110 protein-coding genes, 1 pseudogene and 3 riboswitches are annotated in these 115,343 nt (G+C 33.0%); of the genes and pseudogenes, 89 read left to right on the forward strand and 22 right to left on the reverse strand.

Features of this window, described 5'->3' with window-relative positions; translation table 11 throughout:
• Positions 1–852: 852 nt before the first annotated feature.
• From JOC75_RS03565 to JOC75_RS03635, 15 genes are all read left to right on the forward strand, one after another.
• Complete coding sequence (locus JOC75_RS03565; protein WP_204952727.1) at positions 853–990, forward strand: hypothetical protein; 138 nt, start codon at positions 853–855, stop codon at positions 988–990.
• Between the two features lie 122 nt (positions 991–1,112).
• The gene (locus tag JOC75_RS03570) at positions 1,113–2,060 is read left to right on the forward strand and encodes a processed acidic surface protein (RefSeq protein WP_204952728.1); all 948 of its coding nucleotides are present in this window, start codon (positions 1,113–1,115) and stop codon (positions 2,058–2,060) included.
• Complete coding sequence (locus tag JOC75_RS03575) at positions 2,060–2,680, forward strand: class D sortase (RefSeq protein ID WP_204952729.1); 621 nt, start codon at positions 2,060–2,062, stop codon at positions 2,678–2,680. The genes JOC75_RS03570 and JOC75_RS03575 overlap by 1 nt, the downstream gene beginning before the upstream one ends.
• A gap of 321 nt (positions 2,681–3,001) precedes the next feature.
• A complete protein-coding gene (locus JOC75_RS03580) occupies positions 3,002–3,385 on the forward strand; it encodes a DUF4230 domain-containing protein (RefSeq protein WP_204952730.1) in 384 nt (127 codons plus the stop codon).
• Positions 3,386–3,747: 362 nt separating this feature from the next.
• Positions 3,748–4,257, forward strand: a complete 510-nt coding sequence (locus tag JOC75_RS03585; RefSeq protein WP_204952731.1) for a YkvA family protein — start codon at positions 3,748–3,750, stop codon at positions 4,255–4,257.
• Between the two features lie 398 nt (positions 4,258–4,655).
• Positions 4,656–5,276 (forward strand): DUF3298 and DUF4163 domain-containing protein, encoded by a 621-nt coding sequence (locus tag JOC75_RS03590; protein ID WP_204952732.1) that lies wholly within the window; start codon positions 4,656–4,658, stop codon positions 5,274–5,276.
• A 470-nt stretch (positions 5,277–5,746) separates the two neighbouring features.
• Positions 5,747–6,436 (forward strand): response regulator transcription factor, encoded by a 690-nt coding sequence (locus JOC75_RS03595; RefSeq protein ID WP_204952733.1) that lies wholly within the window; start codon positions 5,747–5,749, stop codon positions 6,434–6,436.
• 1 nt (position 6,437) lies between these two features.
• On the forward strand, positions 6,438–7,442 hold the full coding sequence (locus tag JOC75_RS03600; RefSeq protein WP_204952734.1) for a sensor histidine kinase: 1,005 nt from the start codon (positions 6,438–6,440) through the stop codon (positions 7,440–7,442).
• 126 nt (positions 7,443–7,568) lie between these two features.
• Positions 7,569–8,252, forward strand: coding sequence for an ABC transporter ATP-binding protein (locus tag JOC75_RS03605; RefSeq protein ID WP_204952735.1), 684 nt, complete (start codon positions 7,569–7,571; stop codon positions 8,250–8,252).
• Positions 8,249–10,846, forward strand: a complete 2,598-nt coding sequence (locus JOC75_RS03610; protein WP_204952736.1) for an ABC transporter permease — start codon at positions 8,249–8,251, stop codon at positions 10,844–10,846. The genes JOC75_RS03605 and JOC75_RS03610 overlap by 4 nt, the downstream gene beginning before the upstream one ends.
• A 251-nt stretch (positions 10,847–11,097) precedes the next feature.
• Positions 11,098–12,111, forward strand: a complete 1,014-nt coding sequence (locus JOC75_RS03615) for a hypothetical protein (protein ID WP_204952737.1) — start codon at positions 11,098–11,100, stop codon at positions 12,109–12,111.
• Positions 12,101–12,259 (forward strand): hypothetical protein, encoded by a 159-nt coding sequence (locus JOC75_RS03620; RefSeq protein ID WP_204952738.1) that lies wholly within the window; start codon positions 12,101–12,103, stop codon positions 12,257–12,259. The genes JOC75_RS03615 and JOC75_RS03620 overlap by 11 nt, the downstream gene beginning before the upstream one ends.
• Positions 12,260–12,340: 81 nt before the next feature.
• Entirely contained in the window at positions 12,341–12,553 is a 213-nt protein-coding gene (locus JOC75_RS03625; protein ID WP_204952739.1) for a hypothetical protein, read from the forward strand.
• Positions 12,554–12,979: 426 nt separating this feature from the next.
• Entirely contained in the window at positions 12,980–13,993 is a 1,014-nt protein-coding gene (locus tag JOC75_RS03630; protein WP_204952740.1) for a macro domain-containing protein, read from the forward strand.
• 80 nt (positions 13,994–14,073) lie between these two features.
• Complete coding sequence (locus tag JOC75_RS03635) at positions 14,074–14,718, forward strand: vWA domain-containing protein (RefSeq protein WP_204952741.1); 645 nt, start codon at positions 14,074–14,076, stop codon at positions 14,716–14,718.
• A 99-nt stretch (positions 14,719–14,817) separates the two neighbouring features.
• Here the strand turns inward: JOC75_RS03635 and JOC75_RS03640 are convergent, their stop codons facing one another.
• Complete coding sequence (locus JOC75_RS03640; RefSeq protein WP_204952742.1) at positions 14,818–15,357, reverse strand: CBO0543 family protein; 540 nt, start codon at positions 15,355–15,357, stop codon at positions 14,818–14,820.
• Between the two features lie 279 nt (positions 15,358–15,636).
• Between JOC75_RS03640 and JOC75_RS03645 the strand changes: the two genes are divergently transcribed.
• The 4 genes from JOC75_RS03645 to JOC75_RS03660 all read left to right on the forward strand — a co-directional run bounded on the left by JOC75_RS03645 (position 15,637) and on the right by JOC75_RS03660 (position 17,624).
• The gene (locus JOC75_RS03645; protein ID WP_204952743.1) at positions 15,637–16,212 is read left to right on the forward strand and encodes a CBO0543 family protein; all 576 of its coding nucleotides are present in this window, start codon (positions 15,637–15,639) and stop codon (positions 16,210–16,212) included.
• A 377-nt stretch (positions 16,213–16,589) separates the two neighbouring features.
• On the forward strand, positions 16,590–16,910 hold the full coding sequence (locus JOC75_RS03650) for a helix-turn-helix transcriptional regulator (RefSeq protein ID WP_204952744.1): 321 nt from the start codon (positions 16,590–16,592) through the stop codon (positions 16,908–16,910).
• Positions 16,911–16,962: 52 nt separating this feature from the next.
• Positions 16,963–17,319, forward strand: coding sequence for a DUF1048 domain-containing protein (locus tag JOC75_RS03655; RefSeq protein WP_204952745.1), 357 nt, complete (start codon positions 16,963–16,965; stop codon positions 17,317–17,319).
• Entirely contained in the window at positions 17,316–17,624 is a 309-nt protein-coding gene (locus tag JOC75_RS03660; protein WP_204952746.1) for a DUF1048 domain-containing protein, read from the forward strand. The genes JOC75_RS03655 and JOC75_RS03660 overlap by 4 nt, the downstream gene beginning before the upstream one ends.
• Positions 17,625–17,820: 196 nt before the next feature.
• Here the strand turns inward: JOC75_RS03660 and JOC75_RS03665 are convergent, their stop codons facing one another.
• Positions 17,821–18,153: a hypothetical protein gene (locus JOC75_RS03665; RefSeq protein ID WP_204952747.1), complete on the reverse strand. Its 333-nt coding sequence runs from the start codon at positions 18,151–18,153 to the stop codon at positions 17,821–17,823.
• A 51-nt stretch (positions 18,154–18,204) separates the two neighbouring features.
• A riboswitch (cyclic di-GMP riboswitch) is annotated at positions 18,205–18,289 on the reverse strand.
• Positions 18,290–18,444: 155 nt separating this feature from the next.
• On the opposite strand from JOC75_RS03665, the gene JOC75_RS03670 reads away from it, so the two are divergent.
• Positions 18,445–19,425, forward strand: coding sequence for a DUF3231 family protein (locus tag JOC75_RS03670; protein ID WP_204952748.1), 981 nt, complete (start codon positions 18,445–18,447; stop codon positions 19,423–19,425).
• A 106-nt stretch (positions 19,426–19,531) separates the two neighbouring features.
• Here the strand turns inward: JOC75_RS03670 and JOC75_RS03675 are convergent, their stop codons facing one another.
• Positions 19,532–21,037 carry a methyl-accepting chemotaxis protein gene (locus JOC75_RS03675; RefSeq protein WP_204952749.1) on the reverse strand — a complete coding sequence of 502 codons (1,506 nt, stop codon included), beginning with the start codon at positions 21,035–21,037 and terminating at the stop codon, positions 19,532–19,534.
• A 403-nt stretch (positions 21,038–21,440) separates the two neighbouring features.
• Between JOC75_RS03675 and JOC75_RS03680 the strand changes: the two genes are divergently transcribed.
• The 3 genes from JOC75_RS03680 to JOC75_RS03690 are packed head-to-tail and all read left to right on the forward strand — an operon-like array spanning position 21,441 to position 24,527.
• Complete coding sequence (locus JOC75_RS03680) at positions 21,441–22,028, forward strand: hypothetical protein (RefSeq protein WP_204952750.1); 588 nt, start codon at positions 21,441–21,443, stop codon at positions 22,026–22,028.
• Positions 22,029–22,038: 10 nt separating this feature from the next.
• Positions 22,039–24,189, forward strand: coding sequence for a DUF6792 domain-containing protein (locus JOC75_RS03685; protein WP_204952751.1), 2,151 nt, complete (start codon positions 22,039–22,041; stop codon positions 24,187–24,189).
• 5 nt (positions 24,190–24,194) lie between these two features.
• The gene (locus JOC75_RS03690) at positions 24,195–24,527 is read left to right on the forward strand and encodes a hypothetical protein (protein ID WP_204952752.1); all 333 of its coding nucleotides are present in this window, start codon (positions 24,195–24,197) and stop codon (positions 24,525–24,527) included.
• Positions 24,528–24,658: 131 nt separating this feature from the next.
• On the opposite strand, the gene JOC75_RS03695 is transcribed toward JOC75_RS03690, so the two are convergent.
• Positions 24,659–24,856: a hypothetical protein gene (locus JOC75_RS03695; protein ID WP_204952753.1), complete on the reverse strand. Its 198-nt coding sequence runs from the start codon at positions 24,854–24,856 to the stop codon at positions 24,659–24,661.
• 196 nt (positions 24,857–25,052) lie between these two features.
• On the opposite strand from JOC75_RS03695, the gene JOC75_RS23830 reads away from it, so the two are divergent.
• The 5 genes from JOC75_RS23830 to JOC75_RS03710 all read left to right on the forward strand — a co-directional run bounded on the left by JOC75_RS23830 (position 25,053) and on the right by JOC75_RS03710 (position 29,646).
• Positions 25,053–25,163: a putative holin-like toxin gene (locus JOC75_RS23830; protein WP_275580264.1), complete on the forward strand. Its 111-nt coding sequence runs from the start codon at positions 25,053–25,055 to the stop codon at positions 25,161–25,163.
• A gap of 406 nt (positions 25,164–25,569) precedes the next feature.
• Positions 25,570–25,770, forward strand: coding sequence for a hypothetical protein (locus tag JOC75_RS03700; protein WP_204952754.1), 201 nt, complete (start codon positions 25,570–25,572; stop codon positions 25,768–25,770).
• A gap of 266 nt (positions 25,771–26,036) precedes the next feature.
• Positions 26,037–26,276 carry a hypothetical protein gene (locus JOC75_RS03705; protein WP_204952755.1) on the forward strand — a complete coding sequence of 80 codons (240 nt, stop codon included), beginning with the start codon at positions 26,037–26,039 and terminating at the stop codon, positions 26,274–26,276.
• Positions 26,277–26,424: 148 nt separating this feature from the next.
• Positions 26,425–26,508, forward strand: a complete 84-nt coding sequence (locus tag JOC75_RS24340) for a putative holin-like toxin (RefSeq protein WP_226669857.1) — start codon at positions 26,425–26,427, stop codon at positions 26,506–26,508.
• 327 nt (positions 26,509–26,835) lie between these two features.
• Positions 26,836–29,646 carry a DEAD/DEAH box helicase gene (locus JOC75_RS03710; RefSeq protein WP_204952756.1) on the forward strand — a complete coding sequence of 937 codons (2,811 nt, stop codon included), beginning with the start codon at positions 26,836–26,838 and terminating at the stop codon, positions 29,644–29,646.
• 41 nt (positions 29,647–29,687) lie between these two features.
• On the opposite strand, the gene JOC75_RS03715 is transcribed toward JOC75_RS03710, so the two are convergent.
• Positions 29,688–30,080 (reverse strand): (deoxy)nucleoside triphosphate pyrophosphohydrolase, encoded by a 393-nt coding sequence (locus JOC75_RS03715; protein ID WP_204952757.1) that lies wholly within the window; start codon positions 30,078–30,080, stop codon positions 29,688–29,690.
• 168 nt (positions 30,081–30,248) lie between these two features.
• Between JOC75_RS03715 and JOC75_RS03720 the strand changes: the two genes are divergently transcribed.
• The 19 genes from JOC75_RS03720 (at position 30,249) to JOC75_RS03800 (ending at position 44,976) form a co-directional block, all read left to right on the forward strand.
• Positions 30,249–30,572, forward strand: a complete 324-nt coding sequence (locus JOC75_RS03720) for a nucleoside triphosphate pyrophosphohydrolase (protein WP_204952758.1) — start codon at positions 30,249–30,251, stop codon at positions 30,570–30,572.
• A 69-nt stretch (positions 30,573–30,641) separates the two neighbouring features.
• Positions 30,642–30,845 (forward strand): hypothetical protein, encoded by a 204-nt coding sequence (locus tag JOC75_RS03725; protein WP_204952759.1) that lies wholly within the window; start codon positions 30,642–30,644, stop codon positions 30,843–30,845.
• Positions 30,846–30,912: 67 nt separating this feature from the next.
• On the forward strand, positions 30,913–31,908 hold the full coding sequence (locus tag JOC75_RS03730; protein WP_204952760.1) for an HNH endonuclease domain-containing protein: 996 nt from the start codon (positions 30,913–30,915) through the stop codon (positions 31,906–31,908).
• Positions 31,909–32,473: 565 nt separating this feature from the next.
• Positions 32,474–34,459 (forward strand): T7SS effector LXG polymorphic toxin, encoded by a 1,986-nt coding sequence (locus JOC75_RS03735; RefSeq protein WP_204952761.1) that lies wholly within the window; start codon positions 32,474–32,476, stop codon positions 34,457–34,459.
• Between the two features lie 11 nt (positions 34,460–34,470).
• A complete protein-coding gene (locus JOC75_RS03740; RefSeq protein WP_204952762.1) occupies positions 34,471–35,079 on the forward strand; it encodes a hypothetical protein in 609 nt (202 codons plus the stop codon).
• 84 nt (positions 35,080–35,163) lie between these two features.
• A complete protein-coding gene (locus tag JOC75_RS24170) occupies positions 35,164–35,298 on the forward strand; it encodes a hypothetical protein (RefSeq protein ID WP_275580242.1) in 135 nt (44 codons plus the stop codon).
• Between the two features lie 4 nt (positions 35,299–35,302).
• The gene (locus JOC75_RS03745) at positions 35,303–35,539 is read left to right on the forward strand and encodes a hypothetical protein (protein ID WP_204952763.1); all 237 of its coding nucleotides are present in this window, start codon (positions 35,303–35,305) and stop codon (positions 35,537–35,539) included.
• Positions 35,540–35,627: 88 nt separating this feature from the next.
• The gene (locus JOC75_RS03750; protein ID WP_239589262.1) at positions 35,628–36,353 is read left to right on the forward strand and encodes a nuclease-related domain-containing protein; all 726 of its coding nucleotides are present in this window, start codon (positions 35,628–35,630) and stop codon (positions 36,351–36,353) included.
• Between the two features lie 336 nt (positions 36,354–36,689).
• Positions 36,690–36,772, forward strand: a riboswitch (cyclic di-GMP riboswitch).
• An 85-nt stretch (positions 36,773–36,857) separates the two neighbouring features.
• On the forward strand, positions 36,858–37,607 hold the full coding sequence (locus JOC75_RS03755) for a DUF3892 domain-containing protein (RefSeq protein ID WP_204952764.1): 750 nt from the start codon (positions 36,858–36,860) through the stop codon (positions 37,605–37,607).
• A gap of 513 nt (positions 37,608–38,120) precedes the next feature.
• The gene (locus JOC75_RS03760) at positions 38,121–40,121 is read left to right on the forward strand and encodes a T7SS effector LXG polymorphic toxin (RefSeq protein ID WP_204952765.1); all 2,001 of its coding nucleotides are present in this window, start codon (positions 38,121–38,123) and stop codon (positions 40,119–40,121) included.
• A gap of 20 nt (positions 40,122–40,141) precedes the next feature.
• Positions 40,142–40,651, forward strand: a complete 510-nt coding sequence (locus tag JOC75_RS03765) for an ankyrin repeat domain-containing protein (protein WP_204952766.1) — start codon at positions 40,142–40,144, stop codon at positions 40,649–40,651.
• A gap of 167 nt (positions 40,652–40,818) precedes the next feature.
• Positions 40,819–40,989, forward strand: a complete 171-nt coding sequence (locus tag JOC75_RS03770; RefSeq protein WP_204952767.1) for a hypothetical protein — start codon at positions 40,819–40,821, stop codon at positions 40,987–40,989.
• A 6-nt stretch (positions 40,990–40,995) separates the two neighbouring features.
• Positions 40,996–41,364, forward strand: a complete 369-nt coding sequence (locus tag JOC75_RS23835; protein WP_239589263.1) for a hypothetical protein — start codon at positions 40,996–40,998, stop codon at positions 41,362–41,364.
• Positions 41,365–41,438: 74 nt separating this feature from the next.
• On the forward strand, positions 41,439–41,594 hold the full coding sequence (locus JOC75_RS23840) for a hypothetical protein (protein ID WP_239589264.1): 156 nt from the start codon (positions 41,439–41,441) through the stop codon (positions 41,592–41,594).
• Between the two features lie 21 nt (positions 41,595–41,615).
• A complete protein-coding gene (locus JOC75_RS03780) occupies positions 41,616–42,071 on the forward strand; it encodes a YrhA family protein (protein WP_204952768.1) in 456 nt (151 codons plus the stop codon).
• A gap of 384 nt (positions 42,072–42,455) precedes the next feature.
• Positions 42,456–42,848: a hypothetical protein gene (locus JOC75_RS03785; RefSeq protein WP_204952769.1), complete on the forward strand. Its 393-nt coding sequence runs from the start codon at positions 42,456–42,458 to the stop codon at positions 42,846–42,848.
• 21 nt (positions 42,849–42,869) lie between these two features.
• Entirely contained in the window at positions 42,870–43,199 is a 330-nt protein-coding gene (locus tag JOC75_RS03790; RefSeq protein WP_204952770.1) for a hypothetical protein, read from the forward strand.
• Between the two features lie 182 nt (positions 43,200–43,381).
• Positions 43,382–44,242, forward strand: a complete 861-nt coding sequence (locus JOC75_RS23845) for a hypothetical protein (RefSeq protein WP_239589265.1) — start codon at positions 43,382–43,384, stop codon at positions 44,240–44,242.
• Positions 44,243–44,283: 41 nt separating this feature from the next.
• The gene (locus JOC75_RS03800; RefSeq protein ID WP_204952771.1) at positions 44,284–44,976 is read left to right on the forward strand and encodes an SMI1/KNR4 family protein; all 693 of its coding nucleotides are present in this window, start codon (positions 44,284–44,286) and stop codon (positions 44,974–44,976) included.
• A gap of 386 nt (positions 44,977–45,362) precedes the next feature.
• Here the strand turns inward: JOC75_RS03800 and JOC75_RS03805 are convergent, their stop codons facing one another.
• Positions 45,363–45,509, reverse strand: a complete 147-nt coding sequence (locus JOC75_RS03805; protein WP_204952772.1) for a BH0509 family protein — start codon at positions 45,507–45,509, stop codon at positions 45,363–45,365.
• Positions 45,510–45,800: 291 nt separating this feature from the next.
• Between JOC75_RS03805 and JOC75_RS03810 the strand changes: the two genes are divergently transcribed.
• The 9 genes from JOC75_RS03810 to JOC75_RS03850 all read left to right on the forward strand — a co-directional run bounded on the left by JOC75_RS03810 (position 45,801) and on the right by JOC75_RS03850 (position 51,743).
• The gene (locus JOC75_RS03810; RefSeq protein ID WP_204952773.1) at positions 45,801–46,082 is read left to right on the forward strand and encodes a hypothetical protein; all 282 of its coding nucleotides are present in this window, start codon (positions 45,801–45,803) and stop codon (positions 46,080–46,082) included.
• 150 nt (positions 46,083–46,232) lie between these two features.
• A complete protein-coding gene (locus tag JOC75_RS03815; protein ID WP_204952774.1) occupies positions 46,233–46,709 on the forward strand; it encodes a hypothetical protein in 477 nt (158 codons plus the stop codon).
• Between the two features lie 86 nt (positions 46,710–46,795).
• On the forward strand, positions 46,796–47,560 hold the full coding sequence (locus tag JOC75_RS03820) for a MerR family transcriptional regulator (protein ID WP_204952775.1): 765 nt from the start codon (positions 46,796–46,798) through the stop codon (positions 47,558–47,560).
• Positions 47,561–47,695: 135 nt separating this feature from the next.
• Positions 47,696–48,157 carry a glycine zipper domain-containing protein gene (locus tag JOC75_RS23850; RefSeq protein ID WP_239589266.1) on the forward strand — a complete coding sequence of 154 codons (462 nt, stop codon included), beginning with the start codon at positions 47,696–47,698 and terminating at the stop codon, positions 48,155–48,157.
• A gap of 114 nt (positions 48,158–48,271) precedes the next feature.
• Positions 48,272–48,703 (forward strand): VOC family protein, encoded by a 432-nt coding sequence (locus JOC75_RS03830; protein WP_204952776.1) that lies wholly within the window; start codon positions 48,272–48,274, stop codon positions 48,701–48,703.
• 427 nt (positions 48,704–49,130) lie between these two features.
• Complete coding sequence (locus tag JOC75_RS03835) at positions 49,131–49,412, forward strand: autorepressor SdpR family transcription factor (protein ID WP_204952777.1); 282 nt, start codon at positions 49,131–49,133, stop codon at positions 49,410–49,412.
• Positions 49,396–50,034 carry an SdpI family protein gene (locus tag JOC75_RS03840; RefSeq protein WP_204952778.1) on the forward strand — a complete coding sequence of 213 codons (639 nt, stop codon included), beginning with the start codon at positions 49,396–49,398 and terminating at the stop codon, positions 50,032–50,034. Before JOC75_RS03835 ends, JOC75_RS03840 begins: the two co-directional genes overlap by 17 nt.
• A gap of 27 nt (positions 50,035–50,061) precedes the next feature.
• Positions 50,062–50,934, forward strand: a complete 873-nt coding sequence (locus JOC75_RS03845) for an ABC transporter ATP-binding protein (RefSeq protein WP_204952779.1) — start codon at positions 50,062–50,064, stop codon at positions 50,932–50,934.
• Between the two features lie 14 nt (positions 50,935–50,948).
• Positions 50,949–51,743: an ABC transporter permease subunit gene (locus JOC75_RS03850; protein WP_204952780.1), complete on the forward strand. Its 795-nt coding sequence runs from the start codon at positions 50,949–50,951 to the stop codon at positions 51,741–51,743.
• A 354-nt stretch (positions 51,744–52,097) separates the two neighbouring features.
• Here JOC75_RS03850 and gdhA read toward each other — a convergent pair whose 3' ends face one another.
• Positions 52,098–53,480, reverse strand: coding sequence for an NADP-specific glutamate dehydrogenase (gene gdhA, locus JOC75_RS03855; protein ID WP_204952781.1), 1,383 nt, complete (start codon positions 53,478–53,480; stop codon positions 52,098–52,100).
• Between the two features lie 143 nt (positions 53,481–53,623).
• Between gdhA and gltC the strand changes: the two genes are divergently transcribed.
• From gltC to JOC75_RS03875, 4 genes are all read left to right on the forward strand, one after another.
• On the forward strand, positions 53,624–54,529 hold the full coding sequence (gene gltC / locus JOC75_RS03860) for a glutamate biosynthesis transcriptional regulator GltC (protein WP_204952782.1): 906 nt from the start codon (positions 53,624–53,626) through the stop codon (positions 54,527–54,529).
• A 103-nt stretch (positions 54,530–54,632) separates the two neighbouring features.
• Positions 54,633–54,788 carry an RNase A-like domain-containing protein gene (locus JOC75_RS23855; protein ID WP_420828008.1) on the forward strand — a complete coding sequence of 52 codons (156 nt, stop codon included), beginning with the start codon at positions 54,633–54,635 and terminating at the stop codon, positions 54,786–54,788.
• A 175-nt stretch (positions 54,789–54,963) separates the two neighbouring features.
• Positions 54,964–55,263 carry a contact-dependent growth inhibition system immunity protein gene (locus JOC75_RS03870; RefSeq protein WP_204952783.1) on the forward strand — a complete coding sequence of 100 codons (300 nt, stop codon included), beginning with the start codon at positions 54,964–54,966 and terminating at the stop codon, positions 55,261–55,263.
• A gap of 861 nt (positions 55,264–56,124) precedes the next feature.
• Positions 56,125–56,430, forward strand: a complete 306-nt coding sequence (locus tag JOC75_RS03875; RefSeq protein WP_204952784.1) for a hypothetical protein — start codon at positions 56,125–56,127, stop codon at positions 56,428–56,430.
• Positions 56,431–56,757: 327 nt separating this feature from the next.
• On the opposite strand, the gene JOC75_RS03880 is transcribed toward JOC75_RS03875, so the two are convergent.
• Positions 56,758–57,588 carry an RNA polymerase sigma-70 factor gene (locus JOC75_RS03880; protein WP_338036545.1) on the reverse strand — a complete coding sequence of 277 codons (831 nt, stop codon included), beginning with the start codon at positions 57,586–57,588 and terminating at the stop codon, positions 56,758–56,760.
• The gene (locus JOC75_RS03885) at positions 57,578–58,873 is read right to left on the reverse strand and encodes a phytoene desaturase family protein (protein WP_204952785.1); all 1,296 of its coding nucleotides are present in this window, start codon (positions 58,871–58,873) and stop codon (positions 57,578–57,580) included. The genes JOC75_RS03880 and JOC75_RS03885 overlap by 11 nt, the downstream gene beginning before the upstream one ends.
• 397 nt (positions 58,874–59,270) lie before the next feature.
• Between JOC75_RS03885 and licT the strand changes: the two genes are divergently transcribed.
• The 6 genes from licT (at position 59,271) to JOC75_RS03915 (ending at position 70,723) form a co-directional block, all read left to right on the forward strand.
• Complete coding sequence (licT, locus tag JOC75_RS03890; RefSeq protein ID WP_204952786.1) at positions 59,271–60,098, forward strand: BglG family transcription antiterminator LicT; 828 nt, start codon at positions 59,271–59,273, stop codon at positions 60,096–60,098.
• Between the two features lie 323 nt (positions 60,099–60,421).
• On the forward strand, positions 60,422–62,263 hold the full coding sequence (locus JOC75_RS03895) for a beta-glucoside-specific PTS transporter subunit IIABC (protein WP_204952787.1): 1,842 nt from the start codon (positions 60,422–60,424) through the stop codon (positions 62,261–62,263).
• A gap of 54 nt (positions 62,264–62,317) precedes the next feature.
• On the forward strand, positions 62,318–63,760 hold the full coding sequence (locus JOC75_RS03900; protein ID WP_204952788.1) for a glycoside hydrolase family 1 protein: 1,443 nt from the start codon (positions 62,318–62,320) through the stop codon (positions 63,758–63,760).
• Between the two features lie 191 nt (positions 63,761–63,951).
• Positions 63,952–65,685, forward strand: a complete 1,734-nt coding sequence (locus JOC75_RS03905) for a methyl-accepting chemotaxis protein (protein WP_204952789.1) — start codon at positions 63,952–63,954, stop codon at positions 65,683–65,685.
• A gap of 394 nt (positions 65,686–66,079) precedes the next feature.
• Positions 66,080–69,835: an alpha-L-arabinofuranosidase C-terminal domain-containing protein gene (locus tag JOC75_RS03910; RefSeq protein ID WP_204952790.1), complete on the forward strand. Its 3,756-nt coding sequence runs from the start codon at positions 66,080–66,082 to the stop codon at positions 69,833–69,835.
• Positions 69,836–70,471: 636 nt separating this feature from the next.
• Positions 70,472–70,723: a hypothetical protein gene (locus JOC75_RS03915; RefSeq protein ID WP_204952791.1), complete on the forward strand. Its 252-nt coding sequence runs from the start codon at positions 70,472–70,474 to the stop codon at positions 70,721–70,723.
• A 252-nt stretch (positions 70,724–70,975) separates the two neighbouring features.
• Here the strand turns inward: JOC75_RS03915 and JOC75_RS03920 are convergent, their stop codons facing one another.
• Positions 70,976–71,155 carry a hypothetical protein gene (locus JOC75_RS03920; protein WP_204952792.1) on the reverse strand — a complete coding sequence of 60 codons (180 nt, stop codon included), beginning with the start codon at positions 71,153–71,155 and terminating at the stop codon, positions 70,976–70,978.
• 194 nt (positions 71,156–71,349) lie between these two features.
• Between JOC75_RS03920 and JOC75_RS03925 the strand changes: the two genes are divergently transcribed.
• Positions 71,350–76,620, forward strand: a complete 5,271-nt coding sequence (locus JOC75_RS03925; protein ID WP_204952793.1) for a LysM peptidoglycan-binding domain-containing protein — start codon at positions 71,350–71,352, stop codon at positions 76,618–76,620.
• A gap of 95 nt (positions 76,621–76,715) precedes the next feature.
• Here JOC75_RS03925 and JOC75_RS03930 read toward each other — a convergent pair whose 3' ends face one another.
• From JOC75_RS03930 to JOC75_RS03940, 3 genes are read right to left on the reverse strand one after another with little or no spacing between them, the layout of a single operon-like run.
• Positions 76,716–77,273 (reverse strand): SCO family protein, encoded by a 558-nt coding sequence (locus JOC75_RS03930; protein WP_204952794.1) that lies wholly within the window; start codon positions 77,271–77,273, stop codon positions 76,716–76,718.
• A gap of 21 nt (positions 77,274–77,294) precedes the next feature.
• Positions 77,295–78,695, reverse strand: a complete 1,401-nt coding sequence (locus tag JOC75_RS23865; protein WP_204952795.1) for an ATP-binding protein — start codon at positions 78,693–78,695, stop codon at positions 77,295–77,297.
• Positions 78,696–78,698: 3 nt separating this feature from the next.
• Positions 78,699–79,370, reverse strand: a complete 672-nt coding sequence (locus JOC75_RS03940; protein ID WP_204952796.1) for a response regulator transcription factor — start codon at positions 79,368–79,370, stop codon at positions 78,699–78,701.
• Positions 79,371–79,584: 214 nt separating this feature from the next.
• On the opposite strand from JOC75_RS03940, the gene JOC75_RS03945 reads away from it, so the two are divergent.
• The 6 genes from JOC75_RS03945 (at position 79,585) to JOC75_RS03970 (ending at position 84,635) form a co-directional block, all read left to right on the forward strand.
• Positions 79,585–80,943: a PepSY-associated TM helix domain-containing protein gene (locus tag JOC75_RS03945; protein WP_204952797.1), complete on the forward strand. Its 1,359-nt coding sequence runs from the start codon at positions 79,585–79,587 to the stop codon at positions 80,941–80,943.
• A gap of 17 nt (positions 80,944–80,960) precedes the next feature.
• The gene (locus JOC75_RS03950; RefSeq protein WP_204952798.1) at positions 80,961–81,428 is read left to right on the forward strand and encodes a FixH family protein; all 468 of its coding nucleotides are present in this window, start codon (positions 80,961–80,963) and stop codon (positions 81,426–81,428) included.
• A gap of 590 nt (positions 81,429–82,018) precedes the next feature.
• The gene (locus JOC75_RS03955; protein WP_420828009.1) at positions 82,019–82,186 is read left to right on the forward strand and encodes a YjcZ family sporulation protein; all 168 of its coding nucleotides are present in this window, start codon (positions 82,019–82,021) and stop codon (positions 82,184–82,186) included.
• 221 nt (positions 82,187–82,407) lie between these two features.
• Positions 82,408–82,941: a sigma-70 family RNA polymerase sigma factor gene (locus tag JOC75_RS03960; RefSeq protein WP_420827999.1), complete on the forward strand. Its 534-nt coding sequence runs from the start codon at positions 82,408–82,410 to the stop codon at positions 82,939–82,941.
• A gap of 6 nt (positions 82,942–82,947) precedes the next feature.
• Entirely contained in the window at positions 82,948–83,358 is a 411-nt protein-coding gene (locus tag JOC75_RS03965) for a PadR family transcriptional regulator (protein WP_204952799.1), read from the forward strand.
• A gap of 5 nt (positions 83,359–83,363) precedes the next feature.
• Complete coding sequence (locus JOC75_RS03970) at positions 83,364–84,635, forward strand: FtsW/RodA/SpoVE family cell cycle protein (protein WP_204952800.1); 1,272 nt, start codon at positions 83,364–83,366, stop codon at positions 84,633–84,635.
• A gap of 84 nt (positions 84,636–84,719) precedes the next feature.
• Here the strand turns inward: JOC75_RS03970 and JOC75_RS03975 are convergent, their stop codons facing one another.
• Both JOC75_RS03975 and JOC75_RS03980 read right to left on the reverse strand, forming a co-directional pair.
• Positions 84,720–86,363 (reverse strand): hypothetical protein, encoded by a 1,644-nt coding sequence (locus tag JOC75_RS03975; RefSeq protein WP_204952801.1) that lies wholly within the window; start codon positions 86,361–86,363, stop codon positions 84,720–84,722.
• Positions 86,364–86,365: 2 nt separating this feature from the next.
• Complete coding sequence (locus JOC75_RS03980; protein ID WP_204952802.1) at positions 86,366–87,145, reverse strand: ABC transporter ATP-binding protein; 780 nt, start codon at positions 87,143–87,145, stop codon at positions 86,366–86,368.
• 380 nt (positions 87,146–87,525) lie between these two features.
• On the opposite strand from JOC75_RS03980, the pseudogene JOC75_RS23870 reads away from it, so the two are divergent.
• Positions 87,526–87,747, forward strand: a pseudogene (locus JOC75_RS23870) (GNAT family N-acetyltransferase); the annotation flags it as partial.
• Positions 87,748–87,823: 76 nt separating this feature from the next.
• On the opposite strand, the gene JOC75_RS03985 reads toward JOC75_RS23870, so the two are convergent.
• Positions 87,824–88,030 (reverse strand): hypothetical protein, encoded by a 207-nt coding sequence (locus JOC75_RS03985; protein ID WP_204952803.1) that lies wholly within the window; start codon positions 88,028–88,030, stop codon positions 87,824–87,826.
• Positions 88,031–88,240: 210 nt separating this feature from the next.
• Between JOC75_RS03985 and JOC75_RS03990 the strand changes: the two genes are divergently transcribed.
• Entirely contained in the window at positions 88,241–89,557 is a 1,317-nt protein-coding gene (locus JOC75_RS03990; protein WP_204952804.1) for a D-serine ammonia-lyase, read from the forward strand.
• Positions 89,558–89,993: 436 nt separating this feature from the next.
• Here the strand turns inward: JOC75_RS03990 and JOC75_RS03995 are convergent, their stop codons facing one another.
• Complete coding sequence (locus tag JOC75_RS03995; protein ID WP_204952805.1) at positions 89,994–91,013, reverse strand: phosphotransferase; 1,020 nt, start codon at positions 91,011–91,013, stop codon at positions 89,994–89,996.
• Positions 91,014–91,238: 225 nt separating this feature from the next.
• Between JOC75_RS03995 and JOC75_RS04000 the strand changes: the two genes are divergently transcribed.
• The 4 genes from JOC75_RS04000 (at position 91,239) to JOC75_RS04010 (ending at position 94,421) form a co-directional block, all read left to right on the forward strand.
• Positions 91,239–91,436: a hypothetical protein gene (locus JOC75_RS04000; RefSeq protein ID WP_239589270.1), complete on the forward strand. Its 198-nt coding sequence runs from the start codon at positions 91,239–91,241 to the stop codon at positions 91,434–91,436.
• A gap of 458 nt (positions 91,437–91,894) precedes the next feature.
• Complete coding sequence (locus JOC75_RS24535; protein WP_476703445.1) at positions 91,895–92,275, forward strand: DUF7878 domain-containing protein; 381 nt, start codon at positions 91,895–91,897, stop codon at positions 92,273–92,275.
• A gap of 121 nt (positions 92,276–92,396) precedes the next feature.
• The gene (locus JOC75_RS04005; RefSeq protein ID WP_204952806.1) at positions 92,397–92,966 is read left to right on the forward strand and encodes a hypothetical protein; all 570 of its coding nucleotides are present in this window, start codon (positions 92,397–92,399) and stop codon (positions 92,964–92,966) included.
• A gap of 117 nt (positions 92,967–93,083) precedes the next feature.
• A riboswitch (SAM riboswitch) is annotated at positions 93,084–93,184 on the forward strand.
• Positions 93,185–93,308: 124 nt separating this feature from the next.
• A complete protein-coding gene (locus tag JOC75_RS04010; protein WP_204952807.1) occupies positions 93,309–94,421 on the forward strand; it encodes a 5-methyltetrahydropteroyltriglutamate--homocysteine S-methyltransferase in 1,113 nt (370 codons plus the stop codon).
• 70 nt (positions 94,422–94,491) lie between these two features.
• Here the strand turns inward: JOC75_RS04010 and JOC75_RS04015 are convergent, their stop codons facing one another.
• Complete coding sequence (locus JOC75_RS04015) at positions 94,492–94,638, reverse strand: hypothetical protein (RefSeq protein WP_204952808.1); 147 nt, start codon at positions 94,636–94,638, stop codon at positions 94,492–94,494.
• Between the two features lie 726 nt (positions 94,639–95,364).
• Between JOC75_RS04015 and JOC75_RS04020 the strand changes: the two genes are divergently transcribed.
• Positions 95,365–98,850, forward strand: a complete 3,486-nt coding sequence (locus JOC75_RS04020) for an alpha/beta hydrolase-fold protein (RefSeq protein ID WP_204952809.1) — start codon at positions 95,365–95,367, stop codon at positions 98,848–98,850.
• A 128-nt stretch (positions 98,851–98,978) separates the two neighbouring features.
• Here the strand turns inward: JOC75_RS04020 and JOC75_RS04025 are convergent, their stop codons facing one another.
• Positions 98,979–99,125 carry a hypothetical protein gene (locus JOC75_RS04025; protein WP_168714496.1) on the reverse strand — a complete coding sequence of 49 codons (147 nt, stop codon included), beginning with the start codon at positions 99,123–99,125 and terminating at the stop codon, positions 98,979–98,981.
• A 233-nt stretch (positions 99,126–99,358) separates the two neighbouring features.
• Complete coding sequence (locus tag JOC75_RS04030) at positions 99,359–99,922, reverse strand: TetR/AcrR family transcriptional regulator (RefSeq protein ID WP_204952810.1); 564 nt, start codon at positions 99,920–99,922, stop codon at positions 99,359–99,361.
• Between the two features lie 265 nt (positions 99,923–100,187).
• Between JOC75_RS04030 and JOC75_RS04035 the strand changes: the two genes are divergently transcribed.
• The 7 genes from JOC75_RS04035 to JOC75_RS04065 all read left to right on the forward strand — a co-directional run bounded on the left by JOC75_RS04035 (position 100,188) and on the right by JOC75_RS04065 (position 111,359).
• On the forward strand, positions 100,188–102,134 hold the full coding sequence (locus JOC75_RS04035; RefSeq protein ID WP_239589271.1) for an efflux RND transporter permease subunit: 1,947 nt from the start codon (positions 100,188–100,190) through the stop codon (positions 102,132–102,134).
• Positions 102,134–103,951, forward strand: a complete 1,818-nt coding sequence (locus JOC75_RS04040) for a YhgE/Pip domain-containing protein (protein WP_204952812.1) — start codon at positions 102,134–102,136, stop codon at positions 103,949–103,951. The genes JOC75_RS04035 and JOC75_RS04040 overlap by 1 nt, the downstream gene beginning before the upstream one ends.
• A gap of 633 nt (positions 103,952–104,584) precedes the next feature.
• Positions 104,585–106,519 (forward strand): fructose-1,6-bisphosphatase, encoded by a 1,935-nt coding sequence (gene fbp / locus JOC75_RS04045; RefSeq protein ID WP_204952813.1) that lies wholly within the window; start codon positions 104,585–104,587, stop codon positions 106,517–106,519.
• Between the two features lie 268 nt (positions 106,520–106,787).
• A complete protein-coding gene (locus tag JOC75_RS04050; RefSeq protein ID WP_204952814.1) occupies positions 106,788–108,473 on the forward strand; it encodes a hypothetical protein in 1,686 nt (561 codons plus the stop codon).
• Positions 108,474–108,821: 348 nt separating this feature from the next.
• Positions 108,822–109,628: a hydroxyethylthiazole kinase gene (gene thiM / locus JOC75_RS04055; protein WP_204952815.1), complete on the forward strand. Its 807-nt coding sequence runs from the start codon at positions 108,822–108,824 to the stop codon at positions 109,626–109,628.
• Between the two features lie 35 nt (positions 109,629–109,663).
• Positions 109,664–110,329, forward strand: a complete 666-nt coding sequence (gene thiE / locus JOC75_RS04060; RefSeq protein ID WP_204952816.1) for a thiamine phosphate synthase — start codon at positions 109,664–109,666, stop codon at positions 110,327–110,329.
• 124 nt (positions 110,330–110,453) lie between these two features.
• Positions 110,454–111,359 (forward strand): glycerophosphodiester phosphodiesterase, encoded by a 906-nt coding sequence (locus JOC75_RS04065; protein ID WP_204952817.1) that lies wholly within the window; start codon positions 110,454–110,456, stop codon positions 111,357–111,359.
• 209 nt (positions 111,360–111,568) lie between these two features.
• On the opposite strand, the gene JOC75_RS04070 is transcribed toward JOC75_RS04065, so the two are convergent.
• Positions 111,569–112,192 carry a cell wall hydrolase gene (locus tag JOC75_RS04070; RefSeq protein ID WP_204952818.1) on the reverse strand — a complete coding sequence of 208 codons (624 nt, stop codon included), beginning with the start codon at positions 112,190–112,192 and terminating at the stop codon, positions 111,569–111,571.
• Between the two features lie 524 nt (positions 112,193–112,716).
• Here JOC75_RS04070 and JOC75_RS04075 point away from each other — a divergent pair.
• Complete coding sequence (locus JOC75_RS04075) at positions 112,717–112,938, forward strand: YdbC family protein (protein WP_204952819.1); 222 nt, start codon at positions 112,717–112,719, stop codon at positions 112,936–112,938.
• A gap of 44 nt (positions 112,939–112,982) precedes the next feature.
• Here JOC75_RS04075 and JOC75_RS04080 read toward each other — a convergent pair whose 3' ends face one another.
• Complete coding sequence (locus JOC75_RS04080) at positions 112,983–113,780, reverse strand: coiled-coil domain-containing protein (protein ID WP_204952820.1); 798 nt, start codon at positions 113,778–113,780, stop codon at positions 112,983–112,985.
• A 352-nt stretch (positions 113,781–114,132) separates the two neighbouring features.
• On the opposite strand from JOC75_RS04080, the gene JOC75_RS04085 reads away from it, so the two are divergent.
• Positions 114,133–115,038, forward strand: a complete 906-nt coding sequence (locus tag JOC75_RS04085; protein ID WP_204952821.1) for a Gfo/Idh/MocA family protein — start codon at positions 114,133–114,135, stop codon at positions 115,036–115,038.
• Positions 115,039–115,343 lie beyond the last annotated feature (305 nt).

Here is a 115,343-nt window from a genome sequence, read left to right on the forward strand (position 1 = left end):
CAGGCTCTTAAAGTTCCTTATTCAGCTAACGAATGCTAGTGTTGAATAAACAAATTTCTGTAGTTTGAGTGATGAAATAATGTTACAAAGAATAATTTATTTTTATAATAATAGTAGAACAAAACATGATTGCTTCGGATAGATAAAGGCTGTGATGTTATTTTTTATGTAATTCACGAGGAAATGTGAAGGAATTCAGTTAAACTAGCGGTGTGCCTTATTTTAAGATGACTGTTAATACAAAAAAAGGATCAGATTAAAATCTGATCCTTTTTTTGTATTCCTGATTTACTAAAACCAGTGTTAATTAACATGTTAAATTAGGTTTTCTCCCCCTCAACCAAACGCCCTATTTGAAAATAAAGGGTTTTTTCAACCATAAATGGAGTATGGAGAACTGATTGCACCATCCAGAATCATACGCAAAGCTACCGGTGAATTTAGCACCGCTTGCAGTAGCGCTCATACATACGGAGGACAATTTAGAGTTCGTTTGCGCCAGAGTGGTTATGTAAAAGCCTAGTAGCAAAAGACAAAGCAACGGTAGATGGGTGGATTGAAAACTTTGGGCGAAGGGGAACCATCAATATGTAAATAGGGGGATTGGTTTCGGTGATCTTCCACTTAAAATCAATACACCTCCGGAAATTACAGTTTTTATATTGACAAAAGCCTAGAATAAAAGAATACGTTTATAGCATTTTGTGTCGGGTAATAGTTTTATATAGGCTAAAGCAATAGTTTTCAAGACTAATTACAAGGAGTGAAATCATCTATGAAAAACTATTAGCATTACCTTTAGAAGCTGAATTGATTTTGGGAGGTTGTGCAGAAGGGCACAAGAGGATACAGATGAACCTAATACTGAAGGATGAAGTGGTTGATGTAGAACAAAATAAATTAGAATCAGAATCTAATGAAACTGGAACGAATGAAGAAGAGGACCCAGATCTTGATGAAGAATCTTCTGAAAAAGTAAACGGAAAATAATCCTCTAGTAATTTTGTTTGTAAATAAACCAGTGCCTTTTGAATTAGAGGCGCTGTTATTTTTAAAAGTGAATAAATAACCTTTCATGATCTAATGAAAATAGAAATCAAAGGAGGCTAAACATGAAAAAAAAAGTAATACCATTTGCAGTTGTATCAACATTAGTTTTTGCCCCGCTATCTGCGGGTGCAGTGGAATATAAAGAGGTAAAAGAGCAATACCCGGCGGTGACGTCCTGGACAGAGGTGGACTGGAATAACTATCTAGAGGAAAATTACGGATCTCAGTTAAATGATTATGATAACATGGATGAACTGAAAGCAGACATCGGGGAACCAATAGATGTTAATCAGCTGGCTGACGGAAATCTTGATCAAAATATATTGGACATCATTGAAAGATACAATATGGATACAAATCAGCTGGTAGCTTTCTTAGAAGAATATGACAACAGGGATAATATACACTTTGTTGGCGATTTGGTGAAATCATTGGATGAGGGAGGAACCGTTAATGAAAATGATTCAACCAATAATAATGGAGATGTTGCTTCAGAAAACAATAACGAAGACAATACTTCCGATAACTCTAATGACAATGGACCAAACGAACCCGCTGAATCAGAAACACTTGACGAGGCACAGTTAGAGGAAACGTACTTAGTACCACTTGGGTGGACGGTTGATGAATTCAACCAGTATTTAGCTGATAATTATGAAACAGACTTGAATGATTACACTTTATTTGAAGACCTGGTAGCTCAGGTAGGTCCGCTAATTACCGACGAAAATGAACTTGAGTTAATAGAAGAATACGGCTTGACTCCTGAAGAGTACGAAGTATTATTGGCAGAGTACGGAGAACGTCCAGATGATTATTACTTCCTGAACGACTTGAGAGAATCGCTTGATTACTATAATAGTGATCAGCCGGAAGAAGCAGCAACTGAAAAGGGCGGTGAAATGCCAGATACAGCTACAAATTCCCTTGCCTATGTTTTTCTTGGAGTTGGATTATTCATGCTTGGAGGCATTACCTTGAGAGCGCGTAAACACTTTGGTGATCGGTAATGGATAAAGGGAAAAATAATGGTAAGCGGGAATGGATTATTCCCGCTATTGCCTTTTTCCTCATCATTTCTGGCGTATATTTGGCAGCCACCCACGCATATAGCTGGGCAAAAGGAGTCATGGCTGTCGAGAATGGTAATGACGGTGTTAGTATCAGGAACATGGAACAAGAAATGGATGAAAATGAAGGAAGCACGAATACCGATAAACCTGATGAAGGCGAAAAGATCGGGGAAATATCCATCCCAAAGCTCGACATGTCTGTTCCGATATATGAAGGTACAAATGAAGAAGAGCTTGGAAAAGGTGCTGGACATTATTCCAACAGTGTTATGCCTGGTGAAGACAATAACACGGTTATTTCAGGGCATCGGGACACTGTATTCAGAAACCTGAAAGAAGTCGGAGAAAATGATGTGATTAAGGTTGAAACTGCCAAAGGAATATACACCTACCGAATAGAAAAGGTCAGGATTGTCGACGCAGAGGATAAAACCGTCATTGTCCCAAAGCCTGAAGCTACTTTAACTTTAACGACCTGTTACCCATTTACGTACATTGGCGATGCACCAGAACGTTATGTTTTGGTTGGAAATTTGATAAACTCATCTGAAAAATAACATACTTTTAAGGGATCACATTGAAAAAGAACTTTCTAATCGCAATTCCGCTTGTACGATCCTTTGTCCTTGGATGGTGTTCTAAAAGAGCAGGAAAAATGAATGCATAAAGAAGAAACAGCATAAGTAATGAAGATGAAAAGTTTTTGTCCATTTTAAAATCCAATAGAGTTGGTTCCATCTTCTATGTATAGTTGGTTTTAGGTTTACATCACACTATATTTTATTGAGTAGGTCCTTGAGAGGATAAAAAGTAAATGAACTTGATCAAGACAACAAATACGAACAGTTGCCCTTATTAGACGGCAACTGTTTTTTATCATGTATTTTTTTTTTGGGCTGCAGCTATTAGTTTTATTAGTTGTACCTGCGACGGTTATTGCCGGTGTTGATTTGAAAGGGATTACTTCTAATGACATGGATATTAATGAAAAAACAAAAGAAATAGATTTTACTCTTCCTCATGCAGAGATTATCCAGGAACCATCAGTACAGATGGATAAAATAGAAGCCTTGGACAAAAATGGTTTTTTCCGTGCTGATCTTAAAATGGATGAGGGGTTTGAGTTGGCGGCTGAAGCTCAAGAGAAAATTCGTCAAGGAGCCATCTCTAGTGGTTTACTAGATACTGCAGAGAAAAATGCAGAAAAAGTGTTAAAGGAATTTTTTAAGAGTGATGGATATGCTGTAAAATGTCAAGTTTAACTAACAGGACAGCCTGCTTATATCATTTGGGACAGGCCGTTATTCGGAGAGCTATAGAGGTTTGTCAAATTCTACTTATTTTAGGAAACGACAATCATTAACCAAATATTTTTGGACTCTTTGCTATTAGAGTGGGTGTACTAGATTTCAACCAAAGAAAATACCCACCACTTCTTAGGTTTTTATATTGGTCACCAAGTTAAGAATGTGTTTATACTAGTTTAAAGGGCTAGACCTTCAACTCTAATCTATTAGCTGTCGCAAAGAAACCTATTTATTTAATATACTAGTGTCCAAAAAGATGGTAAATGGATAATAGGGTAAAATGTATATGTAATCTACTAATCATTGGAGTGATTTTCATGTTAAGGAATTTATTTAAGAAGAAAACAGAGCTTGACGAATTGTCTTCTTCTAATGAAGTCGAAAAAATAGAATTGGAAGAAGAACTAGTTGCTGATTTAAAAGAGGAAGCAGAAAAACTAAGTTCTGAAGATATAAACCAACACAAGGAGCATTTCTCAGAGGAAAAGTTTTGGAGGAAGGTTCAAAGATTTTCTAAAAGAGCTGGAACTTCTTTAGTCTATGCCGTTCTATTACTTTATTACACACTTCAAAAACCAGATGTACCATTAAAAGTTAAAGCAACCATTGTTGGGGCTTTAGGTTACTTTATTTTACCTCTAGATATTATACCCGACTTAGCAATTGGTGTAGGTTATGCTGATGACTTAAGTGTTGTATTATTTGCACTAGTTCAAATAGCTTTATATGTAGATGATGAAATTAAAATGCAAGCCAAAAATAAACTGAAAGATTTATTTAGAGAGTATGTAGATACAACCGAGATTGATATTAAACTAGGTAGATAATGATATGAAAGTCTGTTTCCAAGGTTATAGGAAACAGACTTAATTTTCGTGGATTTATAGTAAGAAGTTTAACGTTTGGGGCACCTCTTTTTGTGCAAAAACAACAAAATCGTTCCATTTGGTATTTTGAAGTAACCAAAACTCACACATATCCCAAAGGAAGGAGCGGTTTTCTTATCTTAAAGCACAAAGTTTACGAAAACAGCCTTAGAAAAAACATACTTAAAAAGACCATACTCATCTACCTCACAAAAAAAGGTGAAAAAAAGTATCAGTTTCAACTGGATTAAGATTAGTATCGACCGGGGGAGGTTAATTGTAAGGTATCACCCCTTTCTCAACGTACAACTTTAGGCATGTTATGCATACAATATGTAAAAAACAGAGGATGGATAACAATGCCTATTACGTTACCGGTTAGTATTAAATCATTAAAAATTACCAGCGGACCGAAACAAACAGTTTTTTATCCAAAAGTGATGCAGATGACAAATCAGCAAATGCAAAGGCTAATTAATACTGCAATTGTATATGAAACTCAAAAACTTATAAACGAGCAAGTAGGTAATATGCCAACAACAGTGAAGGAAATGCTAGGTTTCTATGAAATCAAAAATAATCAAAGGCAAGTATTGAGTTTAACATTTTCTAATTATACGTACCACGATCAAGCTGCTCATGGCATGACCTATTTAAGATCATTAACCTTTGATCTGAAAAAAGGGAAACAGTGCCAACTCCGTCACTTATTTAAACCTGAAGTGGATTATATGAAAAAGCTTTCAGAGATAATTAAGATGCAAATGAAACAACGAGATATCCCACTGCTTCACGAATTCAATACGATCAAACCTAATCAAGACTTTTATATTGCCGATAAGACTATTGTTATTTACTTTCAATTATACGAAATCACTCCATATGTTTTTGGTTTCCCAATGTTCCCTATTTCTGTCTATGACATACAGGAACTAATTGATGAAAATGGGCCCCTTAGTCGCATGGCTGTCAATGATTAACACACAGCGAAAATGATTATGCAGAATGTAGTTCAAGGTTTATGACAAAAACTCGACGAATTTAAGAAAATAAGTCTTATAAACTAAGTGATTGGGATAATCTTTGAAGGTTATTCCTTTTTTGGATTGAACATTTATCGTAATATGATTTTTGTATACAAAACAGAACTAATTCGGTGTAAAAAAGTAAATTTTTTACAATTTATGCAACCGTGAACAGAATAATCATTCATCTTTGGGCATTATTCATTCAACTTTGTGCATTAATCATTCAACTTTTGCACCTATTCATTCAACTTTTCGGAATAAACGATCAAACGACAATTTTCGCCAAATTACATAGTCAAAAAGATGAAATAAACATGTAGGTCTAATCAAAAATTATATGCACTTACTTCTATCTAAATGTGAAGATCTGGTACTATAATAAATAGAAGTATTGTAAAAAAAACAAGAATAAGGTGCTATAGATGAAAATATTACTTGTCGAGGATGATAAGACGATTGCAATGGGACTTGATTATTCATTAAAGCAGGAAGAGTATGAAACGGTTGTTTGCTACAATGTGGAAGAAGCAAAGAAGGTTATTAAGGAACAATTAAATGAGTTGGATTTGTGCTTGTTTGATTTGTCTTTACCAGATGGAAGTGGCTATGAGCTATGTGAGTTAGTGAAAAAAGTATCAGATAAGCCTGTTATCTTTTTAACTGCTTTGGATGATGAAGTAAATGTGGTGATGGGGCTTGATATGGGAGCGGATGATTATATTACGAAGCCTTTTCGTGTTCGTGAGCTACTTTCTAGAATCAAGTCCGTGCTACGCAGGTATCATAAGCAAGCAACAACTCAAGTGAAAAATATTATTGAAATCCAAAGCATTCGTATCAATACCCTAGAAGGCAAGGTTTATAAAAATGGGGAAGAAGTGCTACTTACTGCGTTGGAGTATCGACTTTTATTGATTTTTGCTAATCATGTTGGTCAAGTTCTTACAAGAACACAATTACTTGATCGAATCTGGGATGTTGCAGGTGATTTCGTGAATGATAATACATTAACAGTTTACATAAAAAGATTACGAGAAAAGCTAGAGGACGATCCTCAAAGTCCATCATTAATAAAAACGATGCGGGGCATGGGCTACAAGGTGGGTGATTAGGTTGTTTCGAAATAAAGAAATACAAGTTTTTCTACTGTGTTTACTAATCATCTCATTGTTAGTAGCACTAGCTTCTTTTTTCTTTATTTCCATAGAAGCAGGAGTTGTTGTTTTACTAACAGCAATTTTGCTAATTTGTAGTTTTCTTATTTTTACAAAATGGAGATACCGAGAAATCGAGGAGCTGTCGAGTTATTTACGTCGAATTTCAAGGGGTGATTATACCTTAGATGTTAGAGATAATTATGAAGGTGAGCTTAGTATTTTAAAAAGTGATATCTACAAGGTGACCTTAATGCTATCAGAGCATCACTCTTTATTACAAGAAGATAAGATAAAGCTAACGAATGCCATTTCAGATATCTCTCATCAACTGAAAACACCTTTAACTTCGATGATGGTGATGGCTGATCTTTTAGGTGATGTAAAGCTTGCTGAAGAAAAACGACAGGAATTCACGAACAATATTCGAGTACAGCTAGAACGAATTGAGTGGCTTGTCACTTCTTTATTAAAGCTCTCAAAAATTGACGCTGGAACGGTATTGTTTAAAAAGGAACCTATTTTGGTTTGCCAATTACTCGAGCGTGCGATTCAGCCTGTTTTAGTGCCTATGGATATTAAGCAGCAAACTCTTAAAATGAATGGTGATCAAGAAGTGTCATTTAGTGGTGATTTTAACTGGACAGCTGAAGCTATTATAAATATATTAAAAAACTGTGTAGAGCATACCAAAGAGGGTGGCACGGTATCTTTAACGTTTTCAGAAAATGCTTTATTTACAGAATTGATCGTTTCTGATAATGGCGGAGGAATAGCAAAGGAAGATCTACCTTATATATTTAAACGGTTTTACAAAGGGGAAAATGCAGGTGAAGATAGTGTCGGTATTGGACTTGCAATGGCTTATAGTATTATCAAAAGTCAGCAAGGTGATATAGAAGTTAAAAGCGTTCTTGGAGAAGGAACTGAGTTTATCATTAAGTTTTATAAACAAGTCATTTAGTAGGTCGATCCTCTGCTTCCATACTATCTATCTTAATGTGACTAAAATGTCACTTAGCTAGTCACTTTAATGTCATTTTAGGCAGATATACTAACAGTAGAATGAAAAACATGGAGGAATTTATCGATGAATATTTTACAAATTGAAAATCTGTCTAAAGTATATGGCAAAGGGGAAACAGCGGTAAAAGCACTTGATAATGTATCATTTTCAGTGAAAAAGGGAGAGTTTGTCGCGATTATTGGGCCATCAGGATCAGGAAAGTCTACTCTACTTCATCTACTTGGAGGTGTTGACCGACCAACTAGCGGAAAGGTATTAATTGATAATACAGATATTTACAAGCTGAATGAAACTCAGTTAGCTATTTTCAGAAGAAGACAAATCGGACTTATTTATCAGTTTTATAATTTGATTCCAATATTAACAGTGGAAGAGAATATTACCCTGCCAATGCTGCTTGATGAGCACAAGGTAGAGCCCGAACATTTGAAAAACATTATTAGAACCTTAGGTTTAGAAAAGCGGACAAATCATTTACCAAATCAGCTTTCAGGTGGTCAGCAGCAAAGGGTTTCAATAGGACGTGCTTTAATCAGTAATCCCGCCATTATGTTAGCAGATGAACCGACTGGAAATTTAGATAGTAAAAACAGTGATGAAATACTTGAACTTTTAAAAATGTTTAATAAAACGTATAACCAAACATTAATTGTGATTACTCATGATGAACGGATTGCACTGCAAGCTGATCGCGTTATTTCAATTGAAGATGGAAGGATTGCCAAGGATGAGGTGATTCGTTCATGAACATAATCAACAAATTAACAATACGTCATCTTAAGGAAAATAAACGGAGAACACTTGTAACCATTATTGGTGTGATCATTTCTGTTGCGATGATCACAGCCGTTGCCACTCTTGGTGTATCGTTTTTAAACTTAATGATTCGCGAAGATATCTCACAAAATGGTGAATGGCATGTTAATTATAAAAATGTGAATGCTGAGCAAATTGAAGCAATCGAACGTGATAAAGCAACCGAAAAGGTCATGCTAAGTAGAGACTTGGGTTATGCACACCTACCAAATTCTAAAAATCTAAATAAGCCCTATTTATTTGTAAAGGAATATGATCCAACAGCATTTGAACAGTTTCCCATTGAGTTATCAGAAGGACGTTTACCACAAGCTGAAAACGAAGTGATCATTTCTGAGGAAATTGAAAATAATGCAGGCGTTAAGTATAAAGTTGGTGATCAGCTTACACTTGATATAGGAAACCGTGTTGGTAACGGTGGAGAAGCAGGACTTGATCAAACGAATGGATTGATTAAGAATGAGGATGGGGTAGCGGAAGAACTCAAGATAACGTCAACAAAAACCCTTACGATCGTTGGTACAATAAAACGTCCACCATGGGAATATTCATGGGCACCTGGCTACACAATTATAAGCTATATTGATAAAAGCTTAGTAAGTAATGCTGAAAAAGCAAATGCAATTGTTGTATTAAAGAAGGTTAAGGGCTCAATCTTTGAATCTACAAAAGAATTTGCTGAAAAACAGAACATAGAATCAATTGGGTATAATACCGAATTACTTCGTTACTATGGAGTAACGAAAAACGATAATTTACGAGTGACATTATTCTCACTTTTAGGAATAATTATGGCTGTTATTATTGTTGGTTCTGTAGCGTTAATTTATAATGCATTTGCAATTAGTGTGTCAGAACGTTCTAGACATTTAGGGATGCTTGCGAGTGTTGGTGCTACTAAAAAACAAAAGAGAAATTCTGTCTTTTTTGAAGGTGTAGTTATTGGTGCTATAAGTATTCCTATTGGTTTGATTTCAGGGATTGGTGGTATAGCTGTTACATTCTCCTTTATTAACTCTTATTTATCGGGAGCACTAAATATAGATGAAAAATTACAGGTAATTGTCACACCTGGTTCGATACTTGTTGCATCTGTTGTTTCCGTTGTAACTATTTTTATCTCAACTTTTTATCCAGCAAAAAAAGCTTCAAAGGTGTCAGCAATTGATGCTCTTCGTCAAACACAGGATATAAAATTAACAGGTAAAGCAGTGAAAACGTCAAGATTTGTACGCAAATTATTCGGTATCGAAGCTGAAATAGGTCTTAAGAACTTAAAAAGAAACAAGCGAAGATATCAAGCAACCGTTTTTTCTTTGGTTATTAGCATTGTCCTTTTCTTAGCTGTATCATTTTTCACAGAAAATATTAAGAAATCACTAGATCTTTCTCAAGGTGATATTACCTCTGATATCCAAGTCTATGGCTATGGATCAGAAAATGGTTTAAAGGAGCTAGAACCACTAACAAAGGTTGATTATGTAACAGAATCGGTAATGGTTAATGAAGTACTTGTAAATGCAATGGTTGATTTAGATATCGCTTCAAACGAAATCCTTGAACTAGTGAAAGAGGATGATTCAGCTCTTATTGATGGGAAATATCCTTATTTCGCATCAATATATGGATTGGATAAAGACAGTTTTCGAGAATACGCAACTAGTATTGGTGCAGATAGTGAGAAATTAGAACAATCTAAACAAAACAGTGCAATTATTATTGAGGAGATAAAATACGAAGACGCTGAATCTGGTAAAGTTATTGAAACAAAAACAATTAATGCTGATATCGGTCAAAAGCTAGATTTATTTGCTATAAATTATGCAGACACAGAAGATCGAGAGTTTTTAAATAGTGTTGAGATTGCTGCGTTAACGAATCAAGCTCCAATCGGAATACAGAAAGCTAGTTTAGGTGGAATTACTATTATTGTCCCACAAGAAACATTGAACAAACTTGTTGGTTCAAATAAACAAACGCTTAGTGAAATGCAACCAATTTTGTTTATGAATTCCTCTGATCCGCTGGGAACTCAAAAAGTATTGGATGAAATGAATTTGTCTAATGTGGATATTTTTAATGTACATGAAAGAAGGCAAGAACAAGAACAAATGGTCCTTCTGTTGTCAGTCTTCACATACGGATTTATTACGTTGATTTCGTTAATTTCAATTGCGAATATCTTTAATACCATTTCTACAAGCATATCGCTACGTAAACGTGAGTTTGCTATGCTTCGTTCAGTAGGTATGACACCAAAAGGCTTTAACAAGATGATTAATTACGAAAGTATATTTTATGGAATAAAATCGTTAACCTATGGACTTCCAATTAGCGGTATTATCATGTATTTAATGTATTTAGGATTAAAACAAACCTTCGAATACGGCTTTGTTGTGCCATGGCTGAGTGTAGCTTTCTCAATTGTGATCATATTCATTATCGTTGGACTCGCAATGTTTTACTCTATTTCAAAAATCAAAAAAGACAATATTATTGATGGATTGAAGCAGGAGAGTATCTGATGAGAAAAAGTCAGGGTTTCTATTAGGAATATTGAAAAGGTACCTACCTCTGGATATTGAGGATAGGTCCTTTTTTTTGATTCATGTAGAATAAATAATATATGAATAATCTATTATAGAATGCTTGAGTCAATTTATTACTTGAAGATAACCTTTTAACTATGTTCATCATTTAGCGGAAATCAGAATGGGAATAATTGTTATCTAACAACTATTATATGCTAATATAGTAGAGAAAGGGTGATGACATAGTGAAATATGTTTATCTGATTATAAGTTTAGTCTTTATACTAATTTTTGATTTATGGGTAGAAAATTCGAATCAGGCACAACTATTTTATGAAAACTGGTTAGAGCCATTTATTGATGAACGTAAAATATCAATAATCTGGTTATTATTGCCTTTAGTATTCTTTGTGATATTGTTTAGATTTGCTCTCAATAAAAAAGAAGAGGAGATCATTGATTTAAGGGCAAAATTGGAATCTGAAATGGAAATTTTGGTTTATGCAAATACAGAATTAAGTAGTTATCGTTTGCAAGACAATTTATCAAAATTATTAGATCAATTTGTAAAGAGACACCCATATGTAATTGCTGTACAGTTATATCATTTTTCTGAACAAAATTTAAACCGAAATACAATTTTTAAATTGAATTTTGTTGATGGAACAGTTGTAGAAGATGTAAATATAAATGCAATTCATCAGTTGTACTATAAATCTAGGACTAGGTTCGTAAGAGAATTTAGGGACGCGAAAAAAATGTTATTAGAAGAAGATGATCCAAATGCACTTTTAAATTTTATAATAGATACATATAGTATGTTAAGTGAAAAATCAAGATCCTCTATGAATGAAGAAGATGCCTGCTTATGTTCATTAATGGTACTTGGACTTGAAATACTAGAAAGGGATTACCAATTAGGAATCGAATCATTAGGAAATGGAGAAGAAAAGTTTGATTCTCTTTTAAACGATTATCGAACAGGCCTGTTAAGAGGAGCTTTAATGAACGATTCGTTATATACGTTTACACATACTAGAGATAATGAAAAACTAAATAGACAATATCTAACTAGATTGGTAAAGGTTAGAAATGAAGAAACTTTGTTCTTAATAGCTTTAGATTCTAGTGTTCTAGATGATAGGGAGTATGATAACATAATGGTTAGTATAGGTAAGGGCTTTGAGAGTCTTTTAATTGATTTAGAAAAAGTATATAATAGAACTATAGAAAAGGTAGGCGATTCGAATGGGAACTAAAAATAAGCATGAAAGTAAACAAACAGAGGTAATGAGTCGTTTACAAAGTGCAGGTATTAAAGTGTTGCCAGGAAAAAAATCACCTAAGAACGGAAAGTATTCTGGAATTGTTGGAAGTGAAAGAAAAAAACGCGTTCTAAATGTTTAAAAAAAGACCTAAAACGGTCTTTTTTTTTTTGGAATAACATAACTATACATTGGGAATACAAATGAATGAGGTGTTCTAACAATGTATGACAAGATGAATAGAAGCGAATTGTTTCAGAGTGAGCAACAAAAGATTATTAAAAGACTAGATGAGGTTGGGATAAAAGTCTCAATGGGGAAAAGGATACCTAGAGGTGGAAGCTATTCAGGCTTAATAGGGGATAAAGTAAAAGCTATTCATATAAATTCATCTGGAGTTTACAATTATTATAAACAAAATGCGCAGGATTTCTAATAATCCAAAGCAACCTTATATATAAAATGTGATTACCTAAAGAATATTATATGAAATTCAAGAAACAGTAAAACTAGCAATGAGAATTTGCGAGTTTTGTGTTCTCAATCAAATCACTTAGAAACAAAAGTAACCCACCCTAGAGCTTAATAACGGCGATAGGTGGGTTATTTTATTACACCGTAATACCCCCTTTTGATACTGCTATGTGTGGCTGTTTAAGTGTTGTAGCAGCTTTTCAATGATAATCAAAGATTCAATGTTAAAAAATAATGTAAGACAAATCTAATAATATCCGTATTTATTTGTTTTGCTAAGGTTCTCTTATCGAAAGCCACTGTTTAATTAAAGGGAAAAACATGTTCGAAATAGAAATAATTATATATAGCTAGAAAAGCAACCCATTAAGAAAGGGTGATCATAGTCATGCCACTAGAAATTGTGCGCAACGATCTTACGAAGATGAAGGTGGATGCAATTGTAAATGCTGCAAATACGGAATTAACAATGGGTGGAGGTGTTTGTGGTGCTATTTTTCAAGCAGCTGGTGTTAATGAGCTGAAACGTGCTTGTGATGAAATTGGTGGATGCTCGGTAGGACAAGCTGTTATTACAGAAGGCTTTAATTTGTTTGCAAAATATATCATTCATACACCAGGACCAATATGGAAGGATGGCGCTCATCATGAAGCTGACCATTTGCAGAATTCATATTATTATTCTCTTGAGCTAGCTAAAAAATATAAATGTGAGTCAGTAGCTTTCCCACTCATTTCGACAGGTATTTATGGTTATCCAAAAGAAGAGGCATTGCAAATTGCTGTTTCCTCAATTAGCAAATTTATATTACAACATGACATGCTTGTTTATCTTGTTGTTTTTGATAAAGAGGCATTTAGTTTAAGTCAAAAGCTAGTGACATCTATTAATGAATACATAGATGAAAATTATGTTGAGGAAGCAGAGCTCCAATTTAATCGCCGACTTAAACAATTTTCAATGGAACAATTGCAGGAGTCAAAGAGTATCTCGGATGATTATCTTGAAAAACAAAATGAGCCAATACTAGAAAATAGTTTAGTAGATTTAATGGAGGAGCTTGATGAATCATTTTCAGAACGACTGCTTCGTCTTATTGATGAAAGAGGAATGACAGATGTTGATACCTATAAAAGGGCAAATATTGATCGCCGTTTGTTTTCAAAAATACGAAATACGCCTGAATATTCACCAAAAAAGAAAACAGCCATTGCCTTAGCTATAGCTTTAGAAATGTCTAAAGAAGAAACAAATGAATTGCTATCTGCAGCAGGGTATACGTTATCACGAAGTAGTAAATTTGATGTGATCATTGAATTCTTTATTGAACATGGCAAGTACGATATTCACGAAATAAATGAGGTTCTCTTTTTATATGATCAACCTTTATTAGGTGCTTAAAATGTCGCTTTCTAGGCGACCTTTTCTTTTTCCATTCTTGGTATTCTACATTAAGAAAAATAAAGTGGGAGATGACAAGAATGAAGAAAGATGTAACAGAAATTGTCTTTATTTTAGACAAAAGCGGTTCAATGGCTGGGCTTGAAACAGACACAATTGGTGGCATGAATTCAATGTTAAACAAGCAAAAAAAAGCTGAGGGAGAAGCATTTGTCACAACTGTATTATTCAACCATCATATTGAAATTGTACATGACCGTATCAACGTAAGAGGTATTTCTCCATTGACAGAATGTGATTATGAAGTTGGAGGAACAACTGCATTATTAGATGCAATCGGTTTTTCCATCCAAAAAATCGCAAATGTACAAAAATACACAAAAGAAGATGAAAGAGCCAATAAGGTACTATTTGTCATTACAACTGATGGAATGGAAAATGCTTGTCGTGAATTTACTTCTGAAAAGATCAAGGAAATGATACAACACCAAAAAGAGAGATATGAATGGGATTTCATCTTTTTAGGAGCAAATATTGATGCGATCGCAACTGCTGCTTCGTTTGGAATTGATGAAGACTTTGCAGTTGAGTATCATGCTGACAACATTGGCACTCAATTAAATTATCAAACAGTTAGCGAAGCCGTCGTAAAGCTTAGAAGTGGAGAAAAAATTGATCGAAGCTGGAAAAGAGGGATTGAACGTGATTATCAGCATCGATCATAAAAAGAACTAAACTGTTTTCTATAGTAAGTCTTGTAAAATGCTAAGTTGTGTATCCAAACTAAAGGCAAGTCCAAAGAACGTCTAAACCTTTGATTGGTATTAGACGTTTTTAAATTTTAAAAAGTCAATAATTAATTTGCTAATAATTGTAATTGCTAAAAGACTGACAAACGAAAGAATAGAATTCCAGTTTTTTTCTATATAAATCTCAACAAATTTCATAAGTGGTAATGCAATAAACGAAACAAGACTCGCAAAAATGATGATAGAGACTAAAAAAGATTTCCAAGGTTCATACCTTGCGTATAAGACACCAAAACCAATAGGGATTATAAAAAGATTTGCCGGTAACATTGTTGGTATAATAGGCTCTAATTGAATTCGATAATCATACCAATCTAGGGCTGTAGCAACATCATCTAAATTTTTATTGATTATATACACAATACCTATAAAGGCAACAGTTGAAAGTGCTTTTTCTTTCTTTACAAAGACAAATAATAAGATAAGGAATACAAAACAAATTACAACTAACATCCACCACTGCCAGGTAAATAAAGTATGCTCTCTCCATAGCTCTATTCTCAAATCAGTTAATTGATTACTAAGCTTATCAATTTCTTTTCCTAATTCGTCCATAAAATTCACCACCTACTAAAGTAGAATGTTCAAAAGAAATAATTTTATGTGAATAAAGATGCAAATTTATAGTCGTAATTCTATGACATATAATTATTAATCATACAATAAGAGGTTGCATAATATTGCGCTAATTTAATATAAAGAACAACTATTGATTTGGTACTTAATTCAAGAGATAGAAAGATTTATTCCTCTTACATAAATAAAACTGTCATTATAATGTTAACTGGTTTTACCTATACTACAAGAAAAGAACCTAGGAGTGAATCTGTCTTGATGACAAAAGAGCAAGGAGAAAGACTGGAGGAAATTTTGAATTTACAAGAGAAGATTGTTTCCTTGTGGTTAGATTATTGGAAGGACTATTCACATTTCGGTACAGGGCAATTCTGGGTCATTATTCTAATTCTTATTGTACCTCTTGTTACTATATACTTTAAGATCGATAGAACAAAGGTTTTCCTTATTGGATTTTATGGATTTAACATACACACTTGGTTCACCTATTCAGATGCCATTGCAATGAGAACAGGCTATGTATATTATCCATTTCAGGCTATACCTATTATGCCAGTTAATTTTGCGCTTGATGCTTCTCTTGTTCCAGTCACCTTTATGTTGGTGTATCAATGGTGTATTAATAATAATAAGAATGTATTTCTCTATGGTATATTAACAAGTGCTTTTTTCTCGTTTTTATTCAAACCTGTTATGGCAGCATGGAAATTAATTCAATTAGATAATGGAATGAACTACTTTTATCTTTTTCTTAATTATCTAGCCATCTTAGTGATGGCAATTACTATAACTAAGGTTTTTATTTATTTAAAACACCATCCCAGAAATAAATAGCTTACCTAAGAATCAGCACTATAGTTATTTGAAAATCTAAATGAGGGTGTTATCAATTGTGTTTATATGCAAAAAGACTTGGATTAATTATTTTAGCGTTTAAATAATTAATCCTATAAAAAATAGCTGTGAATAAACTAATGCAGATGTTAGATTGATCCTTGATCTGAGTAGGACTCTAAAAATTTCACAGGTAGTAAGAAACTCTATATAAGAAAAAATACGTCAGCTACATACTAGTTAAATTTCTATAATTGAAAATTTCACTCTTTACAACTTACGCTATTAAGTGTTACTATATACCAGTAGTAAGTGACACTGAATATATGTAGTACAAACTACTGAAAAAGATAATAAATTAGAATTGAGTGATTAATGTGGAAAATATTACAGAAATGCTAAAAGGTGTACTTGAGGGGTGTGTACTTGAGATTATCAGCCGTGGAGAAACTTACGGTTATGAAATTACACAAAAGCTGCGAGAACTTGGCTTTACTGATGTGGTTGAAGGTACAGTTTATACGATCACCATAAGGTTAGAAAAAAACAATCTGGTAAACATCGAGAAAAAGAAATCCACTGTAGGACCACCGAGAAAATTTTATACACTTAATGCTGCAGGGAAAGAACAACTTGAAATTTTTTGGTCTAAATGGAACTTTGTCTCAAGCAAACTAAACGAATTAAAAGCAAAATAATGCTTTTAGTGAAATGATTCGGCAAGCACTTAATTTGAAGGAGGAAACTACAATGAACTTTTTAGATAAGATAACCGGCAACGATATGAAGAAAGAAATGAAAGAATTTGAAGCAAGAGCAAAAGTCTTACCAGCTGAATTTCAGGCTGCTTGGAAAGAGATCACAAGCAATCTATGGATGTATAGTGATTTCACAGCTCGTAATTTGATGCCGATACTTGACAGTGCACTTGAACTGCTTGAAGTGACATCAGCAGACTGCCAAAGTGTCGAAGAAGTACTAGGGAATGATATCAAAGGTTTCTGTGCAGCGCTTGTTGGTGATGAAGGCGGAAAAACTTATAGAGATAAATGGCGAAACCAGCTTAATAAGAACATAGCACGAAAATTGGGAGGGGATCTGAAATGAGTATCAAAAAAATCATAGAAGGTAAAAAAGAATGGAGAGCCCATGTTTCAAGTGTTAAAGCACTTCCACAAGATTACCAAATTGTTTATAAAGAGATCCAAAAATATCTCTATAAAGTCGGACCAGTTGAATTACACGAAGGAATCGGACCGCTCTCAGAAATTCTTAGCTTCTTTGAAGAAGGAGTAGCTGCTGGGAAAGGTGTGCTTGAAGTGACAGGAACTGATGTTGCTGCTTTCTGTGATGATCTAATTGAAGGCTCAAAAACTTACGCTGATCTTTATCAAGAATCGATTAAAAGTTAGAAATTCGCAGTATTTAAGGGTAAAAGTCTATTGGGCTTTTGCGTAAAAATTAAAACAAACTAATTCAAAAACGTCTAAAACCCATTGGAGATTTAGACGTTTTTTAACACATAGTGAATGTACTAAGGAATAAATATAATATTATAGAAGCAAAGACCTTTTTATAGATAAAAATCAGATTATGGATATATCATTACTATAAAATTGCTTTCATATTTGTTTTCTTACTAAGATTGTCTAAGTCAGCTTTTGCTTTGTGGTAGTCTACTGAAAGATGTACCATAAAGTTAATAACATCATCATACTCTCCGCGTTTACGAAGTTCATAGAAAACAATAGGCATTTCGTGTTTTATAATTGTAATAAATGATGATAAACAAAGTTCAGAATTGCTATTGTTATTATTCATTCTTAGAAACTGTTTTAAAAAACTCACGAAATAAAACGTTGAATTCTTGTTATCTGAGTATTTAGTTAACAATTGATTGAACTTTTTTATTGCTAATTGAATTTCATTATTAGTGCTCATCTTTATCTCCCCTCTATTTAAATAAAAGGGGCTACCAGTAATATATAAACTCTTGGCAACCCGACTGTCATAGTACTGTGACTTTAGACTCGTAGCTTTGCGTCCTCACCTTTCAGTAAGTTTGCCTTTAACATCTATATAATTAATTTTAAAGACTTTTCTACTATATTTCAACAAATTTCTACAAAGTATTCGATGAAACTTTATGAATAATGAATCATTGTAATTTTGGATAAAAATAGTAGTTAATTCAAAAGATATAGGAAGAAATAATGTTTAGGAGGACATGAATTGACTACTATACATCTATCAGCAACAGAAAAAGGCTTTTTATGGACTAATTATATGGTCGATAGTATGGCTATGTGCTGTATCGAGTATTTCATAGAAAAATGTGAAGATCCAGAAATACAGGAAGTTTTACATTTTGCACTTGAGTTATCTACGCTTCATATTAAGCTGATTTCTAAAATGTTCATTAAAGAAAACCATCCAGTTCCTATTGGATTTACAAAAGGAGATGTTAATTTATCTGCTCCAAGATTATTTTCTGATGAATTTGTTTTGTTTTATACACATCAGTTGGCAAACTTAGGGTTGTCGTTCTATTCTAAAGCACTTAGTATGGTTGCTCGTAAGGATGTTCATGGTTTTTATAAAGAGTGTATAAGCTCTTCTACAGAATTGAATACAAAAACGAAGGAATTATTGCTAAAAAAAGGTTTGTATGTAAGACCACCTTATATAGCAGATCCGTCCCAAGCAGAAATGATAAGTAAAAAGAGCTATCTAAAAGGGTTTATTGGTGAAAAACGACCTTTAACTTCATTAGAAATATCTAATTTATTTTTTAACATACAAAACATTGAAGTGACGAAAACACTGTTAATTGGTTTTGTACAAGTAGCTGACACAAAAGATGTAAAAGACTTCTTAGCAAGAGGGAAGGAAATTAGCACAAAAACATTGAAAGAATTACAGTCTTTTTTAGAAGCTGACGATTTATCAAGCGCCACTCCATGGTACACATATGTATCAGATTCTACAGTGTCTCCATTCTCAGACAAACTAATAATGTTCCATGCCTCTATTTTATCAGGTGGTGGAATTGAACAGTATGGGTTTAGTTTAGCGACAATCATGCGTAGAGATGTTGGGGCTAAATATGCAAAGCTTCTTTCAGAAATGATGACTGTTGCTGATGATGGTATGAATTTAATGATTAAACACAACTGGATGGAGCAACCTCCAATGGCAACCGAACATAAATAAGAATTTTAGAAAAAGGTTGATCTAGCTGAAATTCTAGGGTCAAATAATTGTAAGCATTTGAAAAAGACAAGTTAATAACAACTTGTCTTTAAAATTTATTCTGTACTTACTCCTTATGATGACCATTCGTTAACTCATTCAAGCTTTCAATCATCTTTTCCAAATCAGCAAAGCTATGGCTAATGGCACCAATTCGCTCAGTTTGCATATCTAGTGAAGCGGTCATTTCTTCTATTGAAGCAGAAGACTGTTCTGTTACACTTGAAATCGTTTCGATTTTTTGTCCGATTGATTGTGAGTTTGTTTCTAAATCTTTTAGCATAGATTGAATATTTGTTGCTTTATTTAGAACGTTTAACATGTTGTCATTAATTGAGTGGAAATACATAGTAGAGTTCTCAGCTGATTTTTGACTAATTTCAATAGCCATTTTGCCGCTATTTATTTGAGTAGAAACAGCTTGTGTTTGATCCTTAATATCATTTAATATTGTTGAAATTTCTGTTGCTGAGGAGCTTGCATGTCCTGCTAATTTTCGCACTTCTCCTGCCACAACCGCAAAACTTTTTCCTTGCTCTCCAGCTCTTGCTGCTTCAATTGCAGCATTAAGTGATAATAAATTTGTTTGCGTTGCGATCTCCTCAATAGCCTTTAATATTCCACTGATTTGGTCATTTTTTCCCTCTAAGGATTTCATTAATTCATCTGTTTGAACTTGGGCTTGTGATACTTGCTCAAGATTTAATACTAATTCCTTCATCGTTTCGTTCGCTTTTTCTGATACATCAGATGTTGACAATGATATTTCCTTAAGATCCAAAGAGGTCTCCGAAACAGCTACAATAAAGTTATTCGTGTCAGAGACTTTTTCATTTATATCCAACATTCCAGAAGCTTGTGATTCAGTACCTTTTGAAATTTCATTAAATCCTAGTGAAATTTCTTTAGAGATTGTCCCAGCTTCTTCGACATTTTTCGTTAATTTCTTCCCGAAAACCTCAATAGAGTTAACTGATTTCGAGATTTCTTCAAGTAGATCTGTTACTTTATCTTGATTTTTGTTAACATCTGCGAGCATTCGTTTTCCCATTAAGGTAATACAGTAGCAAGTAACTCCTAACATTGTTAAAACAACATATATAACAATATGATCCATGACTAAATTCTTGGCAAAGTAAGGATTAAAAATAAGATGAGCTGTATAAACAATGTACGAATAAATTGTCGCGTAAATCATGACTTTAGAATTCAGATAGATTAATGAGATTAATAGATATAAAGGAATGGCTCCCCAAATTTCATAAGATGGGATAAACCACATAAAAACAAAAATGATAAAAAAAGATAAAGCAGATAATAAATATTTACCTTTGGATGAGGTATGAAACTTTTTGTATGTTAAATAAAGTCCACCAATTAAGAAAGGAACAACAATACATACAAAAAGAAATGTTTTGAAAGGCACAATCTTAAAAATACTTAAAGCTAATATGATTGGAATACATGAACCTAATAACCCAGGTATCGCGATGGTAAGGAGCTTTGAACTTAATTTTTCATAATCTGAAGCCATTACTGGTTTTTCTAATGTGTGATGTCTTGATGATTGCATATTTATGATGATTCCTCCTGTGTCTATTTTCCTGTTCCTATCATACCAAATTACTAGGTTGAATTGTATTAAAAATTAATCTAATAGACTTAGGGGGAAATGATGCGGTCAAATCCAAATCATTACATTAAAAAGATAATTTAATAATGTTTGAAAACAAAACAAGTGGTTGATGCTTGTAAATCATTTCTCTAGTCAAAAGGACACAGATGTGAAGCTTGATACCTATATCCAACATAGTAAATAACTCCTCTCTTTACTAAAAACCAAATTTAACGTTGTATCTAACTGGAAATATATGATAATAATGGAGTGTTAAAGGAAATCGAAAGGGGTCACACTCATGCGTCCATGGTTAATTTATGCCCTTATATGCACTCTGATCTTTACAGGAGGATGTAGTATGAAAAAAGAAGTGGATTCGGAGGAATTGCCAAATACAGCTGCGTTTCAGGATGATTTTACTAAGAGCTTGTTAGATTCAACTGAGGAAGTGGAAGAAGGCTATTATTTATTCAACTCGAAAACAGGTGGATATTCTATGCTTTGGCCTAAAAATGCGGTAACAGATGGCCCGCCGTTTTATCAAAAAACAAAAGATAGCTTTGAAAAGATTATTTTTTATGACAGAAACGAAGAGAAAAATTATAGATACTCTTTTAGTACAACATATTCTACTTATGGTGAAAGTGTAATTGATTCCAGCCTTGGCATTTTAAGTGATTCAGTTGGTTACGATGGAGAATATGAAAAAATAGAAACAGATAAAACTCATATATATTATGCGAAATCAGAAGAACCATTAGAACATTCAACCGCCTATCTTTATTTTGGTTATATTTTATCGAAAGAAAGTCAGAAAGGTTTAGAATATGTATTTACAGCCCAATGTCTTGATAAGTCAAAGACTAATTGTGATATTAATATTAAAAAAGAAGAGGAAAAAGCATTACATTATATGAAAAAAGTAAAATTCAATATCGATGAATAGAGGTGAAAAAATGAGTAATGCAGAAATACTAAATACTGAGATTCTTAAAGCAAGAATTATGAATTTAGAATATGAAAATCTTAAAGAAATGGAAATAGAAAGTGAAATAAAACGAATTTATTATGAAGAAATTGGAAATGAGTTAATTAGTGATATTACTGTTTATCGTTCTGATGATATTCTAAAAGAGCATAGAAAAACCAGTATTGATAGTGGCTTTGATGGGACTATTATTCACTTCCAAAGTGAAGATAAGAAGCTTAATCAGTCAATTACGATAACTCGGGGAAGTGAGCTAGGTGAAAAGGATACTTGGAGGCCTATTGATTGGAGTTATAATTTGATTGGTATATACGTTGGAGGAACAGATAATCAATTTCAAGATGCAAAATTATTTGATGATGAAGTACAAAGGATTATTCAAAATAAAAATAAGGAATTTAATTTACCTAGTATTGAGAAATATGGTTACGGTCATTCTTTAGGAGGTAATAATATAACGGTTTTACAATTGATGTCGAGTAATAAAAATAATTTAAGATTTAAAGATGTATATGCTATAAATGATGCAGCACCAACGGCTTATCAACTTTCAGTAATAGACAATATCTTTAGATTGAAAATTAATGATAAATTCCAAATAAAGACTGACCAAGACATCTACAAAATCCCACCAGAGGAACTCAAAGCCTTCACCGAAGAATACTACAAAAACAAAATCGACGAAACAACTATCCATCATCTCACATCAGAAGAAGATATGCTGTACGGAGCTAGTAGCATCAGGGGATTCCTTGAAATAGGTAGCCGTGATGATTTTCTTGATACAGATCCACGTTATGCTGGCATTCGCGAGTTAGTGGATAAAATCCCCGATCAAGAATTGCGAACAATACAAATGTTTCTTTCAAATTTTTCTACAGCGTATAATGAAGATGGATTTGATGGGTTTATGAAAACTCTTACTGGTTTCAACCCGGCAGTTCTTGATTCGGCTCTTTCAAAATGGGATGAGTTTTCTGAAACCATTAAAAGTATTGAAGATTCGGTTGATGGGTTTGAGAAACCATTTACAGAATTGAAGAATGCTGATTCAATTTGGTCTTTTGCAAAGGAAACAATATCACTTCCATTTGATTTATTTGGCGCGAATCTGAATTTTCAAAAAGAGCTGGTAGCAGGTTATTCTCAGACTATTGCAAACTTAACAGTATTAATAGTTGAAGCAGTTCCGACAATTGTTGCTATGGCTAATAAAATACCGGAGCTAATTAGAGCTGTGAAGGTTTTATATAAAAACCTTGATCCGATTCTCCAAGCTTTAGTAGATGTTGATTTTATAAGTCAGGTTGAAAAAGATAAGATCATTTCTAATATAAAAGAAATTGAAACAAGTTTAGTAGAGATCCAAACAACTATTGATAAATTACTAGATCCATCACAAAATCTATCCCTTTCACTTACTTTAAATACAATGAATCCAGAAGAACAACTAAAGGGTATTGCCGAGTTTATAGCTTCATTACAAACAATCAAGGATGAGGTAAGTGATATAAAAGAAGCATTTGAAGGGTTAAAGAATGTAGATACTAGTTTCTTGAAAAACTTTAGTGTGAGTGCCCATGCACATGGACTTGAAGCTGTGATCAATACACTTGCAAAGGATAAAAATATTAGCTATGTTCACAACGATATGTACATGTCACCTGCTGGTAAGGGGGAGATAAAAGTTAATATTTCCTCATCGGTTCGCATTTATCAAAAAGGTCTCGCAATCTCTCAGGAAAAAGAAAGCAATGTGAATAGATTGAAGGCTTTTTTTGACAGTGACTATGTTGATGATTACCAAGAAAGAAAACAAAGAATCATGTCAAAAATACATACAATGGAATCGAACCCTACTCAATATTCTTATCTTTTATCACAATCTCTTTGGTATCCAGTTGGTGGCTATTACAAACTAACGAATATCAATGTGAATGAACACCTTCCACCATTGCCAGCATCATACCACCAATCGTTCTCACAAATGATTGGTACCATTCAAGGCGAAATTGAAAAAGAGAAATTGCTCGTGAAAAAAATTAGAGATTCAATTGAAGATTTGTTTTCAGAAGAAGAAAAAATAGCGAAGATGTTTGATTATCACTATGGGAGGTGAGAAATATGGGTTCTTTTACAATAAAACATCATTTTGCAGATTCAAAGGAATTAAGCTATAAAGCCACTCCACTAAAAAACGCAATAGAAGAAATACGAGACTTAGGGACTGAATTTACCACTTTCATGAAAAAAGAAATGGAAAACGAAAACGGAGAATTGGTAGAAACCATCAATCAAGAAATCATCGATCAACACCGCAATCATAACCTCATTTTGGATTACTGTGAAGACACAATAACGAGTATGACTAACATCTACACTGATTATGTGAATGATATGAGAAAACAGGATGTTACACTTTATTATAAGTTTGTTTCTTATGTAGAAAGTTCATAATATGATTGAATTGATGTGGACTTACTTGGGTAGGTCCTTTTTATGTAAGTACAGATAGGCCATATTAATCTAAAAAGGGGAGAATGATGTTGATAAATGAAAGTCAGTTTTCGTATAAAAAACTTAGAACATCACTCACCATTTCCCTCTTTTTTAAATTGTATAAACGTGATCATCAATCCAGTAAAACCTACAGTAAAACTAGGAACAATACTCCATAAAAGATAACCCCATTGACCGGTAAACAATGATATAAATAAGAAAAGAACTGGAAAACCTATTAATACAACTAATGAAGCGATAAGTGCAATTTTCGTGTTTTTAGACATGTTACACCCCTTTGTAGAACTAATCAGTTTAATTTATTAACTATTTTGAAAAGTAGGATCAATTAAAAGAAAAATACAAGTTTCTATCTGACTGATAAGAACACACGTTCCATTTCGTGCTATAATAGCATGGCAACAGTTAGGGAAAAATCAAGGGTGGTCAGCATTACCCCAAAGGAAGGGGGTGGTGCTTATGATGACAGTATTTCAAACGTTAATGCAGATGATCGCATTCTCAAGTTTGGTGTTGTCAATCATATCTTTCAGAGACAAAAATAACCCACCCTTGAGCTTTAGCAGGCGATAGGTGAGTTATTTACGAATATTGCGCTGATCCCCTTGACGGGAACCTAGCTATTGTATGACTGTTTGGTGTTAGTGCACCAACAGTCTTTTTTAGTTTATGTTTTTTCTACTTCTATTATAACCAAAGATGTGTTGATTGAAAAGTGAAGAAAAAAGTAAGAACTGACTATATTAAATAGAAATAAGTGAGCTAAACATTAGTAACACCTGTTTAATAGATAATAGACGTAAAATAAATAGATATCATTGGAACTTAAATAGTGAATTATTCTTAGCATGTAACACAGCAGGTGTTAGTGAATATGGTCAAAATTCAGAACATGAGTATAGTATAATAAAAAGTAGGTATGGTTAAGGAATATTCAATGTTTCTCCTTTTAAAATATTTACGAAAATGAGGTGTTACTATGTACGAAGTAACTTGGTTGGCTTATGAAATATTTGAAGAACTAGGTAGGTATGAGCAAGTACATAAATCTCTACAATTTGATTCTCTTGAGGAAGCTAAAAATTTCTATAACAATCAGAAGGAAGATATTGATGTTGAACATATTAAATTAACAATTCTGCTAGAAGAATTTAGTAGAGCTCCTGAAGTTGTATTGTGATAGGAAGATAAGTTAATAATGTAGTATTTGCTAGTTTAGTGTTGTCAATGTCTCTTATAGGTCCAAAAAAAACTACCATTGAGCCCAGCAGCGAAATAGGGTGATTTATATGCTATAACGCTTATCAGCATAGAAGGAACTATGCTAATGTGTGACTATTTGGTGTTACAGCACCAAGCAGTCTTTTTTAGTTTATCTTTTTCTATTAGATAGATGCTTTAATTCTTTTTTTATACTTTGTGGAACTTTCTATATAAGGAGGATTTATGAAACGTTTTACAATTGTTATTCAAGGACAAAATTATGAACTCAATGTAGGGGATTATTACAAAATTCATTATTTTGATGATGATACTAGTTTTCAAGATTTAACTGTAAAAATTGAAGACACATATTGGAAAAATGAAGATGGCGAGAGTATGTTCTATATCTGGGTTCCAGATCAAAAAGAAGATTATTTGATTTCGGACAGAGAAATCAAATACATCAAAAAGGTTAATGAGTAGGTAGCTTAGACTTTAGTAAGATAATAAATTGTTTCTTATTCATAAAATAAGAACATACATTCTATTCTTGTGCTATATTATTGTTGCAATAGTTTGGAAACCCAAGGGTGGTCAGTGTTACCCCGTTAGATAGGGGGTGATGCTTATGATGACAGTATTTCAAACGTTAATGCTTATGATCGCATTTGCAAGTTTGGTGTTGTCAATCATATCTTTTAGAGACAAAAAATAACCCAACCTTGAGCCCAGCAGCGAAATAGATTACACCACAACTAGTACTCTGGTTATCAAAAAAGAAATACTGTAAAGATACGTTTGACATTAATTATCCTTTTTTGAAAAAGGTCGAGAACGATAAGTCAATTGGTGATCAACGAAAAATAAATGGTTATGATAGATATTGGAAAGATATCATAGTCATTAACAATGAAAGCTATTTAATGTGTAATGATTGGTATGAACGAAATAGAGTGAAGTTTACAAGATGGTCAAATAACATACATAATAATTAATGAGCACTAACTTAAATTTTTAATGAGCATATAGTTAGGAGTTAAATATGGATACAGATAAGAAATTAATCACGAATTCCGGTAACGGTAATTTATTGATAGAGCTGACTAAATCAATTAAAGAGTGCGACCGGTTTTATTTTAGTGTAGCATTTATCAATTATAGTGGCTTACAGCTATTACTAGATTCCTTAAAAGAAGCAGGCGAAAAAGGAGTAAAAGGTCAAATTCTTACTTCCACGTACTTGAATTTTACAGATGCAAAGGCATTGGAAAAGATTAAAGAGTTTTCGAATATCAATTTAAAGGTGTTTGTAACAGATAAAGAAATTGGTTTTCATACTAAGGTATATATTTTTGAATACCGTGATAGCTACAAAGTAATCATTGGGTCATCGAATATTACTCAAAGTGCTTTGAAAAGTAATATCGAGTGGAATTTGGAGATCGTTTCTAAAGAACAAGGTGGTTTTATTCAAAACATCTTAAAAGAATACAACCATTTATGGGATAGTAGTGAAATAGCGGATGATGACTTTATTACACGCTATAGAGAATTTTTACATACTATTAAGAGTCAACAAATAAGGCAGCAATTAATCTATGAAAATGCACCATATATTGTTCCAAATCGAATGCAAAGAAGAGCAATGGAGAATTTAGAGAGATTACGCAACTATGGTGAAAGTAAAGCTCTTGTTGTCTCAGCAACTGGAACAGGTAAAACATTTATGTCAGCATTTGATGTGAAAAGCTTTGAACCAAAAAGACTATTATTTATTGTACATAGAGAAGAAATCCTTAAAAAAGCAAAAGAAACATTTGAGACGCTTATTACAAATCGCGGTATTTCGTTTGGTTTACTAACAGGAAATCACAAAGAATCTAATGCAGATTATGTTTTTTCCACAATCCAAACGATGTCTCGTTATTATGAAGAATTTGATCGGAAAGAATTTGATTATATCATTTTCGATGAAGCTCATCATGCGACAAGTCCTACCTATCAGAATGTTATGGAGTATTTTCAACCGAAATTTACGTTAGGAATGACAGCTACACCTGAGCGAAGTGATTCTTACAATGTGTTTGATTTGTTTGACAATAATGTTGCATTAGAAGTGCGACTTCATGATGCGTTAGAAGATGATCTCGTCATACCTTTTCATTATTTTGGCATAACAGATGTTGAGGGAATTGATTTAAGTGATGTATCAATTGATGATATTGCTGAAGTAACTAAGAGGTTAAAAGTAAATGAGCGTGTTGACTTTATTATTGAAAAAATGAACTTTTATAGTCATGACGGAGAAAAGAGAAAATGCTTAGGGTTTTGTGCTAGTATCGATCATGCACAATATATGGCTGATGAATTTAACAAAAGAGGGTATAAAAGCATTTGTCTTAATGGAGGAAATTCAGTTGAAGAGCGAAGCAAATATATCAATCGTTTAGAAGATGATTACGATGAACTAGAATGTATTTTTACAGTGGATATTTTCAATGAAGGTGTAGATATTCCTTCTGTAAATTCTGTTCTCATGCTTCGACCAACAAATTCACCAATTATATTTATCCAGCAGCTAGGAAGAGGGTTACGAAAGCATGATAGTAAAAGCTTCTTAACTGTTTTAGACTTTATTGGTAATCATAGCAAAGTATTTCTTATTGCAATTGCACTAAATGGAAGTCGTTACTATGATAAAGAAAGCCTAAAAGTGGCGATTGCGACTGATTTTGCGAATATACCTGGTGCAACACATATTCAAATGGACAAAATAGCTCAGGAGCGAATATTAGAGCAAATTGATCAAGAAAACTTTAATTCAATGAAATATCTAAAAGAAGAATATTTCGAATTTAAAAAGCTGAATCAAGGCCGCATTCCACTGTACCTATTAGATTATCTAAAATTTGACGGTGCACCGGATCCGATTAAGTTTATTGAAAAAGAGAAATCTTATCTTTCATTCGTCGCAAAGGTAGAAAGAGACGATCATCTCAAGTCAATATTAATGGATGAACTCTTTGAAAACATTTTAAAGCAATTATCAAGCCATTTACCATTAAAAAGAGTGTACGATTTTATCATTATTAAATATTTACTAGAACATGAAGAAATAACGATTGATGCTGCAAAAACTGAAATTCTGAAATTAATCAAAGATGTTGATGATGACAGTATTCATCACTCTTTTGAATATTTAGATCAGCAATACTATGATACAACACAATTAAAAACGAAAGAAAAGCTTGTGAATTATCGTGATGGCAAATTAATCAAATCAGCCGCTTTCATTCAAGTGTTAGAAAATACAGAGTTCAAAAAGTATATTGAAGATGTACTTAATTATGGAATTTACCGTTATGAAAAAGAATATAAACACGAATATTACGGTGTTCCACACTTCAAGCTTTATGAACAATACCAAATGATTGACGCAGCATTATTATCAAATTACCGGAAAACTCATACTTCATTCAGAGGATCTGGAATTGTCGCGAATGACAACGATTATTTCCTATTTATTGATCTTCATAAAGAAGAAGACATCAAAGAAAGCATAAACTATCAAGATAAATTCCTAGATCAAAACTACTTTCAGTGGCAAACACAAAACAACACAAGCCAAACATCTGAAAGAGGAAAAAACATCATCTTTAACAAAGAACGTGGAGTTCATTTACATCTATTTGTAAGGAAATACAAAGAAATCGATGGCAAAACAGAGCCTTATATTTATATTGGAAAAGGTGATTCAGTAGAATATGAAGGAGAAAGACCAATCACAGTCAAATTGCGTCTAGAACATGAAATACCAGGTAATCTTTATACTGAATTTACAAAAAAAGTATAAGAAAAGAAAAAGTCCCCAAGATGAAAATGGGGACTTCTTTATTACTCACCAATAAGCTGCTCAACTGCTGGAATATCAGCTGGAGCCCATTTAAGTGAATCTAGATTTTCTCTTCTTAACCAAATTAATGTGGAATGCTCACTAGGAGTAGGAATTCCCTCAACAACTTTACACTTGATCGCGATTAAATTGATGATAAAAGAATCGTATTCATGCGTATGATCATTAAATAGATCCATTGTTTCAATTGTACAGTCTAGCTCTTCCTTGATCTCTCTAACCAACGCAGAATAAATATCTTCATTTTTCTCTACTTTCCCACCAGGAAATTCCCACATATTAGGAATAGCCATTTCCGGTGATCGTAAAGCACAAAGAACTTCATTTTGTTCATTTTCAATAATAGCTGCAACGACTTTTACTATTTTTTTCATAATATCCCCCGAATTAAAATTGATCTTTAAATATCATATCATTTTTTATTTTTATTAAAAAGGAAATATAGTATTGATAATTTAACTATAAGTAAGTGGAGGGAAATAACAGTTATTGTCGAATGGATAAGATGGAGAAAAAAATTAGTTATATAGGAAGTGTCAATTGTGCCTACTTATAATAAACTTGTACGAGACAAAATTCCAGCGATTATCGACCAGACAGGTAAAAAGTATGAAGTTAGAAAACTAAATAATGATGAATACATAATAGAATTAAAGAAAAAAGCATATGAAGAATTAACTGAATTTGTGGAAGCAAAGGATCGGGAAAGCTCTTTGGAAGAACTAGCGGAGTTACTAGAAGTGATTAATGCAGTAGCTGTGTATCATGGTTCAACTTTAGAAGAAATCAATTCAATTAGACAACAGAAAGAAGAAAAACGAGGTAGCTTTGGTGAGAAAGTTTTTTTAATTAACGTTGAAGACTAACTAGTTTTTACACTTATATGTTATAGACAACATTACATAATATTATTATTTTATAAGGACTGTTGCTACATGTTTTTTGGATCACCAATGGAATTCATATTAATACAAATTGACGACACGTTAATTCGACTGGACATACTATACTATATTGAACGAGAAGAATATGAAGTACATGGATCTATTAAGAACGAAAGAGGATTAATCGTTAGTGGTAAAGAAAAAGAAGAAGTTGTTAATCAAGCATTTAAAAATTTAAAAGATAAACTAGTATAAGACTATTGTTTAGAATTTTTGTTAATTATATAGAAGTTGAGATTTTAAGGGTGAAGGGAGAAAGCAGTTGGGTCATAAACTAAAAGTCGGTGAGTTAAGAGAAATATACTTAACCGATGAAGAAATATGGAGAATTTTCACGATTGTTTTATCAAAAAAGTCAGTAAAATCATCTACTTATAAATATGCATTAATTAAGGCATTAATCGAAAATTTGTACCAAATTAATGAAGATTTTGAGCTTAAATACGATCAGCTGGCGTATTCATTTTCTAAAATATACTGGAATTTAGTTGTTCATCATAATTTACTAAATCAGAACAGTGGGCAAACAGCAAGAGTTGTTTCCATTATCAAGGAAGAACAAATAAAGAGTGCCATTCCAACAGAAATGGTATTTGATAAATTAGATGACACATTACAAATAAAACTAATTAATAAAGTGAAAACAACGATGAAAATAAATGTATTCGGTGCACTATATGGAGATACAAGAGGAAGCTTTTATGCGTTTGATCATAAAAAGGAAACACTAAAGCTAAATCCTGCAGTGCACGGATTTATGCTAAATTACCAAAGGCTACTTGTAAACCTCACAAATTATCATATGGCAGCCATGATTGAGCAATTAAATGAAGTACCTAGTATCAATTATCTTTTAGGTAAAGTAGAGAGCATTGCAAAGCGGTCATCCTTAAAACCTTTCGAGAAAGTTCTTTTAACATATTTTCAAGCTGAATGCTTCTATTGCGGCAAGAAATTATCTGATAACAAGAGAGAAACACACGTTGATCATTTTATTCCTTGGTCATTTGTTCAGTCTGATCATATATGGAATCTTGTATTAGCATGTAATAAATGTAACAGTTCGAAGAGTGATAAGTTACCAACGAGAAGGTATTTAGAATTTATAATTGATAGAAATCAAGCATTAACAGATAAAAAAGAGGATACCTCAATAACTACTTTAATGAGTAATTATAAGACAGATAAAATTATTATGCTGTATGAATATTCTATTAAGAATGGTTTTGATACAGTATGGATTCCACAGAAAGCTTAATAGAATTCAATGTAATAATTCTATTGAAAATAGCATAACGAATAATAGAGGTTCGATCCAGACTACCGGTATCGAAATGAATTGTCCTGGTTATTAAATTGGTAAAGTCTTTCGCTTTAATACCCATTATTAATTATCAAAGAAAGGAAACAAATAAAATCCCCTAACAAAAGGGGATTTTATTTAATATGAGAGAAATATTTTCTAAATTTCTTTCTTCCTCAACACACCTTTTTTTACCAAGTTAATAACTGTACCTTTGTTTTTATATCTATTATATGCTATTAACTATTCAAATCCTTAAGAGTTAACTTAGCGGGATATTCTTATTTTAATGCTCAATTAATAAGCAAATCCACCTATTTTCGCTTTTACATTTTGTTACTTTCTTCCTATAGATAACGATCATTTATAAGCACAAAGTTCCCTTTTCTAACAATTGGCTGTTAAATTGTGTATTTGATTGGATTTATATGGTATTTATAATAAGTGGATTTAATTGGATATTATAAATACCTCGCCTAGAGTTAATACATACAAACAGAAATTGAAAGAAAGGTAGTCGATGTCTTTGAAAGTATATGAGGCAAGAAGCTTAATAGATTCAATGGAAGACCGCGCGAAGGAGTATTCTAGCCTGAGGGAAAAGCTGGTTCTTCTACGGAAACGTTTTTTGGATATTGTTCAGCTTGATGATGCTCTAAAAGGAAAAGGGGCAAAGGCCATCAAGGGCTTTTATCAAGCCCAAATAGATGTTGTTGATGCATGGCTACGACTTATTGATCGGCAAATCGCCTTCTTTAAAGGAATATCAGGTGATGCTGGAGATAATGATTTGTCAGGGAACACCGTTGTTTATCAAAGCTTTCTAGAATCTGAATTATCTCATCATGAGAAAAATTATATGATGATGGTTGATAGTCAGCAGGATGAACTGAAACGAATATTTAATCGAGTGGATGATTTAGTTCCTTTGAATGTATTTTCATCTGAACGGTTTATGGATGCGGTCGCAGAGGCAAAAAAAGGTCGAAATGAAACACTTCAAGCTGTCGAAAATTTTGATGAAAAGTTAAAATCAGAATATACACTATCAGAGGATGATGAGCATTATGTTGTGGCACTATTTCAACAACTACTTGAGGCAACTCGTCAAGGAAATGAGATTCTTCCGATCCATTTTAATGCAGAACAATACCAATCTAGTGATGTATACCTATTAAAAGAACAAGCAGAAAATCAAGCAAACAATTATCTAAACTTTAAGGAAGAACAAGAAAAAGCCAGAGAACAAATGAAACGTCTTGAAGAGCAAAAACAGCGTCCATGGTATGAAAAAACATGGGAAGGTGTTAAAAACTTCACAGGAGAATTAACAGGATATTACGATTATATCCGTGCCTCTGAAGGTGTTGATCCCGTCACTGGTGCTGAACTTACAACAGCTCAACGTGTGACAGCAGGAGCAATGGCAGCTGCAGGTTTTATCCCAGTTGTTGGATGGGCCGGCAGAATCGTTAAGGGTGGAGGTGCCATCTATAAAACCGCCAAAGGCATGCATGCAGCGGATCAGGCACTGGATGTTTACTTAAATGCGAAGACTTTCTCAAATCTCGAAAAAGCGGAACTAGGAATCTATGGTCTTGTGTCCGTTAATGGGTTTAATGAATATATACTTGGCAAAGACATGTTCGGAAACGAATTAACAGATCTTCAGCGTCAACAAAGTTTATATTATAGTATTCTAGGTCCTGCGCTAATGGCTACTCCGTTTATCCCAAGTTTAGTGAAGAATGGTAAAGTTATTAAAGAAGAAACAATTGGAAAACTACACCAACTAACATTGAAAACAAAAACTGGTGCTATCTCTTTTGGTAGAGAATTACAAGGTGGAATGAATGTTCTTCTTCAAAATCCGAGAAAAAATTTGGTGTATAGTTCAGTTGGGAATTCACCAATAAATGTTATGAATCCTAAGCGAATGTTAAAGGATATTGACCAGGGAATGTCGAAGTTTTCTTTTGGAGAAATTAGCGGAAGTACAAGATCTGTTAATACTGCTAATGGAATAGAAGGTGTTGGCAAACATGTAGATGATGTGAAAATCCCTGAAAATATGAAGAAATGGGATTATACACCTAGTGAAGAATTATATAAGAAATATGAGAATGTATATAAGAATCCAAAATATTATAATCAGGAAACAGGAGAAATTTACTGGCCACCTAATGATGGGTTTGTTTCGGGAACACAAAAAACGGAAACATTGCATCCAGGAATGATAATAGATAGATATGGAAGTCCAACAGGATCATTTTTAGCTCCAGAAAGCGATTCCTTCCCAAGTAGGGCTTTAGCTCCGCATAGTGAACAAGCTCCTTATTTCATTTATGAGGTTATTGATGATTTTGAAGTAACTATAGGGAAGATTGCTCCTTGGTTTGATCAGCCAGGTGGAGGAACACAAATTATTAAATATAAACCTAATGGACGTCCTTATTCTATAGAAGAATTAATTGAGCTGAGAGTTATTAAACAAATAAATCCATAAAGGAGTATAAAATGGAATTAAGTGATATATACAATTTAATTGAAACTGAATTTAAAGTGATAAAAAGGCGAGAAGGTATTATTTGTGTTGCACCAATAAGTGGAGAAGATTACCCTGAGAATACAGTTAAGTTAACTTTCAATGAAGAAAATAATCAATATGATCTTTATGAAGTTGTTAGAGGAAAAGAATACAAAGTAGATACATTTTCAGATGAATATAAATCTGTATTAGCTTTATATATCTTTTCGAAAAGTAAGCTAGAAGTAAAAAAATATGATACCAATGTTCAAAATGATCTTGAGAGTGCAACATCATTAAATAAAATTCAAGATACATTTAGAAATTCTTCAGTTAAACAGTATTACTCTTTTTTTGAAATTAAGCCAAATAAAATAATTTTAGAAAAAAGTACAAATGAAAGGTATAATGTTTTATTTTTAGGAAAAAGTGACTCTAAGATTTATATAGATAAAACTAGAAATTTGAATAGTGCCGCGGTTGTTCAATACAATTTCACTCTAAAACTAAGCCGATTTTATGATCTTATAAATATAATTGGAGTAAAAACGGATGCTGATTTTATAGAAACTCTAAAAGAATTATATCTTTTGGGTTGAAGATCCAAAGCGAAAATATATCTATTAAATTATTGAAAAGACAACAATCTAAAGTAGGTTGTTGTTTTTTTTGTAAGAATATAAATGCTATTAGGTAAGGCTGCACCTGGTATGGTGAAGGTGAAAATCATGTCCTTGCTAATGACAGAGTTGGTCCAGCTAAACACTCCTGTTTCTGTAAATAAACTGAAATATATAGGGGTATTAAGAGAGGAATAACACTTTGACTAGAATAGAGTATGAAAACCTTATAGTAATGCAAAACATTGATACAAATAAATTAAATCTAGTTATTGGTGAAAAGAAGGTAATTCCATATGTAACAGGTTGCTTTAAAGAAGATGGTATATGGAAAATCTATATAGTAGGGGAACGTCGAGATTTTGATATTGTTCAAGAAGGAACCGAAGAGGAGATATTTAACAGTATCCATAGTATAACTAAAAGCAGATTAAAATAAAAAATATAGCTTAAGAGACGATAAAACTCTTGAGCTATATTTTTGTATTCTTTAAGTAATATATTTTTTATCAAGAAAAGGAGAAATAATGAAACTCTTATCAAACTTATTTAATAAAAATAAGCAAGAAAAAGAACAAAATTCAAAAGTAAATCCATCAACATCAAAGAAAAAACACAATGAAAAGGTTGCAACTAGGAAAGGAGAGATAGGTGAATATAAAATCGATATACAGCTAGCACAACTTCCTAAAGGTTATAAGTATTTATCAGATATCATGATCAAAAACGGTAAAGCCAAATCAGCTTTTTCTCAAATTGATCATATAGTGATCACTCCATATGGAATCTTTGTAATTGAAACAAAGAATTATCAAGGTACTATTTATGGTGGTAAAGAGAGAACAACATGGTCAGTAAATGGGAAGTTTAAGATGATGAACCCGTTTATTCAAAATTATGGACATATTCAAGGGATTAAGAACTATATTGAAACGAAATATCATGACCAATTTATTTCAGTAGTTTCATTCACTAAACGCTGCACGTTCAAGATTGACGAAATGAATTATAGAAAAATAGGTTCTAATGAATTAATTGTATATGATGTTGAATTGTCTGAGTACATAAATAGGAAAGTATCTGTTCTTAAAATTAACAATAAAGAGTCTATTTTAAAAGAAAATGATATAGATCGTATTTACAGATCACTAGTTGATGCAAACATAAAAGATCAGTCTATTAGAAAACAGCATGTTCAATCTTTGAAGATGGAAACAGGGAGTTTTGAGGAAGAAGTAAACAATCAAAAATAACTTGCAAAGTGCTGTGTGTGTAATAAAACTGTCTCAGAAAAGGTTAAATCATTTTGTTTGTCCAATAAGAAGTTTGATGGGAAAATATATTGCTTTGAGCATCAGAAAAGTTAGCTAAAATGGGTTGCAATCGTTCTAAAAATTTAATAGATAACCTCGACTATAATTAAAAGAGGTTATCTTATTTGTGCTCAACAAACCCCATATATAAGGAAATCAAATTCACTTAAATTTCTTAATAAATCTTGTGAACTATGTAAAATATATTCAATTTTAAAAATATTTTGTTTGAAAATAGATTATTTCATAGTACAATTAACCTATTACTTTTAGATTATTAGATAAAGGCAAACCTATCGAAAGGTAGGGACGCAAAACTACGGGCCTAAAGCAAATGCTATGGTAGCCGAGTCGCCTATTAAGATGGATGTTCTTACACATGATGATCCACCTATTTAGGTGGGTCTTTTTCACGTTAATTAACTATTGAGGAGAATCACAGTTATGGGATTTTTAAGAGATATGGGTAAATTTGCTGGTAAAGCAACAGGAACTGTTATTGGTGGGGCAATCAATGTTGTTGGAGATGTAACTGGTAGTAAATTTATTAACGAAGTTGGAGATGGTGTTAAAAAAGCATCCGAATTTGCTGGTGACACTGTGGGTCAAATTGCCGATGGTGCTTGGAATACTGCATCAGGATTAATCCAAGATGATAAGCATAAAATGGATCAAGGATTGAACGATATGGGAGATTCAGTAGGTAGAACAGCAAAGGGAGTCTATCATACTGCAAAAAATACATATGGTAGTGGTAAAACTGCATATGAGGGAATTAGAGATGGAGACGACATAAAAGTCAAACAAGGATTACGAGATATAGGAAAAACAGTTGCAATAGGTACACTTGCTGTTGGAGTTGTAGATTTAGTTGATGGAGCAGATGGTGACGAACCAGCTTCCTCTACTCAAAATATGGCTGATGCAGGAACTGAAGGAGTTTCAAATGTGCAATATGTAGAACCTCATGTGGCTCAAACAGAGGTTGCATCTACGACAGAAACATCAGAACAACCAGGAACACACCATGTACAACCTCATTGGGTAGAAGGCCATTTGCGTGATGGTGTATGGATTGAAGGTTATTGGAGAGATGGAGATGGGAATACTGCCGTCAACTTGAGTGAAGAAGATGGGGGAGGGTATTTACGAACTGACGCTGATGGAAATCCTACAAATAATTTAAATTCATAGGATTTATGCTAGACTAGTAGTTTAGCATTGTTTTAATAGTATTTTATCAATAGTACTTAACCTTTACTTTTTTTATCATAAATTTTTGACTCAGTAATATGAAAAGTTTTAGAACTGCAAAACACACTTCTATGTTTATTGAGTTCATACCAATAGTCTTTGAAGTAAAAAGGTTAACTTGAAGAATTGTTCAAGTTAGCCTCTTTTGCGTTTCATTAAATTTAACTCACTTGTTTAATAAACTATTAATTCAATTCAAGATTAAATCATTCTGCTTATTTTAACCCCAATTCATAAGTCATTTCACCTAATAAAGATAAATTATTTTGTTATTTTCTTCCTATAGACAACAACTAATCATAAGCACAAAGTTCCTTTTTCTAACAATCGCCTGTTAAATTGTGTATTTGATTGGATTTATATGGTATTTATAATAAGTGGATTTAATTGGATATTACAAATACCTCGTCTAGAGTTAATACATACAAACAGAAATTGAAAGAAAGGTAGTCGATGTCTTTGAAAGTGTATGAGGCAAGAAGTTTAATTGAGTCAATGGAAGATCGGGCTGAGGAGTATTCTAGCCTGAGGGAAAAGCTGGTTCTTTTACGGAAACGTTTTTTGGATGTTGTGCAACTTGATGATGCTCTACAAGGAAAAGGGGCAAATGCGATCAAGGGTTTTTACCAGGCTCAAATAGATGTTATTGATGCATGGCTACGACTTGTTGATCGGCAAATCGCTTTCTTTAAAGGAGTACCAGGTGATGCCAGTGATAATGATTTAACAGGGAACACCGTTGTTTATCAAAGCTTTCTTGAATCTGAGTTATCTCATCATGAGAAAAATTATATGATGATGGTTGATAGTCAGCAGGATGAATTGAAACGAATATTTAATCGAGTGGATGATTTAGTTCCTTTAAATGTATTTTCAACAGATCGGTTCATGGATGCGGTCGCAGATGCAAAAAAAGGTCGAAATGAAACACTTCAAGCTGTCGAAAATTTTGATGAAAAGTTAAAATCAGAATATACACTATCTGAGGATGATGAGCATTATGTTGTGGCACTATTCCAACAACTCCTAGAGGCAACTCGTCAAGGAAATGAAATTCTACCGATCTATTTTAATGCCGAACAATTCCATTCTAGTGATGTATACCTATTAAAAGAACAAGCAGAAAATCAAGCAAACGATTATCTAAACTTTAAAGAAGAACAAGAAAAAGCCAGAGAACAAATGAAACGTCTTGAAGAACAAAAACAACGTCCATGGTATGAAAAAACATGGGAAGGTGTAAAAAACTTCACAGGTGAGTTAACTGGATATTACGATTATATCCGTGCCTCTGAAGGTGTTGATCCCATCACTGGTACTGAACTTACAACAGCTCAACGTGTAACAGCTGGAGCAATGGCAGCAGCAGGTTTTATCCCAGTTGTTGGTTGGGCAGGAAGAATAGTCAAAGGTGGAGGCGCCATCTATAAAACCGCCAAAGGTATGCATGCAGCGGATCAGGCACTGGATGTTTACTTAAACGCAAAAACTTTTTCAAATCTCGAAAAAGCAGAACTAGGAATCTATGGTCTTGTTTCAGTCAATGGTTTTAATGAATATATACTTGGCAAAGACATGTTCGGAAACGAATTAACAGAGCTTCAGCGTCAACAAAGTTTATATTTTAGTATTCTAGGTCCTGCGCTAATGGCTACGCCGTTTATCCCAACTTTAGTGAAGAATGGTAAAGTTGTTACAGAAGAGACAATTGGAAATCTGCATCAGCTAACACTGAAAACGAAAACTGGGGCTATTTCTTTTGGTAGAGAATTACAAGGTGGTATGAATCTCCTTCTTCAAAATCCTAGAACAAATTTGGCAATTAGTTCTATTGGGAATTCACCAATAAATGTTATGAATCCTATGAAAATATTGAAGGATATTGACCAAGGGATGTCGAAGTTTTCTTTAGGTGTTGGGACTAAGGGTACGGATAATACTGTAAGTGATTATATTAATGATATAATTGTGAACGGTAAAGTAGATGCCGATAAGATGAATAAGCTTAAAAATGCTATCCAGAATAATACTTTTAGTGTAGATGAGCTTGCTGAAATTAATAAAAAGATGTCTGAATTAGGCATAACTAAAGAATATGATAAAGCATTAATAAAAATTGATTTTGGTAAGTATCTAAGAGGACTAATAGGTGACCCACCTACAGCTATGATAGATCCACATGCACATCATATTCTATTCAAAAAAGGTCTTGGCCAGAAGCAACAAGAACTTGTTCGAGAAGGTCAAGACATATTAAAAAAGTATGGAATAGAACCGATAATTGGTAAAGAAAATCTTGTTTGGGCACCAAATAGAATTACAGGCCAGCACAGTATCGAACGTCTACAACTTATTGTTGATAAGTTGAAAGCAGTAGATAGTTTTGGCGGAACTCGTGAAAAAATGATTGATATGCTTACGTTACTAGGAGAAGAAGCAGCATCGATGAAATAAAAATATATTAGGAGGATTTTATGGATAATAAGGATAAAGCAATTAAAATCTATGATTTAATTAAGAATGGTGATATAGAACAAGCGAAAGAGTTAATTATAAATGACCAGAGTTTGCTTAATTTTGTAACACCTTTTGGCACGTGGCTACATGTTGCGGCTAGAGCAGGAAAAATGGATATGATAAAATTTTTAGTTGAATTTGATATAGATATTAACATCAACGAGGGTGTACCAAAGTCAGCGCCTATTGCACATGCAGCTAGTGAAGGTGAACTTAGTATCGTAGAGTACTTATTTGATAATGGTGCAATATTAGATGTTAGTGATCCAAATAGAAATCCTCTATTTTCAGCGATTTATGGAGGGCACCTTGATATTGTAAAGTTTCTTGTTCAAAATGGTATTGATATTACCGTTAAGTATACAGGGGATACAATGAAAGATATGGGTGCTTATGAATTTGCTATTGAAAGAGGGCAAATAGAGATTGCTGATTATTTAAAACAGAAGATGGATGAAAAAGAATAATAAAGAGTTACTGGAGATTATTCTAAAAATTACAACTCGATCTTTTAAAGATAGATTAGTAAAGGATTACTTAATAGAATTAACCATAAAGCACTTGATTGCCAATTAGGTAACAGGTGTTTTTGTTTTATTTAAATTTACGACATTAACGTGTGATAGCAGGAGCAATGGCGGCCGCAGGTTTTATCAAAGTTGTTGGATGGGCCAGAAGAATAGTCAAAGGTGGAGGCGCCATCTATAAAACCGCCAAAGGTATGCATGCGGCGAATCAGGCTTTAGATGTTTACTTAAACGCAAAAACTTTTTCAAATCTCGTCAAGGCAGAACTAGGAATCTAAGGTCTTGTGCCGGTTAATGGCTTTAACGAATCTATTTTTCTAATTAATAAGCCTGGTAAAATTGTTGATAGAGTTTATGATGGGATTAGCAAAAAGATAGATGGTGTTGGTGATGGTACTAAGGGTACTAGTAAAGTTGCAACGACGTATAGTCGTCCTGATTTTGTTGGTAAATTAAAAGGTGAGGAAGTCAAACTTCCTAATGTTAAAATAGAAAAGGTCACGTTTAATAAAAGAACTCCCAATGACACAGCTCAATTGCGAAAGCATTTTAATATGATAAGGAAAGACTTGATGAAATCTATGGCTTATAATCCTGAAAAAATAAAAGAACTAAAAATGTTGGAATTTCAGATAATGATATTGAAGATATGATGGAATGCGGATTAGTTCCTTACGGTTGGTAAGTCCATCATAAAATCCCTTTGGATCAAGGTGGTACTAATAATGTGGAAAACTTAGTTCTAATTAAAAATCATCCATATCACAAGGTTATTACAAATGAGCAAAACTCATTAACAAAGGGTATGAAACCTGGGGACAGTAAGATAGTAGATTTTCCTATTCCAGAAGGAGACATTTATCCTCCTAAAAAGAATAAATAATATTTAGAAGGTGGTTATTATATGTGGAGAGAGCAAGTTAGTCAGATTTCCAAAATAAGAGAAAAACGAAATCGAAAACTCAATTTACCTACCAATAAAAATGAGTTATCAGGATTTCGTAAATCTGTAGTAGAAAAATTTGGTGAAGATATACTGCCACAACAATATTATGAATTTTTACAAACAGTTAATGGAATTGAATTTAATGGACTTAAAATATATGGAATTGACCAAAATTTTTTGGACTCTAAGCCAATAAATCAGGTGGATAGTTTTTTTGATGCTAATGAAACATGGGAGTCAATTAAAGACGAAGATGAGCTAATTTTTTTTGGAGATTCTGATATAGCTTGGTATTGTTATAATGTTTCTAAAAAAAGTTTTGTTGAACTAGATAAGCCTTCAGGTGAGCATATGGAAACTTTTTTCGATTTTGATACTATGCTTGAATCTGCTTTCTCTACAGCACTTAGTTAAATCTGGTTATTTATTATTGGAATAGGTAAAGAAAGAAATTGAAGATTATAAATCACTATTTCTGACCTTGATTGGCTCATGCCTTTCAAGGTTTTTTGATTATTAAATTGATGGTTAATATTTAATTAAATATAGACACACTAGTCATGTATAAAAAGGGATGAGATAACAACAATAATTTGTTTAAGAATCGAAAGCTCATGATGGTAGTAACATCATGGAGTTTTATTTTTATACTGGTCTCTGTGATATTAAATAAATGCTAAATTTGGTCATAAAAAAACCAGCCAGCCAAGGACAGAAGAGCAAATAATATCAGATAGAACTAAGGTATTGGATTTAAACCCACATCCTATTCAGCAAAAACAATTAAGTGCTAAAAAGATGAAAGAACTGAGAGTGAAAATAGAGAATAGGACTATTACAAAAGCTGAGTATGAACAATTTATATGGAATAAAAAATTTGCTAAACATAGGGCTTCAGGTGTAACCGATTTCTGGTATCAAGAACGTCAAAGAATATTAAATAACGATACTCCAACAAGAGACTGGAATCAAGAAAAATTAAATGATATTTTGAATGGTAAGAAACCTAAAGTAGATGGAGAAATAGTACAAGGGCACCATTCCTACAGTGCTTCACAATATCCGCACTTAGCGAATAAAGGGGAAATTATATATCCAGCTACACCAAATGAGCACTTCATAGGTTGGCATGGAGGTAATTGGAAAAATAGTCTACCAGGTAAACCAATTAATCCTATTGATGATTTTTAATTCATGGAGGGAGACATTTAAATGGCTAAAATGAATATACAAATAGAAAAAGATACTAATGAGGTCAAGTACATTTCTATTTTAAGAAAAAATACTAATAAGAGTATATCTGAAATAAAAGAATTACTTAATAATAATCATTTCATCTTATCGTATAATCTATTAGAAATTGATGAATTGTTGGAAATGAAAAAAATAGTAAGTTTATTATTAGAGGCTGGTGCTAAAGTTCACATATTTGAAGAGAATAGAGAGGTTAGCATTGAGTTTTTAGATAATCTTATAGAATCTCATTTAGATACAGAAAGGTATCTGGAAAAAGTTGATGAGCAAATGTTTAATGAGGATTAATACAGCTATTTTGGTATATTAGAGAACAATGAAAGTTCTTTTTAAAAAAATAATATAATATGTTAAATCAAATGGAAGAAGCAAAGGGACGGATCTCTTGCTTCTTTTGTTTCGCTAAGCTAAGGAAGCAAAAGAAATGTCCCTATGGTTTTCTTTTGGAGATATGAGGGGTAGTACGAAAAGTGTTGGAAGTACCAATAAACAATCAACAATCAACGGTTGATAATGTAGCTGTAAAACAAACATTTACAGACGAAGAAATAGAAGCCATCAAGCAATATATGAAAAGCAATCTAGAGTCCAATATTAAAGATTACCTTAAAAATACACCTCCTCAATACACATCAAGCTTTGATGATATTCGAAGAGTTCTTAGTGGTCAATCCGAGCTAGCTGGGGATATGCATCAAGCAGGACATTTGAACAAAGCTACGCTTGATTTCTTATTAGAAGATGTCATGACGGTTGTAAGTAAAGATTCGAGTTTGTCTGAACGGGCTTTGGCGGGTTTCTTTTTGATTAATAAACCTGGTAAAGTTGTTGATAGAGTTTATGATGGTATTGGTAAGAAGATAGATAGTGTTGGTGATAGTACTAAGGGTACGGGTGAAAATATTACACAAGGTGCAAGATATGGCGAAAGGAAAATTTCCGATGAGACATATGGTAAATTAAGAAGAGCATCACCATCTTCTAAAATAGAAAGAGAAGTTAACAAAAATATTGATGATATTATTGGAACTGAGGATTTTGCCTTACCTGGAAGAATAATTGAAAAAAAACTGCATGCAGACCATATTGTTTCCCTAAAGAAAATAGCTCGTATGGAAGGTTTTGAGACATTAACTTACAATCAACAGAAGGAAATTGCCAATTTTATAGAGAATTTTATATGTCTTAGTGAAGCAGCTAATACATCTAAAGGTTCAAAATCATTTGCGGATTGGTACATCTACAAAAAAGAAAATATTCCGGTAAACCCTGTATTTAGGGAAAAAATGACAGTAAAAGAAAAAGAACTAGAAATTGAGTCCAAAAAATGATAGATGAATTTAATAGGATAAATAAAAAGGAGTGATTTCGGGTGGATAAATTATCTTTTTTAAAACAATATAGAAAAAGTATAGAGTTTGTGTCTAACAGAGACTTACTCAATATTGAAAAGGAAAATATGCCTGAAAATTGGGTAGAGATATTTAAAGAAACAGATAAGACTATAAAGAAAGATAAATTAATAACTTTATGGAATAGTGTATGTGAAAAAGAATTGAGTAATACTATATCATACTTGAAAGAGAATTTATTAGAATTTGAACTAATTATAGATAATGGACAATATGCAGTACTTTACAGCGTAATGAGTGAAAATGACGAAATACTTTATTATGAAGGTGGTATACCGACTAATTCTATTTCTGGAATGCAACAAGATTGGTCAAATGTTCCAGAATCTATTAAGGAGTTCTATGAAAAGTTACACAATGGTTTTTATTACCTGCCAAGTAGAGCTATGGGACTTGTACCAGTAGAACGCATTACTCATTTTGAGGATCATGAATGGGGAATACTTGAAGAATTAGATGGACCATTAGGAGTTAATATGGCTACAACATATGGTTTTTTTGAAAATGGCATGGGAGGATATGTTGCTATAGATTTAAGCAACTGTATAGGTGATGTAGCGACATTGTGGTTTACCAATGATAAGCCTGAATATAATGTGGATTTCTGGGATATTGTAGATGAATGGATTGTAATAGGGCTTCAAGACAATTAAAAAATATATGTAAATATTTAAGAGTAGCAATATTTTATTAGTCTACCATTCACAAATTAATCTTATTGATGTTAGTCAAATCAATAACTCATGAAGATTAATAATTGGTTTATGAAAATAAGTATGATAAATAGGCGATTAGATATTTTAAACTTAGGAAGTATTTTTACAAGGAACAAGCCAAAAAATTACGAAATTAAACTTGCTCGTGGATTTAAGGAGAGAATTACTTTATATAATTAATTAAAGCACTTAATTGCCTATTCTTGCTTGGGTCTTTTTATACCTAATTTAAATAAAGTATTAACCAAACAAAAACAGCATTTGTATAAGCTACAAATGCTGTTTATTTATACTATCATTCAATTATTAACGAATTTCTCACCTTACATATAATCGTAAACAGAATCTTCAAAATAGAGCCAGTGAAAGTATTCAATCTGTGGATCTGTCATATCTGAAATTTGTTTCTCGCTGAATTTTTGCTTATTTAATAAGTCTTTCACTTTAGAATCTCTTGCTGATTGGCTCATTTTAAATCCTCCCTTATGTACTTGTAAACATTTCCTTTGTTCTTCTTGGTCTCATTATATATCTCAAAATGATATTAAACCAATATCATTTTGAGATGGATTAGTGATAAATTATATGGAAATTGCATTTAGTATAATTGCTATTTATGTTGCTAATAGGAAGGGGTATTTAAGCACAATAAATAAAGAGATTTTTTGATATTAGTGTATCCAATGGCATTATTTTTGATGGTTAAGTATTTTAATGATGATATAATTAAGTATGGAATATCTTGAGTGGGGGTATATACTGTGGAGGATATATTAAACCAAATTTTAAGTGAGCTGAAAGACATAAAAACAGATGTCAGAGATCTGAAGGCAAATGTTGGTGCTCTAAAAAAAGATGTTGATAACCTAAAAGCAGGACAAGAACGGTTAGAAATCGGGCAACAAAAATTAAAGAAAAACTTAATTGAAAATCTAGAATCATACACAGAAAAAATTACTGAACATGTTGATGATAAAACGGAAGTACTAAACAAAAGAGTTTACAAAGTAGAATCTGAGATAGAGGGATTAAACAGACAGTAGAGAAGATATCACTTCAACACTGTCTTTTTCTTTTGAATAACTGATTTTGAGAATGTTACTTAGCAACATTATTCCAGAAAAGATCCTTATAGACGTATATAGATTAGGAAATGGAACAGCTTCACAGTATTCTGAAAAGTGGGGAATAAAATGAGAGCGTATATTATGATTTTACTAGTATCTTTGTTATTAATACTAACTGCTTGTTCTATAAATGAAGAAGAAAAACAGGACTATTCATGCATTATTGGTGAAAGAAATGTTTTGGGTTATGGTTATATCGTAACAAAAGAACAAAACACATATACATGGGAGATCATTTACAAAGAAGATAGATCTGTAATCAATGAAGGTAAGCATAATATAGATACCTTGGACAGTTTTAGAATGGCTGTTAATGACAGTGAATCAACATTCGTAACGTTATCTATTGCAGTAGCATACTTTCTAATTCTTGCTATAACTACACTGATAATCTTTAAGAAAAATAGAAAGATATTAAAACAAGCGGTTCCAGTTTTAGTTTTAATGGCTCTTATTACAATCTATATTTCGTCAGATGCATTTTTTGAATTAACTACAGCCTTTCAAGATGTAAAATACTATTACATAATACTAACTAATTAAGAAAATAAAAAAACGAAATAAACCTATTGACCTTCACGCAACGTAAATGTGTAAAGTAAAGTAAAGTTATCAAGGAGGTTAACAAGATGGAGTATACAATCCAAAAGCTTGCAGAGATCGCGGGAGTGAGTACGAGAACATTAAGGTATTATGATGAGCTTGGTATTCTTAAGCCGGCTAGAATCAACTCATCAGGATACAGAATTTATGGACAATATGAAGTCAATCTTATGCAACAAATTCTCTTCTACCGTGAGTTAGGATTACAGCTAAATCAAATAAAAGACATCATAACCGATCCTTCCTTTGACTTTTCTAGAGCGTTAAAGGAGCATAAGGAACGTCTCCTTGATAAACGTTTTCAATTAGATCGACTAATTGAAAACGTGGAAAAAACCATTGCACAAAGTGAAGGGAGAATAACTATGACTGATAGTGAAAAATTTGAAGGCTTTAAGAGAAAAGCTTTAAATGAAAATGAAGACAAATACGGAAAAGAAATACGTGAAAAATATGGTGAAGAAACCATCAACAAATCCAATGAAAACTTCATGAATATGCCACAAGAAAAGTATGAAGAATCAGTTAAGATTGAAAGTGAAATGATGGAAACATTAAGTGAAGCAATGAAAACGGGAGATCCTGCAGGGGTATTAGGACAAAGAGCAGCTGAGTTGCATAAACAGTGGTTAACGTTTTACTGGCCATCTTATAGTAAAGAAGCACATGCAGGTGTTACACAAATGTATGTGGATGATGAAAGGTTTACTTCTTATTATGATAAGAAGCAACAAGGTACAGCCAAATTTTTAAGAGATGCTGTTGCTGTATACACTGGTATAAAAGAGTAAGACCAATATCGTTTTGAAAAAAACATCTAAAACAGTTCAGTACAAAAATGTGCTGAGCTGTTTTTTTCGACTTGAAACTTTTTCACTTGTGTAACGTAAATAACTGTAGAAGGTTTTCATTTGGAGGTTATTACTATGAAGCAACATGTCGAAAAGATAAAAGCAATATTAAATGAATTAAAAAGAATTGATAACAAAAAAATAAATACTAGGCTCGATTTAAATAAATGTGAAAGAGTTATTGATAAATTAGGAACATTAGCAAGTAATTGTCAAGAATGTGAGCAGCAATTAGTAGAATTTGAGAATCATTATAACCACATCTTGGAGAACAACAACCAGCTCCAAGAATCTGATTACAAGCATCATAAAAAGCTCATTCGTGCAGCTTACTCCCATCTTCAAAAAAATCATAAACTTTTGCCAGAGGGATATTATCTTAGTTTATTTTTATCAGTAGGAATGAGTATAGGTGTCATGTTTGGCTTAACGATATTTGATAATATCGCCTTAGGCTTACCGATTGGAATGTGTATGGGGATAGCTATTGGAGCAGGCTTGGATGCAGATGCGAAGAAAAATGGGAAAACGATTTAGTTATTAATAAATAATTGTTAGTGATGAAACGCAGTTTTTGTATAAACTGTTGCAGGAAAACCTCCTACTATTATAGAAAGTAACACATACTTAATTAATTAGGAGGCTACAATTATGGTGATGCAGCGTGTAAGTTTGTTAACAATCGGGGCTTATGATTTACCTTTGCTTCGTTCTTTTTATCAAAAACTAGGTTGGGAAGAAACAGAATTCAGTTCCGATAACTATGCAGCATTTAAAACAGCAGGTGTGATGCTTTCAATTTTTCCTATTGTAGAGCTAGCGAAGGATGCGGGAGTAGAAATCAACCATCATCCAGAGCAGTTCCACGGTGTGACGATTGCCATCAATGTTGATAAGGCAGAAGACGTAGATGCTACTATCGAAGAAGTTCGATCTGTTGGGGGGAAGATTTTAAGACAACCAAGTGATGCCTTTTGGGGAGGAAGAACAGCCTATTTTGCAGATCCTGAAAATAATCTGTGGGAAGTTGCTTGGAATCCATCAGCTGTGTTTGACGAAAGAGGTGCGATGGTTTCTTACTAAGCTAGGTGCTAGAAACAAAATAAACATTTCACTAATAACCGAATAAACAGGACATGTTCGGATTCATTAACAATAAAGGAATAAAGTTAAATCTCGTAAAAGGGTGTACTTAGTGTACACCCTTTTACGCATTTTCAAAAGTATAATTTATTTAACTGAATGATAACCCCTGAAATATTTATTTCTCTTATATATCCTCATTCATTAGTGGTTACAGGTAAAATTTCGAGAAGATGGAATGAATTTCCATTATATTGGTTTATGAACCAGAGGGCAGAAGTAAAAAAAGATGTCTCCTATAAACGATCGAGTGACACAGCCACTCGATCTATTTTGATTTTATTCTAAATAGGTATAGACTAATTTTAGAAGATAATGTAAAATTCTATTTAGATATACTTCTAAATACTGAAAAGGAGCTGTTATAGTGGGGTTTCCGGAAACATTTAAGGCACTCTCTGACCCCGTACGTCGAGAAATTTTAGTTATGTTGAAAGATGGGAAGATGTCAGCAGGGCAAATAGCAAAGCAATTTGATATGACAGGTGCGACAATTTCGTACCATTTGTCACAATTAAAAAAAGCAGGACTGATTTACGAAACAAAGTATAAGAATTTCATCTATTACGAAATAAATGTGACCGTGTTTGAAGAAGTTATGTTATGGTTTTCACAGTTTGGAGGGAACGGAAATGACAAGAAAAATTGATAGGACGTTAATCACTACTACGTTAGTTTGTTTGCTACCTATAATACTCTCGTTCGTAGTGTATAATGACTTACCGAAACAAATAGCCATTCACTGGGATTATGCTGGGAATCCAGATAATTTTGCCCCAAAATCACTAACAGTGTGGGGATTACCTCTATTTTTGGCAGGAATGAATATATTTACGCATATTGTCATAAATGGAGATCCTAAGAAAGCAAATGCATCTTCTGTTTTAAAACAGTTCGGAAAATGGATCACACCACTTCTGTCAGTCATTTTAGTGCCAATTACATTATTCAAAGCTCTTGGCTATCCGATCCAAATTGAAGTGATTGCTCCTGTGCTAGTAGGGATCATGATCATTATCATTGGAAATTATTTACCTAAATGCAAGCAGAATTATACGATCGGGATTAAATTACCATGGACGCTGAATAGTCACGATAATTGGAATAAAACACATCATTTGTCAGGGTATTTGTGGATCATTGGTGGATTATGTATTGCTGGGGGAGGTTTTCTAAATGGGGATTGGTTACCGATAACTCTTATAACAACAGCTATTCTTGTTGTCGTACCGTTTATGTATTCGTATTTCCTATATAAACAGGGGATATAGAAAGGGAAATTGGGGGAGTGATCCATCTTGAATGTAATCGAAATGAAACAACTAACGAAAATGTATAAAAAAGGTCGTGGAATTGAGAATATTTCTTTTTCAATTAAAGAGGGTGAGATCTTTGGTTTTATTGGTCCAAATGGAGCTGGGAAAAGTACGACAATTCGTACACTATTAAACTATATCCACCCGACTAGCGGAAGTGCAACAGTTTTCGGAAAGGATATTGTGAAGAATTCCAAAGAAATTAGACAGCGTGTAGGCTATCTTCCATCTGAAGTCCATTATTATGATGACATGAAAGCACTTGATTTACTTTTGTACTCTGCAAAATTTCATCAATATAAACAAACAAATCGAATCAATGAGCTTGCAGAGAAACTTCAATTAGATCTAACGAAAAAGATTGAAGACTTATCTTTTGGTAATCGAAAGAAAGTAGGTATTGTTCAAGCGCTTCTTCATGAACCGAAACTACTAATCTTGGATGAACCAACAGGTGGATTAGATCCTTTAATGCAAAATATATTCTTTGAATTGTTGAACGAAGAAAGAAAAAAAGGTGCAACGGTTTTCTTTTCGTCACACATTTTAAGTGAAGTACAAAAGATGTGTGATCGTGTTGCGATTATAAAAGACGGTCAGCTAGTAAAAGTTGAACGTATTGAAACATTAACAAAAAACAACTTAAAGAAAGTAAATGTCATGTTGGAGGATGGCAAGGTGTTTCATTCAACACTAGAGGGGATCATCAATCTAGAGCATGATGGTGACAGTAGTTCGTTTTTATACAGTGGTAGCATGAAGGACTTGCTGCAGCATATTCATACAGTGGACATTTCCGATATTTCAATAGAAGAGCCTTCATTAGAAGAAGTGTTCATGCATTTTTATGAATAGAAGGGAGCGAGAACATGTTTATTTATCAACGTGAGCTAAAGAAAAATCTAAAGTCACTCATAATTTGGAGTATTATTTTGGGCGGTCTTATTATTATGACACTTAGTGTGTACCCCCAGTTTACTAAAGATCAACAAACGATGAATGATTTGCTGAGTGCATATCCAGATTCATTTAAAGAAGCATTTGGAATGAACCGGCTTGATATTGGCACATTATTAGGTTTCTATGGCATGCAAATTCATTTCATGACAACACTACTTGGAAGTATATATACGGTTATGCTAGCATCTAACATCATTGTTAAAGAAGAAAACGAAAAAACAATCGAATTCTTATTATCTAAACCCATTTCAAGGGTTCGTGTAATCGGAGAAAAACTACTTGCTGTCTTCACAAATGTTCTTCTATTAAATACTGTTATTGTTGCAACAAGCTTTATCGGCTTTCAATTTGCTGACGAACAAGTCTTCCTTAATACTTTTAATATCATCATTCTCTCCACATTACTACTACACATGACATTTGGTGCGGTGTCTTTTCTATTATCGGCTGTGATGAAGAAATCACGCACAGCAACAGCGGTTTCGTTAGGAATTGTATTCATCTCGTATTTATTAAGTGTTATATCCGGTATCTCAGAAGAATTAGAAGTGTTAAAATATGTTAGCTTATTCAAATATGTTGATGCAGCTGATTTGATTGCAGAAAATGCAATCCAACCACTTTATTTAGTGATTATGCTAGCAATAATGTTGCTTGGGTCACTGCTGACATTTGTTGTGTATCAAAAGAAGGATATTGCTTGATGTAGGAGAAGTGTAAGGTTAAGGAATCGTGCAAAACGTATAAAACTTAGGACAATGTTGTTCATTTTTTATTTATCATTAAATTGATCACACCAAATGTAGCTTTGTCATACTAAGTCCTTTACGTCTGGATTTTTTTATACCAAAAATGATAGAAACGAACATTTTGAGTAATGGCCGATTGAAAATGTATAGTCAAATATTAAAAAACAAAGTATGTCTCGAAAAGAACATTGACTAAGATAATGTAGTAATTAAATGGTATGAGTCCGGTAAATTACCGAACTCATACCAAAAGAATTGATTGATCAATTTATGACTTTTTTTGTTTAGTTCAGACCTATACCACAAAAATCAAATAACACCTTGCTCGATCATGGCATCTGCTACTTTAACAAATCCAGCGATATTCGCTCCAACTACAAAATTACCTGGTGCTCCGTATTCACGCGCAGCTTCTTTACTATTTTGATAGATGTTTTTCATAATGGTTTGTAGTTTGCTATCAACTTCTTCAAAAGTCCAAGATAGTCTTGAGCTATTTTGAGACATTTCCAATGCAGAAACAGAAACTCCGCCAGCATTTGCCGCTTTAGCAGGGGCGAATAAGACGTTATTTTCTAAGAAAATCTCAACCGCCTCTAGTGTTGAAGGCATATTTGCTCCTTCGCCAACAGCTTTTACACCATTTGAAACTAACATCTCTGCTGAAGCTGAATCAATTTCATTTTGTGTTGCGCAAGGTAAAGCAATATCACAAGGTACACTCCAAATGCCAAGACAATTTTCTGTATAAATCGCTTCTGGGTGATCTGTTACATAGGCACTTATTCGTTTCTTTTCCACTTCTTTAATGCGCTTAACAGTTTCTAAATTGATCCCATTTTGGTCATAAATATAGCCATTTGAATCACTGCAAGCTACAACTTTAGCTCCTAGCTGAGTAGCTTTTTCCATAGCATAAATCGATACATTTCCCGAGCCTGAAACTACAACTGTGCTTCCTTCAAAGCTTAGATTTTGGTCTTGTAACATTTCTTCTACAAAATATACAGTTCCATATCCTGTTGCTTCTTTACGAGCTAAGCTTCCTCCATAACCAATGCCTTTTCCAGTTAACACGCCAGCTTCATAGCCACCACGCATTTTTTTATATTGACCAAACAAATAGCCGATTTCTCTAGCGCCAACACCAATATCACCAGCAGGAACATCAGTATTAGGTCCGATATATTTACTAAGCTCTGTCATAAAGCTTTGACAAAAACGCATAATTTCTCGATCTGATTTTCCTTTAGGATCAAAATCTGCACCACCTTTACCTCCGCCAATTGGTTGACCAGTTAATGAGTTTTTAAAAATTTGTTCAAAGCCTAAAAACTTGATAATACTGGCATTTACAGAGGGGTGAAATCTTAGTCCCCCTTTATATGGTCCTATTGCACTGTTATATTGAACACGAAATCCACGGTTCACCATTACATTACCTTGATCATCTACCCAAGGAACACGAAACGAGATCACTCTTTCAGGTTCAACGATCGTTTCAAGGATGCCTTGCTTAATATAGTGAGGATTTTTAACAAGAACAGGTATCAAAGAATCAAAAACTTCTTTAACAGCTTGATGGAACTCGTTTTCATTTGGATTACGTTTTTTTACTGTTTCAAATACACGATTAACATAATGGTGCACACTTTCTGTATATAATTCTTGCTTATTTTCGATTGTTTTCATGTGTTTACTCTCCTAATCTAAATTTTTTATATTTACAGAATTGTTATTATGGAATATTTTATAATTAAACAAACGATCGAATCAATATAAAGAAACGATAATATTAATGCGTTTTTTGCATTAATTAATGGGAGGATCAGACATTGGATTTTAGACAAATTCGTTATTTTATGGAAGTTGCTAACCGTGAACATGTAACAGAAGCAGCAGATTCTTTACATGTTGCACAATCTTCTGTAAGCAGACAAATTGTTAATTTAGAAAGTGAACTTGGAGTCGACCTGTTTATTAGAGAAGGAAGAAGGGTTCATTTAACGCCAATAGGTAAAATATTTTATGAGCGGATGAAGCATGCGATGAATGTGATGGATGATGCAAGACGTGAGGTTGAAGAATATTTGGATCCCGAAAAAGGGACAATCCGTATTGCGTTTCCAATTAGTTTAGCGGCCTATACATTACCTACTGTGATTTATGCATTTAGATTGCGTTATCCAGAAGCAAAATTCCAGCTAAAGCAAGCACTATATCGTGACTTAATTGAAGGTGTTATTAAAGGAGATTTCAATCTAGCCTTAATGGGACCACTGCCTCTTGAAGAAAAGAAACTAAATCGTAAAGCACTATTTACTGAAAATATCGTTGCCCTGTTGCCAATTAATCATAAACTAGCAAAAAAGTCCTCAATAAAACTGTTAGAGCTAATAGATGAACCTTTCGTTTTATTGCCACAAGGCTTTGTATTTCGAGATATTGTAGTTAATGCATGTCAAAATCTTGGTTTCATGCCACATGTTGCTTTTGAGGGTGATGATATTGATGCATTAAAGGGGCTTGTCTCAGCTGGTCTAGGCGTTACCCTAATGCCTGAAGTTACTTTAGTCGATAGCTTGCCAAGATCAACGGTGAAGATTCCATTAGTTGAACCAAATGTTACTAGAACAGTTGGGGTTATTACTCCTAAAGATCGAGTATTATTACCAACAGAGAAGTTATTTTATCAATTTCTGCTAGAATTTTTTGCGAGATTAGATCATTTTAAGTATTGAGTGTTAGGAGAAGTTCTAAAAACATAATAGTAATGTAAATCATTACATAAAGTTAAAAATTAGTATATATATGTAATGTTGATTTCATTTTATACAACTTAGAATTGATAGGCGTGTCGGAAAAACGGATGAACAATTATTGGAGAGATTGAAAAATAATCCTAAAATTACTGGCTCTTCTACTTTTAAAGATAGAATGACAGCTGAAAAAGTTGCAGATACAGTTCTTAGCGACCCTAAGAATATCGAGAAAATTTAAAAGTGGCTATCTGATCCAAATAGTAGACCACCTTACCTTTAATAATCAAAGGTGATGGTGAAATTATTGAAGTAATCGAGAATGTTACAATCGCAAAAACAATACTTAAAAAGGATAATAATGACAGTTTTATTTTTAACAGAATATCCTGTTAAACAGAAAGAAGGGATAGTTTATGGATGAAACTTATGAATACTTAGAAGAGCTGGAAAATTTTTTAGGAGGAACATTTCATCAAGACATCAGTTCTCCAGAACAAGCATTAGATGAGTTTATAAACGAAGCTAGCATAGAATGTTTGCTGTCTACAATAAAGGATTGTGAGAAGTTTTTGAATAGTAATTTAACAAAACAGGAGAAAGAAAATATTATTCAAAATAATGCTGAAATTTATTTTCCAGCTATTGAATTAAACCCTCTACAATGGCTAAATAATGTAGTAGAGAAAATAAAAGAAGGAGTGAAAACAAAATAAAAATAATTATAATTTAAAGATAACCTTGACTGGCTAATGCCTTTCAAGTTTTTTTAAAAATGGGGGCGTCCTAGAGCCGAATGAACTATAGATAAACCTTGTAAGTCCCATATGATATTTAAGCGAATTCTATAGTACGACATCCCTGTTAAAACGTATGACCTATTTAATGTATTCTACCTCATTACCTCAAAGCAAATAGTGGTATTTTGAAACTTATATATATGAGATATAAAAATGCATTAGATATATTAGAGAATAATAAAAATATAGAAGGTATCAATATCATTGGTGGTGTAAGATCCCATATGGATACTTATAATGACTATCAAAATCTATTATTAGGAGAAATGCATAGAGCTGAAAAATTAAATGAGAATTTTTATAAAGGTAGTTGTTCCAAAATAAGATATTATGTTCATTAAAAAGCCTTGATGGATTTAATGATATTCAAGATTTATGTTTTTTAGTTATTAAAATATGAAGAATTTCCAATAACAAAAAGCAGAGACGTTTCTTCACTAGTTCCTATAAACACAAAAACCTTGAAAATCTATATTCGAGTAACTAGAGGTAGAAAACTTTATTTGAGCATCTTTACCCAGTTCCAATTAAAAAAATTATAAACCAAAAATAAACAGCATTTGTATAAGCTACAAATGCTGTTTATTTATAACCATACAATTATTAACATATTTTGTATCTTACATATAATCGAACAGAATCTTCAAAATAAAGCCAATTACTTTCTAGTGAATGACAAAATGAAGGATTATAAAATTACAAAATCTAGAAATTATTGATTCTATAGGATACGATATAAATATAAATATTATATAGGTTATTGTTAGGGGGAAAGAAATGGCTGAACAAATTGGGTTTGTTATAGGAACGATCATAGGAGTAGTTGTTATAGGGTTTATAGGATTTAAGGTTATTCAGATTATTTATTTAGCCATTGGAGGGATTTTTAGGTTTATTAGATTTCAAACAATGACTCCTGAACAAAAAAAAGCAGAAATCTATAAGCGGAAAAAATCTAAGAGAGCAGCCTCAAGATCAGATTCCGGTGGTGGTAATTGGTTCTGGTCATCTTCGGATTCAGGCTATGATGGTGGAGGAGATTCCGGCGGAGGAGATGGTGGTGGTGGTGGTGGTGGAGATTAATCACCCCATTTAATAACTACTATCAAAATTTAAGACTGTTATAACAATATATAATTTAAACTTTCACGCATTAAAAGATTGTTAATAAACAATTCTAAGTGAGGAATATAGGAAAGACAATAATGAGATCAACAGGTGTTTTTAGATATGCCGATTAATTTATTAGTAGATATAAAACGAGGCTGTTCATAAGTACAAATAAATGTACTTATGTAGAACGGCCTCATTTTTAATAGTTAACTAACTCTGAAAATCTGGACTATGGCTAACGCTGATTTTATTGCATCGTTTATCTCTATAAAATAGGCAACTTATCAGGATTCATCGTTATATAGATTTCGTTAATTTTGTTTTTACAAATATAAAAACTAAGGATGTTTGAAGTGTGCTATTCATATAAATGATGATTGCAGGTTGACCATTAACATTTTTAATTTCAAAATAAGAGTCTTCTGGAGCCTTTTTTAGGATACCGAATAATAATGCCAAGACGTTGGGAAGGGATACAATTGGACGAACAGCGGCATTAACTTTGCCTCCGCCATCGGAATATAGTGTGACATTTTCTGATATAAGTTCTAATAAAGCATCCATATTTTGCATTTGAAATGCTTCTATAAATCGATTAATCATTGACTTATTTTTCTCATAGTTTAAGCTTTCACCTTCAACAAGGGAGATCTTTTGCTTAGCTCTTCTATAAATTTTTCTGCAGTTTTCATCTTTCTTTTCTATGATGTTAGCAATCTCTGAGTATGGAAAATCAAATACCTCTTTTAACAGAAGAACTGCTCGTTCATCTGGTGTCAAATGCTCCATCATCCGTAAATAAGCAATACTTAATCCTTCATTTTGTATCATTCTTTCAGATGGATCAAAGGTATGCAGTTTCTCTAGTAATAGTGGCTCAGGATTCCAAGGACCTACATATTGTTCTCGTTTGTGCCGAGCTGACTTTAGTACATCAAGACAGCGGTTGGTCATCATTTTGCAAAGATACGCTTTTTTATTATCAATGTTCTGTTCATTGATTTCGAAAGCTTTTAAAAAAGTTTCTTGCATAATATCTTCTGTTTCTATGACTGAACCCAACAGCCTGTAACCTAATGAAAACAACAATGGCTTAAATTGTTGATAATCCTCATTACTAATTTGCACTATTTTTCCTCTTTTCGTATAAAATAAGATCTTCTGCTGCATCTTTTCCGCTGCTAACAGCTCCATCTGCCAATATGGAGTTTGGAGAAGCCCAGTCTCCCGCAAGATATAATCCTGGTATTTTTGTTTTCAAACGGTTCAACCAACGTTCATCTCCTATTTGTGGTAAGCGTTGATTCACCGTAATGTTAGGCAGAAAACGTTTTGTGATTACATATTGCTTCCATCCTGGTTGCAGCTTATCTAAGAATTGTTCAAGCTCAGTTTTAACACTTGCTCCATCTATATGCTCATCTGGGTGATGATATTTAAATACATGAAGAACAACACTTGTTGTATCATCAGAGAGTCGGGCATAATGTAAATGAACAGAATAATAGAGAGGATCAGAAAATCCCATGGCAAACAATAACTTTGGATTAGGTAGCTGCGTTAAAGCAATATCCAATGTTGCGCCTTTTACAGGTGTTATTTGGTCATATTCGCTGTTTTGTTCATGATTACCTTCTTCAATTAACATTTCATTTAGTTCATGAGGACCAGTTGTACAAATGACATACTTCCCGAGAATTTCTTCGTTAGTAGAGAGAATCAATTTAAATTCATCTTGTTCTATAGGTTTTATTTTTTTAACAAGAGTTTGTGATTGAACCTTAACACCTGAAACGATTGCTTTATTGTGAAGTTGGTCAACGATCATTTGCCAGCCACCATCTAAATAAAGTACGCCTCCCATAGCAATTTGCAGATTCGATACCACTGCTTTTGCACTTACCAATTCAGGAGCATGACAATAGGTAGCAAGTCTGCCCAGTGTATATAGTATTGATTCAACTTTTTTAGATTGTGTTACGTCTTTAGCCCATTGTTGGAACGTTTGATCTGCCAATTTTTCAGGGTTTATCTTCATCATTTTTAACAAAACTGAGATCCATTCTATACGTTCTTTCCAATTCAAAAGGTTAGTGGTAAAAAGGTCTAAAGGTGAAAATGGAGCAGCATATTCGATATTGTTTTCAATTAAAATGCCACCTAATTTTGGGGATTTCCCATTAAGAGTAATACCTAATTCTTCGAGAATAGACTTTGCTATTCCTTTATGATTAAGGGCGTGAGGACCTAAATTTAAATACTGATTATGCATCTTGTTTGTTCTCGATCTTCCACCAACACTTTTGCCTTTTTCTAATAATAATATAGATAAGTTTGTTCTACTTAAAAGATTAGCTGCCACATAACCTGCCAATCCTCCACCAACAATGACAACATCCCATTTTTGAGTCATAAGATAACCTCCTATTTTGTTATTTCATAACTTAAGACGACAAAGGGTGGTTAGATGTGACATCGTTTTAAAATAAAATTGAAAGTAAGAATAAGAGCCATTTTTATCCATAATTGTACGTTATAATTTTTATCATTTCTAATGTTTTGTTAGTCATATCTTTATTAATTAAAGAGATCTAAATGCATTCATAAACTATTTCTATTTAAAATCATTTGATGGTGGATATATTTACAACAATCAAGCCAAAAAGAAAGGGGTTGCACATAAAAAACTCCTGTAGTATAATTTACTCAAAGCTAATATAGTACGGGTTGTTACTGTTAAATCAGGCAAAACCGAGTCCTTGTTAAACAGGGAGGGTTTTGTCTTTTTTTGACGCGTCGGGGGTGATTCAATGAAGATTACAAAGATACTAAATAACAATGTCGTAATCTCAGAAAAAGACAAACAAGAAGTAATTGTTATGGGCCGTGGTATTGCTTTTAATAAACGTGCCGGTGATGATGTAAACGATGAACAGGTAGAAAAAGTCTTTATTTTGGAAGGTGAAGACCTAACAAGTAAATTCAAAACTTTAATCTCATATATACCTATTGAATATATGGAAACCTCTGAAAAAATAATCCAGTATGCTAAATTACAGCTTGGTAAGAAGCTTAACGATAGTATTTATATTTCTTTAACAGATCATATCCATTTTGCTATAGAGCGTCATAAAGATAACTTACCGATTAAAAATGCATTACTATGGGAAACAAAACATCTTTATAAAGAAGAGTTCGAAATCGGGCTAGAAGCATTAAATATGATTTGTGATCAATTTAATGTAATTTTACCCGAGGATGAAGCTGCATTTATTGCGCTCCATATTGTGAATGCTCAACTGAATGAAGATATGTCGAACATCATGGATATGACAAAGGTGATGCAAGACATTTTATCAATTGTTAAATATCATCTTAAAATGGAATTTGATGAAAATTCCTTAAACTATTATCGCTTTATCACTCATCTGAAATTCTTTGCACATCGATTAGTAAAAGGCACTCATTATAAAAACAACAATGAAGATGACTTGTTAAATGTTATCAAAGAAAAGTACCCAAAAGCCTATCAATGTACTGAGAAAATCAAACGCTTTGTTGAAAAACAATATCGTTACGAATTAACAGAAGAAGAAATGCTCTACCTAACGATTCACATCCAAAGAGTTATAAAATAATTTAATCATTTATTAGGATTGTTACTTTTATTAGGCAAAACCTAAACTAATTCTTTCAAAACTTGGAAAGGATCAGTTTAGGTTTTTATTTTTGCCAAAGTTCATGACGTTATAAAGACTTTTGTATTCTAAAGAGGTAAATAATGTGGAATGGAGCGCGGAAGACACTCGACTTCCTCCCCACGGAAAGCGAGTGTCTGGAGCGAAATGGAACGATTTAATTCTCTGAAGATTGATTACTAATTAACATAGTTTGCTGGAGAAATCTATTTATTAAAAAAAAACATATAAAGCAAAAACACAACCTAGAGGAGGAAAAAACAATGAAGTACGAAAAATTAGCAAAAGATATCGTGCAAAACGTTGGTGGAGAAGAAAATATTTCTAGCCTTGTTCACTGTGCAACTCGCTTAAGATTTACACTAAAAGACACAAAAAAAGCCAATAAAAATGAGCTAGAAAATAACGAAGGTGTACTTAGCGTCGTTAAAGGTGGTGGCCAATTCCAAGTTGTCATTGGTTCACATGTGTCAGAAGTTTTTAAAGAAATCTCGAAAAATACCAATATTAATAATGGAAATTCCTCAGAAGAATCAAAAGGAACCTTTACTTCACAAGTTTTTGATGTGATTTCACGAAGCTTTTCACCATTATTAGGAGCACTTGCTGGGGCAGGTATGCTTAAAGCATTATTAACCGTTTTAGTAATGGTAGGATGGTTATCAGCTGAAAGCAGTACGTATTTAATCTTGTCTGCAGCTGGAAACGCTGTATTCTTCTTTCTACCAATATTTCTAGGAATTACACTTTCTATCAGATTAGGAGCTAATCCATATGTTGGTGGGACGATTGGGGCAGCTTTACTAGAGCCTAATTTAACTGGTTTAATTGGAAATCCAGCTTCTTTCTTAGGAATTCCAGCTATTGTTGTTGATTACTCTTCAACAGTATTTCCGGTGTTTATTGCCGTTTGTATTTATGCTGCATTAGAAAAAGGACTAAAGAAAATGATTCATAAAGATATTCAAATGTTCTTAGTTCCAATGATTTCATTAGTTGTCATTGTACCGTTAACTATTTTACTGTTTGGTCCATTTGGAACATATGTTGGAAATGGAATTGGTGTAGCTATCGAATTTTTATCTGAACGAAGTGGGTTATTAACTGGTGCTGTTATGGGTGCTGGCTGGACATTCTTGACATTATTAGGATTACATTGGGGACTTGTCCCAATTATCCTACAAAACCTTGGTGCAGGAGGAGATCCACTTACACCTATGTTAGCTGCAGCACCTTTTGCACAAATTGGTATAGCATTTGCAATATTTATGAAAGCCAAAGACAAACAACTAAAAGCATTAGCAGGATCAACTATGCTTCCAGGAGCACTTGCAGGTGTAACAGAACCGATTCTTTACGGAATTATTCTTCGATATAGAAAGACGCTTGTTTATGTTATTGTTGCTGGTGCAATTGGTGGAGCAATCAATGGCTTACTTGGTTCAAAAGCAACGGTTTTTGCTTTCCCTAGCTTTCTTGCTATCCCAGCTTTCTCACCAATGAGTTTATTTATCGTAGGTGCGTTTACTGCCTTCATTTTAGGAGCTTTATTAACAATATTCTTGGGCTTTGAAAGTAAAAAGAATGAGAATAGCGATAATGAAATTATTACTTCAAATGATGAACAGTCTGATGTTTTAACAAAAAGAGAAACACTTGTAAGCCCATTAACAGGAGAAGTAAAAGAGTTATCTGAAGTTAGTGATGCTGCATTTTCTTCTGAAGCAATGGGTAAAGGAATTGCCATTATTCCTTCAAACGGTGAAGTTTTTTCGCCAGTAGATGGTACTGTAACAGCAGTTTTCCCTACAGGTCATGCAATCGGAATTACTTCTAATGATGGAGCAGAAATCTTAATTCACATTGGAATTGATACAGTTCAACTGAACGGAGAGCATTTCACACCACTAGTACAATCAGGAGATCCTGTCACACAAGGTCAGCTTCTTGTAAAGTTTGATAAAGTAAAAATTAAAGAAGCAGGCTTTGATATAATCACTCCTATCATTATTACAAATACAGATCGATATATTGAGATTTTAAATGTAAATAAAGATAAAAGTACTATTGATGCTAACGAAGATTTATTAACACTTATTGTTTAAATAGAAGGGGATACTTTCCCTTTCTTACTACATACATTTTAGGAGGAAAATCATATGACAAATTCAACTAAACAATTTCCAGAAGGCTTTTTATGGGGTGGAGCAACAGCAGCAAACCAAATTGAAGGTGGCTATCACGAAGGAAACAAAGGCTTAAATATTGCAGACGTTCTTCCAGGTGGAAAAGAAAGATTAGGTATATTAGCTAATCCAGGATTTGATTTTGAGATCGATCATGATAAATATAGCTACCCAAATCATGAAGCGATTGACTTTTATCATCGTTATAAAGAAGATATCGCGTTGTTTGCAGAAATGGGCTTCAAATCATATCGCATGTCGATTGCATGGTCACGAATTTTCCCTAATGGAGATGAACTAGAACCAAATGAAGAGGGCCTTGATTTCTATGATCGTGTATTTGATGAATTACACAAGCATGGAATTGAGCCAGTTGTTACGATTTCACACTATGAAATGCCTTTAACGTTAGTAAAGCAATATGGTGGATGGAGAAGTCGAGAAGTGGTTCCTTTCTTTGAACGATATGTGAAAGCTATTTTTGCTCGTTATAAAGATAAAGTGAAATACTGGATGACATTTAACGAAATCAATAGTGCTCTTCATTTCCCAATTATGAGTATGGGCTTTTCAATTGAAAAAGAAGAAGACAAATATCAATCAATTTTCCAAGCGTTTCATCATCAATTTGTCGCAAGCAGTATTGCTGTAAAGGCATGTCATGAAATGATTCCAGATGCTACGATTGGTTGTATGCTGTTATCTGCTCCTGTTTATTCTTATGATAGTAAACCAGAAAACGTCATGTTTGCTCTGCAAGAAGAACGTATCTTTAATTATTTCTGTGGTGATGTTCAAGTACGTGGTGAATATCCAGCATTTGCGAAACGTTTTTTTAAAGAACATAATGTAAACTTAGATATTCATGAAGGTGATTTAGAATTAATCAAAGAACATGCAGTTGATTATATTGCGTTAAGTTATTATATGTCTCTTACACAAGTAAAAGATAAATCTGGATTTGAAGTAACACCTGGTAATCTGCTTGAAGGAGTGAAAAATCCATTCTTAAAAGCGAGTGATTGGGGCTGGGAAATTGATCCAGAAGGATTACGTATTACATTAAATAAGCTGTATGATCGCTACCAGCTTCCTTTATTCGTCGTTGAAAATGGCTTAGGAGCTTATGACAAAGTAGAAGAAGATGGATCGATTAACGATGACTACCGAATTGATTATTTACGTAGTCACATTAAAGCAATGGGTGAAGCTATTGAAGATGGAGTAGATTTGATGGGATACACAAGCTGGGGCTGTATTGATGTAGTAAGTGCATCAACAGGTGAATTCTCAAAGCGTTACGGATTTATCTATGTTGATAAACAGGATGATGGTAGTGGTACATTAGATCGTAAAAAGAAAAAGTCTTTCGATTGGTATAAAGAAGTTATTGCAAGTAATGGAGAAAAATTATAATCACTAATTGAAAAAAAACACATGAAAATTATCCTAAAAAAACCTGTGCGAACAAATTTGTTTGCGCAGGTTTTTTCTTTTTCTTCTTAAACAAATAAAATTTTTACAATTAAACAAATGAATACCTTAAGATTTTGTCGATTTATGTCGATATAAAGGATAATGGCAAAAAATAAGGGGGAATAAACACCATGAAAAAAGCGAAAAAGCTTACATTTTTCCAAAATATGAGCATTATGAAAAGATTAATTATCATGATTGTGATATCAGCATTAGGTTTAGGACTTGTTGGGTTTGGAGGTATTTCAGCACTCAATAAGATAGCGACTGGGGAAAAGATTATTTATGAAGAACAATTAATTCCTAATCAAATATTTGGAGAATTGAGAAGTATCAATGCAAAATTAGATATTAATTCATTGCAAATACTTGCTAGTCCAGATGTTCAAGAAAAAGAAGTACTGTTAAGTGAATTAATCGCTAATGCTGAAGAGGTAAATAAGCTCCAAGAAAAAATAGAAACATTAAAATTAATACCTAATATCCAAGAAAAATACGATCAGTACAAAAATTTAAACATACAGGTCAGTGGGAATGCTGAAAAAATGATCGGACTTGCTTTGCAAAATAATAGTGAAGGAGCCTATGCGAGCTATTTAGAAGATGTAAAACCTCTAAGAGATCAAGTAAATCAGTCTCTAACTGACATCCAAACGTTAAACGCAGAAAATGCAAAGAGAATTTACGAAGCTGATGTAGACATTGCAACATTAACAAATACTTTCTTAATTGCTATCATTATTGTTTCTTTACTTGTATCACTTTTAGTTGGTATTTTAATAGCTAGATCAATTGTGAATCCAATTAAACAACTACAGTCGTTCCTATCAAAAGCCGAAAATGGTGACTTTACTGTTGAAGGCACATACCAATCCAAGGATGAAGTAGGAAAACTAACAGTTTCATTTAATAATATGATTCGTTCCGTTAATTCTATCATTAAAACGATGAGTGAAACTTCTGAGCAATTAGCAGCTTCTTCTGAAGAGTTAAGTGTGAGTGCAGAAGAAAGCACAAAAGCTAGTGAACATATTTCCTATACAATCCAAGAACTTTCAGAGGGTGCGAACCATCAATCACAAACTGTTGATACTAGTAGATTAGTGATTGAAGAAATGTCGAATTCTACTGAAAGTATCTCAACAAGAACGGACAATGCTTTAAATAATGCTCAAAAAACTTCTCAAATGTCTAAAGAAGGTAATCAATCAATAAACAAGGTTAGCGCACAAATGAATTCTATCAATCAAACTGTCATATCGTTGGCAGAAGCATTTAAAGGATTACAAGAACGCTCAAACGAAATTGGAAATATTACAGGTGTAATCACAGGAATTGCAGAGCAAACAAATCTTTTAGCGTTAAATGCTGCAATTGAAGCTGCACGTGCAGGAGAGCAAGGAAAAGGATTTGCCGTTGTTGCCGGTGAGGTGAGGAAATTGGCGGAGCAATCAGCTCATTCTGCAGATCAAATTTCTAAACTGATTAAAATCATTCAAATTGACACTCAACAAACAATGAATACTGTTAAAACGGCAACAACAGAAGTAAATGAAGGATTAGTGGTCGTACAAGAAGCTGGAAATATCTTTAATAATATTGAGGGCTCAATTAACGAAGTGGTTTCAAAAATTGATGAAGTCGCTAACTTAGTTAATTCTTTAGTTTCTGGTATGGATCAAGTTACTGATTCGATTAGTGGCGTAAAAGAAATCGCAGATGAAACAGCAAGTAGTTCTCATTCTATCTCAGCTAGTACTGAGGAACAATTAGCTTCAATGGAAGAAATAACTTCTTCAGCACAAGTACTAGCTAAAAATGCAGAATCATTACAAATGTTAATCCAAAACTTTAAGATTAAATAGATAATAAAATGTATTTTTCTTCTTATCAAAAGCACTTGATTGTCTTAATGACAACAGGTGCTTTTATTTTTCCCAATAAACATTTAAGTAATCAAGAGTGAAATACATGGTTGAGTTGAATTGTGGGATAAGAGCAGAAATCTCATCTGAATATCTATAAAAACAAGCTTTACCAAGCACTATTAGCTAAAATTTTCACGAAATTTAAAAATTATAAACTTTACTATTGGGAAATAAGTAGTTTACTATTATAATAGTTATAAGTACAAGTTATAACGAAAACTAGATAATACATTAACTTGTAAGTACATGATTAAACGCTTCCAAATTTACCTAACCATAAAACGTACTTTTTATTCGTACTTACATTTCTAATCAGCAAAGGAGACTATTCATGACACAAGATAAAACAACCATATCATTTAATGACCGCATCCTCGCTCATTATCAATTTAATGATTCGAATTCTGTTGGAAAAGATAGTTCAAGTCATGCTAACGATGCAATTGCAGAAGGTACAATAAAACCACTTGTAGAAACAGTAGGAGGAAGAAAAGCTGTTACACTTGCAGGTGGAGATAACGGTACTTCTTATTTGAAGCTTCCTTCTGGATTTCTTGAAAGTATAAATGACTCTACTGGTATTACTGTTAGTACATGGGTTTATTTAAGAAAAGGAACAAATGTATGGGAACGAATTTTCGATTTTGGAAAAAATTCTGCAGGACCATACCTTTTCTTATCACGAAATTTACGTGGAGTTTGTTTTTCGGATTCAGATATTGTTGCTGATGCTGGCAAAACATATACAGCTGGTGAATGGCTACATATTGCGATGTCTGTTAGAGGAACAGAGGGCGGAACATTAAGTAGTGCAGGACCAATTATTTATGTAAATGGTGAAGTTGTTGGAGATGGTTCAATTAGCCAAACATCAAGTGGTACGTATAAGAAGCTACGTAGCTGGTTTGAAACATTCAGTGAGCAGCAAGGTTATAGCAATAACTATATTGGACGCTCACAGCATGATGTAGATACAGATTTTAATGGTTCACTTTCTGATTTCAGGGTGTATAAAGCAGGTTTAACACAGGATGAAGTGATTGAAGTAATGTGTGAATCTCTTACAGATGCCCAAATCGTTCAGCTTGCGAAAGATAAATATCTATCATTTCCGATAAAAGTTGTTACAAAGGATGTTTCGTTAGCTTCATCTTTAATGGGTGACAAGGTTACAGTTGCTTGGAAATCTAGTAATTCAGCCGTATTATCTGATGATGGTGTAGTTGGACAAATCACTGAACCACAAGGCGTAACATTAACGGCTATATTAACAAAAGGAAATCAAACGACTAAAAAAGAATTTAATGTGTCCGTTCTTCCTAGTGGAGTTCCTTCTCATTTATTAACAATTGATGGTAATCAAGAAGTGTTAGATATTAGTGAAACCTTATACGGTCTTTTTTATGAAGACATTAACAATGCAGCAGATGGCGGTATTTATGCAGAGCTTGTTCAAAATCGTTCATTTGAGTCATTTGTATTTGATACGTATTCACACGCTTCAGGAGAGTGCGGCTGTTCGACAGGACGAAATCATCAACCACTTCATGCCTGGTTTGGCGATATTGAAAAGGTAACCGTAAATAATACTGGGGGATTGAACGAATATTTTGGAGTTACTGATACAGAAGTTAACTCTCATTATATTACTGCGCCTAATGGTAGCACGATCGTAAACAAAGGATTTACAGATTCTAATCATCATTGTGCGATGTCAATTAAACAAGGTGATAATTATGACTTTTCTATTTGGGCAAAAGCAGAATCAGAGGGAAGCATCACACTACAGCTTCAAGATCAGAACGGTGGATCAATCAGCGATACAGTAACAATTCAAATTGAAGGCGCTAACACGTGGAAGAAATATGGAGTTGACTCGAAGATTGTGTTAACGGGTACGAAAAATGTACTTGGACAGTTAGCATTAACTTTTAAAGGTGATATTTCAATAGACATGGTTTCTTTAATGCCACAAGATGTATGGGGTGCTAGTGAGGAAGAAAGATCACAAACAGCACATACAAATTATAAAGGCAACTCGAACTATCGGTTAAGAAAAGATTTAGTAAACGCACTTGTTGACTTGCACCCAACATTCCTGCGTTTCCCAGGAGGCTGTATTTCAGAAGGCTCGTATATTTGGGATAATGTGTACGAATGGACAGATTCTGTTGGCGATGTTGAGCTACGTAAAGAAAACTTTAATGTATGGGGTTATATGATGACAATGGGGTTAGGTTATATGGAATACTTCCAATTAGCTGAAGACCTTAATGCGACTCCACTACCAGTTATGGCTTGTGGAGTACTTTGTCAGGCGCGATCTGATTATGTCCATCCCGCAGGTGGAGATTTGAGAGATTATTTTGTTAAAACATTTACAGATTTAATTGATTTTGCGATCAGCACAGATTTTGAGCAAAACGAGTGGGCAAAGCTACGTAAAAAGATGGGTCACGAAGTACCATTTGATCTACGCTATTTAGGTGTTGGTAATGAAAACTGGGGAACTGAGTTTTTCGCGAATTTTGAATACTTTAAAGCTGCAATTGATGATTATATGGAAGAACATTATCCGGATCATGAGCTGCATATCCTTTCAACAGTTGGAGCTCAAGCAGATGATGACGCGTATCAAGAAGGCTGGAAGTTTTTAAGTGGTAATTTGAAGGGCTCTGCAACAGTAAACTTTACTGATGGTAAAACTGTAACAGAAGAAACCGTCACTTGGTATGAAAAACAGCCAAACTATATGGATACAATTGCTGATGAGCATTATTATCGTTCGAATGATTATTTATTAAACAATGTTGACAGATATAACTATTATTACAGAGCATATGAGCAAGACGGAAGCTTGAATGAAGCGGAAAGCTCAAAGGTATTTGTTGGTGAATTTGCTTCAACTGATAAAAATACGTTAGCAGGTGCTGTTGCTGAAGCAGCGATTATGACAGGATATGAGAAAAATTCTGATGTTGTTAAGTTAGCTGCTTATGCACCGTTATTTAACAAAGTATTAACAGATGGAACATATCGTTGGACACCAGATTTAATTTGGTTTGATGATGAAACAGTTTGGTACACTCCGAACTACTATGTTCAACATCTTTTTGCTAAATATCTTGGTACTACATTATTAGGTACATCATTCTCAGCTTATCAAAATGGAAAAATGACGGAGCTTGCTCCACATGGTGGAATTGAAATTGCGGCAGGCAATGCTGAAGTACATGTGAAAAGTGTAAAAGTCATTGATAATAAAACTGGAGAAACCCTTCTTGACCAAGATTTTACGAAGGAATTGAATGCTGAATGGAAAGAGATCCCTGGTTCAGTTGGATACACAATTGATTCAGAAAAAGGTCTTATTCTAAAAGCTCAAAATGGTGGGTTAAATGGTTTATATCTCATGAATGATAGCTGGACGGATTATAAAGTGGAAGTAACGGCTTCAAAAGAAAGCGGAAATGATGGTTTTTATGTAGGAGTGGGCTTAACGGATATTTCACCAGAGAAAAAGAATGTTCACGAATATGCTGTAGGTTATAACGGAAATGCCACTGCTGTGAAGGTATACAAAGATGGCATCGAAGGTTATACACTAGGTGATTATTCATCAAGTACGGCTGCTGGTAACCTGCGATCGAGCTGTTATGAAGAACTTGCAGATTATACTTCATACACAATTACTGTTAATTACGGAGCTGGAACAGGAAATCGCCTTATCTGCTCGTACACAGATGGAACGTTTACAAGCATAGTATTGGATTACAATTTAGAAGCTTATAACCGTGACATTTTCAACTCAGTGACAAAGGATGATCATCATGTTTATGTGAAGCTTGTGAATGCAGATCCTTTTGAGAAAATAACAAAAATCTCATTAAAAGACCTTGCTGTAGCAGAAAAGGGAAGGTTGATAACAGTAACAGGAGATGAAAGCCTAGTTCATACACCTAATGTGAACAAAAAGAACGCTGAACAAATTGTTCCTTCAGAATCAGAAATCAGCTTAGATGATAACTATGCTGTGGTTACTTTAGCAGCAAATTCAGTAAATATTATTGTATTAGATAAGCAATAAAAGTTGTAGAGTAAGGGAAATAATTAAAGAAAACATTTAAGCAGAAATACCAGTCCGTTTCATTGCGCTGCAGACACTCGCTTTCCACGGGGAGGAAGCTAAGCCTCCTCGCTTCGCTTGCGGGGTCTCAGCCTTCCTCTATTCCCGTAGGAGTCGAGTGTCTTCCGCTCCATTCCACTAGTTCTTAAGTTCTTAAGAATACTATGAGAAATTAAAATATCTAATTAAGATGGAAAATAATACCTGAATTATTAGATGAATTTTAAACACAAATTATCACTTAATAATTCGGGTTTATCATTGCTTATGTACCAGTCTCTTTTTTAATTTAAGTCTCTGGTAATGATATACGTTGATATTTGAACCCTCAATGATAAATTTGTATCAACAAGTAAAGTAAAACATTTAGTAATCTATATTAAAACATATCGACAATTTACTATATACATAAATAGAGAGAGTGATTCGATGGGTATTACATTATGTTAAACCTTTTTCATCTGTGGGTGCTCGTCTCTAATCAATATTTCATCGATACTCCAAATTGCTCCGATTCCAGTTGTTTAAGGGCATTTAACAGTATATCAACTTGAATTTTCACAACACGCCCCATATTTAGCTAAGGAGCTTTCTATTATGAATACACCCAAACAAAACGAAAAAAATTTATATGTAATGAAAAAATGGCTTACAGAAATTGTATTAGGATTGTCTATTACTTGGGTAGGGTGTTGGTTTATTATAGACAATACATTCTATTGGGTTGCGGTAATGAGTTCTGTACTTTTTATTCATCTTTTAAGATTTTTTAAGGTGTCTTTAAAAACCCTTTATGTACTATGTTCTATTTCATTGTCTATTGCAATTCTTGTTACAATTTTAATTTAAGATTGTTGCTTTGAAACCAAAATATAAAGTAGGAATAGTGGATTTTCTTTTTTATGAAGAAAAAGGTGCCACTAGACTTGCTACTGTACTGAATTTTTCTGGCATTTAAAAGCTACATAGTTTTAAGAAAATATCCTTAATAATTATGATTTCATTTGTTTATAAACTTTGTGGGGATGGCGAATAACTATCACCCCCCTAAATTTTCTCTATTATAAAACAATAACATCTAACAGAGTCAAATTTAAAACCTTAATGAAACGCTATTTCCTCATAAACTTTATCTACCACATCATCATCTGTTATATCAAATTCCATTCTTAAATTGTATCGAATGATCTCTTTATTAACCGAACCTTCAACAACCTCTACAGCATGCTCCTTAAGCCAATCTGCCATCTTTTTTATTTCATTATTTGTAGAACGATCCATCTTAACTCCTCCTCACGTATGATCTTTTAATAGAGTCCTCGAGATGAAAGGATATATACGCTAAACTTCTGTCAAAATATCTTGTAATTAAAATTGCTTCAAAAATACGATCAAATGAACGTCAACATGCATGAAATATGAGCATCTTGGTAAAACCTAATAAGTAAGATTTTAACGATAGAGGTGTTTTTCTCATGAAGTTTGATCGCTATGAAGTAAAAATAGATCAGCACAACAATTATACTCTTATCATCTATCTTGACTCTTATTTAACAGAGTTTTCAGATGAGCTTCATACTCTACAAGTAGAGAAACAAGATTTACAAAAAAGCATTCGTCAATTAATCAAAACGAAATTTCCTCATATTCCTATTAAAACGGCAAAAGTTGTAGCAGGTACTATGATAGTGACAACTTTATATTTGTATGGACCACCAGGCTTTCAAAGTCATAAAAGTGCAAGTGCACAAACACTACAAGAAGTTAAACACGATACCTATACGGTTGCATCAGGTGATAGTTTATCTCTAATAGGTAAAAAGTTTAATGTGTCTGTTGCTACAATCAAAGCATTAAATAACTTAACCTCTGATACGATATTTGTAGGACAAATAATAAAGCTACCTTATTTTACGTATACCGTTGTAGCTGGCGACAGTTTATCAGTGATTGCAAAACGGTATAATACAACCACTGAACAAATATCTTCATTCAATGAATTAACGAATTATACGATTAACATAGGTCAAAAGCTTAAAATTCCTCTCAATTTATCAATACCTGTGCAGGAACCAGCAACAACACCTATTGAACCAACGATTAAAAATGATACATACACAGTTGTATCAGGTGATACTCTTTCTCTGATCGCTAAAAAATTGAACACAACTGTTGAAAGCTTAAGATCATTAAATAACTTAACAACAGATATGATTTTCGTTGGTCAGGTATTAATTGTTACAAAATCTCAGCAAGAAACGATCGTTGAAGAACCAATTATATCTAATGAACCCATTCCAACAGGAAATGAAACAACATACACAGTAGTAGCAGGTGATTCGTTATCACTTATTGCTAAAAAATTTTCGACAACTGTAGCTGCCATTCAGGAAACAAACGAGTTACCTTCAACCATCATACGTGTTGGACAGGTTTTGAAAATCCCTGTTCCTACTACAGATAGTGTCATCACACCAGAGATTGTGAATGAAGAGCCTGCTTTACTTACAACGTATACTGTGGTTTCTGGAGATTCTCTATCTCTTATAGCTAAGAAATTCAATACCACTGTTACCACCATTAAAGAAGCAAACAATTTACCAACAAACACAATCTACATTGGTCAGGTTCTAACAATTTCACAACCAACAATACAGGCGCCAAAAGATACGATTGCACCAACCGTACCAGTAATAGAAGCTACAACTGTCATTAACAAACAAAACCAATCAAATGTATCACTTTCTGGGAAAGCTGAAGAACATGAAACATTAGAAGTGACAATCACTGATCAACAACAAAATACTGTAAGCTTTGAGATGAAAGCAGATAATAGTGGTCAATACCAACACAATGTAGATGTATCCACGCTAAACGACGGTACTTTAACTGTGATAGCAATCGCTAGAGATGAAGCTGGAAATAAAAGTCCAGAAAGTCAAATTATAATGAAGAAAGATACGATATCACAGGTACCATCTTTATCAACAACTGATATGAGCCAAAATAATATGAACTCGTATTTTATATCTGGTAGTGCAGATGCGGGCTCTATCGTAACTATTATTGCTTCAGATGAAACTAAGAATTTAAATGCAGAAGCCATTGCTAATGAACGCGGAGAATTTCAAGTCTTTATGAATGTTTCATCTTTACAAGATGGTGATATTACGATTACTGCTAAAGCAATTGATCCTTCAAAAAATGAAAGTGAGCCTACATCTAAGATTGTGAAAAAAGATACATTAAGTACAACACCAACATTGATTCCAATTCCTTTCATTAATAAAAATTTGTCAACAAATGTTGTTGTGAAAGGAAATAGTGAAGAAAACACATCAATAGTACTAACAGCAACAGATGGCTTAACACAAGTTCAAGCAGAAGCTAAAGCAGATGAAATGGGCTTATTTCAACAAGCATTGGATTTGTCAAAGCTTAATGACGGAAATATCACGATTACATCTACATCAACAGATGCTATCGGAAATAGAAGTGAAGCAGCAACGATGATAGTCGTAAAAGATACAAAAACTACTGAACCGATTTTAGAAAAAATAGAAGATGTTACTTCACAAAATGCACACCAATTTCAGCTAAGTGGTATGACAGAAGAAAATGCAGTTGTGAATATCACGATAAGTGATGAGCAAAATCAAACAACTGAGAAGAAAGTGAAAGCTGACGAAAATGGCAGGTTTCAAGAAAGCTTCGATCTTCGTAATCTACATGATGGGAAATTAACTCTAACAGCTTACTCTGTTGATGAATTAGAAAATGTAAGTAGTATCACTCAAGGGACAATTTTGAAGGATACTATAGTTAATTCTCCAAAAATGGAAGTACCATCTTACATTAATAATAGTAATGAAACGAATGTTCCTATTATAGGCTTAGCTCTTCCTGGATCAACAATTTTGATTACTTTTACAGACAAAAGCAATACAGTGAAATCTGTTGAAACAACAGCAAATGAAGCTGGAGAGTATGAGGCTATAGCAAATCTGAGTGATTTAGAAGATAAAGAAATCATTGTGTCTGTTATCCAGACGAGCTTGGCAGGGATTAAAAGTGACGCTACTGTAGGTAGGTTAATCAAAGATACAGAAATACCTCATGCTCCAACATTTCACAATGATAATTACATTAATAGTGAAAATCAAAACGCTTATATCTTATCGGGAATGGCAGAAGCTTCTGCGATTATCAGCATTTCCATTGATCAATTAAATGGTCAAACCATTGATGTGGAAACAACAACGAGTGAAACAGGAGAATTTTCGATTTCTGTTGATTTATCAACCTTTAATGATGGTGATATTAACTTTTCACTATTTCAAACTGATGTTGCAGGGAATAAGGGTGAAACTATTTCCAAAACGTTAATCAAAGACACATTATCATCAAGTAAATTAGATCTAAATGTTTTAAGAACAATATATAATGGCAATGTTTACAATTATCAATTAAGCGGTGTCGCAGATCCACATACATCACTTTCTTTGCTATTTACTGATGGTGAAAATACACAATCAGTAACAGTCGAATCAGATGAAAATGGACTTTTTGATGTGACCGTTGATATGAGCAAGCTACAAGATGGTGACATCAAGGTTTCTTTTCAGACAAAAGATTCTGCTGGAAATATAGGAGAGCTTGAACCGGCAATCATTACAAAAGATACAACTTCACCTGCCGAAGCGGTTGCGACAGTGGCTCCTTATATTAATCAAGAAAATATGAACGAATATAAAGTAAGCGGTGCAAGTGTCGAAGAAGGAGCAACGGTTACAATCGTAGCAACAGATGGAGTTAAAACAATAGAAGAAACAGCCTTAGTATACAATGGAAGTTTTTCTAAAGATCTTAATCTTTCTACATTAAAAGATAGCATCATAACTTTTACGATTACACAAACAGACAGAGCAGGTAACACAAGCATTGTTTCTGCAGCAACAGTTGAAAAAGATACTGTGATAAAAGAGCCGACTGTTTCTAAAAATGGATTTCGGTATGAAAATCTCCAGTCAATTTATACAATGATTGGCACAGGAGAGTCAAATGCTACAATCAATGTGATAGCAAAAAATCAAAATGGAGAAAGTCTTTTAACTACTTCGTCAGAAGCAGACAATAATGGCTTTTACACAATTTCCATGTATCTAGATGTTTTAGAAGCAAGAGGAAATATTACAGTCTCCATTTCACAAACAGATTTGGCAGGAAATAGAAGTGAAATCAAAACAATTACTCTTCAAGCTCACACAGTAAGTGAAGGAGAAACACTAGAGGATATTGCAAAAAGGTATAACACATCCGTTGTAGCACTAACATCTCTTAATCAGCTTTCAAGCAGTATTGTTTCCCCAAATCAACAGCTGTTATTGCCTATTAGTGCAAGTGAAGTGATTAATTTAGGTTATATGTATTTTGGCAATACAAAAGATTATATCAATATGGTCAATTCCACTTCACATTCAGTAAATGTTGTGGCGCCGAGTTACTTTGATATTCATCCTGATGGAACATTGAAGCTCACGTATCAAGTAGATGCTTCTTTTATATCAATGATGCATATGCAAGGAAAACGAGTTGTTCCATTCTTAAGTAATCATTGGGATCGAGAGCTTGGACGTGCGATGCTAGCAAACAAAGAACTAGCAGCACAGCAAATAGCAGATGCTATCGAGCGATACAATTTAGACGGAGTGAATGTTGATATTGAAAATGTCACAGCTGCAGATCGCCAGGATTATACAGAATTTGTTCGACTGTTACGTGAGAAAATTCCAAGCTCTAAGGAAGTTTCTGTAGCGGTTGCAGCAAATCCTAATGGATGGACCACTGGTTGGCATGGTTCATATGATTATACAGAGCTAGCCAAATACGCTGATTACCTTATGATTATGAGCTATGATGAAAGCTATCCTGGCGGTGAAGCAGGCTCAGTTGCAAGCTATAATTGGGTAGAACGATCTGTTCAATATGCATTAAGCCAAAATGTTTCTAGTGATAAAATTGTCTTAGGCGTGGCTCATTTCGGAAGATACTGGATGGAAGGTGCTTCATACGGAGGACATGGTATCTCAAACTCTCAAGTTCACATGATGATTGATCGATACAATGGAGAAGTACAATTTGATGAATTAAGCAAAACACCAAAAGCGATCATTACGATTCGAGAAGGTGATCCTGAAACTGTTATTGGTGGAAACACACTTGCTCCAGGATCATACGAAATATGGTTTGAAAACGAAGAATCTATTTCAAATAAGCTGTCTTTAATTAGTCAATATAACCTCAAAGGTGTAGGAAATTGGAGTATTGGTCAAGAAAACAAAGAAGTGTGGAAAACGTATGCTACATCACTTCCACAAACATTAATGGTGACAGCACCAGCACCAACTGCTACAACAAGTTATCTGGAATACAGAGTAGTAGCAGGTGACACACTGTGGGTGATTGCCCAAAGAAACAACACAACCATTCAAACAATAAAAGAAATCAATGGTTTAACATCAGATTCTTTAACAATTGGTCAAATTTTAAAGCTACCACAAAAGCAACAAGAACCAGTATCTGAGGTTACGGCTAGTTCGACTATGTATAAAGTTGTAAGTGGTGATTCTCTATCGTTGATTGCTAAAAATTTTAATACGACCGTCACTGCGATTAAAGAGAAAAATCAAATAACTTCAGATATGATTTATGTTGGACAAACACTAGTGATTCCAAGTACGACATGATTTTAATTGAAAATAAAGAGCGCAGATTGGACTGCGCTCTATTTTTGTGATTTTTTATATAAAGCAGTTAAAAGCTTATTATTGATGTTACGCACTCATTTTAGTTTCTTTATCTCAGCAATCATTTCCCCAAAATGACTTTGCTGAAAGCCAAAGCTATTCACAACCTCACCATGCTGATTGATCAAATAAAAGCTTGTTGAGTGAATGACTTGATCAGAAGAGGAGGGCTTTTGAATAAGTGTTTGAAATTCCTCTCTTGCAAATGCTTCGATTTCAGCTTGTTTATATCCTGTCAGCATATGCCAGTTTGATGAGTTTGTTGTAAATTTGTCCATGAATTTCTTTAAAACTTCAGGTGTATCAATCGTTGGATCAACACTAAAGGAAACAAGCTCGACATCAAGGTTTTGGTTGGTTAGTTCTTTTTGAAGAGCTGCCATACTTGCTGTCATTGGTGGACAAACCGTATCACAATTGGTGAAAATAAAATCTGCAATCCACACCTTACCTTTAAGATTTTCAGAACCAAAGGATTGTCCATTTTGATCGGTATAAGTAAATGGCTCCATTTGAAAAGCTGCTTCTTTGTTACCGTTACAAGCAGACAATAGTAAACAACAAAAAATGAGTAATAGCAAAGTTTTTTTCATAAAATCCTCCGATACGGTTTGCTAATCATAGGAAATAAGTGGTACTTTAATTGTCACAACTGTTCCTCTGTGGCTGTCACTTGTGATCGAAAAATTACCGTTGTGTAAAGCTATTATTTGTTTAACAATTGATAATCCTAGACCTGTACCACCAGTAGATCGACTTCTAGCTTTATCTGTTCGGAAAAAACGTTCTCCGATTCTATCAATATCTTCCTTCTCAATAACTTGACCTTTGTTTGTAACAGAAAGAACCATCATGTTATGTTCTTCTTGTAATTTAATAAACATTTCACCATTTTGTGATGAGTATTTAATCGCATTATCGATAATGTTATACATAACCTGCTGCATTCGTTTAACATCTCCGACAATGATGATATCTTCCTGAATAGAAGTGCTGCATAATAGGTTATTTTCAGATAATCGTATTTTAAATAAATCAATTGTATCTAAAAGAACCTGAGCTATTGCAATTGGCTCTTGATCTACAACATATAAATTTTCCTCTAAATGATTGAGCTCGATTAAATCATGTAGAATTTGGTTGAGTCGATTCGTTTCTTTTTCAATTGTTGTTAAATAGCTATCTGCTTCCTCCTTTGATTCATATAGCTGCTGCTTAAGTGCATGAGTATAGCCATTAATATAAGTAAGAGGCGTTCTTAGTTCATGAACAATATTTGAAAGAAACTCTTTTTTCCGTGATTCCTGGTCTTCCAGTGAAGAACTCATCGAATTAAATGCTTCGGCCAGTTTACCCACTTCATCTGAACTTGTTGATTTGATACGATTTGAGTAATTTCCTTTGGCTATTTCCACAGACAAATTTTGCATCGATGTTAATGGCTTAAAAAGAGAAAGCCTAATTTTATTAACAATCAATAACAAAATAAAGAAAAAGATGCTTCCTGCTAAAATAAGAATCGGGAGGCTTTCTTCAAACACATCATGTAATTCGGCTAATGGAACATAAATATACACAATTCCGATCAAATCTGATTGACTTTGAATAGGAAACATCGCTCCAACGATATTGCGATCAAACTCTGAAACATAGCCTTCTTTTAGGATGTAATTTCCCTTAGCTAATGTCGCTTGATCTTCAGGACTTATTAATGGGCTATTTGCGATTTGATAGGGGAAAAGATCCTTTAGTTCATCAACCGAATTCACGACGATTACCTCATATTCTGAGACAATATTAAACCAATGAATTTTCTCAATAATATCTTCGTTTAATGAACCATAATGAAAATGGGACGCTGTATTTTCACCTTGGTAAATAACTGATTCTCGAATGCTTTTTAGGTATAAATCTTTATATAAAAAATGCAAAAAGAAAAAAGAAAACAATATGGTGCAGCTAATACTAAGAAAGATAAGAAGAAATACTTTTTTACTTAATGAGAAATTCCTCACTTTTCACACCTCAAATTTATAACCTTTTCCCCAGACAGTTTGAATGAGAGCTCCATGTTTTTTTAATTTTAATCGTAGTGTTTTAATATGTGTATCAACTGTTCGTTCACTACCCGTGTAGTAGTCTCCCCATATGGACTGTAATAATTGTTCTCTTGAAAATAGCTTTCCGTTATTTTTTGCTAAAAGCAACAGTAATTCATATTCTTTTAAAGTAAATGAAAGTGATTGATCATCTAATTTAACTGAATGTGAATTCGTATCGATAACGAGTGGCCCTAGTATTAATCTTGTTGAAGAAAGAGATGCCACCTTTGCTCTTCTTAAGACAGATTCAATTCTAGCCAACAATTCACCAGGATGAAATGGCTTCACAATATAATCATCGGCTCCTAATTTTAATCCATGAACTTTATCCCATTCTTCACCTTTAGCTGATAAAAAAATAAGCGGAATATCGTGTATTTTCTTTACTTCACTAGCAAATGTGAATCCATCTATAAAAGGCATCATCACATCAACTATAAGAAGATCAGGTATGTTGTTTTTTATTTTTGCAAGAGCATCAATGCCATCTGTAGCTTGTAATACTGTATAACCTTCCTTTAATAAAAAAGTTTGCACAAGCTTTCTCATTTGTTCTTCATCATCAATAATCATTATGGTAACACCCATTTTATGTACCTCACTCTTTTACAATATGATTACTTATCATACACCTATTATAAGGGGAAATTGTGAAGAATTTGTGGAGTTGAGATCTTTCTTCACTTGAAATCTACTACTGCATTAAAAACAACAACAAAAAAGTTCAATTTCTTCACTTTTTCAACACATTATTTTTTTATGATGTTACCATAGAAAATTAATTGAAGAGGAGTTATAGAGAATGACCAAAGAGAAGATAAAACCTGAAAAACAAGCTCAATCATTATATAAAACAGTATGGAGATGGCACTTTTATGCGGCTCTTATTTTTGCACCGTTTCTTATTATACTTGCATTTACAGGCTCGATTTATTTGTACAAGCCTCAAATTGAAAATATGATTTACAAAGATCTCTACGAGGTAACACCACAGGAAGATAGAGTTTTAGCTTCAGAACAGATCGAGAAAGTGAAAGAAAAATATCCAGATGCACTTGTAACGAAGTATCGACCTGGTGAAAACGATGATCGATCTAGTGAAGTAAGTGTAATAAATGATGGGAAATCGCTAACAGTTTATAGTGATCCTTATACAGGTAAAATAATCGGTGAATTAAATGACGATGACAAAATCATGGATAAAGTGGAAGAATTCCATGGAGAATTAATGGCTGGAACACTTGGTGATCGAATTGTTGAGCTAGCAGCGTGTTGGGGAGTTATTCTCGTTATCACTGGATTATATTTATGGGTCCCAAAAAAGAAATTTGCTTTTTCAGGAGTCCTTATTCCACGATTTAATAAAGGAAAGAAGGTACTAGTTAGAGACTTGCATGCTGTACCTGCATTTTGGATTGCTGGAGGTATGGTGTTTTTAATTATGACTGGACTTCCATGGTCTGGATTTTGGGGAACTCAATTTCAAAATATCGCAACACAATCTGGTGTAGGATATCCACCTTCAGTTTGGAGTGGTGAAGCTCCAACATCCACAATTAAAACAAAGGATATTGCAGATGTACCTTGGGCAGCTGAAAATTTAGACATACCTTCTTCAGATGTTGAAGGGTTTACTCCGATATCAATCGATGAAGTTGTCACAATAGCAAACAGAGAAGGAATTGATCGTAGCTATTCAATTTATATACCTAGTGAGCCTAGTGGAGTGTTCACGCTATCAGCTTATCCACCTAAAGCACAGGATGAACTGACCATGCATGTTGATCAATACACAGGAGCTATCTTAACTGACTATCATTTTGATAACTACGGAATTGTCGGAAAAATCGTTGCCTTGGGAATTACTTTACACAAAGGAACACAATTTGGCTGGTTCAACCAGCTTATCAGTCTTGTAATCTGCTGGGGAATTATCTTTGTCGCATTAAGCGGATATTATTTATGGCTTATTCGCAAAAAGAAACATGACATTAGCGCACCTAAAGCACCAAGTGCATTCAAAATGAAATCATTTTTAATTCTTTTAATTGTACTTGGGATTATTTTCCCATTAGTTGGATTGTCTCTCATTATTGTGTGGTTAATAGATTTGTTGATCATCCAAAGAAGTTCAAATTTGAAGAAGACTTTCAATGCTTAGTAAAGGAGGGTACAAAAATGAGAAATAAAACTTTCTATCTATTACCTATATTACTATTATTTCTTATTGCATGTTCGAATCAAAAAGATGTTGTTAAGCTATACCCTCAGGAATCACCTATTAACATTGATATTCTTCTTCCTGAGACAATTACTGTTAATGAAAATACAAACTTCAAAGTTCAATTAACTCAGGCTGGACAAGCACTAGAAAACCCAGACTTTGTTCATTTTGAAATTTGGAATCAAGAAGGAACTGATTATCATTCAATGGAAGAAGCTGTTGAAGAGGGAAACGGTATTTACAGTTTAAGTAAAGCGCTTGAACAGGAAGGTCTATATTTTATTAAAGTACATGCAAGCAGCAATGGATCGATCATCATCCCACAAAAGCAATTTGTAGTTGGGAGTTTAACTGAGAAGGATGAGGAATTTTTATTAAAAGGCGCAAAACCAGATGTAGAGGGACATGATTTCCACCATTAAATGTAAAATTTATTACCGTTTGAATTTATTAGCTGTTAGGTTGATAAAAAATTGTACTTGACGTGGAAAGATGAAAAGATGACGTGTAAAGTGAGTTTGATGGTCGATAACATGGTGAGTTGCTTGAAAAGATCGAAGAATGGTCGATACAAAAGAGAACTTGACGCGAAAAGATGAGAGAATGACGTGCAAAATGAGTTTGATGGTCGATAACATGATGAATGGCGTGAAAAGATCGAAGAATGGTCGATAAAAAATAGAGCATGACACGTCAAGATGAGAAGATGACGTGCAAAATGAGTTTGATGGTCAATAACTAAGTAAGCTAGCATGGCAGTGAAGAGGATTCGTTAGATGGTTAGTTGACTTACCGATAGTAAAGCACCTTAAAATTAAAAAATGGGCTTCATTTTAGGCTGTTTCATGAATACTTTCTCCAACTAGACGGGCTCCAAAATTCGATAAGCGTATATACTATTTCGAGTGATACTTTTAACAATCGAAAGGAAGATGTATAAATGTACGGTTACGAAAACAACAGTCCACATTTAGCTGGGGCAAACACTCCACATATGAATGCAGCAGCAAATATGCCTCATCAGCCTATCATGCCATATACGTATGAAGCTCCTGCTTACGGTTACGGATATTGTGCTCCAGCACCAACTTATAGACCTAATAATACATTCGCGCTTATCGTTGTGTTATTTATTTTACTAATCATTATAGGTGCAACGATTTATGGTAGTAATTGTTAACACAAATACGTAAAAAAAGACACTATGAGTTAGTGTCTTTTTTTATTATGTTGTTTTTTATAGAGTCATTGTTTACTATTCACTATAGTGATAAAACGAATTTATTACATTTTTACAACCTACATAAACCAACATATTATAAATAAACCTTTAAAAATTAACATGAGCCCAAACTTTTATTATTTTAGCATCGTCTAATGTATGGAAGGGAGCAGATTACATTGGAAGAAAGTATGACTCAAGACCTTATTACAAATGATAGAGAAAAATTAATAGATCAATTAATGGATCAATATGGAAATGCAATATTACATCTTGCCTACTCCTATGTAGGGAATAAAGAGGTTGCAGAAGATCTTACTCAGGATATATTTGTGAAGTGTTATCAAAGATTAGATCAATATCAGAATAAATCTTCATTAAAAACGTGGCTCTGGAAAATTGCGATCAATCATTGTAAAGATTATTTAAGAAGCTGGCATTGTAAACATATCGTTGTTTCTGATGACCAGGACAAACAAACTTTAAGTATAGATAATGAAGTAGAACAACAAGTTATTCAAAAATATGAAGATGAACATTTAGTAAAAACAGTGTTCAGTTTACCAGATACATACAAGGAAGTAATCTATTTATTCTATTTTGAAGAACGATCGATTAAGGAAATATCCAATTTGACAAATGTGAATCAAAATACGATTAAGACCAGGCTGAAGAGAGCCAAGGAAATCTTAAAAGAGTGTTTGGAGGTATAGATAGATATGGATGATCAGTTGAACCAATTTAAACATGCTATGAAAAGAACTGTATTACAAGAGCTTAATTTTACAGAAGAACATAAGAAAAGCATTAGACAGAGAATGAAACAAATTCAAACCACGTCAGAGGCTGATATCTTATTAGCGGTTTTTCAGCTACTGAAGCAAAAACGAACAGGTTTTGAATTAAGTAGATTAATGCGTGCAAGAGGGATAGAAAGATTTGAAAATGAAGAGGGTCTTCTTTACATGTCTTTACATAAATTCGAACAAAAGGGCTACTTGAATATATATTGGGAAAATGATGATGTAAAGCTTTATGAGCTTAATGATAAAGGATTGAAATTATTAAAAAAGCTTGAACATAAAAGCGATGCTACGTCATACTTTCAAAAAGAAATATTTGAGAGGTAACAGTTATGACTAATCGTAAGGAACAATTTCTAGATGAAGTATTACAGTTCATTAAAGCAAAAGAAGCTAAGTCAGTTATATACAAAGAGCTGAATTATCATATAAAAATGTCAAAGTCAGAGCTAGTGTCAAAGGGAATTAGTGATAATGAAGCTGAAGAGAAAGCAATAAGCCAGATGGGTAGTCCATCAGAGCTTGGAACTCACTTTAATAAATTGTATCGACCGATATTTGATTGGAAACTTTTTGGTCTATTCATCGTTATTATTTCAATGGGAGTTCTTCCTCACATTTATTCAACCGTTTACTCTGAAAATCTATTGATTAAACAAGTAATATATATTGTATTAGGAATTTTAGTGACAATAACGGTTATGTTTATTGATTATAGAAAGGTCAAAAGATTTGGTTGGTTTTTTCTACTAGCAGCATTAGGCTTATTGATTGTTCTTACCTTTTTTCCAAATACGGTCACGGTCATTAATGAAGTTGGTCTTTTTACCTTTTTTGGCTTTTATCTTAGTGGGAATTCACTTTATTCTCTATTTCTCGTTTTTTGGGCCTTTTATTTTTCTAAGGAAAAGCCCAAGTTATTCGTAATAGCTGGTGTCTATTTGTTTTCAGTATTTCTGTTGATGCGCTTACCAAGTTTATCTGATGTATTTATATACTCTATTCTTGTGTTTACGCTATTTATATGTAGCTCAAAAAGTAAGAAAGCTATTTATACAACGATTGGAGTAATATTAGGTTTAGTTATTACAACTGCTAGTACCTTTTGGTTTAACACAAAAGAATACCAAAAGGATAGACTACTAGGCTTTCTAAATCCCAATGAATATTCACAAGGCGCAGGTTATATGTATATCAAGTTAAAAGAATTAATATCAAAGGGTTGTTGGTTTGGAAATTCAGGTCAAGCCAATATTGATAACGGGATGACATCAGATTTCGCTTTTGCTAATATTACGTTTTATTTTGGTTGGATATTATCTGGATTTCTTTTCGCTACAATATTATTATTTTTATATAGAATGATCGTTGTATCAACTAGTATAAAGGATCGTTTCGGTAAACTATTAATAATAGGCGTGTGTTCATTACTATCCATTCAAGTTGTGTACAACGTTGGAATGATTCTAGGACTTTTCCCAATAATTTCAATGACATTACCTTTTATTAGCTATGGACTACATTCAACTGTCTTAAATTCTATTCTTATAGGAATCGTACTTAGTGTGTATCGAAAAAAACCCTTGATGATCTCTGTAGAATAAATAAGTAGAAACGCTGTTGATCAAAAATCAACAGCGTTTTGAAGTAGAAATTTAAAATGGCTTCTATTAAAAAAGATCTTCGAATTATTCATGAATGTTCTCCCAAGTAATTTGAAATGCCTTCTTCCACATAATCATCAAGATCAAGATCGATAACACAAGATAAAGATAAATTCCATACGGCATCAATGTACTAATAAAATGGAGACCAGCAAATACTGCAGCTAGCAGCATTAAAGCAAATAAAAGTCCACCATTGCTATTTTGATTATAAGCATCAAAAGACTCTGAAAAGGGAATGACCTTTTTAAGGATAATAAAGCATATGACAGTATATAAACAAGCATTTATAAAGACAACAACAAGATCAGGTGTAACTCTCACACCAAATATGACAATAAATGCTGCACATAAAATCAAATAAACTGGTAAATATAAATTCACGATAAATGCCTTTATTGTGCCACTAAACATTGGCTTTAAATGATTAATAGGAGCAACCTTGAAAATCCAAGCACCTTTATATTTTCCTGAAAACTTCAATAATAACATGATCGTCGGGATAACAATTAAGCTGAAGTAAATGGATAAATACGATTTACTTGTGGATAGAGCGTTAAAATCTGTACTAAACCCATTCATGATAAATATAAACGGGATTACAATAGAAAAACCTAAAGATGGATAGACCTTCAGTTTAAAATCTCGTTCATTTTTCATCATTAAACTAGCAAACTTGAAAAACGTTCTTTCTTCTTGTGACCGACAAATAATACCAAGAAGAACTTGACGAAACTTACTGTGTCTTTTTTCTTTCGCTTTTCCATGATAAGTTAGCTTTTGAAGACTTTGCTCAAAAGCAGGATTAAATTTTATATAAATTGCTATTGCTAAAAGAGGGATCAATACTCCTAAAGCTGAAAATAGTAGATAAAATGGCTGAAATTTACCTATCAGTATCATTTCCGTGTTAGATGCATACCACATTGGAAAAATAAATACCTGCCACCATTTAGGCTCAAGTGAGACAGCTAGGTCGATAAATTCAAATGAGCGAACAAGTAATTGATACCCGACCATTATCGCAAGTGATAACATTATTTGAACAAAGTTAATAATATCCTTTAATTTCTCACCGTCAAAAAATCGTAAAATAGCCAAATAGATGAGTGCCGTAAGAGCAACTACCAATAAATCAATAAAAATGATGTTTACAACTGATACTAAGAAAAACAGAAAGCCATGAACAAATAGGCCAATAATCAATGGAATTCCAACTAGAGCAATCGTTAGAAAAGAGAGGTAAATCATAACATGTACCATTTTAGCGGTACTAATCGTTCTTCTACTAACAGGCTTTGGAAATAAGATATTGCGATCACGAATATCCAGCAGTACAGAAGAAAAATCTGAGATCATTGATGTCATAACAAAAAAGGTGAAAATACCATAAAAGAGACTCATTTGAAACAAATAATTTTCACCAATTAGTAAAAAGGGGATCATAAACAAACCAAATAAAACGTAAATCCATAAAGATTTTATATATTGATTGTCATTTTCCTTGTCTTTTTTCTTAGCATTTTGTGAGAAAATCGTTGGAACTCTTCGTCCATCCATTGTTAATTTAATTTGTAGAATTTTTCTCATCATCTTGTAATCTACGTCAAAACTTCTGAATATTTTTTCGAATTGATCTAATAGCTTCAGTGTACGATAATTCTTCATTTCTACATCTCCCTTACAACAGAAACAAATCGTGAGCCAAGGTCTTTATGTTCACTAAATCCAGTAAGCTGATTAAAAATCTGCTCTAGAGATCCTTCCGTACTTTCTTTCCTTAGCTCATCAAACGTGCCATCTGCTGCAATCTTTCCATCATGCAGAAGAATGATCCGACTACTAATTTTTTCAACAACATCCATGATATGAGAAGAGTAGAAAATGGTTTTTCCTTGAGCTGCAAGCTGGGTCATAATTTCTTTGAAAATCATTACACTGTTAGCATCAAGACCATTAATTGGTTCGTCAAAAAACAACAATTCAGGGTTATGTATTAAGCTTGAGATAATTAAAAGCTTTTGTCGCATTCCTTTTGAGTAAGAAGCAATACGAGAGTGATAGACTTCACCAATACCGAATAGCTCCATTAAACGTTTCGCCTTATAATCTGCTAAATCATTATTAAGTCCATACAATTCACCTATAAACGTTAAATATTCACATCCTGTTAAATTGTCGTACACTTCTGCAATTTCAGGCACATATCCTATTTTGTTTTTATACTCTATTTTTTCATTAGAAATATCTTCGCCAAAGATCTTGATACTACCAGAATAATTGTCTTCAATTCCTAACATAATTTTAACGGTTGTACTTTTTCCAGCTCCGTTTGGACCAATATAACCGATAATTTCTCCTCGTTTCACTTTAAGAGAGACACCATTTAAAACAGACTTTGAGCTATAACTTTTTTTAAGATCATTAATTTCTAAAATAAATTCTTCCATAACAAATATCCCCCATGTCTAAAATTTTCCATTTCATTCTTTTTCTAGTGTAACATTAACTATGTTACATACTAAAGATGGAATTAGAAAAAATGTTGTAGTACTAGGCAATTTTTCTATTTGCTTAGAAAAAGGAGGTAGTTATTGTTATATGAATATCTTTTTCCATTTAAATTCAATAAGTGTTGAAGTAAAAAGTGTTATAATAACTTGCATAAAATTGTAGAAGTATTGGAGGTTCTGAATTTGAAGTTTAGTGGAGGATATTCAGTAAGTATTACGACAAACTTCCTACAAGGTATGCAAGCCCAGCTCCAATTTATTACTATGAAGCAGAACAGGATGAATTAGAAAAACGATTTGAGTTAGATGATGATTTGGAGGCAATAAACCTCCTATTAGAACATGCATTCGGTATCTTAAATTTACATAGAATAGAGTTAAATGTATTTGCTTTTAACGAAAGAGCTTATAAAGTTTAAGAGAAAATTGGCTTCAAAAAAGAAAGGGTACAAAGAGATGCACTTTTTTATGACCATGAATATCACGATTCAATATTAATGGCTATTTTAGAAGACGAATGGAGATTGAAAAATAGATAAATAAAGCATGTTAGGGTGTATTTTAAAGTCATTATATATCTTAATTTTGGAAATAGTTAAAAGGGAGGAGTGAAGTCTAATTATCTTCCCCCAATATTACTTTTTTTGAAAGCTTGGAAATTGGTAGGAAGATCACTATCCAGATACCAAGATCAATTAATGCTAACAATAAATTAAATTTATCACTAAATATTTCATAATTAAACCCAACAAGAGTTGTAAATCCATTATAGATCATAACAGTTAATGAAATAGTAATTATGGCTAATATAAAGTCCTTCAAATGTTCATCCCCAACGACGAATTTATGGTGAAGCTAGTTAAACTTAATTTTATCATAATTTTCCATTTTCGATCATAATTCTCATCCCAAAAGCATTCTTTTTACGAAGAACACCAAAGACTATGTTGTAGCCTAATTTTCAAATATACTTATACTCATGTAAACTAGTATAATGATTGAAGAAATTCCTTTTAAAGAGGTGTTATTTAGATGAAGAAAGTTAACGGAAAAACGATAACACAATGGATTCAAACTCAACCAATCATCGAATCGATTATCCATACAAAAGAAACGCTATGGCTGAACCCAAAATATAAACCATTTGAAAAGGCGATAACAAAAATTCCCCTTACATTGAAAGATGTGATTGAAGCAGAGGAGAGGTTAAATAGATTTGCACCTTTTCTTATGACTGTGTTTCCTGAAACAAAACCCTCCTCAGGAATCATTGAATCACCAACAGTGGATATTCCTTCTATGAAGAAAGCATTGGAGCAATTTTACAATAAAGAACTAGATGGTGATTTGCTTTTAAAATGTGATCATCTTCTGCCGATATCAGGATCAATTAAAGCAAGAGGTGGGATTTATGAGGTATTAAAGCATGCAGAAGGAATAGCACTGAGTTCTGGTTTGTTAACTATTGAAGATGATTATAGCATTCTAGCTCAACCTCGTTTTAAGGAGCTTTTTTCTCAATATTCAATTGCTGTTGGATCTACAGGAAATTTAGGACTTAGTATCGGGATTATGAGCGCAAAGCTAGGTTTTAAAGTATTTGTACATATGTCTGCAGATGCTAAGAAGTGGAAAAAGGATTTATTAAGAAAAAAAGGTGTTACCGTGATTGAGTACAATTCTGATTATAGTTTAGCTGTTGCTGAGGGCAGAAAACAGGCAGAAGCTGATAGAAACATGCATTTTGTTGATGATGAAAATTCTAAAGATCTGTTTTTAGGCTATGCAGTCGCAGCATTACGACTAAAAAAGCAGCTTGATGAATTAGGTGTCAATGTTAATGAAAAGCACCAACTTGTTGTTCATTTACCATGTGGAGTTGGCGGTGGACCAGGAGGAGTGGCTTTTGGTTTGAAGTTAATTTTCAAAAATAATGTACATATTTACTTTGTAGAACCAACTCATTCTCCTGCCATGCTTCTTGGTTTAGTCACAGAATTACATGATAAAGTATCTGTTCAAGATTTTGGTATTGATAACATAACAGAAGCTGATGGATTAGCTGTTGGCAGACCCTCTGGATTTGTTGGAAAGCTATTACAAGAGCTAATCAGTGGAGTTTATACAGTTGAAGATCAGCATCTTTATAAGTTATTATCACTGTTAGTTGATACAGAAAATATCTATTTAGAGCCATCTGCTGTTGCAGGCTTTCCAGGTATGATGAAACTAGAAAATGCTAAAACCGCTTTTCAACACCCAACCCATTTAGTATGGGCAACAGGTGGTAATATGCTACCAGATAGTGTTCATCGAGAAAATTACGATAAAGGAAAAAGCTGCTTATAATAAAGCTAAAAATGAAACCTGTGGGATGTACCATTGTTTACTATCAACATCATGCTTCGTAAAAACACTGGTTTTACCTATTTAAGGAGTTAATAAAATGAAAAAAATGAAAGTTCTTCAAATTAAATTATGGATAGGTGCTGTTTTAGGTTCTCTATTGATTTTTCTTATCATTAAACAAATATGGAATGATGTAAATAATAGCTTATTACTATTCTTGTTAATTTTCAGTTTTATAATAAACTATATCTTTACGATGATAAGATTTAAACATCATGATAGCAGAGTTAAATCGGAAGAAAATACTTGAATCCTAGCTAAAGATCTTATTTAAAATAAAACTCTACGAATTGTTATTTACTTATGAATAGTAATTAACGATTGTTTTACTATTCATAAGTAAAAAGAAACCTTGTTGCTTAACTATTTAAATAGGTTAGTTTCGGAACAACAATTTTAAGTTCTCGCCACCTTCTTGTAACCATTGAGGATTTGCTGCTGCTTTAACGATTTGTTCTTCTAACACTTGCTTATCATCAATATTTTCTAGATAACGGCCAAGAAAATGAACGAATACATCTAATCTTCTTAGTTGAACCAATATAGGCAGTGCTTCGATTTCTGCTTTCTCTAATGAAATAAGTGAAGTGAAGCCGTTAACAAAGGCCTCTATATTTTCCCAAAGTCGTGTTTGGTTTTGTTCTCCGACGATTAGCTCTGAGATACACACTGCAGCTTCCATCACACGTAAATCGTTTGTAACAAACTCAAAATCAAGAATTGCCGATATTGCTTCAGAAGTTTGTAAAATATTCGATGCATTTAAATCACCGTGAATTAATTGATGTGGAAGCTTTTTAAGGGTGGGCACATATTGCTTAAAATCTACTAGTTGCTGCTTGATCCACAATAACTCGTTTTTATATTTGGTAAATTCGTGAGGTGGATCGTAACACCATTCTGCGATTTTATTAATAGGCAATTCCGGATAAGTATGTTCAATTTCATAATAAGGTCGATAAATCATTGTGTTATTAAGCTTTAATTCATATAGAGCTTTTAGTAATGAACCAGTTCTTTGTCCAAACGAGTAAATAATTTCTGGGTGATCTAATGTAGGATTTTCACCGATAATGAAATGATACATACACGCTATTTTCATAGAGGTATCATTTAATCGAACCATCGTATCACCATTCTTTGCTATAAGTGGAACAGGGACTTGAAATGGTAAATCTCGTATCTCTTGAAGCTTTAATAAAACCTCATGCTCTAGTTTTACCTTTTTTAGATCTTGGTGAGATTCATAAATTCTAACTATATATTTCTGTTCATCACATTCAATATAACGAGTGGTGTTATTATAGCCGCTTTTCCCTTCGGAAACAGTCCAAGTTCTGTTTTCTCCTAAAAATTGTGCTACAACTTCGTTAATTGCATCTATAAGTTTACTCATAATCTTTGTTCTCCTTGATCTTTTTAGGAAAGCTTTTTTATACTTATTATTACAGTTGTTTTTAATCAATACAACTACCTAAATATCATATAAAAGACCACTAAGTATATTTGAGTTATAATTAGTAGAACTCATTTACTGCTAATTTCTTGTGCGAAAAAATTGGAATAAACATAAACATTTCTAGATTTAACATATTTAATAAGGGAGTATTTGTGTAAGACAATGATTAAAAAATATAAACTAAAGAAAAATTTTAGAGGTATAAAAAGAGGTACACATCTCTATTTAATTGCAGAATCTGAATTCATTGGTGTTAAAGAATTTGTTCTACGCACAAAAGATCTGTCAATTAGACTATCAATTAATGAAAAAGAGTTGGAGGATCATTTTATTTTTTTGAGCTATGGAGCAATTGATTGACAGTGTTAGATTTTGAAAATCAGTCACATTAGATCATTCTTCTCCGGCAAAAACATAGTTCATTATTTGATAAAATATTATTCTTTATTTAATTTTATTGGTAAATTAATGGGGATTACCAGTATAATAATGTAACTTTAAGTAAACAAATGTTTGATAAAGAAAGGAACTATAATTGTGATTTATAAAATATTATTAATAATGGCTATGGTTATTTTTGTATTGGAATTATACATATCTCCAACTTTCTTTAATGTGGAACCAGATGATACAGGTTTATTTTTAGGTTTAACATTCTTATGTATCATTCTTGGTAAATTACTATCCGATAATCATAAAAAGAAAGATGTGTAAACATGTTGGAAACTAATAATGAAGATAATAAGATTTTCTTTGAATACGAATTTGTAAATGATCGTCATATTATTTCTAATAAAGATAAATGAGATGCTTCAAAAATCCTAGCTGTAGATGCTCTTTTTACGATTAAATGTAATGATGTTATTTATTTTCAAGAAGAAATTGCAATTCTAGAATTTTATAAATCTCTGTATTACTGGAAAAGAGATTATACGCAAAAAGGCAAAGTTGAATTTCATTATTATACAGTTGAATATGATGATTATGAAGATGGTGCACTGATTTCTTTGCAGACATATTCTAATTATGGTCGAATTCACTCAATTTTTTCACAATCAGAATTTCATTATGTTTTTAACTTAAATTACATCTTAAAAGAGTTTACAATTTTAGAAGAAAGACTAAGCAATGATATTGAAGACTACTTTCGTATAAATTTGAGATCTTTCATCAAGCATATTCCATTTAGTTTTAAGTAAATCTTTGTGTCGCTTAAATGTACGATATTCTATCCAAACTACTTTCTACATAATTATAAAATGTAAGAATTACCTTCATTCATAAAGAAGGAGAACATATGAACAGTAGGTGGTGGAATTGATGCGTGAAAGAATATTTTCCCTTAAAATCGATACCAGTGTTGCTCGTAAATGGAGGTTGAAAGAAAGAAGCTATTTAAAAACTTTTAAGTATGGTGGAATGACAGGAATCCTTGGAGCAGTTTGTTGTGCTTTTGGTATGCTAGGTGGAATTGGTTTCGTCATAAGTGCATTGGCAACTTTACCATTGATTTTAGCAACATTAATGTCAATTACAACTGGGGTTTTCTCATACTTTATAACATTTATATTATTGTGCGTATTACAACCAAGTGAAGCTTATGTTTATTTGCTAACTCAAGGAATTTTAGGACTTGGAATGGGAATCGGTTTTCAAGTTTTTAAAAAATCAATATCAACTATTTTATTTTCAGGATTTTTTTTATTTCTTGGCATTCTTTTTATTCTTGGTGTGACAAAATTTACTGTGCTTGGTCCTGATGTAGGCACAAACCTTAGTTGGAATATTAGTGCTATGATTCTTCTTTTTTCGATTGTTTATAGTGCAATTTGGGTAGTGGGAGTTACTACTTTTTTAAATAAATTCTCTAATTTCAACCTAACAAAATAAACTGAAGACATATAATATATGGAAAAATATTGATAACAGAGAAAAAATACCCATTTTAATGTTGACAATTTTTATAGGAATAGTTTATGATAGATTTATAACTTAATATTTTGATTTTTCTTATCAAGAGAGGTGGAGGGACTGGCCCTATGATACCTCGGCAGCGGACTTTTATAGTACTGTGCCAATTCCAAGTAGCGTAATGCTAGAGATAAGAGGAGCAGGTAAACTAATTTTATTATTTAACCCTTCTTCTTATTACTAGAAGAGGGGTTTTTTGATTTCAGTTTTCATTAGGTTGTTCGTTTTTTAAAAAATTTTCATTAAGGGAGAGAAAAACAGATGACAAAAACATTAGTATCAGCAGCACCATTTAGAGCAGATCACGTAGGAAGCTTATTACGTCCAGAGAGAATTCATCAAGCTAGAAAGAATCATATAGAAGGTAGTATTACATCTCAAGAATTACATAATATTGAAACAGAAGAAATCAAAAAAATCGTAGATAAACAAATTGAAGTTGGCTTACAAGCTGTAACAGATGGAGAATTTCGTCGTAAGTTCTGGCATACAGATTTTCTTGAGCATTTAACAGGTGTAGAAGGGTATGTTCCTGAAACTGGGTTTAAATTTAAAGGAGAAGAAACTGAAAGATATGATGTTCGAGTGATCGGAAAAGTAGCGTTTAACCCGGAGCACCCACATATTAAGGAATTTATTCAATTTAAAGAAATTGTTGGAGATCGTGCAGTAGCAAAACAAACAATTCCAAGTCCAAATCAGTTATTTAACCCTGGAATTCGTGACCTAGAAATCTACCCCGATATTGAGGAATATACAAAAGATGTAATCCAAACATATCGTGATGCAATAAAAGCTTTTTATGACGCAGGTTGCCGCTACTTACAATTAGATGATGTGTATATTGCCGCTTTAAATGCACCTAATATTAATTTTGATGCTGGTGGAACTTCACGTGAAGAATTAATTGAGTTAGCATTACGTGTTATTAACGGTGTATTAGAAGATAAACCAGAGGATTTAATTGTTACAACTCATCTTTGTCGTGGTAACTATCGTTCAACTTGGGCATTTGAAGGAAGCTATGCAAAAATCGCTCCGACATTATTTGCAAAGGAAAAAGTAGACGGCTTTTTCTTAGAATATGATGATGATCGTTCAGGAGATTTCGAGCCATTGAATTATATTCCAAATGATGGACCACGAGTTGTACTAGGTGTTTTCACATCAAAGCATGGTAATCTAGAAGACAAAGAAAATATTAAAGCGCGTATTGAAGAAGCAACTAAATATGTGCCATTAGAAAATTTATGTATCAGTCCTCAATGTGGTTTTGCTTCAACACATCATGGCAATATCTTGACTGAAGATGAGCAATGGGCAAAATTGAAGTATATTGTTGATATTTCAAAAGAGATTTGGGGACAGAACTAAACAATTTAATTAACATGAAAACAGCTTTGTACAATGTACAAAGCTGTTTTATTATCATTAAGTTTTTTACTTACATATAATCGTAAACAGAATCCTCTAAATAAAGCCAGTGATAGTATTCAATCTGTGGATCTGTCATTTCAGACATTTCTTTTTCATTGAATTTTTGTTTTGCTAATAATTCTTTCACTTTTAGATCTCTGGCTAATTTACTCATTTTAAATCCTCCTAATATATGAGAAGTAACACAGCTGCTACATTCATGTAAACGTTTTCTTTTCTTAACTTTATTATATATCTCAAAATGAGATTAAACAAATATCATTTTGAGATGATTTTTCGAAAACTGATATAAAATTGTTATTTATTGAGTTTTAATAGAAAGAAAAGTTATTAGTTGTCTTAAAAATTTAGGTAAGTAGCGCATACATTAAACCATATTTATCCAGAAAGTGAAATATAGTACAAAATCCTAAAAAAAGTACAAATGTAAACACTTACATTTGTAAAATCTTTATAAAAATTCTAAACACATTCTAAAGATCTTTCTAACGATTGCATTTTAATGTTGGTAGTATTGAGATAGCGCTTACAAAAAGAAAGGGGACAGAGAGAAAATACACCAATAATAAATGTTTATAGAAATTAAAAAATTGTGAAACCAACTTTCATTTCATAACTCCAGATTGTACATATACATCAGATTCCTGATTAGTAAATTAGTTTTTTTAGAAATTAAAAATCATGGGATATTTCCACAAGGACAGATTAAATATACATGTGAATATTGGTTTCCCAGAATTACTTTATGTATTTTTATCCTATATCATCACACACATAAAATTAAAGAGGCGCAAGCAAAAATGGTGTAAAAGTTTAACGTTAATTCAATCAATTACAATTTTTTTCGAGCATTTAAACTTAATTCTAATGGAGGTTCCAAATGAATAAGGGGAAAAGTATTTTTGCACTAATGTTAACAATTCTTTTAATATGCAGCAATTTTAATATAAAGACATTTGCTGTAAGTGAAGGGACTGAAGTAAATATGGAAGACAATGGTTCCTATAAAATCATCTTACCTAAAGGGTATGAAGCTGGAAATGGACAATCTTATCCTGTTCTTTATTTAATGCCTGAGGATGGGAAATCAGTATACAGTGATAAAATGATTTCAATGATTCAACGTGAAATGGAAACTGATCAATCAGGAAATATGCTAATCGTTATGCCTAATTTTGATTCTGGTGAGAATTTTCGCATCACAATGAACAATATTATTGCTGATGTTGATACTAAATACAATACAATAGCTACAATTGATCAAAGAGCCATTCTTGGTGTTGGGCTCGGTGGATATATGGCCTACATTTATGGGATGACTGATAATAACAATACGGTTCTAAACACACCAAATACGATTAAGAATATCGGAAGCATTCGTGGTCATTTCGTTGGAACTGATCATCCAATATATGATGAATACGGTGATGTTTATGACATAATATCGCAAATCGGTAAAGATAATATCGAAAACTACTATACTTATTTGGATGGTCCAACAGAAGATTCATTCACATATCAACCTAAATCGACCAATGAAATAGGAGCTTTATTCATTAATTGGTTTAAAACCTTGTCATATGATATTCATGAATATACAGCACGATATGGTACTTATGATGATGCCTATTTACAAGAATCGGTAAGTCGAGTAATGAATCGGTTTAGTCAGCAGTTTTATTCAAAAATGGTAAATGGTGATATTTCGTTGTCTCCACAAGTAGCAGCAAGTTCTATTGAAGAAATCGAGGTTGGTTATAATATCGATGTTAATGCTATTTTTACAGAGATATCTCCTCATCCAGCAGATATGACAATTGAAGTTACATTAACAGATCCAGCAGATGGTTCTGTGCTTCATAAAGAAAATAAGACAATCTCTGTAGCTGGAGTAGAAACCTTTGAAGGGATTTTCAAAATTCCAAATACAGTTAATGGAACGAATTCGAATGTATCTATTACAGCTAAAATGCTTGGATTTACAATTAATGTTGGAAGTGAATCATTAGTACGTATTATGGATACAGGGTCAAAACCAGATGAACAGTTAATTGATCTTATGGGAGATTGGAAATTCAAAGCGTATAAACCTTTTTCAAATACAGGAAGTGAAGCTCTCGATCAAATTACTAATGTAACAAAGGATGTATGGTCAACTTGGGGTACAGTTCAACCAGCACTAGGATGGTGGTCAGCTGATTTTGATGAAAGTCTTGAAAATAATTCAAATTGGACTGGCTATGCATGGTACGTACGTGAATTTAACATAAATGCAGATTTTGCAAAAGACGACTTACTATTAGCTCTTGGTAAATTTGATGAAGCAGATGAAGTATATGTAAACGGTGTTCGTGTTGGTGCAACTGGTATCCCTGAACCTGGTGGTCATTATGATGGAAGTAATCCATGGGATGTGGACCGTTTATACAAGTTAGAATCTGATATTTTAAATTATGGTGGATCAAATACGATTGCAGTTAGAATGGCAAACTCCAATGGTGGTGGAGGCTGGTATCAAGGTCCAGTAGGGATTTTCTCTCCAGCAGCTTATAACAAAATTGTAGGTTTACCTTCTGACTTAGCAGAATCAACAATTGCAGAAAAAATTAAAGAATTTGTAGTCGCTCAAAACACTGCACTAGAAAATAAAGATATTGACGCATATGCAAAAACGATAGCACCAGATTATTTTCAATTTGGTTATAATAAAGCTCGACTAATCGATAAAGTGAACAAAGATCTAACTGGAGATGGAAAGGTATCTGTATCTGATTCTTCGGTAAATGTTTATAATTATAAAGATCTGTATTTGTATCAAGCACAAAGAAACATAACAAATGCTTCTGGTGAAAATAAAACAGAAACAGTTAATGCTTATTACAAGATTGAAAATGGTAACGTGGTCATGTACGGTGATCATGAGACTTTCTATGTAGATTCTTACACGTCATCATATGCCGCAAGTGCAAAAGGTCTAGAAGGAAGTAGTACTGAAATGAATTATCGCGTGTACCTTCCAGAGGGCTACTTTGATTCAAATAAACGTTATCCTGTTACTTATTTATTGCATCAATTTAGCTCTACAAGTAAATCTTATGAAATTGATGGCATCCAAGATATTCTTAAAAAAGGTATGGCAGATGGAGATATTCAGGATATGATTGTTGTGATTCCTGATAGTGATGGGATGAGCTGGTGGAGAGATGATTGGGAATCAATGGTCACAGAGGATTTAGTACCATTTATTAATGCAAATTACCGGACAATTGCTGATTCAAGATACAACGGAACAGCAGGGGCTTCAATGGGTGGGCAAGGAGCATATGGTATTGGATTATCAAATCCAAATTACTTTTCTTCAATCATTAGTTTCTTTGGTGCATTTACCTATGGTAGAGAACATAGCCCTAATTTAATAGTTGAACAAGTAAGTGATGAATATTTACAGTACTATTCACATTACTTTATATCTGGTAACCGAGATGTTTATGGTTTTGGAGCACCAGCAATTCAGTTAGACAATCAGCTACGACAAAAAAATGTAGATCATATTTTCATGATTGAAAATGGCGAACATGATAGTGTGTTTTATCTTCCACATGTTATTGAAGCATTTAGTTATGTAAGTGAGGAAATGTACACTACAGGCGGTAAAATTGCCGATTCTGCATCAGGTGAAATGGAAGCAGAAGTAAAAGATGATAAACTAAATATTTCAGCTAAACTTAGCTTAAATGAAGAATTTGATCAATGGATGAATACAATACCAGAATCAGCTTATACGAAAGATCAAAACCCTGATATGGTCATTCCGGTTACTTTCAAAATTGAACAAAATGGTAAAACGGTATTTACTCAGGTGGAAATGTCCACAGTATCTGGTTCAACATCATTAGAATTCGATAAAGAAATTATTCTAGGTGGTTCAGTTGCTGATCAAGAAAATGTAGTTGCAGGTGATGTTGACCCTACTAAGAATTTCACCCTTTCTGTATTTGCTTCTTTACTAGATACAAATATAGATTTAGGTACCTTTGAATATACGGCTAAAATCGTAGATGAAGTAAACCCAACACCAGATAAAGAAAATCCAACACCAGGTGATGAACCTAAAACACCTCATCAAGAAGAAAAAACAAAAGAAGATGAGGTAGTTGGTGGTAAAAACGAGGACACAAGCAAAGATAGAGCAGAAGATAAAGACAAAGAAAAAGTTGATTCTACTAATTCTGATAAAGTAGAAGGAAAAAATCTTCCGAATACTGCAACTAATTATTACAATTCCTTCTTGATAGGTTCTATAATCGTCCTATTAGGATTATGTTTAGGTGTATTAGGATGGAGAAAGAGATTGATAAAAGAGTAAATTTATTTCTGTGTTTAATAGTTGATTTGTTTTCTAATAGAAAGCAAATCAACTATTTTTTCTTTGAATACAACAAAAAACAGCTTCTGTACATATACAAAAGCTGTTGCATATTATCATTTTTCAACTTACATATAATCATAAACAGAATCTTCAAAATAAAGCCAGTGATAATATTCAATCTGCGGATCAGTCATTTCAGACATTTCTTTTTCATTGAATTTTTGTTTTGCTAATAGTTCCTTCACTTTTGAATCTCTGGCTACTTTACTCATTTTAAATCCTCCTAATGTATGGGAAGTAACAAAGCTGTTACATTTCGTGTAAACGATTTCTTTGATTTGTTAACTTTATTATATATCTCAAAATGAGATTAAACCAATATCAATATCAGATGATTTTTCGGAAAATGATATAGAATTGTTATTTGTTTTTTTACATAGGAGGATTTACTAAATATGTCAGTGAGAATAGTGTTTAGAAGGTGTTAATCGGCATAGGGGTACTGTTACTTCACCCCTAATAATCCATTCTTGATCATGCTATTTATCATCTCCGCCATTTCTCTTGGAGCTTTGTCCATTCCATTGTTTAACCAGCTTTTTGTCACATAGATACTTCCACTGATGACAAAAATGCTCAAATACTCTGATAGGTCTTCATCAATGGGACTTTCTGCTTGCCAGTTATTCATAAAGAAATGTTGAGCGACGACCATCACCTTCTTTTGAAAGGTTGTGTCAACTTTTTCACTAAGAAGTGTTTTACAGATTTCAGCTTTGGAAGCAAAATATTCTAATAATCTTTCAATCATCTGTAAATCATCATCTTCGTAATTGTATTGACTCAAATATCCTTTCATATCTTCAATAAGCTCTTCTTCAATTTTGTCGAGAAGGTCATATTGATCATGATAATGTGTATAAAATGTCGAGCGATTAATGTCAGCTTTACCACAAATCTCCTTAACTGTAATGGAAGAAATCTGCTTTTCCTTCAATAAATGGATAAGACTATCCTTTAACACCATTCGTGTATATTTTTTTCTTCGATCTAATTTAGAAGTACTCATATAAAACTCCTTTAAATTTATGAATTATCCGACATAATTAATAAATGTGTTGGAAAAGTCACAGATAAAGAATAACTGTTTGTTGAATAGACAACACCGTGTCCATATAATAATAGAGTGTATACGAAAAAGTAGCAAGAGAGGGTGAATAGCAATTAACATAGCAGCACGAATTATTAAACATAAAAAAGCCGTTGCGATTACATTTATGGTTCTGACAGTACTCTGTGCCATAGCAACCTTAAAAGTATCAGTGAACTACGATATGACAGACTACTTACCAGATGATGCAGGTTCTACCGTATCAATGGATATCATGCAAGAAGAATTTGAGGGAAGTGTTCCTACAAACCGAATTATGATTGAAGATGTGACAATTCAGGAAGCACTTGAATTTAAAAATAAACTGGAGAAAATAGACGGTGTTTCAAATGTAACATGGTTAGATGATGCAATTGATCTCAAATCACCGCTTGAAATGGCTGATCAAGGTGTTGTTGAAACGTATTATAAAGATAATAAAGCATTATTTTCATTTAGCATTCGTGAGGGTGAGGAAGTTGTCATAACAGATAACATCTATGAGCTCATTGGAGAAGATAATGCAATGTCTGGAGAATCACTTAATACGGCAACACAACAAAAAATGGCTGGAACTGAATCAATGTTCGCAGCTGCCTTATTAGTGCCGATTATCATATTGATTTTAGTTTTATCAACTAAATCTTGGATAGAACCATTATTTTTCTTAACAGCAATTGGAGTTTCCGTGTTAATTAATATGGGCACAAATATTTTTCTTGGTGAAGTCTCATTTGTAACTCAATCTGTTGCACCAATCCTACAGCTAGCTGTATCACTAGATTACGCCATTTTCCTTCTTCATAGTTTTGCAGATTATCGAAAAAAAGTAGAAGATCCTCATCATGCGATGGAGCTTGCTATGAAAAAATCTTTTTCTGCGATTACAGCTAGTGCCTCAACAACTTTCTTTGGTTTTATTGCATTAACATTTATGAATTTTGAAATCGGGGCAGATTTAGGAATTAATTTAGTTAAAGGAATTTTATTAAGCTTTATTAGTGTTATGATCTTTTTACCTGCATTAACACTTTTGTTTTATAAATGGATTGATAAAACAGAACATAAACCTTTGCTACCGAGCATCAAGAACAAAGGAAATGCTGTTGTGAAAATGAAAATTCCAAGTATATTACTCGTACTGCTTGTGATTGTTCCTGCATTCTTAGCACAAAGTCAGACGAATTTCATCTATGGAATCGGAGATCAACCAGAAAACACAAGAGCTGGTAGTGATATCGTGAAAATTAAAGAACATTTCGGTGAAAGCACTCCAATTGTTTTACTTGTTCCAAAAGGGGATGTCGCAAAAGAAGAGGAATTAGTGCAAGATTTAGAAAAAATCGAACATGTATCTAGTGTTCTAGCTTTTGTTAACACGGTTAGTGCAGCAATTCCACCTGAATATTTAGATTCTTCTATTACAGATCAATTTTATTCAGAAAATTATGCACGAATCATCCTCCAAACTGAAACAAAAAATGAGGGAGAAGAAGCCTTTCATTTAATTGAGCGAGTTCAAGATAAAGCAAAATCCTATTATGATCAAGACGTATTAATGGTAGGTGAAAGTGTAACGTTATACGATATTAAAAATATTGTTCAAAAAGATAATCAATTAGTTAATCTTTTAACAATTTTAACTGTCGCTTTTGTTTTATTAGTAACCTTTAAATCAATTTCGATTCCTTTTATTTTATTGCTTACTATTCAGACAGCCGTCTGGATCAATTTATCTGTTCCTTATTTTACAGACTCTCCATTAGTATATGTAGGATATTTGTTGATCAGCATTATTCAACTAGCGGCAACGGTTGATTATGCGATCCTACTGACAGATGCATATAAGGAATATCGACAGGAAATGCCTGCAATAGCAGCTATCAAAAGAACATTAGATGAGAAAATATTTGCTATAGGAATCTCAGCTTCCATATTATCAAGTGTTGGATTTATATTATGGATTACCTCCTCAAACCCAATTGTTACATCAATCGGTTTATTACTTGGAAGAGGAGCGTTACTAGCATTTATTATGGTTGTGTTTTTTCTACCAGCATGCTTATTGGTCTTTGATAAATTGATTACAAAAACAACATGGAAAGCAAACTTTTTTAAGGAGGACCGATAATGAAAAAATTCCTAATATTATTCGTAATAAGTATAATAATGATGCCGTCTTTTCTTGTAACAGCTGAATCAGATATCAAAACAGCTGAAGAAGTTTCTAATGAAAAAGGAGAATTTTCTTCAAAAGACGAGGTTGTTTATGCAAACTTAAGTGCAACCGGTGAAAAACAAGAAATTTATGTTGTAAACATATTAGATATAGAAAAAGCTGGAAATATCGTAGATTATGGACCGTATTCAAGTCTGAAAAATTTAACAAATTTATCTTTATTAAATAAAGATAATAATTCTGTGGAGTTCTCAGCTCCAGAAGGGAAATTTTATTATCAAGGTAATATGAATGAAAAAAATCCATTACCATGGGATATCTCCATTTCATATTTAATGAATGGAAAAGAAATAACACCAAAAGAGATTCTTGGCAAAGAGGGACATGTTCAAATTAAGATTGCTACTTCTGCCAATGATAGAGTAGATCCAATCTTTTTTGAAAACTATTTATTACAAATTTCTCTTTCACTAAACACTGACCAATACAGTAACATTAAAGCTCCTGACGGTATGCTAGCAAATGCAGGGAAAAACAAGCAAGTAACATTTACAGTGATGCCTGAAAAGGAAGTGGAATTAGTACTTGAAGCAGACGTTATTAATTTTGAGCTAGAAGCCATTGACATATCTGCTATTCCTTCTTCCATGTCAATAGATGCACCAGATATTGATAATATGACAGGTGATATGCAAACTCTTACAGATGCGATAAAAGAAGTGAATGATGGTGTTGCAAAATTAGAAACTGGAGTTTCAGAATTAAATAATGGTGTAAACACTCTACAAAGTGGGTCAAAGGAATATAAAAAGGGCATAAATGCACTCAATGATTCTTCCTCTGAGTTGATTAGCGGTTCGAAAAACATTCAGCAAGCACTCGAAGCATTGAATGGTTCATTAGTAAATAATTCAGAGCAAATTGATCTAGCTGATTTCAAAAAACTAGAAGATGGACTTAAGCAAATGTCAGCTGGTTTAAAAGAAACGTCAAAGAGCTTAATGACGTTAAAAGAAAATTACGAAAAAGCTTTTTCTTCACTCGACAAAGCCATAAATTCAATTCCTGGGTACGTCATTACGGAAGAACAAACTCAAAACTTATATAAAAGTGGAGCAGATCAGAAAGTACTTGATCAATTACTAGAAACCTATTCAGCTGCAATAACTGCAAAAGAAACTTACGCAGCCTCAAAAAAAGCATTTACTTCTGTAAATGTTACACTTCCGCAAGTTAGCGGAACTCTTACAGCAATGGCTAGTAATTTAGACACGTTGACAAAAGAGCTTTCAGCATCTCTTGAACAAATGAACATAGATGATTCACTCGCTAAATTACAGGAAGGTATAAATGGATTAGCTTCCAATTATAAGAACTTTCATAAAGGATTAGTGAATTATACAGAAGGGGCAAGTCAATTAACTAGCTCGTATAATAGTCTGCATAATGGAATCAGCGAATTATCTCAAGGCACAAGTGACTTAGAAAACGGTGTTAGTCAACTACACGACGGAACCACAGAACTCTATGAATCTACAAGTGACTTACCAGCTACAATGAATAAAGAAGTGGATAAAATGATGTCAGAGTTCGATAAATCTGACTTCAATGCTGTATCCTTTACATCACCTAAAAATGAAAAAATTAACTCAGTTCAATTTGTCTTCAAAACAGAAAGCATCAAGCAAGATGAAGAAGAAACCAAAGTTACTGAAAAACCTGAAGAAGAAAAAGGATTCTGGACTCGCTTTATGGAATTGTTTTCGTAAATAATATGGAAAAAAAGGTACTATCCACACGGGTAGTGCCTTTTTTGATGTAATTGTACATAAATTTGAAGTGTTTATGTATGAAGAATTCATTTTGTACCCCACTGGAAGAACTTTTTGTTACAAAAAAAACCAATTTACAGGTCAAAAGTAAAGTTGTGAGCTGTAATCAAAGAAATGTTGACCATTATAGAGAAAATGTAGATCATAAAAGAGAAATTACAAGTCATCAGCTCGGAATTGCGCGCCATTCGAAGAAATACAAATCATTAAAAAGACAAAATAGATCATAAAAGAAAATTAACGCGTTATTAACTTGGAATTGCGACCCAATCAAATAAATAGCATAAATTGTCGACCACTAAAAAGAAAATCCAGGTCATGAGCACCCATTTTTACTCCATTGATGAAATGTACATGATTAACTCAAGATCACATGCGATAGTTATTGATCTCACATTTCAAAGATCATTTAACTTTTTAGAAAATTCAGTATCTGATATACTAGTTTATAAGATAATAAAAGACACTGAAATTAATTAAGATACGGTTTATATAATACAAATAGTAGTATTTTAATCTATATTTCGTAGTGTAAAATAGAGGGGTAGTTGCGAAGGGGGATACATAGTTTTGAACACAAAATACTTAGATCTATTATCGCAGAAATATGATTGTGAAGAAAAAGTGGTCACAGAAATTATTAATCTTGAAGCAATTCTAAATCTACCAAAAGGGACAGAGCATTTTGTTAGCGATTTACACGGAGAGTATCAAGCTTTTCAGCATGTGCTAAGAAATGGATCAGGGAAAGTAAAAGAGAAAATAGAAGATATTTATAAAAAAGTACTTACAGAAAAAGAAATTAAAGAATTTGCCACCTTAGTTTATTATCCTGAAGAAAAATTACAGCTTATTAAGAATGATTTTGATAATGAAAAAGAGCTACAGCAATGGTACTCAGTTATCATTGAGCGTATGATTAAACTCATTTCTTATGCCTCCTCAAAATATACACGCTCAAAATTACGTAAAGCCTTGCCAGATCAGTTTGTTTATATTATAGAAGAATTACTTTATAAAACAGATGAATTCACAAATTTTAAAGAGCCTTATTATGCTAAAATTGTTCAGCAAATTATTTCTCTTGGACAAGCTGACAAGCTTATTACAGGTCTTGCTTATACAACTCAAAGATTGGTTGTTGATCATCTTCATGTTGTGGGAGATATTTATGATCGTGGACCAGAGCCAGATCAAATTATGGAAGCACTCATTAATTATCATTCTGTTGATATTCAGTGGGGCAACCATGATGTACTATGGCTAGGTGCTTTTGCTGGATCAAAGGTTTGTTTAGCAAATATTATCCGAATTTGTGCTAGATACAACAATTTAGATATCATTGAAGATGTTTATGGAATCAATCTTAGACCTCTTCTTAATTTAGCGGAAAAATATTATCAAGATAATCCAGCTTTTAGACCAAAAGTTCATTCAGATGAAACAATATTTGAAGAAGAAAGATTACAAATTACAAAAATCCATCAAGCAATTTCTATCATTCAATTTAAACTTGAAAGTCCAATTATCAAACGACGACCAACCTTTAATATGTCAGAAAGGCTTTTACTTGAAAAAATAGATTACGAGAAAAATGAGATTACAATTCAAGAAAAAACATATCCATTAGAAAATCCATGTTTTGCAACAATCAATCCTTTACAGCCTGATCAATTATTAGAAGAAGAAAAACAAGTCATAGACAAGCTGTTATTTTCTGTTCAGCATTCAGAAAAGCTTGCAAGACATATGAATTTTCTTATGAAAAAAGGCAGTCTCTATTTAAGATATAACGGAAATTTATTAATACACGGCTGTATTCCGTTAGATGAAGATGGAAATATGGAGAAAATGCTGATAGAAAATAAAGAATATGCAGGTCGTGAATTACTTGATATTTTTGAACGTTATTTACGTCATTCATTTGCACATCCTGAAGAAACTGATGATCTTGCAACAGATATGGTTTGGTATTTGTGGACAGGTGAATATTCATCACTGTTTGGAAAAAGAGCGATGACCACCTTTGAAAGATACTTTATTAGAGATAAAACAACACATAAAGAAAAGAAAAATCCTTATTATCATTTACGTGAAAAAGAGGAAACCTGTGAAAAAATACTAGCAGAATTTGAACTAGATCCTAATCAAGGTCATATCATAAATGGTCACACACCAGTAAAAGAAATTAATGGAGAAGATCCCATTAAAGCTAATGGAAAGATGATCGTGATTGATGGCGGATTTTCAAAGGCTTATCAATCAACCACAGGAATTGCTGGTTACACATTATTATATAATTCTTTTGGCATGCAGCTTGTCGCACATCAGCATTTCAATTCAAAAGAAGAAGTTTTGTTAAATGGTACCGATGTGTTATCAGTAAAAAGAATCGTTGATAAAGAACTAGAGCGAAAAAAGGTGCTAGAAACTAATGTAGGTGAGGAATTACTACAGGAAGTTTCTATTTTGAATAGCTTGATGGAATATCGGTATATGAAGTAAGGAATAGGTTAATGAAAAGAATCTTTAAATTTATAGTAGACAAATGTTATTAGATATAAATGAGATATTCTTTCCAGTATCACACTGGTCAGAGTATCTCTTTGTTTTTTTGAGGATTTCCTTTAATGATTACTCGAAGGATTCATTGTAAGTCACAATATCCTTAGTAATTTTTTTCTATAAAAAACCTTTTGACGCATCAGTTTGTCCGTATTAAAATAAATTGTTACATGCTTCTCTACCATTTTACATTAAAAGGGGAATATCAATGAAAGAAGTAAAATTGCGTAAAATTATGTCGCAAATAAAAAGCTCAGATCCTGAGAAGAGATATAACGGATTAGACGAACTTGCCTATTTAAAAGGTGATGAAAGCTTAGAAGTACAAGTTGATGTATTAGTAGATATAGTGAAGCTTGCGTCACGTGATTTTCCTGAGCCAGTTGATAAGTGGGATATCCCTTCTTATTATTTAATTGATTTTGCATGTGACTTTTTAATGCAAGAAGTGATAGAAGCTGTTTTGAAGTACTTTGATGGGTTCCATCCATTCGCTAAAGAACGAGCAATCAGTTTTTTGTTATTAACAGAAGATGATAAAGTTATTTATGAATTAGAAAATATACTTCAGCTGGTTTTAAAAACTGAAGAGCTGACTCTACCTGTTGAAGAACTTGCTCAATATCCAGTGTTAGTTAAAAATCTATTAGCAAAAAATATGAATCTATTTAAATCTGTACACTATAAAGATACTTTTTTCCAGCTACTTTTATCTCTGAATGAATCTGGTATAGATCAAGGATTCAAAAAAGCTGAGCTTATTCCGATACTTGTTGAAGAGTATAGAAACAAGAGAGAAGCTTTTTTGCCGTACAATAATGAGTACAAAACAGAGTTTGTTTATAAAGCCTGGAAAGAACGTTATCACACTTTGCGAAACGAGCTAAGATTTCTTATAAGTTTGATGAGCTATTATTTTACTGAAGAAACAGAAAAGCTCTTGTTAGAAGCAACACAATTTCATGACCCATTGATTAAATCTGAAGCAATATTAGTATGTATTGACAAAAATATACCAATAGAAAAAAGTATGATGGTTAATGTTGCCAAACATATTGAAAGTGCCGAAATGATTTATTTTGAATTAAAGGATGCTAATAAAGAACATCTTTATCCAATACTCGAGAACAAACAAGCACTTTTAGCTAAAACAAAAATGTTTTATCATATTTTGAACATAGAAGATGAAGAGTCTCATACAACCAAATATACAGAAGAGATAACAGTTATTGATAAAGTTGATACGGAAAATTCCTATGGCCAGCCAGTTCGGTATTATTTAGTCAAATTTATCGAGTCAGACATTTCATATATTGGATGGGTAGGTGCCTATAGCCTTGAAGATGGTGAAGATTCTGCTTATTCCTGGGAAGGAACATACACTGAATTTGTTGAGTTTGACTCACTGACCATTGAGGAGCATAAACAAGCTTTTTTCAAAAATCGGAATGATGATCAAAAAGAGCTTGAACAATCATTATTTTATGTTAGCCATAGAAAGATTAGTAAAGGACTGTGGTTCTTCTATGGAATCGTTGTTTTACGGTGGATTCAATTGTTATTTGAAGGAATTTCAAAAGAAAACTTATACGTTCCACTCGTTGCTACCATCATTGCGCTGATAGGTACGTTAATTGAGAAAAACTTAAATAAAAATAGTTGGATTGCAATTGGTGGCTTTGATTTATTATTTAAAAAGAGGAAAAAAGAAAGCACTTTACCTTTAGTAAATATAAAAAAGGTAGTGAAATCAAATCGTTTTATTTTTATTTACAATAAAGCAGATGAATTGGAAATGAAAATTCCAATGTCTTGGGTTCGTTATGAACATTTTACCCACTACTTAAGAGAACAAACGAACCACTTGAAAGATGCTCCATTTATTGAGGATTGATAATAGATGTAACATCGTAGGAATCCACATTTATTAGTGGATTCTTTTTACATTTTTGTGAGCTTGACTAATTATGAATATAATAAGAAATCGTAAATCCTTGTTTTTTTCCTATTAATTAAGTAAACTACATTTAATTGAATCTTTCGGGTGCTAGTGGAAGCTGGCTGAGATTGCAACTATTACGTTGCGGACCGTGATAACCTGTTGGGTAATGCCAGCGTAGGGAATGTGAGTAGGTCAACTATGAGCACTTTGCGCTATATGCAAAGTGCTTTTTTCAATGATTTTATATAATTTCTGGTTTATATTGATGGATAAAAACGATTTAGGAAGGACGGATACAAGATGAATATTGAAAAAATTGAAGCAACATTAACTAAGGTAAGAAAGAAAAACCCACTTGTTCATAACATTACAAATGTTGTTGTAACAAATTTTACGGCCAATGGACTTTTAGCATTAGGCGCATCACCAGTTATGGCTTATGCAAAAGAAGAAGTGGCTGATATGGCAAAAATTGCAGGTGCACTTGTGTTAAATATCGGAACATTATCAAATGACGAGATTGAAGCGATGTTGATAGCAGGAAAATCTGCGAATGAATATGGTGTACCAATTATTTTCGATCCAGTGGGTGCAGGTGCAACACCTTATCGTACAGAAACATCTCGTCGTATTGTTGATGAATTATCGATCTCAATTTTAAGAGGAAACGCAGCAGAAGTTGCTAACGTGATAGGAACAGAATGGGCAATTAAAGGTGTAGATGCTGGGGAAGGAACAGGAAATGTTGTGGAGTTAGCGCAAAATGCAGCAAAAACACTGAATACCACAGTCATTATTACCGGAAAAGATGATGTCATTACAGATGGAGAAACAACGTATCTTGTTCATAATGGACATCCTATTTTGACTAAGGTTACTGGTGCTGGATGTTTATTAAGCTCAATTGTTGGTGCATTTTCAGCTGTTGAAAAGGATTTGCTAGTTGCATCAGTTTCAGCAATTACTATGTATGGGGTTGCAGCAGAATTAGCAGCAGATCAAGCTTTAGATCAGGGACCTGGAAGCTTTCAGGTTGAATTATTAAACAAATTAGCAAGTGTTTCTCCGGGAGATATTCATCAATTTGCAAAGGTTGAAAAGATTTAACATGTATAATTATTCGAAAATATGGGGGTAAGAAAGTGTCAAGAATAGCAAAAAACAGAATGCAAAAGCTATTAAATGTATATTTTATTATGGGAAGTAACAATTGTAAGATAGATCCTGCACTTGTTTTGCAGCAAGCAATTAAAGGTGGAATTACTCTTTTTCAATTTAGAGAAAAAGGTACAGGTGCTCTTACCGGAAATGAAAAATTTAAATTTGCAGAGCAGTTGCAAAACATTTGCAGAATAAACAATATTCCTTTTATTGTAAATGATGATATTGAATTGGCATTAGCACTTGATGCAGATGGTATACATATAGGACAGGATGATGGATCAGCTGAGGAAGTTAGAAAAAAAATTGGAGACAATAAAATACTTGGTGTTTCTACTCACAATCTTGAAGAAGTCAAAAAAGCTATTGCAGAAGGTGCTGATTATGTTGGAATTGGACCAATCTACTCAACCACAACAAAGGAAGATGCTAAAACAGCACAAGGAACAGCGCTTATTAAAGAAGTTAGAAGCAATAATATCGAAATTCCCATTGTAGGTATCGGGGGAATAACTGCTGAAAATGCGTCGCCTGTAATCGAACATGGTGGAAATGGAGTTGCTGTTATATCGGAAATTAGCTTAGCAGAAGATCCGGGAGAAAATGCGATGAAATTAAATAAAGTGGTTAAGTCATTTTTAAAATAGCTAGCTGTAGAAACAGCATTATTAATAAACTTATTGTAAATTAAATTTAACAATCTCAGATTATTAAATTTACATTTGATCTTTAAAGAAAGTTGTATACTTACTTTAAGGAGCTGGTGGTCGAATGGTTAAGTTAAAAAGAATGCTTGTGCTTTTTTGGACGTTCGGTATGGCTTTTCAAGATAGTATTCCAAGTAGTAATTCCATCAATCAAATAAATTCACTTACATCATCACATGAAAAAATAGTGAATGTAGCACATCGCGGAGCATCAGCTTATGCGCCAGAACACACGCTAGTTTCTTATCAAATGGGCGAGAAGATGAATGGGAATTTTATTGAAATTGATCTTCAGATGACAAGTGATGGACATCTTATCTCAATGCATGATGAAAGGGTAGATCGAACTACAAATGGTACTGGATTAGTCAAAAATATGACTCTTAAAGAAATCAAGCAACTAGATGCTGGTTCATGGTTTAATGAAAAGTACCCACACTATGCAAAAAATGAATATGAAGATATACAAGTACCAACATTAGAAGAAGTGTTCAAAGCATTTGGTCAAGGTGCTAACTATTACATAGAAACAAAATCACCAACCGTTTATCCTGGAATGGAGGAAAAGTTACTGAAGTTACTTGAAAAATATAACTTAACAGGAGTTAATGGAGAACCAAGTTATGTAATACTCCAGTCCTTCAGTACAGAAAGCCTGAAGAAAATCCATAAGCTAAACGAACACATCCCATTAGTTCAGCTTTTACCAGATTCAAGCCCAGAAAGGATTAGTGATTTTCAGCTTGCATCCATTAAAGAAAATGCAATAGGTGTAGGTCCAAGCTTTAAAGAAATTAATCAAGAATATATTGAAAAAGTAAGAAAAAGTGGACTACAAATCCATCCTTACACGATAAATACAAGTGAAGATATGAAAAAAGCATTAAAATGGGGAGTTAATGGTATATTCACAAACCATCCAGACCTTTTTCATGAGGTTTTAAAGAATATTGAGCAAGAAACCAAATGAAATTGCCAACTAGCAGACTTGACATCTGCTAGTTTTTTACTTTATCGGCGATTTTTAATAAATATCAGCGATTATTAAAATTTATCAGCGATTTTCCAAATTTATCAGCGATTAGACAAAAAACGACAAACTTTACGACTAAGAACCATGAACTGAGTCTAACTCATTTTAATATATTTAATCATTTATATAAGTCTTGGTAAGGAAAATCAATTCTTAAACACATGCTGCCCAATAACAACAGTTGTTTCTCTTGTGTCTAACCACCTACTTGTTGCGATATCTGGGTTATAAAAGAATAATGCGTCTTTTGCTATATGTCTCATTTCTGATATTGCTGCTTGTGCGGCTTTGATTGATTCTTGATCGGCCGGTTTGTTAACTTGTCCATTTGCTACTGGCTGAAATTGTCCGCGTTGATAGATAACTTCTTTTATAGTGTTAGGAAATTTAGGGCTTTCTACTCGATTCAGTACAACACTAGCTACAGCTACTTTTCCTTCGAAAGGTTCTGTTTGGGCTTCGGCTCGTACAATTCTAGCCAATAAATCAAAGTCTGATTGGGAAATTCCAGATATTTTATGTGAGGTGTTTTTTCCTCTACTTGGCTTTTGAGGTGGGGTATTTGCTGTATTTAAATGAATTTCTTGTCCAATATATATCAAATCAAGATTCTTTATTTGAGGATTTGCCTTGGCTAATTCAGTTAAAGATAATCCATTTTGTTTAGCGATTTCTGACATTGTATCACCTTTTTGAACAGTATAAGCAAATGATGGCACAGCCATAAACAGAGTTGTCAGGAATGTTAGTAAAAAGATTAGTTTTTTCACAATATAGTCCTCCTAGTAGATTTCGTTTTTTGAACTCTTGTCTTATTTCTATGTAAGAAAAAATTCGAATAGTGTTACAATTAGATTACAAGAGGTAATATTAGGAGAGAACTCTAGTGTTTTAAGGGTTTTTTAGTCATAATTAATAGAGGAATATTTTTTACGTTACATGAATTTTGTAAATCAATTTTTAAAAACATAAAGATTACATAAGCTACAATAAGCTACAATAAGCTTTAATCTATAGAATTGATACGAAAATTACTATCTCTTCAGTATGAAATACTAAAAAACTGATATTTCTTTCTTAAAAGCTTCGATGAAGAAAAGTAGAGGCGTTTGCTTATCATCTAGATCAAACAGTTTACGTTTCAATAAAGAAAGAAGGTACTGCTCTTGAGGTAGAGAATTCAGCAATAGAAGGTCAAGTGCTAGTAACTGTGAAAATTCTTGATGGATATCCAATCTAAAAAGATATAATAAATGTAAAATAATAATTAAATGAGATAGATAGGAGAATAACGATGGCAAATATTAAATTCGAAATTATAGAAAATATCGCAACTATATCTGAAGGTCAAAAAGGCTGGAAGAGAGAACTTAATTTGATTAGCTGGAATGATCGAGAACCTAAATATGATCTTCGAGACTGGGATGAAAATCACGTTAAAATGGGGAAAGGACTTACTCTTTCAAAAGAGGAAATTGTACAATTAAAAGAAATTTTAAATGCAATGGATTTGTAGGTTTAATGGGGACACAGTACTAACTGTGTTCCCGTCTCATTTTATTAAAAGGAAGGCTGGAAAGACTCTGTAATATAAGTTACTATTTCATTATATTTTGTTTGTGTATCAACTGGATACGTCAGAATTAACGAGTTCATTATTCCATTGCCAAAAAAGTTTTTCTTGTAGGTAATTACTCCATTTTCTTCATATGATAAAACATACCAATCCTCTGTGATTTTTTGATAGGCAATGGGAACTGAAACCGAATTGATCTCTTCATGATAAAAATCTTCAACAGTTTTATCCTCTTCATTTATATGTGCACCAAAAGCAGTAACCTCGAATTCTTCATTAAAGAAAGTCACACCATCTCCATTCGTTGGTGGCGGAGCCATTGATAATGATGACGGTACTTTAAAGGAAAAACCAAATCGATCATTACTATATTGTTTATAGGGTAATTCCTTTTCTTTAATATTCTTCTCTTTTTCAACTGGTTTTTCTTCTTGTTTTTTATTTTCTTTCGTATCTGTTTCTTGTTTTTCGATTTTTTCCGTTAACTGATTTATATCAGATTGATAAGAAGCTAGTTTTTCATCAGATAGAATCGTTTTTTCCAACTGCTTTAGTTGTTCTTTTGCTTCACTGTAATTGTTTTTTTCTATAAGATTATTAATTAGCTCTATTCTTTGATCCAAAGATGAGAGCTGATTTTGTTTTGTTGTAATTTCCTCTTTTAAGTTTTGTGCTTCTTTTTGAATTGTTTTTAATCCACTTTTATGAGCTAAAATCATATCAAGTGTTTTGATGGCTGATTCGTTTTTATTTGCTTCAAAGTCTTTTAAGGCACTGTTCATTTTTGTTGCTTGATCATAATAATTCCGTGCTTCTTGTCACCTTTTTTTCATTTAAAGCTAGTTCAAAAAAATTGATGCTTGATGGTAATTTTTTTCTCCTAGCTGCTGAATTCCATTATCCATAGCTTGTTCGTAGTTATTATTAGAACATGCGGGAAGAATGAAAAGTGTTAGTATTGATAAAATCACTGTAAGAGATCTCATTTTACACCTGACTTTCTTTTTTCTACGTAGCATTATATCAAGAAATAATTGAAATTAATACGCTGCTTCGTGGTAATTTTCATATGGTATACTTTGTAAAGAAAAGATATAGCTTCCGCTTAATCAAATTCAAAATAGAGGTGATTTCATGAAAATAGGTATGATTGGAATTGGTGATATTGCTCAAAAAGCATATTTACCTGTTTTAGCTCAAATAAAAGATGTTGAATTACATATTTGTACGAGAAATCAGGAAACGTTATCGGAAATTTCATCTCAATATAAGCTTGAACATACGTATTCTGAAATAAGTAAGTGGTTGGCAAGTGGTATTGAAGCAGCTTTTGTCCATTCTGCTACGTCTTCTCATGAAGAAATCATCGATCAATTACTTGATCATAATATCCATGTTTATGTTGATAAACCAATTACTGCAGAAGGTGAATCCTCTGAGAGATTAATTAACAAAGCGAAAAGTAGAGGGTTAATTCTAATGGTAGGCTTTAATCGACGTTATGCGCCTCCATACCTGAAGTTAACAGAAGTAAAAGAGCCGAATTTAATTGTGATGCAAAAAAACCGTGGACATCAAGTTGCTGACGCTCGTACTTTTGTATTTGACGACTTTATTCATGTGATTGACACAATTCTTCATTTGTTTCCTTATGAAATTAAAAATATCTCAATCAAAGGGAAGCATAAAGACGGCAAACTTCATCATGTAATTCTTCAGCTACAATCAGAGGAAGGAACAGCAATAGGTATTATGAACCGAGAAGCTGGTACATCAGAAGAAAAAGTCGAAGTCATGTGTGCTAATGAAACAAGAGTGGTCAAAAATGTCAGTGAAGTTTATACACATAAAGATAAACAAATCTTAGATTACGGCTCTAACGATTGGGAGCCAACACTACATAAGCGAGGATTTCATGCAATCATCTCCACTTTTCTAAAATCAGTGAGGAATGGTGCTGAAAATTATGATGGTTATGAGCGTGATTTACAAGGACATTTAATTGCGGAAAAGGTTGTTCGTGAGGTTCTGGGAAAATAGGGGTTAATTATTAAACTATAAGGTTGTGCTTTCACACGATAATATGATTTTGAAAAGCTAAGTGAAATTCTTAGCTTTTTATCGTCATACAGTATCTCATCTAGAATCTACATAAAATACATTGATTATGACTTTACACATCAAATTATCTTAATAAAAGGTCTTAATACAGTTGATGAAGCCCTTATCCACTATAAAGCTCACAAAAGAAAATCACAACTAACTATTGTCTTCACATTACTATTGCAGCCACAATCTCAAAAAAATAAAGGAAACTCCATATAAAATAGTTTTTAGTGGTTTTT

The sequence above is a fragment of the Metabacillus crassostreae genome (assembly GCF_016908395.1).
Taxonomy (GTDB): Bacteria; Bacillota; Bacilli; order Bacillales; family Bacillaceae; genus Metabacillus; species Metabacillus crassostreae.

Bases quoted from the DNA above. Each gene is read 5' to 3' on its own strand.
- JOC75_RS04020 (WP_204952809.1), top strand. From the start codon at position 95,365: ATGAATAAGGGGAAAAGTATTTTTGCACTAATGTTAACAATTCTTTTA.
- JOC75_RS03790 (WP_204952770.1), top strand. From the start codon at position 42,870: ATGGCTAAAATGAATATACAAATAGAAAAAGATACTAATGAGGTCAAG.
- JOC75_RS03750 (WP_239589262.1), top strand. From the start codon at position 35,628: ATGAAACTCTTATCAAACTTATTTAATAAAAATAAGCAAGAAAAAGAA.
- JOC75_RS03570 (WP_204952728.1), top strand. From the start codon at position 1,113: ATGAAAAAAAAAGTAATACCATTTGCAGTTGTATCAACATTAGTTTTT.
- JOC75_RS03870 (WP_204952783.1), top strand. From the start codon at position 54,964: ATGGATGAAACTTATGAATACTTAGAAGAGCTGGAAAATTTTTTAGGA.
- JOC75_RS03805 (WP_204952772.1), bottom strand. From the start codon at position 45,509: ATGAGCCAATCAGCAAGAGATTCTAAAGTGAAAGACTTATTAAATAAG.
- JOC75_RS23850 (WP_239589266.1), top strand. From the start codon at position 47,696: ATGAAGCAACATGTCGAAAAGATAAAAGCAATATTAAATGAATTAAAA.
- JOC75_RS03770 (WP_204952767.1), top strand. From the start codon at position 40,819: ATGGCGGCCGCAGGTTTTATCAAAGTTGTTGGATGGGCCAGAAGAATA.
- JOC75_RS03910 (WP_204952790.1), top strand. From the start codon at position 66,080: ATGACACAAGATAAAACAACCATATCATTTAATGACCGCATCCTCGCT.
- JOC75_RS03655 (WP_204952745.1), top strand. From the start codon at position 16,963: ATGAACTTTTTAGATAAGATAACCGGCAACGATATGAAGAAAGAAATG.
- JOC75_RS03590 (WP_204952732.1), top strand. From the start codon at position 4,656: ATGCCTATTACGTTACCGGTTAGTATTAAATCATTAAAAATTACCAGC.
- JOC75_RS03725 (WP_204952759.1), top strand. From the start codon at position 30,642: ATGTTTTTTGGATCACCAATGGAATTCATATTAATACAAATTGACGAC.
- JOC75_RS03950 (WP_204952798.1), top strand. From the start codon at position 80,961: ATGAGAAATAAAACTTTCTATCTATTACCTATATTACTATTATTTCTT.
- JOC75_RS24170 (WP_275580242.1), top strand. From the start codon at position 35,164: ATGCTATTAGGTAAGGCTGCACCTGGTATGGTGAAGGTGAAAATCATG.
- JOC75_RS03995 (WP_204952805.1), bottom strand. From the start codon at position 91,013: ATGAGTAAACTTATAGATGCAATTAACGAAGTTGTAGCACAATTTTTA.
- JOC75_RS03735 (WP_204952761.1), top strand. From the start codon at position 32,474: ATGTCTTTGAAAGTATATGAGGCAAGAAGCTTAATAGATTCAATGGAA.
- JOC75_RS04010 (WP_204952807.1), top strand. From the start codon at position 93,309: ATGACAAAAACATTAGTATCAGCAGCACCATTTAGAGCAGATCACGTA.
- thiM (WP_204952815.1), top strand. From the start codon at position 108,822: ATGAATATTGAAAAAATTGAAGCAACATTAACTAAGGTAAGAAAGAAA.
- JOC75_RS03915 (WP_204952791.1), top strand. From the start codon at position 70,472: ATGAATACACCCAAACAAAACGAAAAAAATTTATATGTAATGAAAAAA.
- JOC75_RS03705 (WP_204952755.1), top strand. From the start codon at position 26,037: ATGAAACGTTTTACAATTGTTATTCAAGGACAAAATTATGAACTCAAT.
- JOC75_RS04065 (WP_204952817.1), top strand. From the start codon at position 110,454: ATGGTTAAGTTAAAAAGAATGCTTGTGCTTTTTTGGACGTTCGGTATG.
- JOC75_RS04050 (WP_204952814.1), top strand. From the start codon at position 106,788: ATGAAAGAAGTAAAATTGCGTAAAATTATGTCGCAAATAAAAAGCTCA.
- JOC75_RS03605 (WP_204952735.1), top strand. From the start codon at position 7,569: ATGAATATTTTACAAATTGAAAATCTGTCTAAAGTATATGGCAAAGGG.
- licT (WP_204952786.1), top strand. From the start codon at position 59,271: ATGAAGATTACAAAGATACTAAATAACAATGTCGTAATCTCAGAAAAA.
- JOC75_RS03690 (WP_204952752.1), top strand. From the start codon at position 24,195: ATGGGTTCTTTTACAATAAAACATCATTTTGCAGATTCAAAGGAATTA.
- JOC75_RS03620 (WP_204952738.1), top strand. From the start codon at position 12,101: ATGGGAACTAAAAATAAGCATGAAAGTAAACAAACAGAGGTAATGAGT.
- JOC75_RS03830 (WP_204952776.1), top strand. From the start codon at position 48,272: ATGGTGATGCAGCGTGTAAGTTTGTTAACAATCGGGGCTTATGATTTA.
- JOC75_RS03715 (WP_204952757.1), bottom strand. From the start codon at position 30,080: ATGAAAAAAATAGTAAAAGTCGTTGCAGCTATTATTGAAAATGAACAA.
- JOC75_RS04005 (WP_204952806.1), top strand. From the start codon at position 92,397: ATGCGTGAAAGAATATTTTCCCTTAAAATCGATACCAGTGTTGCTCGT.
- JOC75_RS03905 (WP_204952789.1), top strand. From the start codon at position 63,952: ATGAAAAAAGCGAAAAAGCTTACATTTTTCCAAAATATGAGCATTATG.
- JOC75_RS03640 (WP_204952742.1), bottom strand. From the start codon at position 15,357: ATGGACGAATTAGGAAAAGAAATTGATAAGCTTAGTAATCAATTAACT.
- JOC75_RS03990 (WP_204952804.1), top strand. From the start codon at position 88,241: ATGAAGAAAGTTAACGGAAAAACGATAACACAATGGATTCAAACTCAA.
- JOC75_RS03630 (WP_204952740.1), top strand. From the start codon at position 12,980: ATGCCACTAGAAATTGTGCGCAACGATCTTACGAAGATGAAGGTGGAT.
- JOC75_RS04040 (WP_204952812.1), top strand. From the start codon at position 102,134: ATGAAAAAATTCCTAATATTATTCGTAATAAGTATAATAATGATGCCG.
- JOC75_RS03575 (WP_204952729.1), top strand. From the start codon at position 2,060: ATGGATAAAGGGAAAAATAATGGTAAGCGGGAATGGATTATTCCCGCT.
- JOC75_RS03850 (WP_204952780.1), top strand. From the start codon at position 50,949: ATGTTTATTTATCAACGTGAGCTAAAGAAAAATCTAAAGTCACTCATA.
- JOC75_RS03665 (WP_204952747.1), bottom strand. From the start codon at position 18,153: ATGAGCACTAATAATGAAATTCAATTAGCAATAAAAAAGTTCAATCAA.
- JOC75_RS03895 (WP_204952787.1), top strand. From the start codon at position 60,422: ATGAAGTACGAAAAATTAGCAAAAGATATCGTGCAAAACGTTGGTGGA.
- JOC75_RS03925 (WP_204952793.1), top strand. From the start codon at position 71,350: ATGAAGTTTGATCGCTATGAAGTAAAAATAGATCAGCACAACAATTAT.
- JOC75_RS04030 (WP_204952810.1), bottom strand. From the start codon at position 99,922: ATGAGTACTTCTAAATTAGATCGAAGAAAAAAATATACACGAATGGTG.
- JOC75_RS23830 (WP_275580264.1), top strand. From the start codon at position 25,053: ATGACAGTATTTCAAACGTTAATGCAGATGATCGCATTCTCAAGTTTG.
- JOC75_RS03740 (WP_204952762.1), top strand. From the start codon at position 34,471: ATGGAATTAAGTGATATATACAATTTAATTGAAACTGAATTTAAAGTG.
- JOC75_RS04025 (WP_168714496.1), bottom strand. From the start codon at position 99,125: ATGAGTAAAGTAGCCAGAGATTCAAAAGTGAAGGAACTATTAGCAAAA.
- JOC75_RS24340 (WP_226669857.1), top strand. From the start codon at position 26,425: ATGACAGTATTTCAAACGTTAATGCTTATGATCGCATTTGCAAGTTTG.
- JOC75_RS03700 (WP_204952754.1), top strand. From the start codon at position 25,570: ATGTACGAAGTAACTTGGTTGGCTTATGAAATATTTGAAGAACTAGGT.
- JOC75_RS03975 (WP_204952801.1), bottom strand. From the start codon at position 86,363: ATGAAGAATTATCGTACACTGAAGCTATTAGATCAATTCGAAAAAATA.
- JOC75_RS03945 (WP_204952797.1), top strand. From the start codon at position 79,585: ATGACCAAAGAGAAGATAAAACCTGAAAAACAAGCTCAATCATTATAT.
- JOC75_RS04000 (WP_239589270.1), top strand. From the start codon at position 91,239: ATGATTAAAAAATATAAACTAAAGAAAAATTTTAGAGGTATAAAAAGA.
- JOC75_RS03840 (WP_204952778.1), top strand. From the start codon at position 49,396: ATGACAAGAAAAATTGATAGGACGTTAATCACTACTACGTTAGTTTGT.
- JOC75_RS03900 (WP_204952788.1), top strand. From the start codon at position 62,318: ATGACAAATTCAACTAAACAATTTCCAGAAGGCTTTTTATGGGGTGGA.
- JOC75_RS03980 (WP_204952802.1), bottom strand. From the start codon at position 87,145: ATGGAAGAATTTATTTTAGAAATTAATGATCTTAAAAAAAGTTATAGC.
- JOC75_RS03785 (WP_204952769.1), top strand. From the start codon at position 42,456: ATGAAAGAACTGAGAGTGAAAATAGAGAATAGGACTATTACAAAAGCT.
- JOC75_RS04015 (WP_204952808.1), bottom strand. From the start codon at position 94,638: ATGAGTAAATTAGCCAGAGATCTAAAAGTGAAAGAATTATTAGCAAAA.
- JOC75_RS03760 (WP_204952765.1), top strand. From the start codon at position 38,121: ATGTCTTTGAAAGTGTATGAGGCAAGAAGTTTAATTGAGTCAATGGAA.
- JOC75_RS03660 (WP_204952746.1), top strand. From the start codon at position 17,316: ATGAGTATCAAAAAAATCATAGAAGGTAAAAAAGAATGGAGAGCCCAT.
- JOC75_RS03885 (WP_204952785.1), bottom strand. From the start codon at position 58,873: ATGACTCAAAAATGGGATGTTGTCATTGTTGGTGGAGGATTGGCAGGT.
- JOC75_RS03955 (WP_420828009.1), top strand. From the start codon at position 82,019: ATGCCTCATCAGCCTATCATGCCATATACGTATGAAGCTCCTGCTTAC.
- JOC75_RS03610 (WP_204952736.1), top strand. From the start codon at position 8,249: ATGAACATAATCAACAAATTAACAATACGTCATCTTAAGGAAAATAAA.
- JOC75_RS03695 (WP_204952753.1), bottom strand. From the start codon at position 24,856: ATGTCTAAAAACACGAAAATTGCACTTATCGCTTCATTAGTTGTATTA.
- JOC75_RS03595 (WP_204952733.1), top strand. From the start codon at position 5,747: ATGAAAATATTACTTGTCGAGGATGATAAGACGATTGCAATGGGACTT.
- JOC75_RS03645 (WP_204952743.1), top strand. From the start codon at position 15,637: ATGACAAAAGAGCAAGGAGAAAGACTGGAGGAAATTTTGAATTTACAA.
- JOC75_RS03940 (WP_204952796.1), bottom strand. From the start codon at position 79,370: ATGGGTGTTACCATAATGATTATTGATGATGAAGAACAAATGAGAAAG.
- JOC75_RS03580 (WP_204952730.1), top strand. From the start codon at position 3,002: ATGTATTTTTTTTTTGGGCTGCAGCTATTAGTTTTATTAGTTGTACCT.
- gdhA (WP_204952781.1), bottom strand. From the start codon at position 53,480: ATGAAAACAATCGAAAATAAGCAAGAATTATATACAGAAAGTGTGCAC.
- JOC75_RS04085 (WP_204952821.1), top strand. From the start codon at position 114,133: ATGAAAATAGGTATGATTGGAATTGGTGATATTGCTCAAAAAGCATAT.
- JOC75_RS03780 (WP_204952768.1), top strand. From the start codon at position 41,616: ATGTGGAGAGAGCAAGTTAGTCAGATTTCCAAAATAAGAGAAAAACGA.
- JOC75_RS03755 (WP_204952764.1), top strand. From the start codon at position 36,858: ATGGGATTTTTAAGAGATATGGGTAAATTTGCTGGTAAAGCAACAGGA.
- JOC75_RS03565 (WP_204952727.1), top strand. From the start codon at position 853: ATGAACCTAATACTGAAGGATGAAGTGGTTGATGTAGAACAAAATAAA.
- JOC75_RS03815 (WP_204952774.1), top strand. From the start codon at position 46,233: ATGAGAGCGTATATTATGATTTTACTAGTATCTTTGTTATTAATACTA.
- JOC75_RS03970 (WP_204952800.1), top strand. From the start codon at position 83,364: ATGACTAATCGTAAGGAACAATTTCTAGATGAAGTATTACAGTTCATT.
- JOC75_RS03965 (WP_204952799.1), top strand. From the start codon at position 82,948: ATGGATGATCAGTTGAACCAATTTAAACATGCTATGAAAAGAACTGTA.
- JOC75_RS03685 (WP_204952751.1), top strand. From the start codon at position 22,039: ATGAGTAATGCAGAAATACTAAATACTGAGATTCTTAAAGCAAGAATT.
- JOC75_RS03710 (WP_204952756.1), top strand. From the start codon at position 26,836: ATGGATACAGATAAGAAATTAATCACGAATTCCGGTAACGGTAATTTA.
- JOC75_RS04075 (WP_204952819.1), top strand. From the start codon at position 112,717: ATGGCAAATATTAAATTCGAAATTATAGAAAATATCGCAACTATATCT.
- JOC75_RS03875 (WP_204952784.1), top strand. From the start codon at position 56,125: ATGGCTGAACAAATTGGGTTTGTTATAGGAACGATCATAGGAGTAGTT.
- JOC75_RS03920 (WP_204952792.1), bottom strand. From the start codon at position 71,155: ATGGATCGTTCTACAAATAATGAAATAAAAAAGATGGCAGATTGGCTT.
- JOC75_RS03585 (WP_204952731.1), top strand. From the start codon at position 3,748: ATGTTAAGGAATTTATTTAAGAAGAAAACAGAGCTTGACGAATTGTCT.
- JOC75_RS03930 (WP_204952794.1), bottom strand. From the start codon at position 77,273: ATGAAAAAAACTTTGCTATTACTCATTTTTTGTTGTTTACTATTGTCT.
- JOC75_RS03680 (WP_204952750.1), top strand. From the start codon at position 21,441: ATGAAAAAAGAAGTGGATTCGGAGGAATTGCCAAATACAGCTGCGTTT.
- JOC75_RS03820 (WP_204952775.1), top strand. From the start codon at position 46,796: ATGGAGTATACAATCCAAAAGCTTGCAGAGATCGCGGGAGTGAGTACG.
- JOC75_RS03765 (WP_204952766.1), top strand. From the start codon at position 40,142: ATGGATAATAAGGATAAAGCAATTAAAATCTATGATTTAATTAAGAAT.
- JOC75_RS03635 (WP_204952741.1), top strand. From the start codon at position 14,074: ATGAAGAAAGATGTAACAGAAATTGTCTTTATTTTAGACAAAAGCGGT.
- JOC75_RS03625 (WP_204952739.1), top strand. From the start codon at position 12,341: ATGTATGACAAGATGAATAGAAGCGAATTGTTTCAGAGTGAGCAACAA.
- JOC75_RS04035 (WP_239589271.1), top strand. From the start codon at position 100,188: ATGACAGACTACTTACCAGATGATGCAGGTTCTACCGTATCAATGGAT.
- JOC75_RS03675 (WP_204952749.1), bottom strand. From the start codon at position 21,037: ATGCAATCATCAAGACATCACACATTAGAAAAACCAGTAATGGCTTCA.
- JOC75_RS04080 (WP_204952820.1), bottom strand. From the start codon at position 113,780: ATGAACAGTGCCTTAAAAGACTTTGAAGCAAATAAAAACGAATCAGCC.